Here is an 84,298-nt window from a genome sequence, read left to right as displayed (position 1 = left end):
GGCGTGCGGCATCTTTGCACCATAGCAATACTTCTATTGTGTTACCAGTGGATGGATCGTATGGTGTGAGCATGACGACGCGCATCTCCCACTGGATCGACGGCCGGCCCACCGAGGGCACCTCCGGACGCACCTCACCGGTCTACAACCCGGCGACGGGTGCGGTCACCGGCGAGGTCGACCTCGCCTCGGTCGAGGAGCTCGACGCGGCGGTCGCCAGTGCCGCCGCAGCGGCCAAGGAGTGGCGCCACGCCTCCTTGTCACACCGCAGCGCCGTCCTGTTCGCGTTCCGCGAGCTGCTGCACGCGCGCACCCCGGAGCTCGCCGCGATCATCACCTCGGAGCACGGCAAGGTGCTGTCCGACGCTGCCGGCGAGATCGCCCGAGGGCTGGAGAACGTCGAGTTCGCCACCGGTGTCCCGAACCTGCTCAAGGGTGGCTTCACCGAGCAGGCCGCCACCGGGGTCGACGTCTACAACATCCGCCAGCCGCTCGGGGTCGTCGCCGGCGTCACGCCGTTCAACTTCCCCGCGATGGTGCCGCTGTGGATGTGCGCCAACGCGATCGCCTGCGGCAACGCGTTCATCCTCAAGCCCTCCGAGAAGGACCCGTCGGCCGCGCTCTTCCTCGCCCAGCTGTGGAAGGAGGCCGGCCTGCCCGACGGCCTCTTCACGGTCCTGCACGGTGACAAGGTCGCCGTCGACGCGATCCTCGACCACCCGGGCATCGCGGCGGTGAGCTTCGTGGGCTCGACGCCGATCGCCAGGTACATCTACGAGCGCGGCACGGCCAACGGCAAGCGCGTCCAGGCCCTCGGCGGCGCCAAGAACCACGCCCTCGTCCTGCCCGACGCGGACGTCGACATGGCCGCTGACTCGGTGGTGTCCGCGGCCTACGGCTCCGCGGGCGAGCGCTGCATGGCGCTCTCCGTCGCCGTCGCGGTCGGCGACGTGGCCCAGCCGCTCGTGGATGCGATCGCGGCCCGCCTGCCCAAGCTCACCGTCGGCAACGGCACCGACCCCGACACCGACATGGGTCCGCTCATCACCGCCGAGCACCGCGACAAGGTCTCCGGGTACGTCGGGGCCGGCCAGGAGGCCGGGGCCACGGTCGTCGTCGACGGCCGCGAGGGCGACCTGCCGACCGACGGGTTCTTCCTCGGCACCACGCTGCTCGACCACGTCACCCCGGAGATGACCGTCTACACCGACGAGATCTTCGGACCGGTGCTGTCGGTCGTCCGCGTGGACACCTACGAGGAGGGCCTGGAGCTCATCAACTCCAACCAGTACGCCAACGGCACCGCGATCTTCACGCGGGACGGTGGCGCGGCCCGCCGGTTCCAGTTCGACGTCGAGGTCGGCATGGTCGGGATCAACGTCCCGATCCCTGTCCCGGTTGCCTACTACTCCTTCGGCGGTTGGAAGGACTCCCTCTTCGGCGACACCCACATGTACGGTCCCGAGGGCATCAACTTCTACACCCGCGGCAAGGTCGTGACGCAGCGCTGGCCCGACCCGGCCACGTCGAGCGTCGACCTCGGCTTCCCGCGCACCCGCTGATCCCCCGAGCCTGCCGAGAGGTCCCCATGACCGACACCACCGTCCAGCAGGGCGTGCTCGACGCCGTCACCGGAGCGACCGAGGAGCAGGTCCGCCGCGACGACCGGGGCCACGTGTTCCACTCGTGGTCCGCCCAGGGGCTCATCGACCCCCTGCCGATCGCGTCGGCCCTCGGCTCGTACTTCACCGACTACAGCGGCAAGCGGTACCTCGACTTCTCGAGCCAGCTGGTCAACGTGAACATCGGGTACCAGCACCCCAAGCTCGTGGCCGCGATCCAGGAGCAGGCCGGTCGCCTCACGACGATCAGCCCGGCGTTCGCCAACGACGCCCGCTCCGAGGCGGCGCGCCTCATCACCGAGCTCGCCCCGGGGGACCTCAACCGCGTCTTCTTCACCAACGGTGGGGCCGAGGCGAACGAGAACGCCCTGCGCATGGCGCGCCTGCACACCGGCCGCCACAAGGTCCTCGCTGCCTACCGCAGCTACCACGGCGCGACCGCGGGCTCCATCGCCCTGACCGGGGACCCGCGCCGATGGGCCTCCGAGCCCGGTATGCCGGGCGTCGTGCGGTACTGGGGTCCCTACCTCTACCGCTCGGCGTTCCACGCGACCACCGAGCAGGAGGAGAGCGAGCGCGCGCTGCAGCACCTGCGCGACCTGCTCATGGTGGAGGGGGCCCACACCGTCGCCGCGATCATCCTCGAGTCGGTCGTCGGCACCAACGGCATCCTCGTCCCGCCACCGGGCTACCTCCAGGGCGTGCGCGACCTGTGCGACGAGTTCGGCATCGTCATGATCGCGGACGAGGTGATGTCCGGGTTCGCCCGCTGTGGCGAGTGGTTCGCCGTGGACCACTGGGGCGTGGCCCCCGACCTGATCACCTTCGCCAAGGGCGTCAACAGCGGGTACGTCCCGCTCGGCGGCGTCATCATCTCCGAGCGCGTCGCGCAGTCCTTCGACAGCAAGCCGTTCCCCGGTGGCCTCACCTACTCCGGCCACCCGCTCGCCTGCGCCTCGGCCGTCGCCTCCATCAACATCTTCAAGGAGGAGGGGATCGTCGAGCACGCCCGGGCCCTGGGTGAGGACGTCATCGGCCCCGGCCTTCGGGCGCTCGCCGAGCGCCACCCCAGCATCGGAGAGGTCCGTGGCCTCGGGACGTTCTGGGCGCTGGAGCTCGTCCGTGACCGCGAGACCCGCGAACCCCTGGTGCCGTTCAACGCCGGCGGCGCCGACGCCAAGGCGATGAACGAGTTCGCCGCAGCCTGCAAGGCGCGTGGCCTGTGGCCCTTCACCCACTTCAACCGCACCCACGTCGTGCCCCCGTGCACGACGACCGCTGACGAGGTGCGCGAAGGGCTGGCCATCCTCGACGAGGCGCTCGAGGTCGCCGACCAGTACTCCACCGGCAGCTGACGGTCATGCCACCCTCCCCGCAGGCAGCGGGGTCGACGGGGACGACGCGCGGCCCGGCCGCGACCCTTGCCGATGCCGCCCTCGCCGACGCCGCACCGTCGGTCTTCTGGCTGGACCGGCCCGACCGCCCGGCACCCCGGCCCCGCCTCGAGGCACCCACCAGTGCCGACCTCGTCGTGGTCGGTGGTGGGTACACCGGTCTGTGGACCGCGCTGCTGGCCAAGGAGGCCGACCCTGGTCGGGACGTCGTCGTCGTCGAGGCCGGCCGCATCGGCTGGGCGGCCTCGGGACGCAACGGCGGGTTCTGCTCGGCCAGCCTGACCCACGGCGAGGCGAACGGCCGCGAGCGCTGGCCGGCGGAGTACGAGCAGCTGCACCGGCTCGGCCTCGCGAACCTCGATGCGATCCAGGACACCGTGCAGCGACACGGCATCGAGTGCGACTTCCAGCGCACCGGCGAGCTCACCGTCGCCACCGCGCCGCACCAGGTGCAGTGGCTGAAGGAGGACCTCGGCGGCGGCACGTTCCTCGACCGCGACGCGATGCGCGCCGAGCTGGACTCCCCGACCTACCTCGCCGGGGTCCACACCCCCGACGAGACCGCGATGGTTGACCCGGCCCGCCTGGCCTGGGGCCTGGCAGCCGCGGCGGAGTCGCTCGGCGTGCGGATCGTGGAGCGCACCAAGGCGACCGGCCTGGACCGCGACGGCGCCGGTATGCGGCTCACCACCGACCGTGGGCACGACCTGCGGGCCGCCCGGGTCGCCCTGGGCACCAACGCCTTTCCCTCACTGCTGCGGCGGACCCGACTCCACACGGTTCCCGTCTACGACTACGTCCTCATGACCGAGCCGCTGAGCGCCGAGCAGCTCGAGTCGATCGGCTGGGGCAGCCGCGCCGGGGTCGGTGACATGGCCAACCAGTTCCACTACTACCGGCTCACCGACGACAACCGCATCCTGTGGGGCGGGTACGACGCGATCTACCACCTCGGCCGTCGGGTGCGCCCGACCAAGGACCAGCGGCCGGAGACGTTCCACCGGCTGGCGACCCACTTCTTCGAGACGTTCCCCCAGCTCGCGGGGCTGCGGTTCAGCCACCGCTGGGGCGGGGCCATCGACACGTGCACCCGTTTCTGCGCGTTCTACGGCTCGGCCCACGACGGCCGCGTCGCCTACGCCCTGGGCTACACGGGACTCGGGGTCGGGGCGTCCCGGTTCGGTGCAGCCGTCACCCTCGACCTGCTCGACGGTGCCGACACCGAACGCACCAGCCTGCAGATGGTGCGGGAGAAGCCGTTGCCGTTCCCGCCCGAGCCGTTCGCGTACGCGGGGATCCAGCTGACCCGGTGGGCGCTGGCACGTGCCGACGAGAACGACGGCCGGCGCAACGCCTGGCTGCGCACGCTCGACCGCCTCGGCCTCGGCTTCGACTCCTAGAGGCGGGACAGGGCCCGGTCGACGAGGAGCGGCACCGAGGCACCGACCCGGTCGTAGCCCTCGCCCATCGACTTCCCCGCGAGGTAGCGCGCGTGGACGCCCTCGAGGATCACGGCCAGTCGGAAGTCCGTGAACGCGCGGTAGTAGTCCAGGCCGGACACGTCACGCCCGGTCACGGCGGCATACCGCTGCGCGATGTCGTCCGTCGTCGGGAAGCCCTCGTGCGCGGTGAGGCCGGCGGCGACGGGCACGGCGCTGCCGTCCTCGCCGGGGCCGGAGTAGTAGGTCAGCCACGTGGCGAGATCGGCGAGCGGGTCGCCGAGGGTGCTGAGCTCCCAGTCGACGACGGCGGCCACGGTGGGGCGGCCGTCCTGCTGGGTGACGAGGGTGTTGTCGAGGCGGTAGTCGCCGTGGACCAAGGTCACCTCACCACCCTCGGGGCGCCGGGTGTCGAGCTGCCGGACCAGCTCGTCCATGGCGGGGAGGTCCCGGGTACGGCTCGCGTCCCACTGACCGCTCCAGCGACGGACCTGGCGCTCGAGGTACCCGTCGGGCTTGCCGAAGTCACGCAGGCCGGTCTCGTCGAGGTCGACCGCGTGGATGGCGGCGAGCACGTCGACGAGGGAGTCGGAGAGCTGGTCGCGCTGGGTGACGGTGAGCTCCGCGGTCTGGGCGGGCTCGCGGTAGACCGTGCCCTCGACGAGGGCCATGACGTAGAAGGGCGCGCCGACGACCTCGGCGTCGGACGTGGCGGCGAGCACCTCGGGCACCGGGACGCCCGTCCGCCACAGGGCCGAGAGGACCCGGGCCTCGCGCCCCATGTCGTGCGCGCTGGGGAGCAGCTTGCCCAGCGGCGGTCGGCGCACGATGACGCTGGCCGTGGGGCTGGTCACGCGGTAGGTGATGTTCGACAGCCCGCCCGAGATCACCGCGGGGGTCCAGTCGGGGCCGAGCTGCGGCACGGCGTCGGCCGCCCAGGCCGTGAACGAGGCCCGCGGGAGCCCGGGGACGTCCTCCGGTCCGCTCGGGCCGGCCGGTGCGGACCGCGGTGCGCCGTCCTGCGGGCTCACGCGCGGACCTCGCCACCGGGGGTGTCGCGGGCCGACAGCCGTGAGGTGGCCCGTCGCGCGGCGCGCTTGGCGATCGACATCTTGTGGACCTCGGTGGCGCCGTCGTAGATGCGGAACGACCTGATGTCACGGTAGATCCGGCCCAGCACCAGCTCCTCGGAGGTGCCCATGCCGCCGGCGAGCTGCACCGAGCGGTCGACGACGCGGCAGGCCGCCTCGCTGGCGAACACCTTGGTGCGCGAGGACTGCTCGCTGCTGCGTTGTCCCTCGGCGATCGCCCACGAGGCGTGCCAGATCATCGAACGAGCCGCGTCGAGGTCGATCTCGTTCTCGGCGATGAGGGCCTGGGCCATGCCCAGGTCCGACAGCGGGGTGCCGAACAGCTCGCGGCCGACCGCCCGCTCGACGGCGATGTCGTGGGCACGCCGGGCGGCACCGAGCCAGCGCATGCAGTGCGTGAGGCGGGCGGGGGCGAGGCGTACCTGGGCGCTCTGGAACCCCTTGCCGACCTCGCCGAGGACGTGGTCGTCCGGGACGAAGCAGTCGCGCAGGGCCACCCGGCAGTGACCACCGACCCCGGTGGCGTCGATGGTGTTGAGGTGCTCACCCACGACGAAACCCGGGTTGTCCGCGTCGACGAGGAACATCGTCGCACCCTCCGGGGCGTCGTCACCCTCGTTCAGGGCCATGACGATCGAGAAGGCCGCGCCGTCGGCGCCGGTGATGAGCCACTTGTCGCCGTTGACCAGCCAGCCACCGTCGGTGCGGCGGGCGCGGGTCCTCAGGGCTGACGGGTCGGACCCGGCGCCGGGCGGGGGCTCGGTCATCGAGAAGCAGGACCGCACCGCGCCGGCGACGAGCGGCTCGAGGTACTTCTCCTTCTGCAGCGCCGACCCCGTCATGTGCAGGAGGTGGATGTTGCCCTCGTCGGGGGCGGCGCAGTTGAGCGCGAGGGGCCCGAGCAGTGAGTAGCCGGCCTCCTCGAGCAGGACCGCGGACTCGTCGAACCGGAACCCGCCACCACCGAACTCCTTCGGCGCCTGGGGTGCGAAGACCCCGGCGGCCCGCGCCCTCGCCTGCAGCTCGAGTCGCAGCGCGTCGGTCATCCCCTCGGCGAACACCGTCTGCTCGAGCGGGATCACCTCGCTGGCGACGAACTCCTCGACCCGACGGCGTTGCTGCTCGACGGCTGGGCTCATGCTGAAGTCAAAGGCCACTCCTCGACACTACCCAGCGCGCTCGCCCCCGGCCCCCGGACGGGTCGTCCAGGTGACCCGGACGGCCGGAGCCCCGGCCAGGCGAGGGCCCGACCGTGGCGGTGCGAGGATGACGCGGTGACCACTGCGGACCCCCAGCCGTTCGACCTTCCCCGCACGCCGCCGCTCGTCCTGCGCGGCCGGACGTTCGACGCGTCCACCCCGGCCGTGATGGGCATCATCAACCGCACCCGCGACTCCTTCTTCGCCGGCAACCGGCACGCCGACCTCGACTCCGCGAAGCGCGCCCTCGAGAACGCCGTGGACGCGGGCGCCGACATCGTCGACGTCGGGGGCGTCCGCGCGGGTCAGGAGGGGGAGGTGGTCTCGGCCGCGGAGGAGATCGACCGCGTCGGCCCGTTCCTCGAGCACGCACGTGCGACCTACCCCGACCTCGTCCTCAGCCTCGACACCTGGCGCAGCGAGGTCGCCCGTGAGGCGGGCCGCCACGGTCTCGACCTGGTCAACGACACCTGGGCCGGCCACGACCCCGAGCTGGTCCGCGTGGCGTCGGAGATCGGTGCGGGAGTGGTGTGCTCGCACACCGGGGGCCTGCCCCCGCGCACCGACCCGGTGCAGGTGACCTACGGCCCGGACGAGCTCGACGTCGTCCGCGACGTCCTCCACACCCTGGGCGCCGGCGCCCGCACCGCGGTGGAGGCGGGCATCCCGACCGAGCGCGTCCTCGTCGACCCGACGCTCGACTTCGGCAAGACGACGGCCCACTCGCTGGTGGTCCTGCGGCACACCGCGGACCTGGCCGGGTTGGGCTTCCCCATCCTGCAGGCGCTGTCCCGCAAGGACTTCGTGGGCGAGTCGCTCGGGCTCGAGGTCGACGACCGGCTCGAGGGGACGCTCGCGGCCACGGCGGTCGCAGCCTGGCTGGGGGCCACGGTGTTCCGCGCGCACGACGTCCGGGCGACCCGCCGGGTCGTGGACATGGTCGCGACCATCCGCGGCGACCGGCCGCCGGTGCGCGCCGTGCGCGGCGTCTGAGGCCGGCGGGGAGCACTCCGGGAGCCTCTCCGACTGGTGAGAAATTGACTGTGGTTGGTCTCCACGATCTGCATCGTGCGTGCTAGCGTCTGTCGCGGTTGCATCAAGCAGTTCCTCGCAAAGGTCGACGAAGTGCCCGCCCTAGCACCATCAGAGCGGGCTTTTCTCATCTGAGGCGGGCATGTCTCGTCGGTGGGGTTGTGTACGGCAGCCTGGTGTTTCGCAAAGTGCGTGGCACCAATGGCTACGAAGGAAAGAGTTACCCCATGGCACAGGGAACCGTTAAGTGGTTCAACGCTGAGAAGGGCTTCGGCTTCATCGCCCAGGACGGCGGCGGCCCGGACGTGTTCGTCCACTACTCGGCGATCGACTCCTCGGGCTACCGCTCGCTGGACGAGGCGCAGCGCGTGGAGTTCGAGGTCACCCAGGGACCCAAGGGTCCCCAGGCTGACGCCGTTCGCCCGATCTGATCCGAGGACTGCTCAACCACAGTCTTCAGCGAGGCCCCCACCGGATCCCGGTGGGGGCCTCGTTCTGTCGCAACGGCGCTCGTCGCGGCGGGGCTACTTGGCCAGCGCGGTGAGGAAGTCCTCGATGACGGGCGCCGCCACCGTGCCGCCGCTCTTGCCCTTCTCGACCAGCGCCGCGAACGCGATCCCGTCCTGGTACCCGACGAACCACGCGTGCGTCTCCGGGGGGTTCTTCGACCCGAACTCGGCCGTGCCCGACTTCCCCCGCACGGCCCCGCCGGGGGCGTCGCGCAGCACCGTGCCGGTCCCGTCCGTGACGACCTGTCGCATGAGCTGGCGCAGCTGGCCGACGGCGTCGGCATCGAGCGGTTTGGCGGTGCGGTCGGCCCCCGACGCGGCCGGCTCGGTCACGAGCGCCGGCGGTATGGCGCTGCCTCGCGCCACGGAGGCGACCATCGTCGCGAGGGCGAGCGGGGAGGTGAGGTTGCGTCCCTGCCCGATCATGGCCGAGGCCTTGTCGGTCTTGCCGTTGTTGGTGGGGATGCTCGCGTCGAAGGCGTTCCCGACCCCCAGCGCCTTGGCCCAGCCGGTGAGCCCGAGGGCATCGGCAGCCTTGGCCAGGTCCCCGTCGCCGAGGTCGGTCGACAGCTTGACGAACGCCGTGTTGCACGAGTGCGCGAAGTCGCTCGCGAAGTCCGGCGTGCCCAGCTCCTCGCCCTCGTAGTTCTTGTAGGAGCGGCCGTCCACGGCGAACGTCTTCGGGCAGTCGACCGACGTCGTCGGGGTCACCTTGCCACCGGTGAGGAGGGCGTAGGTGCTGGCGATCTTGAACGCCGAACCCGGCGGGTACTGCCCGGTCAGGGCCCGGTCGAAGCCGAGCGCGGGCGAGTTGGCCGAGGCGAGCACATCACCGGTCTTCACGTCGACCGCCACCAGCGCCGAGGGGACGTCCCCGGTTCCGGCGACCGCGGACTCGGCCGCGGTCTGCACGTCGGGCGAGAGCGTGGTCTTCACGTCGGTGCCGTCGACCGCCGCCTTGCTGAACAGCGGGGTGTCCGGGTTGGCGCTCGACGTGACCTCGACACCGGGTGTCCCCCCGAGCTGGGTGTCGTAGCGCCCCTGCAGACCGCTCAGCCCGGCGTAGTCGCCTGCGACGTAACGCCCTTCGCTCTTGGCGACGAGCTCGGCGCTCACCGCACCATACGAACCAAGCAGGGGCTGTCCGAACGTCCGGGTCCGGGCCAGCGGCTGCTCGCGGGCCGGGTAGATGACGCCCTTGAGGCCGTCGAGGGCGGCCTTGCGGTCCTGGAAGTCGGACTCCCGGTAGGTGATCACGGCGATGGGCGCCTTGTTCCCGGCCTTGGTCGCCGCCTCGAGCTTGGCGACGAGCGACCCGGCCGGTTCGTCCACCACCTTCTCCAGATCGCGGACCGTCGCGGCCGTCGCGCGGGCCGGGTCGATCTGGACCGGGTAGACCTTGCCGATCGGCATGAGCGGTTGGCCGTCGCGGTCGAGCAGGTCGCCGCGCTTGGCCCACGTGCGGGTGGCGCTGAGCTTGTCGGTCGCCTTGATCGCGGGATGCCACAGCGAACCGTTGGGGGGCGGCACGACGGCCCACTTCTCGCCGTCGCGGCGCACGGTGACGGGCACGTCATACGCCCAGGGGACGTCGCCGCCGAGGGTCCAGGCGACCTTGAGGGTCGAGGTCGCGCGGTCGCCGTCACGGGTCACCGGGCCGGGGGTGACGCTGACCGGGCCCTTGCCGAGACCCGCGGTGGTGGCGGTGAACCCGTCCTGCACCGCCTGCACCTGCACCCCCGCGAAGGTGACCCCGGCCTGCGTGAACGACCGCTGCGACCAGCCCTTCGCGAAGGTGGCCACCGCGGCCTTCGACTCGTCGTCGGCCTTCTGCTCGGCCGCCGTGTGGCGCCACCACAACCCACCGCCGACCAGGGCCGCCACCACGGCCGCCGCGGTCAGGGCCCCCACCAGTGCTCGCTTGTTCATGGCCCCATCCAACCCCACGAGGCTGAGAGCTTCCGTCCCATATGTCCGTGCCCGACGCGTCTTCCACGGTGGGGGCAACCGAAGGGGCGGCTGGGGCGTCACTGAAGTAGACGCATACCCATCGGTCTGCTCAGGTTCCGCCTTTACACTCGGCGGGACGATGCGTCGCCCCGCCACAGCACGGCGGTGCAGTCGAACCAGAGAGGTCCACGTGAGCGAGCCCACCAACGGCTCTGCGCAGGGCGGCACGCCCAGCCAGGATGCAAGTGCCCCGGGGGGCGGCACGCAGGACGACAGCCCGGTCGGCGACCGTTCGCGTCGGCACCAGGGCAAGACGCACCGGCACCCGTGGCTGCGCCGCTCCCTGTTCGGTGTCGCGGCGCTGCTCGTCGTCGTCCTCGTCCTCGGCATCGCCGCCTACGTGAAGCTCAACGGCAACATCAGCCGGGTCGACATCACCAACGCGCTGGGCGACCGCCCCCAGCCGGCGGCGACCACGGACGCCGTCACCAACCTGCCGCCGGTCAACATCATGGTCATGGGTTCGGACAGCCGGGAGGGCACGAACCTGGGGAAGGGGCAGACGGAGTACGGCATGACCGGCGCCCGGTCGGACACGAACCTCGTCGTCCACCTGGCCGCCGACCGCAAGTCCGCGATCGTGGTGTCGATCCCGCGTGACTCGATGACGATGGCGCCGCGGGACTGCCAGAACAAGAAGGACACCGTCGAGAACGGCGTCATGCGCCAGTGGAACCAGAACTTCACCCTCGGCGGGCCGGCGTGCACGATCCGCACGTTCGAGGGCCTCACCGGCATCTTCATCGACCACTTCGTCGTCATCGACTTCCGGGGGTTCCAGAAGATGGTCGACGCCCTCGGTGGCGTCACGGTCTGCACCCCCGTCGCGATCAACGACAAGGACAGCCACCTCGTCCTTCCTGCGGGCAAGAGCAAGGTCAACGGCAAGCAGGCCCTGGGGTACGTCCGCGTCCGCAAGACCGTCGGCGACGGCTCCGACCTCGGCCGGATCGACCGCCAGCAGGCGTTCCTGTCCTCGGTCGTGCAAGAGGCCACGAAGTCCTCCCTGCTGCTGCGTCCCGACAGGCTGTTCCGCTTCCTCGACGCCGCGACCGGGGCGATGACGACCGACACCAAGCTCGACATCGGCGAGATGAAGGACATCGCGCAGAGCGTGCAGGCCATGGGCACCGACCAGATCCGGTTCGTCAAGCTGCCGACGACGGTCTACCAGCCCGACCCCAACCGCGTTCAGTGGCTCCCGTCGGCCGAGTCCATCTGGAAGTCGATCCGCGAGGACAAGGCCCTGCCGGGCACGAAGGTCCCGTCCAGCCCGACGTCGACGTCATCGCCGACGACCACCGCGGCGGCGCTGACCGTGGCCCCCGGAGACATCTCCGTGCGCGTCACCAACGACTCGGGCGTCGCCGGCCTCGCCAAGCAGGCGGCTGCTGACCTGTCCATCCAGGGCTTCAAGGTCCAGACCTACCTGACCGGCACCGGTGACAAGACGTCCGGCGTGCTGGTCCGCTACGGCCCCGGTAAGAAGGCGGCGGCGCTCACCGTCGCCGCAGTCTTCCCCGGCGCCAAGGTCAAGTCCGACCCCACCCTCGGAGCGACCCTCGAGGTCAGCATGGGACTGGACTCCCCGGACGCCGTCGAGATCCCCAACCGCGAGGGGACCGAGCCGCTGCCGAAGCCCTCGGTGACCGCCAAGAGCAACCCGACCGACACCCAGACCATCGCCGCCCGCACGGCGAACCAGGACATCTGCAGCTGACCTCCGGGGCGGCCGGGCCGCTCGATCCTCGACGTGCTCGGGGGGTCGCTTTGCTCCTGCGCGCGGCGTCCGGATACCCTGTGCGGGCTCGGTCGACCTGTCGTCCGGGCGTGGAGACGTCGCCTAGTCCGGTCTATGGCGCCGCACTGCTAATGCGGTTTGGGTTTATCGCCCATCGAGGGTTCAAATCCCTCCGTCTCCGCAGAACGCACGAAGGACCCGACACGCTTTTGGTCGGGTCCTTCTTGCGTTCTCTGGACTGCACCCGGGATTTGGGAGGAGCGAGGAACGAGCGACGGTTCCCTCCGTCTCCGCAGAACGAAAGGGCCCCCTCGCGCTGAGCGCGAGGGGGCCCTTCGGCGTCGTGGCTCAGGCGACCCGGCTCGTGACCTCGGGTGAGAGGTGGGAGGGTGCCGCTTCGGTATGGGGCACAGGGGCGCTGGGCCGACCCTCGCCGAGCGTCGTGGGGGTCCGGAACATCCAGGACCGCATCGCGACGAACCGCACCGCCGTCGAGGCGGCCGTGGCCAGGGCGACCACCGCGGTCTGCACGGTCGTCGCAGGCGAGGCCACGGCGAGGTGCAGCAGCGCGAGCGCCGCGGCCGTCATCAGCCAGGTGATCCCGAAGATGACCAGCCCCTGCACCTGGTGCCGGGCGGCCCCGCGACCACCCTGGATGCCGAACGTCCAGCGCCGGTTGAGGGCGGTGTTGGCCACCGTGGCGATGAGGAGGGCGACCAGGTTGGCGACCTGCGCCGACTCGACGCCTGCACTCAGCGCCGCGAACAGCCCCAGGTGGATGACCGTGCTGACGACCCCGACCGCGGCGAAACGCTGGAGCTGTTGCCAGGTGCTCCCGCCGGGTGTTCCCCGGCCGAGCCGGGCCGCGATGTCCCCGACCGGCAGGGCGCCCGAGGCCAGCGACCGCCGGACCCGGAGCACGCCGCGCAGGTCGTCCAGGGCCGTGCCCACGACGTCGACCCGCGAGTCGGGGTCGTCGAACCAGTCGACCGGCACCTCGTGGATCCGCAGGCCGCTGCGCTGTGCCAGGACGAGCAGCTCGGTGTCGAAGAACCAGGTGGTGTCCTCGACCAGGGGCAGCAGCTCGGCCGCGACGTCGGCGCGGATCGCCTTGAACCCGCACTGCGCGTCGGTGAACCGCGCCCCCAGCGCTCCGCGCAGGATGAGGTTGTACCCGCGGGAGATCACCTCCCGCTTGGCACCCCGGACGACGCGTGCGCCGCGGGCCAGGCGGGACCCGATCGCGAGGTCGGAGTGACCCGACATGAGCGGGGCGACCAGCGGCCACAGGGCGTCGAGGTCGGTGGAGAGGTCGACGTCCATGTAGGCGAGGATCGGCGCGTCCGAGGCGAGCCAGACGGCCTTGAGGGCCCGCCCCCGACCCTTCTCCGCGAGCCGCGCCACGGCCACACCGGGCAGCTCGGCCGCCAGCCCCGACGCGACCAGGGCGGTCGCGTCGGTGCTGGCGTTGTCCGCCACGGTGATCCGGAAGGGGTACGGGAACGTGTGCACCAGGTGCTGGTGCAGGCGCCGGACGCAGGCCCCCACCGTGTGCTGCTCGTTGTGCACCGGGATGACGACGTCGAGCACGGGCGCCGGGGTGGTGGAGTCGCTCATCGTCGTTCCTCTCACGTGGTCTGGGTGGTGGTACCGGTGGCCGTCGTCGCGGACAGCGGCTGGGTCAGGTCGTAGAACGTCGAGCTGCCGATGGTCACGGAGGTGAAGTTCGCTGCGACCCAGGTCGAGATCTCCGACGCGTTCCCGGAGCCACCCATGGCACCACCTCGACCCCCACCCTGTCCGCCGCTTGCGGCGAAGTAGTGGATGTCACCGGCTGCGACGTAGGCCTGGAACTGAGCCAGCGTAGGCGACGGGTCACTGCCGTTGAAGCCGCCGATGGCCATGACCGGGAGGCCGGTGCCGAGCTGGAGCCCGGCCGCGTTCTGCGAGCCGATCGCCGCCGCGACCCAGCGGTAGGAGCTGGCGTTTGCGCTCAGGGCCGAGACGACCTCGGTCGTGGGCGTGCTGGCGTCGAGGAGGCCGCCCACCCCACCCTGGGGTGCGCCGGTGGTCCCGGTACCCGTGCCGGGCGTGGTGCCCAGGCCACCCTGGGTGGTGCCGGCGCCTCCGTTCGCGGCTGCCCCGGTCCCGCCCTGGGTCATCCCCGGAGGCGTGCCGCCCCCGCCCGGGCCACCACCCGGCACACCCCCACCGAAGCCTCCGCGGCCGGTGGACGGGCCGGCGGTGACGATGGAACCGGTGTGGCCGGTGCCCACCGTCTGGATGCTGTATGCCGCGGGGCCGGCGAGGGCTGCCACGAGGGCACCCGCGATGACCACGGGGACGAACCGGCGCTGCAGCTGGGTGACCACGAGCAGGAGCAGGGCGCTCGCGAGGCCGAGGACGAGGACGGTGATGCGCAGCCAGTTCTGCCAGTCCGTGCGCGTCAGGAGGACGAAGGACCAGGCTGCTGCGGCGGCGGTCGCGGCGGCGAGGGTGATCGAGCCGATCGGTCGGGCCCGGTGCTCCCAGGCCTCCCCGGCACCCATGCCGACGACGGCGGCGATGGCCGGCGCGAGGGCGACGGTGTAGTACTCGTGGAAGATGCCGGCCATCAGCGAGAACGTGAGCATCGTGGCCAGGAGCCACCCGCCCCAGACGACGTAGGCCGCGCGGCGCGAGTCGGTGCGCGGGGCCCGGCCGCGCAGGAACAGGCCGACGGCGAGCAGGATGAAGGCCGACGGGATGAGCCAGGAGATCTGGCCGCCGATGCTCGAGCTGAACATGCGGGCCAGGCCCGGCGTGCCCCAGCCGTTGCCACCGCCGACGGAACCGGTCTCGTCGCCGCTGATCCGACCGAGGCCGTTGTAGCCGAACGTGACCGACAGGAACGAGTTGTCTTGGCTGCCACCGATGTACGGGCGCATGCTCGCCGGGACCAGCTCGACGATCGTGACCCACCAGCCGGCCGACAGGACCATCGCGGCCGTGCCGAGCAGGGCGCCGACGATGCGGCGACGGAGCGTGGTGTTGGCGAAGAGCAGGTAGGCGAGGCCGAAGGCGGGGACCACGAGGAGCACCTGCAGGGCCTTGGTGAGGAACCCGAGCCCGATGAGCACCCCGACGATCGCGAACCACTTGGGGGAGCCCTTGTCGATGGACTTGAGGGTCGCCCAGGCGCCCAGCGCCATGAGCAGCACGAGGAGGGCGTCCGGGTTGTTGAACCGGAACATCAGCACGGCCACCGGCGTCAGGGCCATGACGAGCCCGCCGATGAGGCCGGCAGCGGCGCCGAAGTGACGGCGGACGGTGGCGTAGACGACGCCGACGGTGCCCACGCCCATGAGGACCTCGGGCATGAGGATGGCGAACGAGTTGAGGCCGAAGACGCGGACCGACAGCGCCATGATCCACAGCGATGCCGGGGGCTTGTCGACGGTGATCGAGTTGCCGGCGTCGGAGGAGCCGTAGAAGAAGGCCTCCCAGCTCTTGCTGCCAGCCTGGACGGCGGCGGAGTAGAACGAGTTCGCGTAGCCGTTGGCGGTGAGGTCGTAGAAGTAGAAGAGGGCGGTCGCGAACAGCAGACCCAGCAGCGCCGGGCGGGCCCAGGACGGGTCCCCCTCGTTCCCGCGCCACAGGCGCTGGATCCGGCTGGGTGCGGTCGGGCCCGCCTGACGGGCGGTCGCGCGGGGGAGGGCGGTGTCGCCGTCGGCCGCGCTGCGGTGGAGGGTCATGGTGTCCATGGCTCCAACAGTCGGGCCGGTCGCTGTGCGGCTGCTGTGCCACCCCTGAGGCTGCGTGATGAGGTGTCGCCCGGCCAGCGGCAGCACGGCGAAGGGTGGGAACCTGCCGCTTCCGGTCGTCCGGAGGCGGCAAGTTCCCACCCTTGGGTGGTGGAGGAGCCCGTATGGCGCCCGCTCGCCCGCGGGGGCCGCGTCAGTGGGCGGGGAGCAGGACCGTGAACGTCGTGTCGCCGGGGGCGCTGGCGAGCTCGACGCGTCCGCCGTGGGACTTGGCGACCGCGTCCACGATGGACAGGCCCAGGCCGGTGGAGCCGGCGGCCCGGTTGCGCGAGTCGTCACCACGCGTGAACCGCTGGAACACGTTGCGCTGCAAGGGCTCCGGGACCCCAGGACCGTCGTCGGCCACGCTCACGCGGATCCACTCGCCCTCGGGGCGGACGGAGGTGACGACCTTGGTGCCCTCGGGGGTGTGGGTGCGCGCATTGGCGAGGAGGTTGGCCACGACCTGGTGCAGCCGGGCCTGGTCGCCGGAGACCTCCACGGGTTCGTCGGGCAGGTCCAGCTCCCAGCGGTGGTCGGGAGCAGCGGCGTGGGCGTCGCTGACGGCGTCCATCGCCAGCAGCGACAGGTCGACCGGTTCGCGCTCGAGCGGGCGGCCGGCGTCCAGCCGGGCCAGCAGGAGCAGGTCCTCGACCAGGCCCTGCATGCGCAGCGCCTCGGACTCGACGCGCGACAGCGCGTGGGTGACCGACGCGGGCACCGGCTCGTGCTCGCGTCGGGACAGCTCGGCATACCCCCGGATGGAAGCGAGCGGCGTCCGCAGCTCGTGCGAGGCGTCGGCGACGAACTGACGCACCCGCTGCTCGCTCTCGTGCCGGGACTGGAGGGCGCCCTCGACGTTGTCGAGCATGCTGTTGAGCGCGAGGCCGACCTGGCCCACCTCGGTGCGCGGGTCCGTGTCCGCGGCGGGTACCCGCTCGGCCAGGGCCACGTCACCGGAGTCGAGCTTGAGGCGGGAAACCTGGGTGGCCGTGTGGGCGACCCGCTGGAGCGGGGCGAGGTTGCGACGCACCAGCCAGAGGCCACCGGCCCCCACGACGATGAAGCCGACCGCGGTCCCGCCGATGATGAGCGTGACCACCGTGTTGATGGTCTCGGTCACGCCGGCCATGGGCAGGCCGCTGACGGCCGTGGCGCCACCCGGTGTGCGGATCGAGACGACGCGGTAGTCGCCGAGGCCGACGATGTCGACCGTCTTGGGTGTGCTGCCGATGCTCGCGTCCTGCAGCTGGGTGATCTGGGCGCTCGTGAGCTGGCCGTAGGAGCCGGCCTCGGCGACCCGGTTCACGGTGGCCACGCCGTCGAGGAGGGTGAGGCTGAGGAACGCACCGCCGCCGCCGGGGGGACCGCCACCGCCGGGGCCGCGGTTGTCGTGGTCGCCGTCGGGTCGGCCGCCGTCACGCATGACGTTGGCGATCACGTCGCTGTCGAGCTGACCCTGCAGGTAGTTGTGCAGCAGGAACACGGTCAGCGACGAGGTCGCCAGGGTGACGGCGAGGAACAGCCCGACGACCGTGGCGACGAGCTTGGTGCTGAGCGACCACACGGCCGGTGGGAACCGGGTGCGGGCCGCGCCGACGGCGGCTGCGGGGCTCATGACGCGGGCTTGAGGACGTACCCGACGCCGCGCATGGTGTGGATCATGGGCTCGCGACCGGCGTCGATCTTCTTGCGCAGGTAGGAGATGTAGAGCTCGACGACGTTGGCCTGGCCGCCGAAGTCGTAGTTCCACACGCGGTCGAGGATCTGGGCCTTGGACAGGACGCGCTTGGGGTTGCGCATGAGGTAGCGCAGCAGCTCGAACTCGGTGGCGGTCAGCGCGACCTGCTCGCCCCCGCGGGTCACCTCGTGGCTGTCCTCGTCCATGGTGAGGTCGCCGACGACGATCACCGAGGACGACTCGTCGGTCACGACGGCGGTGCGGCGCATGAGCGCGCGCAACCTGGCGACGACCTCCTCGAGGCTGAACGGCTTGGTGACGTAGTCGTCGCCGCCGGCCGTCAGACCGGCCACGCGGTCCTCGACGGCGTCCTTCGCGGTGAGGAACAGCACGGGCACGTTGGGGGAGTCCGAGCGCATCCGCCGCAGCACCTCGAGCCCGTCGAAGTCGGGCAGCATCATGTCGAGCGCCACCGCGTCGGGCTGGAACTCGCGGGCGGCGCGGACCGCGTTCGCGCCGTTCGAAGCGGTCCGCACCTCCCAGCCCTCGTACCGGAGGGCCATCGACAGCAGCTCGGTGAGGTTGCTCTCGTCGTCCACGACGAGCACCCGCACGGGGGAGCCGTCGACGCGCTGGAGCTTGGCGGAGGTGGACTGCTGCGTGTTCATGGTCCTAGACAACACCCGGATGCTGGGCACGGGCCACGCACAGACTGTGCGAATCCTGTGAAGCCTCTGTGCCGGTCCTCGCTGCGACCGTGGTGGGCGCGCGCTCGCAGGAGATGCCGGGGATACTGCAGCGGGTGGCGACCAGAGGGGACGACATCCGGGCGCACCCCGAGCGTTACCGGGTGGGGCGCGGCGAGCAGGGGGTCCTGACCGTGCAGCCGTACAAGGACGAGCTGCTGCCGTTGTGGCGGTTCCGCACGCCGGACGTCGCGACGCAGAGTGCTGCCGCCCTGAGGTCGGCCTTCGACGCCTACCTCGGTTCCGGTGACCTCGTGGGTGCCGACATGGCTCGCAAGTTCCTGCAGATGGGGTTCACCCGGGCGCGCCGGTACGCCAACCACCCCGGCGGCCGCAAGTACGACGGACCGGTCCCCGCAGACCGGCGCGGCCAGAGCGGGGCCCACGGCCGGGCCGAGCTGCCCCGCGGTCCGCAGGACCCGGTCAAGGCCGAGTCGGCCCGCATCTTCAAGCAGGCCTGGGACGAGGTCGAGCAGGTGCAGGAGTACACGTCGTGGCGAGCGGCCCACAAGGCGCAGCACGGCTAGGAGCGGATGCTCAGTCGCCCGACACGCCTCCCACAGCCTGCCCACAGGCCGGACGCCGACTCTCGGTGGGACCAAGCCACCACCACCTCGCCGGAGGCGTCCGATGACGAACCCCACGATCCCCACCGACATCCACGACCCGGGCGCCGACACGGCACCGGTCGAGTGGGCCACCACCCGGACGATGCCGTATGCAGCGCCGCCGGCCGACGCTGCCGCTGCTCCCACCGCTGCGTCGACCGAGGCGTCCTCGGCCGTCGCTCCCACTCAGTCCGCGCCGGTGGCGATGGCCCCGAGCACCGCGCCCGCCCTCAACCCGCCGGTGTGGTCCGGCCGCAAGACCGCGATCGCCGCGGCTCTCGCCATCGGCATCTCGGCGATGGGCGCGGCCGGTGCCGCAGCGGCCCTGCCGGTCGGCTCGACCCAGGGCGGTTCGGGACAGTTCCAGCCCGGCGGGTTCGGCGGCCGCGGACCGGGTGGTCCGGGTGGCCCCGGCGGCTTCGGACCCCAGGGCACGCAGCAGGGCACCCAACAGGGAACGCAGCAGGGAACCACCCAGAACCCGAACGGCACCGGGCAGCAGTTCCCCGGGGGGACGACCCAGCAGGACCCCAGCCAGCTCGGCCAGCTCGGCCAGCTCGGCCAGCCCGGTGTCCCCGGTCAGGGTTCGGTCCCGGGTCAGGGTGTGGCCCCGGCCGACCCGAGCGCGAGGACGACATGAGCCCCGTGGCGGCGACCCGGTCGGTCCTGGGGTCGATCGCCTCGCACGCGCACGCGCCATACCCGGCTCGCCGGAGGCCACGCCGTCCGGCTGCGTTGCAGCGCAAGGACTTCGGGGCGCTGCCGATCTGCGGTTCGGTCCGTCCGCTCGCGTCCCAGCGCGAGCAGGCGGCGCTGCGCGCGGAGCGGCCCTAGGTCCTACTGCTCGGGGCGGATCTCGCCCGAGCCACGGACGACCAGCTCGGGCGTGAGCACCACGTGCTGGGGGGCCGAGGTGTCGCCGTCGATCCGGGCGAAGAGCCGCTTGGCGACCTCGAACCCGATCATGGCGACATTCTGCTTCACCACGGTGAGGGGTGGGTCGACGATGTCGGCGAGGGGGAAGTCGTCGAACCCGACCAGGGCGACCTGTCCGGCGACGCCGCGGTGGTGCAGTGCGCGAATCGCGCCGATGGCCAACGAGTTCCGCGCTGCGAAGACTGCGGTCGGGGGGTTGGCCGAGTCGAGAAGGAGAGTCAGCGCCGCGATGGCGTCGTCAGGCGAGCGCAGGGACGTCGCCTCGACGGCCGGGTCGGACTCGACGCCGGCGTCACGGAGGGCGGCGAGGAACCCCTCGTGCCGGGTCCGGGCGGTCTGGATCGTGGGGAGGTCGCCGAGGAAGGCGATCCGCCGATGGCCATGTGCGAGTAGGTGATCCACGGCCATCCGTGAACCGCCCGCGTTGTCCACCGTGACCGAGTCCGTGTCGACCCCGTTGGGTCGGCGGTCGACGAAGACGATCGGCAGGCCGCTGCGCAGGTCGTCGGCGAGGTAGTCGTGGCGCTCGGTGGCGGGCATGAGCAGCAGTCCGTCGACGCGCCGGCGGACGAGCCCCTCGACGAGGGAGCGTTCGCGTGCCGGTTCCTCGTCGAGGCTGGAGGCGACGATCGCGACGTCGCGGTCGCGGGCGGCGTCCTCGAGGCTGCGCAGCAGGCTGGCTGAGAACGAGTTGCTGACGTCCTGGAGGAGGGCTCCGACCATGGCGCTCCGACCGTGGCCGCGGCGCAGGTTGCTCGCCGCGAGGTTGTGTCGATAGCCGAGCTGGGTCACGGCGCGCTCGACCCGGGCCGTGACGTCGGGGGACACCCCTGGTTCGCGGTTCACCACGCGTGACACGGTCTTCAGGCTGACCCCGGCGAGGGCGGCAACCTCGCGCATGGTGGCCCTCGGCCGCCGGGGGTCGTCCTTTGACAACGATGTCACGATCACGGGGCTAGTTGTACATTACCCGTTGACAAACGCACAACCGGGGGCTAGAAATTCTCCTGACAACGTTGTCACGCGGCGATGGAGCCGCCTGAGAAGGGGAGCACCCTGATGCCTCGTATCACCCTGCAGAACCCGTCCCTGCGCCGCAGCCTCGCGGTGACCGTCGCCGTCTCCGCCGCCTTTGGCCTCACGGCCTGCAACCGGGCCAGCTCGAGCGACGCCGGTGGAAGTGGTGGGGGCAACGCCACCGTCGGCGTCACGCTCATCACCAAGGACTCGACCAACCCGTTCTTCGTCGCCATGCAGAAGGGCGCCAAGGCCGACGCGGGCAAGAACAACGTCAAGCTCACCGTCGCCTCCGGCAAGCAGGAGGGTGACGACCAGGGCCAGATCACGGCCATCGAGGACGCGATCGCCCGCGGCGACAAGGGCATCCTCATCACCCCGATGAGCGACGGGGTCAACTCGGCCATCAAGAAGGCGCGCGACGCCAAGCTCTTCGTGATCGCCCTCGACACCCCGCCCGACCCGGCCGACACGGTCGACATCACCTTCGCGACCAACAACCGCAACGCCGGCAAGCTCGACGGCCAGTGGGCCGCCAGCCAGCTCGACGGCAAGCCGGCCGTGATCGCGCTGCTCGACCTGTTCAGCGACAAGATCGTCTCGGTCGACTACAACCGCGACCAGGGCTTCCTCGAGGGCATGGGCATCGACGTCGCCGACGGCAAGAAGAACGGCGACGAGGCCAAGACCGGCAAGTACACCGGTGGCAAGGGCGGCGACTACACGATCGTCTGCAACGAGGCCGGTCAGGGCGCCGAGGACGGCGGCCGCACCGCGATGGAGAAGTGCCTCGCGAAGAACCCGAACATCAACCTCGTCTACACGATCAACGAGCCGACGGCCGTCGGTGCCAACGCTGCCCTCAAGGCCGCGAACAAGACGGCCCTCATCGTCTCGGTCGACGGTGGCTGCGCCGGCGTCGGCAGCGTCAAGAGCGGCGTCATCGGTGCGACGGCCCAGCAGTACCCGCTGAAGATGGCCACGCTCGGCATGGAGGCCATCGCCAAGATCGCCCGTGGCGGCGAGAAGCCCAAGGTCACCGACGGACTCGACTTCTTCGACACCGGTGTCGCGCTGGTCACGGACAAGCCTGCTGACGGCGTCCAGAGCATCACGTCCGACGAGGGTTCCAAGATCTGCTGGGGCAACTGACCATGAGCACCCAGGTCACCTCTGCTGCCGCCGAGTTCGCTCGGCGGCAGCAGTCCCCCCTCCAGCGCGTGCAGCACCAGCTGCACGGCAGGCCGTGGCTGAGTCCGCTCTTCCTGCTGTTCGTGGCGTTCGTGGCCTTCTTCATCGGGTCCCCGACCTTCCTGACGGCCAGCTCGATGGGCATCCTGCTCCAGCAGACCGCCGTCGTCGCCGCACTAGCGGTGGGTCAGACGATCGTCATCCTGACCGCGGGCATCGACCTGTCGGTCGGCGCGGTCATGGTCCTGTCGATGATGGTGATGGCGACCCTGGCCAAGGACGACGGCATGCCGGGCATCCTCGCCCTGGCCATCGGTGTCCTGCTCGCCACGGCTGCGGGGGCCCTCAACGGATTCCTCGTGACGCGGATCAACCTGCCGCCGTTCATCGTCACCCTGGGCACGCTGAGCATCTTCACGGCGATCGCCCTGCTCTACTCCGGTGGTGAGAGCATCCAGGCCGACCACCTGCCCGGACTGCTCAACTTCCTCGGTGACGGCTTCGGCATCGGACAGTTCCGGCTGACGTGGGGCATCGTCCTGGTGATCCTCATCTACGCCGTGATGGGCTTCGTCCTGTCCCAGACCGCCTGGGGTCGCTACGTCTACGCCGTGGGTGACGACCCCGAGTCGGCTCGCCTCTCCGGTGTGCCGAGCAAGCGGATCCTGCTGGCCGTCTACACCGTGGCCGGCCTGATCTACGGCCTCGCGGCGTGGATCCTCATCGGCCGTTCCGGTGCGGCGACCCCCAACGCGTTCCCGGACGCCAACCTGGCCAGCATCACGGCTGTCGTCATCGGCGGCACGAGCCTCTTCGGGGGCCGGGGTCGCCTGGTGGGCACGCTCATCGGTGCGCTCATCGTGCAGACGCTCCAGTTCGGTCTCTCCCAGATGGGCGTCGACCAGCAGTGGCGCGTCCTCGCGACCGGCATCCTCGTCATCGTCGCGGTCGCCGTCGACCAGTGGATCAGGAAGGTCAAGTCATGACGACTACATCCCTCGAGGTCGCCCACGGAGGTGTCCCGGCAGGCAAGGAGGAGATCTACGCCAAGCAGCCGGTGCTCTCGGCCCGCAAGCTGGTCATAACCTTCGGCCGCGTCGTCGGGCTCGACGGGGTCGACCTGGACCTCTACCCCGGTGAGGTGCTCGCGGTCATCGGCGACAACGGTGCCGGCAAGTCGACCCTGATCAAGTGCCTCACCGGCGCGTACGTCGCGGACTCGGGTGACATCACCCTCAACGGCCAGCCGGTGCACTTCAAGAAGCCGCAGGACGCCCGCGAGGCAGGCATCGAGACGGTCTACCAGCAGCTGGCCGTCATCCCGGCCCTCGACATCGCGAGCAACCTCTACCTCGCCCGTGAGGAGCGTCGCAAGGGTCCGCTCGGCTCGGTGCTGCGCATGCTCGACAAGAAGGGCATGGAGCGCCGCGCCGGCCAGTCGGTGCAGGACCTCGGGATCCAGACGATCCAGAACATGAGCCAGGCGGTCGAGACCCTCTCGGGTGGACAGCGCCAGGCCGTGGCGGTCGCCCGTGCGGCGGCGTTCGGGAGCAAGGTCGTCGTCCTCGACGAGCCGACCGCAGCCCTGGGCGTCAAGGAGTCGGGCATGGTCCTCGACATGGTCAAGCAGCTGCGTGACAAGGGCCTGTCGGTCATCCTCATCAGCCACAACATGCCGCACGTGTGGGAGGTCGCCGACCGCATCCACATCCAGCGGCTCGGTGGCCGGGCCGGCGTCGTCACGCCGCAGACCCACGACATGGGTGAGGGTGTGGCGATCATGACCGGCGCCAAGCGGCTCGAGGGTCCGTCGTGACCGGCGCCGTGGTGGTCGGCTACATCCCGAGCCCGGAGGGGATCGCTGCCTTCGAGCGCGCCAAGGACGAGGCCGTCCTGCACGGGTCTCGCCTCGTGGTGGTCAACACCGGGCAGAACGGTGACTTCGCGACGCCGAGCTTCGCGACGCCCCAGGACATCGACGCCATCAGGTCGGAGCTGGAGCAGACCGGGCTCGACCACGAGGTGATCCAGGCGACCGGTGGGCTGGCTGCGGCGGAGGAGATCCTCCGTGTGGCCGAGGCCGAGGAGGCCAGCCTCATCGTCATCGGCATGCGACAGCGGTCGCCCGTGGGCAAGCTCTTCCTCGGGAGCACGTCCCAGCAGGTCCTGCTCGACGCCCCGTGCGCCGTGCTGGCGGTCAAGGCCCGCAAGGCGCAGTGACCGAGGGGGTCGGCGCCCCGCTCCCGGTGCCGACCCTCCACATCCGCGGACAGCGGTGCGGTGCGGCCCTCGCGGCCACTGCGCACCGCTGTCTCGCGTTCAGCCCCGCGCGGAGCCGAGGCCGAGGACGACGGCCAGTCCCAGCGCGCTGCGCGGGTCGTATGCCGTGCGCCAGAGCCCGCCGTGCACGGCGCCGTCCGCCTCGGCGAGCCACGGGGCGCGGGTGTCCGGGCCGTCCGCCGTGTCGGCGGTCTGCAGGTCGTGGACGAGCAGGGCCGCCATGAGGGTGTTGCTCGTGGCCGGTTCGAAGACCTCGATGCCGAACCGGTGGGCGCCGGCGTAGGCCGAGGCCAGGGCGCGGTTCTTGACGACCGAGCGGGTCCGCGTCGGCGGCGCGACGTTGAGCGAGACCGTCACGCCGTCCCGCGCCGCGACGGTGGCTCGCCACCGCTGCAGCCGCTTGGCGAGGGCGTAGTTCGGACCCTGCTGGGCCACCAGGCTGTCGTTGAGGCCCGGGTCGGAACCGGGGGCGTAGTTGCGCTGGAGCAGGCGTCCCCCGCTCACGGTCCGCAGGGCCGGGCGGAGCACTCGGGTCACCGCGGACGGCGATCGGTACGCCCGGGTCGAGAACTCCACCGCGTCACGCGGCACGGCGAACACGTCGGTCGGGGTCGCCAGGAAGGCCAGGGCGACGTCCGACCGGCGGCGCAGCAGCTCGACGCTCAGGGCGTCGACGGCCGAGGACACGCGCACGTTGGTGGCGCCGTCGGCATACACGTAGTTGCCCAGCACGAGCGGGCCCTCGAGCGCGGTGAGCCAGTCGGCGACCGCGGGGAGTCCGTGGACGAGGTCCGCCCCGGCTCCGGAGGCGAGGTCGGCCGTCTCCGGTGCCACGCCGGGCGACGACCCGCCGGCGACGGGCAGGTGCAGCGTGCCGGCCGAACCCGCGGCGACGTCGACGACCCGCTTCCAGATGTCGGGGCGGGGGAGGTCGACCCCGACCACCTCGGCGCCCCAGGACAGCAGGGCGCGCAGCGGACCCATCTCGGCACCGGCGCCGAGCACCACGACCTTCCGCCCGGACAGGTCGAGCCACTCGGGGTGCTCCAGCACCTCGCGGACCTTGTCCGCGGCGGAGGGTTCCAGCGACCCGGCCGCGACCCACCGGTCGAGCTGGCGCCGCAGGCCGTCACCGGCGAGGCGCTCGCCGTGCATCGGCAGCGTGAGCGAGGTGGCGCGCTCGCCGGACCCGCGGACGGTGGCGGTCTCCAGCGGGACCCCGGACCCGGTGGCGGCAGAGAAGGCCTCGCCCAGCGGCACCTCGCCCCGGGCCGTCGCGCAGCGCATCCGGGAGTGCAGCGAGGCGAGCCCGGACCGCGCGACGTCGACTGCCGCCTCGCCGTCCCGCAGCAGCCCGGCCTCGACCATCCGGCGGAAGTGGACCAGGTAGCCCTGGCGCCAGTTCGTCTCGCGCTCGGCTGCGTGTGCCCCCACAGGGTCGACCTCACGCAGGGCGTCGGCCACGACTGCCCGCCCCAGCGCGGACGTGGACCGCTTGCCGTCGACCTCGGGGAAGACCACTCCGGTGTGCGCCATGCGGGCGAGTATGCCGTGCTTCCCCCACAACCGACTTCGGGTGCCCGGACGGTCGGAGTTCCGACCGTCCGGGCACCCGAAGCGGAAGAGCGCGGGGCGAGGACGCCCTCAGGTCACTCCACGCCGAGGCGCGCCTTGAGGCCGTCGAGCTCCACCTGCAGCTGGGTCGGGAGGTTCTCGCCGAACTTGGCGAACCACTCCTCGATCTGCGGGATCTCGGCCTTCCACTCGTCGGCGTCGACCGCGAGCGCCTGCTCGAGCTCGGCGTCGCTCATGTCGAGCCCCGTGGTGTCGAGCGACTCCGGCGTCGGCACGTGGCCGATCGGGGTCTCGACGGCCGCGGCCTTGCCCTCGATGCGCTCGATGGCCCACTTGAGGACGCGGCTGTTCTCGCCGAACCCGGGCCACAGGAAGTCACCGTCGTCGCCGCGACGGAACCAGTTGACGTAGAAGATCTTCGGCAGCTTGGTCGAGTCGGCGTCCTTGCCGAGGTTGACCCAGTGCTGGAAGTAGTCGCCGGCGTTGTAGCCGATGAAGGGCAGCATCGCCATCGGGTCGCGGCGGACGACGCCCACCGCGCCGGTGGCGGCGGCAGTGGTCTCGGAGGAGAGCGTCGCCCCCATGAAGGTGCCGTGGATCCAGTCGCGGGCCTCGGTGACCAGCGGGACGGTGGTCTTGCGGCGGCCACCGAAGAAGATCGCCGAGATCGGGACACCCTTGGGGTCGTAGTACTCCTTGGCGAGGATGTCGCACTGCTCGATCGGGGTGCAGTAGCGGCTGTTCGCGTGGCTCGAGAGCTCCTCGGAGTCGGGCGTCCAGTCCTCGCCCTTCCAGCTGGTGGCGTGGTCGGGGGTGTTCTCCAGGCCCTCCCACCAGATGTCGCCGTCGTCCTTGAGCGCGACGTTGGTGAAGACCGAGTTGCCCTTGTTGATGGTCTTCATCGCGTTCGGGTTGGTGTGCTCGTTGGTGCCCGGGGCGACGCCGAAGAACCCGAACTCGGGGTTCACGGCATACAGCCGGCCGTCCTCACCGAAGCGCATCCAGGCGATGTCGTCGCCCAGGGTCTCGACCTTCCAGCCGGGGATGGTCGGCGCGAGCATCGCGAGGTTGGTCTTCCCGCAGGCGCTCGGGAAGGCGGCGGCGATGTAGTAGACCTGCTGCTCCGGCGAGATGAGCTTGAGGATGAGCATGTGCTCGGCGAGCCAGCCCTCGTCGCGGGCCATGACCGACGCGATGCGCAGCGAGTAGCACTTCTTGCCGAGCAGGGCGTTGCCGCCGTAGCCGGAGCCGTAGCTCCAGATCATCCGCTCCTCGGGGAACTGCACGATGTACTTCTCGGGGTTGCAGGGCCACTTGACGTCCTGCTGGCCCGGCTCGAGCGGGGCGCCGACCGAGTGCAGGGCCGGGACGTACTTGGCCGCGTCACCGAGCTCCTCGATGCGACGGAGCACGTTGACGCCGCAGCGGGCCATGACGCGCATCGAGGCGACGACGTACTCGGAGTCGGTGAGCTCGACACCGAACATCGGGTTCTCGGAGTTGAGGTGTCCCATGACGAACGGGATGACGTACATCGTGCGGCCCTTCATGCAGCCGGCGTAGAGCCCGCGCATGAGGTCCTTCATCTCGTTCGGGTCCATCCAGTTGTTGGTGGGCCCGGCGTCCTTCTCGTCGACGGAGCAGATGTAGGTGCGGTCCTCGACCCGGGCGACGTCGGTCGGGTCGGAGGCGGCGTAGAAGCTGTTGGGCTTGAGCTCGTCGTTGAGCCGGACGAAGGTCCCGGCGGCCACGAGCTTGTCGGTGAGGCGGGTCCACTCGGCGTCGGAGCCGGTGACCCACTCGATGTGGTCGGGGGTGGTCAGTGCGGCCACCTCGTCGACCCAGGCCTGGAGGCCTGCGTGCGTGGTGCCCCCCGCCCGCTGGTCGGTGTGCTGCGTCGCCTCGGTCGTCATCGTGATCGGCCGTCCCTTTCGCCCGGGCGCGAGCGCCCCCGGGATCACCGCGGTTGAATGCGTCCACGTCGACCGGAGTCCACATGGTGAACGCTTCTGATCTGGCCAAGGTAGCCCCGCCGTCACGGTGCCAGGTACCACCGGCGCAGGAGATCGCTCGTGAAAAGCCTCACAACCGGCGGGTAGCCCTGACCTGCATGTTTGCTTCTTGCAAGGCTTGCAAGATCCTTCTGGAATCGGTGGCATTTCTTGCCCGGCGGCCGCCTCGGTGTCCCTGCGGGTGGACCGCTGCGCCGGGCCTCGGGGCGCATCGGACGGGTCGTCAGTGGGTTCCCCAGCCGGTGACGAGCGGGGTATGGCGCGCCCCGCCGGGCCTCGCGCGCCGGTCGTCGGCTGGGGTGTCGGCGCCGGCCCGGCCCACCGATTTCGTGTGCGAGGGGGTCAGCCGGTAGTCTTTCCCGTCGTTGCCTCGGGCGATCCCTGAGGCGACATTCGCGCCCGTAGCTCAACGGATAGAGCATCTGACTACGGATCAGAAGGTTAGGGGTTCGAATCCCTTCGGGCGCACTCTGTGTTGAGACAGAACGACGAAACCCCGGTCCTGTTGGGCCGGGGTTTCGTGTGTCCGGGGGCGGTCGTCAGCCGTGCGCGAGGAGCTCCAAGCCGATGACGGCCAGACCGAGCGCGAACTCGGCTCCCAGCGCGATCAGCCGCTTCCACCAGGCCATCGGCACCCGGCGCACCGCGAGGTAGCCGATGACGACGAGGGACGCCACCAGGGCGATCGTGGATGCGCGCAGCGCCGCCTCGAGCCGCCAGCGTCCGAGCGCGGCCAGGCCGAGGAACACCATCGGCAGCACCACCACGCTGAATGCTCCGAAGCTGACGGCGGCCATGTGTGCCAGCTCGGCCCGCGTCGGGAACGCGGCGTGCACGGCCAGGTGGGACACGAGGTCGGCCACGAACACCGCGAGCAGGGTCCCGACGACCGTGATGGCCAGGGTCGCGGCAGCCTCGCCGACGCGCAGCCCCTCGGAATGACCCCGCAGCGCGAGCAGGACGGCCAGTCCCGTGAACGTGACGTAGACCCGCTCCTTGAGCGCATCGACGCGTTGCTCGGCGGTGGCGGGCGTCCTCGGGTCGTCCATGCCGTCAGGGTATGGCGCGGCCCACGCCAGGAGGAGCCCCTCGAGCATGCGGTGCCAACAGCTCCGCGCGCCCGCTGCGCCGATGGCTCGAGCGACCCGGACGAGGGTGCGGGTGGTGCCCCGTCACCGCCCGCACCCTGACGTCACCCATGCCTGCGGAACAGGGCGGCGTGGAGGAAGTCCTGGGTGAAGACGGGGGCGCCCACCTCGTCGGCGGTCGGCTGGCGCCCGGCAGCGACGAGGTCGAGGTCCTCGAACACGTCGACCAGCTCGTCGAGGTCGTAGCCCACACCGCCCTCGAGGGCGCCCTGTCGCAGGAGCATCGCGTCGTCCGCGGTCGTCCCCATCCGCCCGGCGGCGAACGTGACGATGCCGAACACCCCGTGCGGAGCGAGGGTCGCGTGCAGCGCAGCGCGGTAGGAGATCCGCCGGTGCGGGGCGAGGTGGTGGAAGCACCCGGAGTCGTAGACGAGGTCGAAGGGAGCGCCCGGCACCTCCTCCCGGATGAAGTCCCGGAGCAGGTAGGTGGGGTCCGGACTGCGACGCGCGGCCTCGGCGATGGCCGGCGCGGCGACGTCGATGCCGGTCACCGAGAACCCCTGGCGCGCAAGCCAGGCGGAGTTGCGGCCGAGTCCGCAGCCGACGTCGAGCGCGGTTGGTGGGCGGCCCGGGGCGGCCGACGGCGGCAACAGGTGGGCTGCCTGCCAGGCCACGAGGTTGGCGTCCGGCAGGTCCGTGCCCAGGAGGTGGCCCGGCTGCTGCAGGAGGCGTCCCCAGAACTCGGAGGCGCCGGCGCTGGTCCGGTCGGCGTCCGCGCCATACAGGCCGTCGAGCAGCTCCATGAGCTGCTCCGTGGTGCTCACGCGTCCGGGTGGCGGCAGGGGCGCGGAGGTCATGCGGCCCCTGGTCGGTCGGCGAGGTGGGCCCGCAGGGCGACGTAGACCTTGCGGACGCCGATCGCGCGCTGGAGGTCGTCCTCGATGCGGGTGAAGAACTCGCGACGGTAGTTCTCGTCGATGACGGCCTGGACGGTGAAGTACAGGCCGGAGAAGCCGGACAGGAACACCGCCACCGAGAACAGCTCGTCGCTGATCAGGTGGAACGGGCCGGTGAAGTGCGGCGGCGCGCCGACCCAGGTCTGGATCACGCTGGGACGGATGGCGATCGAGCCGAACACCACGAAGAACGCGAACACGATGAGCACCAGCGACAGCATCTGGATCGCCTGGGCGACGAACAGCATGAGCATGAGGTTGCGGCGCTGCAGCGGCGGGAGCCGGATACCGGCGACCTCGGTCGCGAGGTGGGGCTCGGCGAGGATCTCCCGGGCGGCCGAGGCGACCGGTGTGCCCCTGCACGTGTCGGCGAGGCGCTCGCCGTCGACCTCGACCCCGACGCGCTCGATCTCGCTGGCGAACGACGGCGCGAGGAAGGCCACGGCGAGGAGGGCGAAGATCCCGACGCTGGCCCACAGCAGCGGACGCGGCAGGGCCGAGGACACCTGCCAGACCTCGGTGTTGATGAACAGGAAGGTGATGAACAGCAGCAGGAACGGCAGCGCCCGCGTGGCGAGCGGCCCGATCAGCGACCGGTTCTCCCAGGCGTGTGCGAGCGCCCAGCGCCCGATCCGCCCGACGCGGAAGACCCGCACCCCGCGGCCGAGCACGCCGACGACCAGCACCGAGACGGCGGCGGTGGCGACGTCGCCGGCCGACCAGCCGACGGCGGCCGTCACGACGGCAGCGAGGGCTGCGGGGACGGCCACGACCAGCGCCCAGAACCCCACCGCCCGCGGACGCAGCGCCCGCTGGATGGCCTCGTGGCCGGACTCGACGAAGTACGGCAGGCCGTGCTCGTCGAACCAGCGCTCGCACTTGGCGACGTCGTTGGTGGTCAGCACGGACCCAACCCTGTCAGGTCGGCGTCAGAGCCGGGGGTCGCCGGGCGTGACGTCGTCGACGGCGATGTCCACCGACGCCGTGCGCTGCTCGAACGCCGGTGGTCCGAGGACCTCCTCGAGGGCTGCCAGCACGGCACGGCGGGCCTCGTCGGCGGCCTGGCGCAGGTCGGTGCCGTAGGCGGCGACGAGGGAGACGGTGGCGCCGGTGCACTCGTGGCCGTCGAGCAGCAGGGAGATCCGGCTGGGGGCGCACGACTCGACCGAGTCCAGGGCGCGGCGCAGGGTCGAGATGACGACCTGGTCGCTGATCGAGAGCCGGTCGGCACCGTCCGGCACGGGGAAGGTCGCGTCCACGGGCCAGGACCGGCGGGTCGCGGCACGCACGGCTGCCAGCACCCGCTGGCTGGCCTGGTCCCATCCGGGGTCGTGCGCCTCGCGCAGCGCACGGATGGACCGGTCGAGCATCGCGGAACCTGGGGAGAGGTCTTCGGGCTCGGGCGTCATCTCCTCCACCTTGCCATCCTCTCGCTCAGGTTGCGACGGGCTCGGAACAGGTGACCGCGCACGGCGTCGGGGGTCATCCCCTGGGCTGCGGCGACCTCGGCCTGGCTCATCCCCTCGATCTCGACGAGGATCCAGCACGCGCGTTGACGATAGGGCAGCTCGCGCAGCGCGCGGTCGAGTGCGTCGACGAGCTCCTGGTGGGTCGCCTCGGCGAACGGGTCGCCACCCCCGGTCGGGATGGCGTCCATCAGCGCGTCGTCGATGGGGACGGCGCGGGCCCGGCGGTTCCGGTCGGCGACCTTGTGGGCGACGATCGAGAACAGCCAGGTCTTGAGCGAGGAGCGGGCGTCGAAACGGTCCAGCGCCTTCCAGGCGGCGACGAACGCCTCCTGCACGACGTCCTGGGCGTCGCCCGGGTCGCCCGTGGTGCGGGCGGCATACCGGTAGAGCGAGGGTCCGTAGCGGTGGACGATCACCTCGAACGACTCACGGTCGCCGAGGGCGGCGGCGCGGGCGAGAGCGGCATCGCCGGTGCGGTCCGAGGGCGCAGCCACGGCCTGCCCCCTGTCTCCCACGTCGACGATCCTCACACGGCTCACCGCACTCGGCATCGTGGGCGCGGGCGGCCCCGGTCCGGGCCACGCCCACCCCTGAGCAGCCGGCCGGGAGCTGTGAGGCAGGTCACAGGGGAGGAGGCGTGCGGTTTGCGGCCCTCGCCGCGACTACACCTACGACAGACACGAACGACCGAAAGGAACGTCCCATGGCAGACAGCCAGACCGCCCAGACCTCCTCCGCTGTGACCAAGCCCACGGAGTCCGCCCTCACCACCTCCCAGGGCAAGACGGTCATCGCCGATGTCGTCGTCTCGAAGATCGCCGGCATTGCGACCCGTGAGGTCGCCGGTGTCCACGACCTCGGCGGCGGCGCGGCCCGCGCGGTCGGTGCCCTCCGTGAGCGCATCCCCGGCAGCCGCACCAACCAGTCGCAGGGTGTCGGGGTCGAGGTCGGCGAGAAGCAGGCCGCGATCGACATCGACCTCGTCGCGCAGTACGGCGTCGGCATCGCCGACCTCGCCGGCGCGATCCGCCGCAACGTCATCGCCGCCGTGGAGCGCATGACCGGGCTCGAGGTGACCGAGGTCAACATCACCGTCCACGACGTCTACCTCGAGGACGACGCGACGTCCGCGGACGAGGCCGACTCCTCGCCGCGCGTGCAGTGACCGGCGTCGAGGGCGGTCAGCCCGACGAGCGCGACCCGATCGACGACATCGCCGCCGCGGTGCTCGCCGTCCCGGGGGTCAGCGACCTGCACGCCGGCATGTTCGGCGAGGTCGCGACCTACCTCCCCGGTCGCCGCGTCTCCGGCATCCGCCTCCAGCCCGACCTCACCGAGGTGCACCTGACCATCGCGTTCGGCTCACCGGTGCGGGAGACCGCTGACGCGGTCCGCCGCGCCGTGGCCGAGCAGGTCGGTACCCCGGTGCACGTCACGGTCGAGGACGTCGTCCCCTGATGACCCCCGACCGACCCGGGACCGGGGACCGCGAGCAGTGGCGGGCAGCGCGACGACGCGCCGCCCGGCTGCACCACCCGGACCTGGGCGGCAGCACCGAGGCGTTCGTTGATGCGCTGAGTGCTGTCGACGAGGCGTTCGGCCTGCTGCAGGGGGAGACCGGCCGCCTCGGCACCCCGGTGGGCGCGGTGCAGGTGCGCCGCACCCGCCGGGGTCGTCTCGAGCTCTGGCGGCGCCGGGGGCGCCGTCACCTCCTGCTCCGACGGCGCCGCAGCCACCGCCGGGTCCGCTGAACCCGACCGCCCCTCCACCGGGCACGACCGCCCACCCCCACCCACCCCGTATGCCGTGTCGGCCCCGCCGACGCACCACCACCTAGGAGTGCACCATGACCACCTCCACCGTCGGCCTCCTCGCCGGCCTGCTGCTCGGCATCGCCGCTGCCGCGGGCGGCTTCACCGGCTTCCTCATCGCCCTGGTCCTCGGGATCGTCGGGTACCTCCTGGGCGGCCAGCGTGACGGCGAGCTCGACCTCAGCGGCCTGTTCCGCGGTCGCGGCCGTGGCTGACCCGAGCACCGCTGCGGTTCGCGAGAGGACGCCGGACACCTCCGTGGCAGCGGTGGACGACCCTGCGACGCGCGGCGCGCTGGTCCTGCGCGATGCCGTGGTCCAGCACGTCTGCGAGCGTGCGGCGCTCGGCGTACCGGGCGTCCTGCGCCACTCCAGCGGTCTCGACGTCGTGACGCACCGCGACTACCCACGGGTCGACGCGGACCGCGCCGGTGACCGGGTACGCGCCAGCCTCGAGCTGGCGGTGACCTGGCCGACACCGTTGGCGGCCACCGCCGACGCGGTGCGCGAGGCGGTCGGTTCCGCCCTCGTGGACCTGCTCGGCCTGACCGTCGACGCGGTCGACGTGACCATCAGCCAGATCCTCCCCGCCTCGGCGGGGAGACCTCCGAGGAGGGTCGAATGAGCAGTCCGATCAGTCAGGGCTGGACCAGCGCCGAGTCCTCGGCGACCACCGGGCCACAGCAGGTGGAGCCGCGCGCACCGCTGCAACCTGCAGGCGCGCCTCCAGCGGCTGGCATCGCCGTGCTCCTCGCCGTGCTGCTGCTCGCGCTCGCCGCGGTGCTGGGCCGCGACACGCTCGTCATCGCCGGGGCCGTCACCGGTCGCCCCTGGACCACGGCGGCGCTCGGTGCCGTCGACGGGTTGCAGCCGCAGGCGTGGATGGTCCCGGTCGGGGTCGTCGTCGCGCTGGTCGGACTGTGGCTGGTCGTCGCGGCCCTGAGGCCGAGGCCGAGGCGCGACGTCGAGCTCGGCACCAGCGGGGCCATCTGGGTCGACCGGTCGGACACGGCCCGCCTCGCGCAGACGGCCGCGCTGACCGCCGACGGCGTCCTCGACGCCCGGGCCTCCACCAGCCGCAGAGGCGTGCGGGTCCGCGTGACCACGACGGCACAGGACACGTCCCCGGTCGTCGCCGACGTCCGCTCGCAGGTCGAGCGTGCCCTCTCCGAGCTCTCACCGACTCCGTCCCTGTCCATCAAGACGTCGACCACCGGAGGTGCCTCATGACCCGCCTCGCCGCCGCGGTCGACCGCGTCGTGGTCCTGGTCGTCGGGCTCGTGCTCGTGGTGGTCGGCGTCGCGGGCATCGCGTGGCAGCTCGACCTCGTCGCCCAGCTGCCCACGAAGCTCGATGCCGCGTGGGCGACCGATCTCCCGGAGCAGGGGTGGTGGCCCTGGGCGCTCGGCGCGGCGGCAGTGCTGCTGGCCCTGGTCGCCCTGCGCTGGATCGGTGCCCACGCCCCGTCGCGCAAGCTCGCCACGCACCCCCTCGCCGGGTCCGGTCCCGAGGGACGGCTGCGCATCGACCTCGATGCGCTCGCGTCCGCCACGGCGGACCGGCTCGCCGAGGCTCCCTCGGTCCGCTCCGCCAAGGGCGCCGCCCTGGGCGGCAGGGCGTCGGGCGCCGTCGAGGTGACGGCCACCGTCGACTCCCGTGCCGACCTCGGGCACGTCCGCACGGCCATCGCCGAGGTCGGGGCCGAGCTGGCCCGAGCCACCGACGGGACCGTCCCGGCCCGCTACCGCGTCAGGGTCGCCCGACCGGAACGGACCGCACGCCGACTCCGTTGACGCGGACCAGGCAACCCGCACCACCCAGACTCCTGACCCGAATCCCGCGGCCAGGACCAACGAAGAGAGAGGGACCCCTCATGGGAATCGCAGACAAGGCCAAGAACGCCGCCCAGGACCTCACCGGCAAGGCCAAGGAGGCCATCGGCGACGCCACCAACAACGAGCGCCTCGAGGCCGAGGGCCAGGCCGACCAGGCCGAGGCCAAGGTCAAGAAGACCGGCGAGGACGTCAAGGACGTCTTCAAGGGCTGACTGCTCGATCAACGGCCTGCCGACGTCACGGACGGCGGCAGGCCGTTGTCATGCCACCTGTCATGCCACGACTGTCATGCCACCTGTCATGCAACGAACTGTCATGCCACCCACGTACCTCGAAAGGACCTCCATGAGCCGCCCCAAGCGCAACCTGTTCACCGTCCTCGGCTGGATCGTCTGGAAGCTGCTCGCCGTCGTCGGCCTGCCGCTGGCCAGGAAGAAGATCCGCGAGCGCCGGTCCGCACCCCGGCACTGAGCCGGGTGAGGCGAGTCAGCTGATGCAGAACTCGTTGCCCTCGGGGTCGTGCAGCGTCACCGCGAAGTAGTCGGCACCCTCGGGGGCGTTGACGCGGGCGATGCTCGCCCCGAGGGCGACCAGCCGCTCGACCTCCGCCTCGAGGCTCGCGCGCCGCTCGGCATACGGCATCGCGTCGCGACCCGGCGTGTGACGCACGTCGATGTGGAGCCGGTTCTTCACGGTCTTGCCCTCGGGCACCTCCTGGAACCAGATGCGCGGGAGGACGCCCTCGGGATCGAGGATCGCGCCGCTGCCGTTCTCGGCGCCGACGAGGTCCTCCTGCGGGATCCCCGCCGCGAGCCAGTACTCCAACCAGCTCGACCACCCCTGTGGTGCGGGCTCGGGCACGTAACCCAGTGCGGCGCACCAGAACTCGACCACTCGCCCGGTGTCCGCACAGTCCACCGTCAGCTGCCACGTCTTCGTCATGGTCCGAGTGTGTCAGCGAGGGGTGTCAGCGACGGCTGCCAGCGGTCGCCGAGGTGAACCGTTCCCCCCACCGCGCGAGGAGCTCGTGCACCTCCGGGGAGGCCTCCTCGATCGTGAACGGTGCCTCGAGCACCCCGAGACCGAACGCCGCCCACCTCGCCTGCCGCCCGTCCATCTCGACCCGGCAGGAGTGTGCGTCCACGGCGGTCACCGTGGCCCATCGGGAGATCTGCTCCTCGACGGCCCCCTTCGGCGCGTGGACCAGGACGCGGAGCGAGTTGCCGATCTCGTTGCGGGACAGCCCCTTCCGCACGTATGCCGCCGCGTCACCACCGGGGACCTCACGGGCGCGGAACCGGGCGCGGGTCCCGGATGGTTCGCTGAGGCGGTCGAGCCGGAACGACCGCCAGTCCTGCCGGTCGAGGTCGTAGGCCAGCAGGTACCACCGCCGACCCACCGTGACGAGGCGGTGCGGTTCGACGTGCCGCCGGACGGGTTCGCCCGCACCCACGCCACCACGCGCCTGGTAGGTGAACCGGACCCGCTCGGCGTCGCGGGTGGCCTGCGCCACCGTCGCGAGCACGTCGGCGTGGACGGTCGGAGCCTCGGCGAAGGGCGAGTCGTCGGTGACGGCCCGCAACGCCTCGGCGCGGCGACGCAGCTTCGGCGGCAGCACCTGGACGACCTTCGACAGGGCGCTGACGGAGGCCTCGGCCAGCGGGCCGGCGGTGAGCTGCGCGGCCCCGTTGAGGGCCACGACCATGGCGATGGCCTCGTCCTCCTCGACGGTGAGCGGCGGCATCGTCGCCCCGGCGCCGAGCTGGTACCCACCCTCGATGCCGCGGACGGAGTCGACGGGATACCCCAGCTCGCGGAGTCGTTCGACGTCGCGGCGCAGCGTGCGCTCGGAGACCTCGAGCCGGCCGGCGAGGTCCGGTCCGGCCCAGAAGCGGTGCGTCTGCAGCAGCGACAGCAGTCGCAGGGTGCGGGAGCTGGTGTTGGCCATGGATCCAGCATGGCCCACAAAGCGGTCAGGAAGTGGCCGGAAGTCTCCCTAGCGTGGTGGTCGAAGACCTCGACCACGACCGTCAAGGAGACGACCATGACCGCGACAGCCACCACCCGGCCGGAGCCCACCGAGCTCGACCCGCCGGCCCTCGAGGGCGTCATCGCCCGCAGCGCGCTTCCCGTGGGCCGGGCCCGCACCATCGCCCTGCTCAGCCTGTTCCTGGCCTCGACGATGGAGCTGCTCGACAACACCATCGTCAACGTCGCCCTCCCGACGATCGAGAGCGGGCTGGGGGCCACTGCCTCCCAGCTCCAGTGGATGGTCGCGGCCTACCCGCTCGCGTTCGCGGTGGGCCTGATCACCGGGAGCAGGCTCGGGGACCTCCTCGGGCGCAAGCGGATGTTCGTCGCGGGCCTGGTGGGGTTCACCGTGCTCTCCGCGGCGTGCGGGCTGGCCCCGACGCCGGAGGCACTCGTCGTGTTCCGGGCGCTGCAGGGCCTCGCCTCCGCGGCGATGATCCCGCAGGTGCTCTCGAGCATCCAGGTGATGTACGCCCCGCACGAGCGCGCGAAGGCCATGGGCCTGTTCACCGGCCTCGCCGGCACCGCGGCCGTCGCCGGACCGGTCGTGGGGGCGCTCCTGACGGAGGCGGACATCCTGGGCATCGGGTGGCGCTCGATCTTCCTCGTCAACGTCCCCGTCGGGGTGTTCGCCGTCGTCGCCGCCCTGCGCTGGGTGCCGGAGTCGGTGGCGGTCACCCGTCCCCGACTCGATGCCCGCGGCGTCGCCCTGCTCGCCGGGTCGCTGCTCGCCGTCCTCTACCCGCTCACCATGGGACGCGAGCTGGGTTGGCCCGCCTGGGTGTATGCCGTGATGGCGGTCGGCGTCGTGGGGCTCGTCGCCTTCGTGTCCGTCCAGCGCCGGTCCGAGTCCAGCGGTCGTGAGCCGCTCGTGGCGCTCAGCCTGTACCGGGGTCGCGCGTTCGCCGCCGGTTCGGGTGTCTACACCTTCATGTTCGCCGCGATGGGGGCCCTGTTCATCGCCCAGACGATCTACTTCCAGGCCGGCCTGGGGTGGTCGGTGCTCAAGGCTGGTCTCGCCGGGCTCCCGTTCGCCCTGACGACCACGGTCACCGCAGGACTCGGTGTTGCCGTCCTCGGACCACGCATCGGGCGCAGGGTGCTCATGCTCGGTGGCGCCACCTGGGCCGTCGGCGCGCTGGTCATGGCAGCCACGGTGCACGGTGCCGACGCGTCGACGTTGACCTGGGCGTTCCTGCCGGGGTTGATGGTGTCGGGAGCAGGGTTCGGCCTGATGGTCGCGCCGGTGGGCGCCTTCACACTGGCCGACGTCCCGGTCGAGCACGCGGGTTCGGCGTCGGGGCTGTTCAGCACCACCGGCCAGCTCGCGAACGCCGCGGGGGTGGCCGTGATCGGCACGGTGTTCTTCTCGGTCGTCGACGCAGGGTCCTCACGGGTCCCGTCGGAGCTGTTCGGCCCGGCGTTCCAGGTGGCCCTGTGCATCGTCGCGGGCCTGATGGTGCTCGCCGGGCTGGCGGCCCGCGCCTTCCCGGCCACCGCCGGGCTCGCGACCGCCCCGGAGCCGACCGACGACGACCACCACCAGCAGGGCTGAGGCGGACGGCTCGGCCGGGTCAGAGCTGCGTGCCGAGGACCCAGCCGAGCCAGACTGCCGCGAGGCCGAGTCCCAGCGACAGGGTGAGGTTCGCGGCGAACGGTCGCCACTCGCGTCGCTCGAGGAGCACCCAGGTCTCGAAGGCCAGCGTCGAGAACGTCGTCAGGGCGCCGCAGAACCCGATGCCCACCAACGGCATCACCCAGGAGGGTGCCGTGGCCCACCCGGCGACCAGGCCCAGGACCAGGGAACCAGCGACGTTGACGACCAGCGTCCCGAGGATGGTGCCGGCGTCGGAGCGGGCGCGGGCCCAACGGTCGACCAGGAAGCGCAGCGGTGCCCCGACGACCGCCCCCGCCGCCACCAGCAGGGCACCGGCGACGCCCGTCACCGGAGGTCACCGAGGACGCGCTGCCCCACCCCCAGCCCGAGGCCGACGGCCACCAGGCCGAGGAGGAACGACGCGAGGACGTAGGCCAGGGCGAGGCCGGGGCGCCCGGCACCTCCCATCGCGTGCACGTCGAGCGCGAAGGAGGAGAACGTGGTCCAGCCCCCGAGGACCCCCACGCCGAGGAAGGGCCGCAGGGCCGGGTGCGGGTCGGTCATCGACAGCACCCACGCGACCAGCAGGCCCATCGCGAACGAGCCGGTGACGTTGACGAGGAACGTCGCCCACGGGAAGTCGCCGGTGACGTGCGGCAGGGCCAGCCCGGCGGCATACCGGCCGAGCGAACCCAGCGCCCCACCCGCGGCGACGACGGCGAGCAGCGTCGGCGTCGGTGCGGTGCGGGCCGGGTTCACGCCGCACAGTCTGGCAAAGCGTGGCTAGGGTGGTGCACGTGACTGAGGGGAACAGCGCACAGGACCGTCGCAGCTCTCGCGACCTCGAGACCTCGCTGAGGCAGATCGACGAGGACATCGCGGGCGCCCACGACCGGGCGGCCAAGGCCGACGCGTGGGTGCACGAGGTCGAACGCATCACCGGGACCGGCACCGCCGAGCGCGGCGGAGTGAGGGTCGAGGTGGACCTGCAGGGCATGGTCACCGGCCTGTCGGTCACCGACGCCGTGGCCGCCCGCGGCGGACAGACGGTGGCGTATGCCGTGCTGTCGGCCACCGCGCAGGCCCAGGACGAGGTGCGTCGCAAGGCGGCCGAGAGCAGTGCTGCCACATGGGGCGCCGACTCCGCAGCCACCCGGCACTTCGCCGAGGAGGTCGCGGCCGACAACGTCACCGCACACCCGGACGCACCCCCGGCAGGTCCCCGCGACACCCGAGGGGGCACCTGGTGAGCACCGGACCCGAGATCTCGCGCTGGGTTCCCGGCGACCCGCCCCCCACCCCGATGCAGCTCGACGCCCTGGCCGCGCGGACCCGCACGGCGCTCGCCTGGCGCGAGTCGTTGACCGCTCTCTCGGGCGAGGGCGAGCACGAGGGCGTGGCTGCCGTGGTTGCCTCCAGCGGTGCGCTGACGGACCTCAAGGTCCCGGACCGCTCGGCCAGGGACGGTGGCGAGGAGGTCTCCCGTCGCGTGCTGGAGGCGATCGGCGCGGCGCAGCGAGACCTCGCCGAGCAGATCCGGGCCTCGGCTCGCGAGGCCTTCGGTGAGGACTCCGACGACGCCGCCACCGTGTCGGCCTCGCTGGAGACGCGGTTCCCCGGCACGGCGAGGGTGCTGCCCCCGGACGAGGGCACGCACGTCACCTGGGGCCGCTGACCGGCCTCAGGACCACCCGCCGGCGACCAGCAGGACCGCCTGCTGCAGGCCGCGCAGGACACCCAGCGTCAGGGCCACGGCGACGAACGCCCAGGCGGCCCAGCGCCACGCCAGGTCGCTGGGCTCGCGTCGCTCTGGGGCACGGAAGACCGACCACCAGCGGTTCTCGGCGAGCGGGCCGTAGCGGCCGTCCTCACGCGGGGTGAACGGCGCCCACCAGTCACCGAGCCGTCGGGCGCGCACCGCCTCCTTGGCGACGCGCACCGGGAAGAGCCAGAACAGCCACGCCAGGACGGCGACGAGCAGGACCGCCACGACGAGCAGGAAGAGCCGGGCGAGCCAGACGAAGAGCGTGACACCCGAGTCGTCGGTGGCGAAGGGGGCCAAAGCGGTCATGTCGCTCACCCTAGCCATGACGGGCCCGGGGAGCGCTCCCCATGGCGAACCGGGCGGGAGACGCCCTAGCATCGTGCCGTCCACAGGGGGAATCAGGTCAAAGGGGGCGCTTGTCCATGCGTATCGATCTCGAGGCCGACGGCGTCCGCGCCCACGCCTCATCCGTGGAGTCCTTGCGCTCCCGCACCAGCCAGGCGAGCTCGGCGGTCTCGACCACGATGTCGGCCGAGGCGTTCGGCCTGATGAACGTCGCGCTGGCGGGGATCGCCGCCGTCGTCGCCACAGCCGGGCGGATGGCCATCGAGGGCCTGGCGTCCGACCTCGGCGAGACCGGCACCAACCTGCGCCAGCTCGCCACCAACGCCGAGACGACCGACGGCAACGTCGACGCCCGCATGCGGGGCTACCGGTGAGCGGCCTCGTCGCCACTCCCGGCGAACGGTCCTGGCACTCCGGCGCGGGGCTGCTCGACTCGGGCATGACCCTGTGCGAGTCGATCAACGGCGACTCGTGGGTGGACCAGGCCCTGTCGGCCGGCGCCGTCGGCGTCGACATCTACGCCACCGTCTCCGACCCGCTCGGCAGCCTGTTCGCTGCCGGCATCGGATGGGTCATCGACCACCTGAACCCCATCAAGGACTGGTTCGACGAGCTGACGGGCAACCCCGAGGAGGTCGCCGCCTTCTCCGAGACCTGGAGCAACGTCCGCAACGAGCTCGACCGCATCAAGGCCGACTACGCCCGGCATGCCGAGGCCCAGATGGGGCACATGCAGGGCGAGGCCCTGGAGTCCTACCGCAAGCACGTCAAGGACATGACCGACAAGTACGGCCTGGTGAGCAACGGGGCGCACGCCATCTCGTACGGGTTCGTCGGCGCGGCCGGCCTCGTCCAGCTGGTCCACGGGCTGGTGCGTGACGCCCTCGCCCAGATCGTCGGGGCGCTGTGCAGCTACGTCGCCGAGCTCGTCATCACCCTCGGTGCGGCCACCCCGCTCGTCATCCACCAGGCGACCAGCCGCGTCTCCGCCCTCGTCGCGGAGATCGGGCCCAAGCTCAAGGGCCTGAAGAGCTCGGTCCACTCGCTCGACGAGCTGACCAGCGGACTCAAGGACATCCTCAACGACATCCCGCGCTTCCTCGGCGACCGCTACTCCGTGCCGAACCACCCCGAGCTCAAGTGGGGCGACATCCCCTCACGGAACCTCAAGTGGGCCGAGCGGATCAAGGCGATGCCCGGCGGTGAGGGCCTGACGCTGGGTGAGCGGATTCGGCTCATCAACATGCAGGACGAGTACAAGCACCTGCTCGGCACCGGTCAGGACGCCTGGGAGGGCCTGGTCAAGGAGGCGCTGGCGTCCTCGGCGCCGAACAACGTCAACGACGCGATCCGCAGGATCCGGGAGCTCGCCGGCAACCTCTGAGACCCCTCAGGCGCGCCGGGTCTCGAGGAACTCCGCGATCCGGCCGATCGCCTCGGTGAGCACCTCCACGTCGGGGAGGGTGACGAGGCGGAAGTGGTCCGGCTCGAACCAGTTGAAGCCGGTGCCGTGGGTGACGAGGATCTTCTTCTCCCGCAGCAGCTCGATGACGAACTGCTGGTCGTCCTCGATGGCGTAGACCTCGGGGTCGAGCCGGGGGAAGCAGTAGAGGGCGCCGTGCGGCTCGACGCAGGAGACGCCGGGGATCTCGTTGAGCAGGCGCCAGGCCGTCTTGCTCTGCTCGTAGAACCGGCCGCCGGGGTGGATGTACTCCTCGATCGACTGGTAGCCGCCCAGGGCGGTCTGGATCGCGTGCTGGCCGGGGACGTTGGCGCACATGCGCATGTTGGCCAGCAGGGTCAGGCCCTCGAGGAAGTCGGCGGCCATCGCCTTCGGCCCGGAGACCATGACCCAGCCGGCGCGGAAGCCGCACACCCGGTAGGCCTTGGACAGCCCGCTGAAGGTGAGGCAGAGGACGTCGTCGCCGGCATGTGTCGCGGTGTGGTGGTGCACCGGCTGGTGGTTGGCGTCGGCGAACAGGATCTTCTCGTAGATCTCGTCGGACAGCAGGACGAGGTCGTGGCGGCGGGCGATGTCGACCAGCCCGCGCACGACGTCCTCGCCGTAGACGGCGCCGGTCGGGTTGTTCGGGTTGATGACGACCAGGGCGTGGGTGTTCGGCGTGATCTTCGACTCGATGTCCTCGAGGTCGGGGTTCCAGCCGTTCGACTCGTCGCAGCGGTAGTGGACGGGTGTCCCGCCGGCCAGCGTGACCGCGCCGGTCCACAGGGGGTAGTCGGGCGCGGGGACGAGGATCTCGTTGCCGTCGTCGACGAACGCGGTGAGCACCATGGAGATCAGCTCGGACACGCCGTTGCCGATGAAGACGTCGTCGACGTGCGTGTCGGTGAGGCCGCGTGACTGGTAGTAGTGCGCCACCGCCGTCCGGGCCGAGTAGATGCCGCGGGAGTCGCTGTAGCCCTGGGAGTTCGGCAGGTGGTGGACCATGTCCTGCAGCACGGCCTCCGGCGCCTCGAACCCGAACGGAGCCGGGTTGCCGATGTTCAGCTTGAGGATCTTGTGCCCCTCGGCCTCGAGGCGCTGGGCCTCGACGAGGATCGGCCCGCGGACGTCGTAGCGGACCTGGTGGAGCTTGCGGGACTGGGTGATTCGGCGCACGCGACCAGTCTTCCAGTTCCCACCACGCGGCGTGCGAGGATCATCGCTCGTGAGCAACGACGAGTTCGGCAGGCGCAAGGGCTGGGTGCCGTTGGCCCTCGGCGCCCTGGGCGTGGTCTTCGGCGACATCGGCACCAGCCCTCTCTACGCGGTGCAGACCGTGTTCTCGATCGACCACAACGCCGTGGAGACCACCCCAGGCGACGTCTAGGGGTGATCTCCCTCGTCTTCTGGTCGATCACGCTCGTCGTCAGCGTCAAGTACGTCGTGTTCATCCTGCGCGCCGACAACGACGGCGAGGGCGGCGTCATGGCGCTCGCCGCCCTGGCCCGTCAGTCGGTGCGGCCCGGGGGACGCAGGTTCGGCCTGGTCATGGTGCTCGGCGTGCTCGGCGCGTCCCTCTTCTACGGCGACAGCGTCATCACCCCGGCCATCTCGGTGATGTCGGCGATCGAGGGCCTCGCGGTGCCGGCTCCCGGCCTCGGCCACCTCGTGGTCCCGCTGGGCGCGGTCATCATCACCGGGCTGTTCGTGGTCCAGCGGTTCGGGACCCAGCTCGTCGGACGGTTCTTCGGGCCCGTGATGGTGCTCTGGTTCGCCGTCCTCGGGGTGCTCGGCATCGGTCAGGTGGCGCGTGACCCTGCGATCCTGCGCGGCCTGTCGCCCTCCTACGCCCTGCTCTTCGTGGTGGACCGGCCGTTCGTCGCCTTCGTGGCGATGGGTGCGGTCGTGCTCTCCATCACCGGTGCCGAGGCCCTGTATGCCGACATGGGTCACTTCGGCCGCTCACCGATCCGCCGGGCGTGGTTCTTCGTCGTCTTCCCCTGCCTCACCCTCAACTACCTCGGCCAGGGAGCCCTCCTGCTCGAGGAGCCGACGTCGGCACGCAGTCCGTTCTTCCTCATGGCCCCGGACTGGGCGCAGATCCCGCTCGTGGTCCTGGCCACGCTGGCGACCGTGATCGCCTCGCAGGCCGTCATCTCCGGTGCGTACTCGGTGTCCCGCCAGGCCGAACGCCTCGGCTTCCTCCCGCGCCTGACGGTCCGTCACACCTCGAAGGTCGAGCGGGGCCAGATCTACGTCCCGGCAGTGAACTGGACCCTCTTCGTCGGCGTCCTCATCCTGCTCGTGACCTTCCAGTCCTCGGCGAGGCTCGCCACGGCATACGGGCTGGCGGTGACCGGGACGTTCCTCATCACGACGACCCTCTTCCTGCTCCTCGCCGAGTCGGCGTGGGGCTGGAGCCGCGGCCGGCTGCTCCTGCTGGGCATCCCCCTGGCGGTGCTCGAGCTGACCTACTTCGCCGCCAACCTCACCAAGGTCGTCCACGGCGGCTGGTTGCCGATCCTCGTCGCCGTGGTCGTCGCGACGGTCATGCTCACCTGGCAGCGCGGGCGCACGCTCGTCACCCAGCGCAGGGTGGAGATGGAGGGGCCGTTGGCGCCCTTCGTGGAGTGGCTGGGCACGGACCCGGTGACCCAGGTGCCCGGCAGCGCGGTCTTCCTGCACGTCGACAAGGACACGACCCCGCTCGCCCTGCGGGAGAACGCGACGGTGAACCACGTGCTGCACGAGCACGTCCTCATCCTGACCACCCGCTCGGCCAACGTCCCGGTCGTCGCCGAGGCCGACCGGTTCGAGGTCGACCCGCTCGGCGACCCGTACGACGCCATCGACCACCTCACGGTGAGCTTCGGCTTCCAGGAGGACCAGGACGTGCCGCAGGCCATGGCCCGCGCCCGGGACCTGGGCCTGATCGACATCGACCCCGCCGAGGCCTACTACTTCCTGTCCCGGATCAGCATCCAGCGCGGCCAGGGCCGTGAGATGCGGACCTGGCGCAAGCGGCTGTTCGTCGGCCTCGCGCACAACGCGGCGTCCCCGACCGAGTACTTCCACCTCCCCGAGGACCGCACCGTGGCGATGGGCGCTGCCGTCGTCCTCTGAGGGCCCTACCCGGCCAGGACCTCGACGGTGGTCACGACCGAGGTGACCCCGGGCGCGCGCGGCGTGGACGAGAAGCCGAACCGGCAGGGCGGGTCGACCGGGGCCAGCTCGCCCAGGTCGGTGCCGCGCCACAACCCGGTCAGCGAGGTGACGCGGTGCAGGTCGAGCGCGCCGTACCACTCACGTCGTCCGGACCGTGCCTGTCCGCGGGTGCTCACGCCGCGCAGGAGGGTGCGGGCCACGGGGTCGGCGGCAGTGGCGAAGGCGGTGCTCGAGGCCACGGGCGTCGGTAGGGCGCGCAGCGCCCACCCGAGGGGCGCGCGCCTCCCGACGGTGAAGGAGAGCCGCAGCTCGCCGGCCGTCACCGCCCAGCCCTCGCCCATGCCTCCCGCAACGGGGGAGACGTCGACCCCGGTGACCACCACCTCGTCGAACACGTAGGTGTCGGACACGAACTCCGCGACGGCGGTGTCCGGGGCGAGGAGCACGCGGTGGCCGTCCGGCTGCTCGAGCATGACGTCCGCGAACGCCCCCATCGGGGACCGGTCCCAGCGGCCCACGACGACCCGGACCCCGGAGGTGCTGCCCACCCCCGCGATCCGACCGTGGAACCGCTGACGTCCGTGCACGGACCCACCCTGACACGGGCTCGAGGCCCCTGCGCCGCGGCTACGGCCCGGAAGGGCTCCCCGCGGGAGGCTCTCACCCCTAGGCTTCGGCCATGTCACCCCGGACCCCCCTCGGCGAGCTCGAGGTCGAGCTCACGAGGCTGCTGCGCCGGGCCCGCAGCTCCCAGCAGCGGACCGCCTCCCAGGTCCACCCGGACCTGGACGCCTCCGGGTATGCCGTGCTCGTCACCGTCCGCGACCTGGCCGAGGCCGGCGGGGGCGCGCGGGGCGGCGACATCTCCGACGTCCTCGGGCTGCACAAGTCGACGATGAGCCGCAACCTCGCGGTGCTCGAGGAGCTCGGCCTGATCGAGCGCATCCCGGACCCGCTGGACGCCCGGGCCCGTCAGGTCCGCCTCACGGCGGAGGGCTCGCGGGCCCTCGAGGAGTCGTTCGAGGGGCGCAGGGAACGGCTGCGCCAGCAGCTCACCACCTGGGAGACGCAGGACATCGCCGAGCTCGCGCGCCTCCTGCGCCTGCTCAACGACACCGCCGTCTGAGCCGGCCACCTGTCCCGGCTGCCTTCGGCCGGCCACCCGTCCCCGCCGTCCCCGCAGCACGGGCGGCTTCGGCGCGCCCTCCCGGCGAGGACCTCATCGGAATCAAGTTGCATAGCGCAACCATGTAGATATACAGTTGTGTTCTGCAACCAAAGGAGTTGTCGTGGCCTCCACCCTCGCGCCCAAGCCTGTCGGGACATCCGGGCCCGACCACCCCGATGAGGTCATCGCCGCCCTCGCCAGCCTGATCCGCGCCAGCCGCGCCGTCGCCCGCCAGCGACACGACCAGCTCGGCGCGTCGGGCACACCGTTGGCCGTCCTCAAGGCCCTCGCTCACGCCGAGGACGAGCAGGCCCGCCCCGGCGACCTCGCGGTCGCCGCCGGTGTCGCCCCCTCGGTCGTCAGCCGCGTGCTGCCCAGGCTCGAGGAGGACGGGCTCGTCACGCGACGTCGCGACGAGGCCGACGCCCGCTCGTGCCACATCATCCTCACCCCCGAGGGCCGCGAGCAGCTGGCCGCGATCCAGCGGGAGTATGCCGAGCTCCTCGGTGGCGCCCTGGTCGACGTCCCCCCGGAGGAGGTCCGCCGGATGCCGCAGACCCTCGGCCACCTCGAGCGGGCGCTCCTGCGCGCCGCCGACCAAGGCGGGCCGCGCCATACCGGGCTCGCTCCCAGCCTGCGGCCCACGCACGCCACCACTCCCCTCCAGCCCACCCCCGAGAACCGCCAGGAAAGCCACTGATGTCAGCAACCACCGTCTCCGCACCGCCCGCGCCCGCCGCGACCGTGCACCCCGCCGCCGACGAGATGAGCCACAAGCAGATCCTCGAGGCGATGACCGGCCTCCTCGCCGGTCTGTTCACCGCGCTGCTCAGCAGCACCATCGTCTCCACGGCCCTCCCGACGATCATCGGTGACCTCAACGGCACCCAGCACCAGTACACGTGGGTCATCACCGCCTCGCTGCTCGCGACGACGGTGAGCACCCCCATCTGGGGCAAGTTCTCCGACCTGTTCAGCAAGAAGCTGCTGGTCCAGCTGTCCCTCGTCATCTTCGTCATCGGCTCGATCGGGGCCGGCCTGTCGCAGAGCGTCGGGTTCCTCATCGCCTGCCGCGTCGTGCAGGGCCTCGGCATGGGAGGGCTCACCGCCCTGACCCAGTCGATCATGGGCGCGATCATCGCCCCGCGACAGCGCGGTCGGTACTCCGGCTACATGGGCGCCGTCATGGCCGTCTCCACCGTCAGCGGCCCGCTGCTCGGCGGTGTCATCGTCGACAGCTCGCTCGGCTGGCGCTGGACGTTCTTCGTCTGCATCCCGCTCGCCGTCATCGCCCTGTTCATCCTCCAGGCGACGCTGCACGTGCCCACCATCAAGCGGAACCCGAAGATCGACTACCTCGGAGCGGTCCTCATCGCCATCACCGCGTCGCTGCCGCTGCTGTGGATCACCTTCGCGGGCAACGACTTCCCGTGGTGGTCGCTCCAGACCGCGTACTTCCTCGTCGGCACCGCCGTCGCCCTTGCGCTCACCCTCGTGGTGGAGAGCCGGGCCAAGGAGCCGATGGTCCCGCTCAAGGTCCTCAAGAACCGCACCGCGGGGCTCGTCGTCCTGGCCAGCGCTGCCGTGGGCATCGCGATGTTCGGTGGCACGACCTTCCTCACGCAGTACTTCCAGATCTCGCGCGGCTACACCCCGACCAAGGCCGGCCTGCTCACCATCCCGCTGATGGCGGCGCTGCTCGTGTCCTCGACGGGCGCCGGACAGATCATCAGCCGGACGGGTCGCTGGAAGAAGTTCATCGTCGGCGGCTCGTTCTTCCTCGTGGCCGGCCTCGCCTGGCTCGGGACGATCGACCACCTCACCCCGATGTGGCACATCGGCCTGGCGATGGCCCTCATGGGCTTCGGGCTCGGCGCCATGATGCAGAACCTCGTCCTGGCCGTCCAGAACACCGTCGACGTCCGCGACGTCGGTGCCGCCTCCGCCACGATCGCCTTCTTCCGCACCCTCGGTGGCGCGGTCGGCGTCTCGGCCCTCGGCGCGGTGCTGGCCACGCAGGTGACCGGCGACATCCGCGACGGGCTCGCCAAGCTCGGTCCCCAGGCCGCCGCGGCCGGCGGCTCCAGCAGCGGGACCCTGAACCTCAAGGAGATGCCCGCGCCCGTCGCCCAGATCGTCCGTGCGGCGTACGGCGACGCGACCGGTCACATCTTCCTCATCGCCGCCGTGGTCTCGGTCGTGGCCCTGGTCGCGGTGCTGTTCATCAAGGAGGTGCCGCTGCGCACCACCGTGTCCATGGGTGACGAGGCGGCTGTCGCTGCCACGACCGGTACCGGGGCCCCGGCCCTCACCGAGGCGCTCGAGGCCGACACCGAGACCGACGCCGATGCCCTCGTCGACACCGACGCGGACACCGAGGCGGGCCGCGTGGTCGACGCCGAGTCGGACCGTGGGGACGTGGCCGACCGCGGGGTCGAGGCGGACCGCGGGGTCGAGGGGGCCCCGCGGTCGGGGACGACGCGGGTCGACCGGCACGGTGACCCCGTCTCGGCCGACCGCCGCACCGAAGTCCGGGCCGAGCGTGCGCTCGCCTCCGAGCTGCCGTCCGACTCGCACGAGCTCACCGCGCTTGCGGCGCTCGACGTCCTCACCAGCGCCCAGGACGAGGTCCGCGGCCGGGTCGACGCCGGTGACGAGGCCATCACCGCCGCCCGTGACCTGCTCCTCGGTCTCGGCCGGGACGTGGACGCGGCCCTGGGCCAGTTCCACACCGGGCTGGAGTCCGTGATCCGGCAGCTCGAGGCCCCGGCAGCCGGACGCCACTCGCAGCAGCGGGCCGCGGACGTCCTGCACGACCTGGAGTTCACCCTCCTGCGCAGCACGCAGGCGGCCGCCGACCGGGTCGTCGCAGCGGCGCACGCCGAGGCCGAGGCCATCGTCGCCCGGGCACGGCTCGAGGCGGAGCGCACCAGCGAGCTCGCGAACGGTCTCGCGGCGCGCGCCGACCGCTCCTAGCCGGCGGCGCCGCCCCAGCTCGGCGGCTCGGTGAGCACGAACTGTCGGTATCCCGCCCGGATGCCGACAGTTCGCGCTCACTCAGGTGGCCCCCGCGTGACGAGACCCACTCGTCCCGCGGGTTCCTTCGCTACCAGCGGGTAACTAGTCTTCGGGCCATGACGAAGGTGTTGAGCGGGACCACGATCATCATGTCCGGCGGCAGTCGGGGCATCGGCCTCGCGATCGCGATCCGGGCCGCCCAGGCGGGCGCCAACATCGCCATCATCGCCAAGACCGACCAGCCCGACCCGCGCCTCGCGGGCACGATCCACACCGCCGCCGCCGCGATCGAGAAGGCGGGTGGGCAGGCGCTGCCGATCGTGGGCGACATCCGCGACGACGAGACCATCGCTGCCGCGGTCGAGAAGACCGCGGCACAGTTCGGCGGGATCGACGTGGTCGTCAACAACGCCAGCGTCCTCAACCTCAGCCCGACCGCCGACCTCGACCCCAAGCGGTACGACCTCATGCAGGACGTCAACGTGCGCGGGACGTTCATGCTGACCAAGGCGGCGATCCCGCACCTGCTCGCCTCGCCCGACCCCAAGGTGCTGACCCTCAGCCCGCCCATCAACCTCGAGCCGCGCTGGCTCGCCGGTCACCCCGGGTACACGATGGCGAAGTACGGGATGACGCTGGCAGCACTGGGGTTCGCCCACGAGCTCGGCCGCAAGGGTGTCTCGTCGACCTGCCTGTGGCCGGCGACGCTGGTCGCCACCGACGCGATCGGCAACCTGCCCGGCGGGGACCAGATGGTCAAGATGGCCCGCCGTCCCGAGATCGTGGCCGACGCGGCCTACGAGATCCTTCGCACCCCCGGCCAGGGACTCAACGGCCAGACGATCATCGACGAGGACCTGTTGCGCTCGCGCGGCGTGGCCGACTTCGCGCCCTACTCGATGACGGGCAAGGACGAGGGGCTCGCGCCCGACCTCTTCATCGGCTAGGTCGCCCCGGGTCCGTCGGCAGCCGGTCCGTCGGTCCGTCGGTCCGTCGGTCCGTCGGTCCGGTCTCGCCCACTCCCTCTGCTCGGCGTCTCAGAGCTCGGTGAGGCGGCCGTCCTCGACGTGCCAGCGGCGGGTGGCGTTCACGTCGGCGAGCATCCGCCGGTCGTGGGTCACGAGCAGCACGGTGCCGCCGAAGGAGTCCAGGGCCTGCTCGAGCTGCTCGATCGCGGGCAGGTCGAGGTGGTTGGTCGGCTCGTCGAGGACGAGCAGGTTGACCTCGCGGGCCTGGAGCAGGGCGAGAGCCGCGCGGGTGCGTTCGCCCGGTGACAACGACTCCGCCGCGCGGTGCACGTGCTCCGCTCCGAGGCCGAACTTCGCGAGGAGCGTGCGGACCTCTGCATCCGGCCAGTCCGCCAGCGCCTCGCCGAAGGCACGGGCCAGGGTCTGCGGTCCGTGGAAGAGCGCCCGCGCCTGGTCCACCTCGCCGAGCCGCACCGAGGAACCGAGCCCGGCCGAGCCCTCGTCGACGGCGATGGTGCCGAGCAGCACGCCGAGGAGGGTGGTCTTGCCCGAACCGTTGGCGCCCGTGATGACGACCCGGTCGGCCCAGTCGACCTGGACGTCGACCGGCCCGAGGGTGAAGGCGCCGCGGCGCACCACGGCCCGCGAGGCGCTGGCGACGACCGACCCCGACCGCGGCGCCGCGGCGATGGTCATCCGCAGCTCCCACTCCTTGCGGGGCTCCTCGACGACCTCGAGCCGCTCGAGCATCCGGTCGGTCTGCTTCGCCTTGGCCGCCTGCTTCTCGGCGGAGTCCACCTTGAACGCCGTGACGAACTTGTCGTTGTCCGCCTTCTTGCGCCGGGCGTTCTTGACGCCGACGGTGGCCCAGTCGCGCTGCATCCGAGCCCGCTGCTCCAGCCCGCTGCGGGTGTCGGCGTACTCCTCGTAGGCCTCGCGTGCGTGCCGCCGGGCCACCTCGCGCTCGGCGAGGTAGCTGTCGTACCCGCCCTCGTACACCGCGACCTGCTGCTGGGCCAGGTCGAGCTCGACGACCCGGGTCACGGTGCGGGCGAGGAACTCCCGGTCGTGGCTGATGATGACGGCGGGGCTGCGCAGGCCGCTGACGAACTGTTCGAGCCGCTCCAGCCCGTCGAGGTCGAGGTCGTTCGTGGGTTCGTCGAGCAGCAGCACGTCGTAGCGCGACAGCAGCAGGGCGGCGAGGCCCGCGCGGGCCGCCTGGCCGCCGGAGAGCGCGGTCATCGCAGTGGTGAGGTCGACACCCAGCCCGAGGGAGGCAGCGGTGACGGCACTGCGTTCGTCGAGGTCGGCGCCGCCGAGGGCGAGCCACGACTCGAGCGCGGCGGAGTAGCGGTCGTCGGCGCCCGGCGCCGCATCGGCGAGGGCCTCGGCCGCGGCGTTCATCGCGGCCTCGGCGGCCGCCACCCCGGTGCGGCGTCCGATGAACCCCGCGACGGTCTCCCCGTCCCGCCGCTCGGGCTCCTGGGGCAGGTGGCCGACGCTGGCGCCGGCAGGCGTCAGGGTGACCGTGCCGTCCTCGGGTTCGGCCTCGCCCGCGAGCAGGCGCAGGAGGGTCGACTTGCCGGCCCCGTTCGCACCGACGAGCCCGACGACGTCGCCGGGGCCGATGACGAGGTCGAGGTCGGAGAAGAGGGCGCGGGCGCCGTGTCCGGCGGCGAGGCCAGAGGCCTTGAGAGTGGTGCTCATGTCGCCCGCGACGCTACCCGCTCGTGACCGCTCGTCGACACCGGGTTTCCGCCGGACGACAGACCGTCCCTCGGGCTTGTGATCGGGACCGGGAGGGGATGGGATGGCAACCATGACATCGCTGTCGCACGCCGTGGGAGAGACCGAACCGCCGCTCCTCGAGCAGACCATCCCCGACAACCTCGACGCGACCGTCGCGCGCTTCGGGGAGCGGGAGGCCCTCGTCGACGTGGCGCAGGGGATCCGGTGGACGTATGCCGAGTTCGGCGCCGCGGTGGAGCGCCTCGCCCGCGCGCTGCTGGCCGTCGGGGTCGCCAAGGGCGACCGGGTGGGGATCTGGGCGCCGAACTGTGCACAGTGGACGGTCGTGCAGTACGCCACCGCCAAGATCGGTTCGATCCTGGTCAACATCAACCCGAGCTACCGCACCCACGAGCTCGAGTTCGTCCTCAAGCAGGCCGGGATCTCCCACCTGTTCCTCGCGCAGTCGTTCCGGTCCAGCGACTACGTGGCGATGTTCGACGAGGTGCGCGACAGCTGCACCGACGTGGTCGGGTCGTACGTCCTCGGGGGCGACAGCTGGGACGCCCTGCTGTCCCGGGCCGACGAGGTCACCCCCGAGGCGGTGGCCGAGGTCCAGTCGGGGCTCGACCGCCACGACCCGATCAACATCCAGTACACGTCGGGCACGACCGGGTTCCCCAAGGGGGCGACCCTGTCCCACCGCAACATCCTCAACAACGGCTACTTCGTCGGCGAGCTGTGCCGCTACACGGAGGCCGACCGTGTCTGCATCCCCGTGCCCTTCTACCACTGCTTCGGGATGGTGATGGGCAACCTCGCGTGCACCACGCACGGCGCCGCGATGGTCATCCCCGCACCGGGTTTCGACCCTGCCGCGACGCTGCGGGCGACGGCCGACGAGAAGTGCACCTCCCTGTACGGCGTGCCCACGATGTTCATCGCGGAGTGGTCGCTGCCCGACCTCGCGTCATACGACCTGTCTTCGGTGCGCACGGGGATCATGGCCGGATCTCCCTGTCCTGCAACGATGATGACCAAGCTCATCGAGTCGGGGATCACCGAGGTGACCATCGCCTACGGCATGACCGAGACGTCGCCGGTGTCGACGCAGAACCGCACCGACGACACCTTCGAGCAGAAGGTGGGCACCGTCGGCCGGGTCGGTCCGCACCTGGAGATCAAGGTCGTCGACCCGGTGACGGGGGAGACGCTGCCCCGTGGCGAGGCGGGCGAGTTCTGCACCAAGGGCTACTCGGTGATGCTCGGCTACTGGGAGCAGCAGGACAAGACCGACGAGGTGCTCGTCGACGGGTGGATGCACACCGGCGACATCGCGGTCATGGACGAGACCGGCTACGTCCAGATCACCGGGCGCATCAAGGACATGGTGATCCGCGGTGGCGAGAACATCTACCCGCGCGAGATCGAGGAGTTCCTCTACACGCACCCCGACATCCTCGACGCCCAGGTCATCGGGGTCCCGGACGAGAAGTACGGCGAGGAGCTCTGCGCCTGGATCCGGATGAAGGACGGGGCGACGCCGCTGGATGCCGCAGCGGTTCGGGAGTTCTCGACCGGCAAGCTCGCGCACTACAAGATCCCGCGCTACGTCACCGTCGTCGACGAGTTCCCGATGACCGTGACGGGGAAGGTGCGCAAGGTCGAGATGCGCGAGAAGTCCGTGGCCGACCTCGGCCTCGGCACCTGACGCCCTTCACCCACGCCACTGCCCCCACCTCTGCGCCGGTTCGAGGTGCACGCGCCGGGGATCCCGGGGCGTGCACCTCGACTCGTATGGAGCGGGGTGGGTCAGCGGTCAGCGGGGTGGCTGGGCCACCAGAACCGCTCGCCCAGCAGGCTGACCACGGCCGGCACGAGGACCGACCGCACGAGCAGCGTGTCGAGCAGCACGCCGAACCCGACGATGACGCCGATCTGGGCCAGCTGCACCAGGGGCAGGACCCCGAGGACGGCGAACACCGCCGCCAGCAGGATGCCCGCGCTGGTGATGACGCCGCCGGTGACGGCGAGGGCACTGACGATCGCCTCGCGGGCGTGCGCGCCCCCGGCAGCCTCCTCCCGGGCCCGGGTGGTGAGGAAGATGTTGTAGTCGACGCCGAGGGCCACGAGGAACAGGAACGCGAGCAGCGGCGTGCTGACGTCCAACGGCGGGTAGTCCAGCAGGTGCTGGAACGCGAACCAGCTCGCCCCCATGCTCGCGACGTAGGTGGCGACGACGGTGGTGACCAGGACGACGGCGGCCACGACCGAGCGCAGCAGGAGCAGCAGCACCAGCACGACGATCCCGAGGATCAGGGGGAAGAGCACCAGGCGGTCGCGTTCGGTCGTCGTGCGGGCGTCGAGGGCCTCGGCGTCCGAACCGCCGACGAGGGCGTTCGCGCCCGGGACGTCGTGCACGGCGGTACGCAGGGCCCGCACCTGGTCGAAGGCCTGGGTGGTGCCCGGCGCCGCCGCGAGGACGGCACTGAGCTCGACGAGGTCACCTCCGCCCCCGGCCTTGCGGACCTCCTGGACGCCCTCGACGCCCTGGGCGGCGGTGGTGACGGCCTCGGCGGCCGAGGCCTTGGCGATGATGGTCGCCGGCTCGCTCGTCCCGGCCGGGAACGCTGCCGCGAGCTGCTCCTGCCCGACGACCGCCTCGGGCTTCTCGAGGAACTGCTCGTTGGGGGACTGGCCGACCGACAGGCCGAGCCCGCCGAGCGCTAGGGTCACCAGCACCGCGACGGCGGCGAGGCCGACCACCACGGGCCGCCCGGTGACCACGTCGCCGACCCGGCGCCACACCCCGGCGTGACTGGGATCGGACGTGCCCACGCGCGGGACGAACGGCCAGAACAGGCGCCGACCGAACAGCACCATGGCGGCGGGGAGGACGAGCAGGGCGTAGGCGAGGGCGATCGCGATGCCCATCGCGCCGGCATACCCGAGGGACTGGGCGAACGGGTCGTCGGCGAAGCCGAGGCTGAGCAGGGCGAGGACCACCGTGCCGCCGCTGGCGAGGATCGCGGGAGCAGCGGACCCGAGGGCGTCGCGCATCGCCTCGTGCCGGTCCTCGGTGCGACGCAGCTCCTCCCGGTAGCGGGCGATGATGAGCAGGGCGTAGTTGGTGCCGGCGCCGAAGACGAGCACCGAGGTGATGCCGGTGACGGCTCCGTCGGCGCTGACCTCGGTGAACCGGGACAGCGCGGCCAGGGCCTTGCTGGCGACCTGGTCGCCGGTGCCGACGACGGTCAGCGGGACGAGCCACAGCCACGGGCTGCGGTAGGTGATGAGCAGCAGGATCGCCACGACCCCGGCGGTGGCTCCGAGCAGCTTGATGTCGGCACCGTCGAAGACCGCGCCGATGTCCGCCCCGAACGCGGGTCCTCCCGTGACGGTCGCGGTCAGCCCCTGCGGCAGGCCGTCGCGGACGGCAGCCCGCAGGGCGGTGACCGCCTCGGAGTTCGCCCCGTCGGGCAGGTCGGCCTTGAGGGGGACGATGACCAGCGCGGTGCTCTTGTCCTGCGAGACCTGGGGTGGGATCGCCGTGGTCGGGGCCCCGCCCGCGGCGGCGGCACTGGGGGCCCACTGCTTCACGGCGGCGATGCCCCGGTCACGGGAGGCCTCGACCGCCTGGGTGTCGACCGCGCCCGAGGCGGCCCGGTAGACGACGATGGCGGGAGTCACCCCGCTCGAGGGGAGCTTCTCGCGCAGGGCGGTGACCTGCGCGGCCTCGGCGCTGGCGGGCAGCGAGGCCGCGGTGGTCGAGACTGCCTTCGGCTCGCCGGCGAACGCGAACGCCGCGGCCGACACCAGCACGGCCACCACGACGACGAGCCACTTGACCCGTGGCCCGACCAACCTGCCGAGGGCGCGACCCGCCCCCGAGAACCCATGTCCGCCGGCCACGTCATTCCTCCATCACGTTCAGTGCGCTTCTACCAAGAAATAGTTCTACGATGGAAACAGTAGCGTGCGGCAGAATGACGCGCGAACCGAGGACGGCACGCCCTGCCGATCCCGTGCCGATCACCTGAGAGGAGGGCCGATGACGCACCCCACCCCCGAGGGCGCGCCCGCGACCGCCGGCCCGTCCTCCGCCCGGATCGGCGACCCGGGGCGACCCGTCGCGCCGCGTCCCGCCGGACCCGCCCTCGCGCTGGAGATCATCGATGCCCTGCGTGCGTTCTCCACCGAGATGGACCGCTACATCGACACCCGAGGCGGAGCCGTCGGCCTGCACCGCACCGACCTCAACGCGCTGGCCCACGTGCTCGATGCGCGCCGCACGGGCGGCGATCTCTCGCCCGGTGAGCTCGCCCACCGGCTGTCGCTCAGCCCGCCCGCGACCTCCGCGCTGCTGCGCCGCCTCGAGTCGGTCGGCCACGTGCGTCGGACCCACAGTGAGGTCGACCGGCGGCGGGTGGCGGTGGAGATGACCGACGAGGCGATGGGCGTCGCGGCGGCCATCTTCGGCCCGATCGCCACGACCATGCGCGAGACGATCGCCTCCTACTCCCTGGCCGAGCGGGAGACGGTGCTGCGGTTCCTCACGGATGCCGTCGACGCCGCCGAGCGAGCCACGAACGCCGGGGACGACGAAGAGTCCGGGAATGGCTTGACGACGCCGGTCGTTGACCACGATAGTTGAATATTGAACGATCCGAGGAGAGTCCCATGCCAGCTGTCACCGTCGCCGACCTGACCGTCCTGCCCCGCGTCCCCGCGGTGGCGCCGGCTGCCGTCCAGCGCCCGGTCCGCGCCATCTCCGACGCCCCCTCCGGCACGGAGGGCGAGGGCTTCCCGGTGAAGCGCGCCTTCGCGGGCGTCGACCTGCGTGACCTCGACCCGTTCATCCACATGGACGAGATGGGCGCCGTCGAGTACGCCCCCGGCGAGCCCAAGGGCACGTCGTGGCACCCCCACCGCGGCTTCGAGACCGTCACCTACATCATGGACGGGATCTTCGACCACCAGGACTCGTTCGGTGGCGGCGGGACGATCACCAACGGTGACACCCAGTGGATGACCGCGGGCTCGGGCATCCTGCACATCGAGGCGCCGCCGGAGCAGCTCGTCGTCAGTGGCGGGCTGTTCCACGGCTTCCAGCTCTGGGTCAACCTCCCCAAGGTCGACAAGCTCAAGGCCCCGCACTACCAGGACCTGCGCTCCTCCGAGGTCGGTCTGCTCACCTCCGCCGACGGCGGCAGCCTGCTGCGCGTCATCGCCGGTGAGGTCGGCGGCGTCACCGGACCGGGCTCGACGCACACCCCGATGGCGATGGTCCACGCGACGGTGGCCCCGGGTGGGGAGCTCGTCCTGCCGTGGCCCAAGGACTTCAACGCCCTCGTGTACGTCATGAGCGGCGACGGGTTCGTCGGCCCGGACCAGACGCCCATCGGCCCCGGCCAGCTGGCGGTGCTCGGCAAGGGCGACGCGCTGCGCGTCTCCTCGGCCCGCACCCAGCAGGAGCGGTATGCCGCGGGCCTGGACCTGCTCGTCCTCGGCGGCCGGCCGATCCGTGAGCCCGTCGCCTGGGCCGGACCGTTCGTGATGAACAACCGCGCCGAGCTCGTCCAGGCGTTCGAGGACTACCAGGCCGGCCGCCTCGGCCAGCCGGTCCCGCACGGCGACGTGTCGGGCAACGCCTGACGCACGCGCCATACCCGTCCCGCCCCGAGGTCCTCGAGGGATCCGTCGCGCTCCGGTGCGTCGGGTCCCTCGAGGGCCCGGGGCCGAGTGGCGAGAGCTCGGAGAGTTACGATACGATACGTAGCGTAACCACGAAGGAGGTGAGTTCCTTGACCACCAACACCACCCGCGTCCACGGCGCCCACCGCGCCGAGCGCAGCCCGCGTGAGCGTGTCTCCCACGACCGCCGCCGGCACCCCAGCACCTACCCGAACGACTACCTGCACAGCGACCGCCCCTACGAGGAGTCGCAGCGCGACATCGGTGGCGGCCTGTTCCTCGGCGCCATCACCCTCATCGCCCTGATGGCCCTCATCGTGACCGGCCTGCTCTTCTGAGCCGGTCGGTCCCCGGCTCCTGCGCGCCCGTCGTCCACGCTGTGGACGGCGGGCGCGACCGTGCTCACAGCTTCACCCCACGGCTGCGGGTTTCCCTCTAGGTTGGCGACCACGCGAGCCCAATGACGGGAGCAGCAGTGCTGATCGGTGTGCCAGCAGAGTCCAAGCCGGGGGAGACCCGGGTCGCCGCGACGCCCAAGACCGTGGGGCAGCTCCTCGGCCTCGGTTACGACGTCGTCATCGAGCGCGGCGCGGGGTCCCTCGCGTCCTTCTCCGACGAGGCGTATGCCGCGGCCGGCGCCACCGTCGTGGACGGCGCGCAGGCCTGGGCGAGCGACCTCGTCCTCAAGGTGAACGCGCCGAACGACGCCGAGATCGCGCTCCTTCGCCCGGGCTCGTTCCTCGCCTCGCTCGTCTCGCCGGCGCTCAACCCCTCGCTCGTCTCCAGCCTCACGGCGGCCGGGGTGACCGCGCTCGCCATGGACGCCGTGCCCCGCATCTCCCGCGCCCAGTCCCTCGACGTGCTCTCCTCGATGGCGAACATCGGCGGCTACCGCGCGGTGATCGAGGCGGCGCACGAGTTCGGCAGCCTGTTCACCGGCCAGGTCACCGCGGCAGGCAAGGTCCCGCCCGCCAAGGTCCTGGTCGTCGGTGCCGGCGTCGCCGGGCTCGCCGCGATCGGCACGGCCAGCAGCCTCGGCGCGATCGTCCGCGCGTTCGACGCCCGGGCCGAGGTGGGGGAGCAGGTCGAGTCGATGGGCGCGCAGTTCCTGCGCATCGACGTCGAGGACGAGGGGCCGTCGGCCACCGGATACGCCAAGGAGATGGGCGAGGACTTCAACGCCAAGGCCGCCGCGCTGTACGCCGAGCAGGCCAAGGACGTCGACATCGTCATCACCACCGCCCTGATCCCCGGCCGCCCCGCTCCGCGGCTGCTCACCGAGGAGATGGTCGCCTCGATGAAGCCCGGCTCGGTCGTGGTCGACATGGCAGCGGCCAGTGGTGGCAACGTCGCCGGCTCGGTCGCCGACCAGCTCGTCACCACGGCCAACGGTGTGCGCATCATCGGCTACACCGACCTGCCCGGTCGGTTGCCGACGCAGGCCAGCCAGCTCTTCGGCACCAACCTCGTCAACCTGCTCAAGCTGCTCACCCCGGGCAAGGACGGCCGGGTCGTCCTCGACCTCGAGGACGTCGTGCAGCGGGGGATGACGGTCTGCCGCGACGGCCAGACCCTGTGGCCCCCACCGCCGGTCCAGGTGAGTGCGGCGCCGCCCGCGGCCGCTGCCGCCCCGGTGGCGCCCAAGCCAGAGCCGAAGCCGCGTGACCCCCGCCGCAAGTACGTGCTCATGGCCCTGGCCGCTGTGCTGTTCGCTCTCGTCGCAGGTGGCTCGCCGTCGGACTTCCTCGGCCACTTCACGGTCTTCGCGCTCGCGGTCATCGTCGGGTTCTACGTGATCTCCAACGTCGCGCACGCCCTGCACACCCCGCTCATGGCCGAGACCAACGCGATCAGCGGCATCATCCTCGTCGGCGGCCTGCTCCAGGTCGACAGCGACGACGCGGTCGTCAAGGTGCTGGCGCTGCTGGCCATCACGGTCGCCAGCATCAACATCTTCGGCGGGTTCGCGGTCACCGGTCGCATGCTCCAGATGTTCCGGAAGGACTGAGGCCACGATGACCCTCAACCTCGTCCAGGCGGCCTACATCGTCGCTGCGGTCCTGTTCGTCCTCTCCCTCGCGGGCCTGTCGAAGCACGAGTCCGCCAAGGAGGGCAACGCCTTCGGCGTGACCGGTATGGCGCTGGCCCTCGCCGCCACCGTGTGGGGGGTGCTCGACCGCTCGGCGCACCCGCTGACGACCTTCCTGCTCATCGCCGTCGCGATGGCGGTCGGTGGAGCCATCGGCCTGTGGCGGGCCCGGGTCGTCGAGATGACTCAGATGCCCGAGCTCGTGGCGATGCTGCACTCGTTCGTCGGTCTGGCGGCGGTACTCGTCGGCATCAACTCGTTCCTCACCGAGGGCGACGGCGCCGACGCGGTGCACAGCGTCGAGGTGTTCCTCGGGGTGTTCATCGGCGCCGTGACGTTCACGGGGTCCATCGTCGCGTTCCTGAAGCTCAGCGCGCGGATCAAGTCCTCGCCGCTGATGCTGCCCGCCCGCCACTGGCTCAACCTCGCCGCGCTGGTCGTCTCCGCCGGCCTGCTGGTGTGGTTCGTGCAGTCGCACTCGATCATCCCGCTGCTGGTCATGACCGTCATCGCGCTGGCGTTCGGCTGGCACCTCGTGGCATCGATCGGTGGCGGCGACATGCCGGTCGTCGTCTCGATGCTCAACAGCTACTCGGGCTGGGCAGCCGCGGCCGCCGGGTTCATGCTCGGCAGCGACCTGCTCATCGTCACCGGCGCGCTCGTCGGCTCCTCCGGCGCGATCCTGTCCTACATCATGTGCACGGCCATGAACCGCTCGTTCTTCTCGGTCATCGCCGGTGGCTTCGGCCAGGAGGTGTCGGTCGGCGACGACAAGGACTACGGCGAGCACCGCGAGACCATCGCGGCGGATGTCGCCGAGCTGCTGCGTGACGCCTCGACCGTCGTCATCACCCCGGGCTACGGCATGGCGGTCGCCCAGGCGCAGTACCCCGTCGCCGAGCTCACCTCGCAGCTGCGCAAGAAGGGCGTCAACGTCCGCTTCGGCATCCACCCGGTCGCCGGACGGCTGCCCGGGCACATGAACGTGCTGCTCGCCGAGGCGAAGGTCCCCTACGACATCGTCCTGGAGATGGACGAGATCAACGGCGACCTCTCCGACACCGACGTCGTGCTCGTCATCGGCGCCAACGACACCGTCAACCCGTCGGCCGCCGAGGACCCCGGCAGCCCCATCGCCGGGATGCCGGTCCTTGAGGTGTGGAAGGCGCGCAACGTCGTCGTGTTCAAGCGCTCCATGGCGACCGGCTACGCCGGAGTGCAGAACCCGTTGTTCTTCAAGGAGAACAGCCAGATGCTCTTCGGCGACGCCAAGGAACGCGTCGAGGACATCATCAAGGCCCTCTAGGACGCCCCCACTGGGGGGTGGCCCGGGTCGGCGACGACGTCGAGCTCGTTGCCCTCGGGGTCGGCCATCGTCTGCCACCAGATGCCGAGGTCCTCGAGGAGGCCGGTGACCGGCTCGCCCAGGCGCCGTCCGCCGAGCGCCTCGAGCCTGGCCACCAGGGCCGGGACGCCGAGATCCAGCGGCGGGTGCACGTCGAGGTGCATGCGGTTCTTGCCCACCCTGGGTTCGGCCACCTGCTGGAGCAGGAACGTCGGGGAGCCGGGCTCGTCACCGGCCGCCAGCACCTCGAACCCGGGCACCGAGGCGACGTGGGTGTAGCCGAGCGCAGCGGACCAGAACGGCACCAGCGCGGGTGCGTCCGTGCAGTCGAGCACGACGGCGAGCCTCATGTGGCGAGTATGACGTCGCGGACCCACGCAGGGCACCCGGCCGGGGACGCAGAAGGGGTGTGCCGCGTGGTGACCACACGGCACACCCCCGATCCGGGTGCGGGCGACGCTAGGTGCGGGCCGGCTCCTCCTCCTGCGCGCCGCGGCGGGCGAGGCGGCTGTTGCGGATGCCGTAGGTGAAGTAGATGACGAACCCGATCGCCATCCAGATGAGGAACCTCAGCCACGTCTCCACCGACAGGTTGACCATGAGGTAGATGCTGATCAGGGCGGCCACCACCGGCAGCACCGGCGAGAACGGCACCGTGAACGCGCGCTTGAGGTCGGGGCGACGGTTGCGCAGGACCGGCACCGCGAGGGACACGAGGGCGAAGGCCGACAACGTGCCGATGTTGACCATCTCCTCGAGCTTGCCGATCGGTGTCAGCGAGGCGATCAGCGCGACGAGCGTGCCGATGATCAGGGTGAGCCGCACGGGCGTGCCGGTCCTGGGGTTGGTGCGGCCGAGCCCCTTCGGCAGCAGCCAGTCGCGGGACATCGCGAACGTGACGCGGGTGGCGCCGATGATCAGCGTCATGACCACGGTCATCAGGCCGGCGACGGCGCCGGCGGCGATCATCGTGGCGTAGCCGGGTTTTCCGACGGACTCGAAGGCCGAGGCCAGGGCGGCCTTCGGGTCGATCTTGTCGTACTTGACCATGCCGGTGATGACCAGCGTCGTGGCGACGTAGAGGATCGTGCAGATGACCAGCGAGGCGATGATGCCGATCGGCAGGTCGCGCTGCGGGTTCTTGGCCTCCTCGGCGGTGGTGGCGACGACGTCGAAGCCGATGTAGGCGAAGAACACGATCGAGGCACCCGACACGATGCCGAGGATGCCGAACGTGGTCGGCTGCAGCCCGAACAGCACCTGGATCAGGGGAGCGGCCAGACCTTCGGTGGCCTTGCCCGGCGTGGCCGGCGGGATGAACGGCGTGTAGTTCGACGTCTTGATGAACCCGATCCCGGCGACGATGACGAACAGCACGATGAACAGCTTCACGCCGACGAGGACGAGGTTGACCCGCAGCGACTCCTTGATGCCGATGGCGATCAGGGCGGTCAGCGCGACGATGAGCAGGAACGCGGGGAGGTCGAAGTGCGACCCCGGCGCCACCGATGCAGGGACGGTGAAGCCGATCTTCTCGAGGAAGAGCGTGGCGTACTGCGACCAGCCCTGGGCGACCACGCTGGCGCCGAGCATCAGCTCCAGCAGCAGGTCCCAGCCGATGATCCAGGCGACCAGCTCGCCGAGCGAGGCGTACGAGAACGTGTAGGCCGACCCCGACACGGGGACGGTCGAGGCGAACTCGGCGTAGCAGAGCGCGGCGAGGCCGCAGCAGATCGCGGCGAGCACGAACGACAGGGCGATGGACGGCCCGGCGTACTGCGCGGCGGCCCTGCCGGTGAGCGTGAAGATGCCGGCGCCGATGATGACGCCGATGCCGAAGACGGTGAGGTCGAGGGCGGTCAGCTTCTTCTTGAGCTGGAACTCGGGATCGTCTGTCTCCTTGATCGACTGCTCGATCGACTTGGTCCTCATCACGGACATGCGGGTCACCTTCCGGCCGACTGCACGGCCGCCGCAGCGGCCCGGACGACAGATCACGCTAGCGCTGGGTGCGCAATGACGCCCACCCGTGCCGAAACGGGTCAGTTCGGACAGCCCCCGCGCGGGTCAGTCGTCGTCGAGCCAGGGGTCGCGCCGTGGGGCCTTCGGCGGGTAGATCGGGATGGGCCCGGTGTCGGCGCTACGGTCGCGCTCACGCAGGTCCGGACTGCGGTACAGCGAGTCGGGGCGTCCTGTCCCGCGACTCGGATCGTCCCACCCCGCATAGGGATCCGGCACCGGAGCCGCCGGGGCCACGCCGTTCTCCCAGCGCATGTCGATGACCTGGCTGTCGTGGTCGGTGACGCCGAAGATCTCGGCGCAGATCGCGCGGTAGTGGTGGTCGGGCTGGGGCACCCAGTTGACCTCGCGCAGGGCCTGGTCCTGGCCGGCCGACTCCATGACGAAACGGCCGTAGCCGAGGATGCGGCCGGGGATCGAGCGCTCGTACGACATGTCGGTGACCTTGGCGAGCGGCATCATCGAGACCTTGCGGGTGATGAACCCGTAGAACAGCAGCAGTCGCTTGTCCGTGGCCACGAACCAGTCGTGCCGCCACTCGGCGACGAGGTAGGCCATCCGCAGGACGAGGGCGAACCACCCCCACCACAGGATCGTGCTGATGACCGCGATGGAGGGGTCGATCTTGATGTCGGCCCAGAGGGCCACCACGAGGCCGGCCGCAGCGCTGCCGACGGGTTCGGCCACCTTGCCCCAGTGCTGGTGGACCGCGGTGACGAGCCGCTCACCGTCCAGCAGGTACCGGTCGAGCTCGGCGTGGCGGCGCTCGCGGGCGGCCATGGGGCGGGCTACCGCCGACCGAGCAGGGCGTCGAAGAAGTTGCCGATGTTGCGGACGCCGTCAGCCAGGATCGACCACGAGGTCTTGACGATCTGCGCGGCCTGGTCCGGCGAGGTGATGATCGCGTAGATGGCAAACGCGACGAGGACCCACAACAGGATCTTCTTCACGCGGTTCATCGTCGTCTCCTTGGGCTGGGGGGTGGGGCGGGCCCGACCGGGGCACACCTCAGCGACCATCGTGTCCGATCACCCTGTCGGAGCGGAACAGGCGCGCCGGGGGGCGACGGATCCGCCGGAGGCGCGGGGCGTCAGACGACGCCGTAGAGCCGGTCGCCCGCGTCGCCGAGCCCGGGGACGATGTACCCCTTGTCGTTGAGCCGCTCGTCGAGCGCGCCGGTGACGAGGTTGATCGGGATGTCGAGGTCGGCGAGGGCCTCCTCGACGGCCTTGATGCCTTCGGGGGCGGCGAGGAGCGTGACCGCCGTGATGTCGTCGGCGCCGCGGTCGGCGAGGTAGCGGATGGCGTCGGCCAGCGTGCCGCCGGTCGCGAGCATCGGGTCGACGACGTAGCACTGGCGTCCGCGAAGGTCGTCCGGGAGGCGGTTCGCGTAGGTGATCGCCTCGAGCGTCTCCTCGTTGCGCTGCATGCCCAGGAAGCCCACCTCCGCGCTCGGGAGGAGGCGGACCATCCCCTCGAGCATGCCCAGCCCGGCACGCAGGATCGGCACGATGAGGGGCTTGGGGTTGGACAGCTTGATGCCGGTCGTCGGTGCGACGGGCGTCTCGATGTCGAAGGGCTCCACGCGGACGTCGCGGGTCGCCTCGTAGGCCAGCAGCGTCACCAGCTCCTCGGTCAGCCGCCGGAACGTGGGGCTGTCCGTGCGCTTGTCGCGCAGGTAGGTCAGCTTGTGGGTGATGAGCGGGTGATCGGCAACGTGGACGCGCATAGGCGAAACTTAGCGCGTGACCTCCACCCGCGGACCAGCCGCCGACCCGCGGTATGCCGCATGGATGGACCGGGCGCTCGAGCTCGCCGCCGAGGCGGCGGGCGACGGGGACGTCCCCGTCGGAGCGGTGGTCGTCTCGGCGGACGGGGAGGTCGTCGGCGTCGGTCGGAACCTGCGCGAGGTCGAGCAGGACCCCACGGCTCACGCCGAGGTCGTCGCGCTGCGCGACGCCGCCCGACGACTCGGGTCCTGGCGCCTCGACGGCTGCACCCTCGTCGTCACCCTCGAGCCGTGCCCGATGTGTGCGGGAGCCCTCGTGCTGGCGCGGATCACGCGCCTGGTGCTGGGCGCCTGGGACCCCAAGCTCGGCGCAACGGGCTCGGTCTGGGACCTCGTCCGGGACCGACGTGCCACCCACCGCGTGGAGGTCGTCAGCGGGGTCCGGGAATCAGAGTGCTCTCAGGTCCTGTTGGCATTCTTCGAGGGACACCGACGCCAACCGGCGCACGACCGCCACCTCGGCGGCGACCAACCAGTGCAGGGAGCAGGATCATGAGCGGGTTGGTCAACAGCTTGGTGAACACGGTGCTCGGAGCGCCGCCGTGGCTGGTCTACCTGCTCGTCGCCGTCGTGGTGTTCGCCGAGGACGCGCTCTTCGTCGGGTTCGTGCTCCCGGGCGAGACGCTGGCCATCATCGGAGGGGTCACGGCCAGCCTCGGCCACACCTCGTTGTGGGTGGTGTTGACGATCGTGGTCGTGGCCGCGATCGTCGGCGACTCCGTCGGGTACGAGATCGGCAAGCTGTTCGGGCCCAAGGTGATGGGGTCGAAGATCTTCGACCGCCGACGCGCCAAGCTCGAGAAGGCGCAGGAGTTCCTCCAGCGTCGGGGTGGCTCGGCCGTCTTCCTCGGTCGGTGGACGGCGTTCTTCCGGGCCGTCATGCCGGCGCTGGCCGGTCTCAGCGGCATGAAGTACCGCGTGTTCCTGCCGTGGAACGCCGTCGGCGGGATCGCCTGGGGCGCGACCGCGGTCACCGCGGGCTACCTCGCCGGCGAGTCGTACCACAAGGTGGAGGCCTGGCTGGGCAAGGGCGCTGCGATCATCGTGGGCGTGATCGTGCTCGTGGCGGTCGTCGTCTGGGCGGTTCGCCGGCACCGTTCCGAGGGCCGGCCCGAGGCTGCCTGATCGTTCACCCGCTGGCCACCCCAGCGGGGGGCCGGTGTTCACCCGGCTCGGCAAGAACTCTCCTGTCCCCTCTGACAGGAGCTCGTCCATGCCCTCGACCGCCCGCCGCCCCCTCCTCGGGGTCGCCGTCCTGACCCTCCTTGCCGCCGGCATCGCCGGTGCCGCACCCGCCCTCGCGCACGACGCTGGTCCCGGCGGCGGCGGCGGCCACGGCCGCGACAAGCCCGGCCACGAGACCTTCGCCGTCATCGGCGACGTGCCCTACGGCGCCGACCAGGTGGCCCGGTTCCCCGCGTGGATCGACCAGATCAACGCCGACCCGCAGGTCGGGCTCGTCTTCCACGTCGGCGACATCAAGAACGGGTCCACCCGGTGCGACGACGCCTACTACCGGATGATCCGCACCCAGTTCGACCGCTTCACCGACCCGCTGGTCTACACGCCGGGCGACAACGAGTGGACGGACTGCCACCGCGCCAACAACGGTGCCTACAACCCGCTCGAGCGGCTGGCCTTCGACCGGTCGGTCTTCTTCGACCGCCCCGGGACCACGCTGGGAGCCCCGGCGCGGGTCTCGGTGCCGAACGCGGCATACCCGGAGAACGTCGCGCTGCGCCGCGCCGGGGTCTCGTTCGCGACGCTCCACGTCGTGGGCAGCAACAACGACCTCCAGCCCTGGACCGGGATCGGCCAGACCGTGGCGACACCGGAGCAGGTGGCCGAGCAGGAAGCCCGCATGAAGGCGTCGATCGCGTCGCTGCGCCGGACCTTCGCCGACGCGTCGAAGCGGCACGACCGCGCGGTCATGGTCCTGCAGCAGGCCGACATGTTCGACCCGACGTACACGCCCACGCCCAGCGACATCTCGGCGTTCCGGCCGCTCGTCCAGGCGCTCGCCGAGGAGACCAACCGGTTCCGCGGCGACGTCTACCTCGTCAACGGCGACTCCCACACCTACAACTCCGACCGCCCGCTCGCGCCGGGCTCGGTGTGGTTGGAGCGGTATGGCGTCGAACGCCCGGCCGCGGGGCTGGAGCGGATCACCGTCGACGGCTCGGACAACAACAAGGACTGGCTCAAGGTCACCGTCAACCGTCCCGGCGCCGCGCAGACCCTCAGCTGGACCCGCGTCCCCTACGCCGGCTGAGGCTTCCTCCGGTCGCCCGGACCCGTCGGTTCAGGGCGATTTCGCCGGGCGTCACCTGCTCTAGTAACCTGCTCCGCGGTGGCGTGTCCGAGCGGCCTAAGGAGCACGCCTCGAAAGCGTGTGTGGGTGAAAGCCCACCGTGGGTTCAAATCCCACCGCCACCGCCAGAAGACGAAGGACCCGACACGCTTTCCGTCGGGTCCTTCGTCTTGTGTTGGACGCTGCGGGATTTGGGAGGAGCGAGGCACGAGCGACGGCTCCCACCGCCACCGCCCCGCGACGAACAGCCCCGCCCGCCAGGAGCACCACCCCCGCCCGCCGCCTTCGTGGGGGTCATCGCCGGGACTACGTCACTGATCGCCGATCGTGATCAGTGACGTAGACGCCAGCGCACCCCCAGAGGTCCAGCCCCGCCGCACGCCGGCTGCTCCCCGGGGCGTACACGGCGCTGCTCCCGGTGCAGGACGCCACGAGCCGATCGGCGCTCCTACTGTGGGGTGCATGCACGAGCGTGAGGACCGGGCCGTTCGTCGGCCCGGCCCGTGGACGGGAGCTCCACCACGCCCGCTGCGAATGCTGGGTCTGGTGCTCCTCGCGCTCGTCCAGGTCGGCGGCACGCTGGGTGCGGCCCACAACCAGCCGGCGCGGCGACCCGTCGACGCCCTCGCGGTGGGCCTGCTCGTGCTGGGTCCGGCCGCTGTGTGGTTCGGCCGCCGGGCGCCGCGACTGGTGTGCGCGGCGGTGGTGGCGACCACGGGGCTGTTCCTGTTGGCCGGCTACCCGTACGGACCCGTGTACGCGAGCCTCGCGCTCGCGCTGGTGTTCGCGGTCGCACGTGGGCACCGCGTGACGGCCTGGTCCGGAGCCGGGGCGCTGGTGCTGGCGGACGCCGTCGGCCGGATCCGGCTCGACCGCGACCACTGGTCGTGGGGGACGCAGCTCGGGGTCGTCGGCTGGGTCCTCGTCATCCTGGCGGTGGCCGAGGTGGTCCGGGTGCGGGCCGAACGGGCTGCCTCGTTCCGGGCCGCGGTGCAGGAGCGACGCCGGCGCCAGGCCGGCGAGGAACGACTGCGCATCGCCCAGGAGCTGCACGACGTCGTGGCCCACCACATGTCCCTCATCAACGTGCAGGCCAGTGTCGCGCTCCACCTCGCCGACCGCAGGCCCGAGAACGTCGAGCCGGCCCTGCTGGCCATCAAGGACGCCAGCAAGGAGGCCCTGGCCGAGCTGCGGTCCCTCATCGACGTCCTCCGCGACGACGGCCCGGCACCCCTGGCTCCCGCGCCCACGCTCGCAGCGCTCGACGACATCGTCGAACGCAGCGCTCACGCCGGCCTTGTCGTGTCGAAATCCGTTGAGGGACAAGCCCGTGCCCTGCCCGCGGCGGTGGAGCTGGCGGCATACCGCATCGTCCAGGAGGCGATCACGAACGTGGTCCGGCACGCCGGTGCACACCACGCCGCGGTGACCCTCGGCTACGGTGCCGAGGTGCTCACGGTCCGCATCGACGACGACGGTGACGGTGGTCGTCGCCACGCCGACCTCGTGCCGGGCAACGGCCTGCGGGGCATGCACGAACGGGCGGCCGCCCTCGGCGGCACGTTCTCGGTGGCGGCGTCGCCGCTGGGCGGGCTGCGGCTCGAGGCCGGCCTCCCCGTCGGGGGTGGCGGGTGATCCGGGTGGTGCTGGCCGACGACCAGGCCCTGTTGCGCGCCGGCCTGCGGGCCCTGCTCGACGCCGAGGACGACCTCGAGGTCGTGGGCGAGGCCGCCGACGGCGCCGAGGCAGTCGCGCTGGTCCGGTCGACCGGCCCCGACGTCGTGCTCATGGACATCCGCATGCCCGGCACCGACGGCCTCGCGGCCACCAGGCAGATCGTCGACGACCCCACCCTGTCGGGCACCCGGGTCGTGATCCTCACGACGTTCGACCTCGACGAGTACGTCTTCGAAGCCGTGCGGATCGGTGCGAGCGGGTTCCTCGTCAAGGACACCGAGCCGGCCGAGCTCCTGCGCGGGGTGAGGGCCGTCGCGGCCGGTGACGCCCTCCTCAGCCCGGGGGTGACCCGACGGCTGATCGGCGAGTTCGCCACGCGCAGCCGGGGGACGGCCGCTCCCGCCGCCGACCGCCTGGCCGCCCTCACCGACCGCGAGCGTGAGGTGGTCGCCCTCGTCGGGGAAGGGCTGAGCAACGACGAGATCGCCACGCGGCTGTTCCTGAGCCCGGCGACCGCCAAGACCCACGTCAGTCGCGCCATGGTCAAGCTCCACGTCCGCGACCGCGCCCAGCTCGTGGTGCTGGCGTACGAGAGCGGCCTGGTCCGACCGGGTTGGTCGCAGGAGTGACGGTGGCGAAGGCCCTCCAGGGCAACAGTTCTCGTCGGGAGAGGGGTTTCGGGTGACTGATGTGATCATCTGTGGAGGCGGGCCGACCGGCATGGTGCTGGCGGCCGAGCTGCGGCTCCACGACGTCGACGTGGTGGTGCTGGAGAAGGAGGCGGAGCCCAGTCCCCTGGTCCGGTCCCTGGGGCTGCAGCCGCGCAGCATCGAGATCCTGGACCAGCGCGGCCTGCTCGACCGGTTCCTCGAGGTGGGGACGAAGTACCCCGAGGGCGCGCGGCGGTTCCCCGGGGCCGACACGCCATCGCCCGTTCCCCTCGACAGCGCCCACGCCTACGTCCTGGGCATCCCGCAGCCGGTGACCGACCGCCTCTTCGCCGAGCGGGCGGTCGAGCTCGGGGCCGACGTCCGCCGCGGCCACGAGGTGACGGGAGTCGAGCAGGACGAGGAAGGGGTGCGGGTCGAGCTCGCCGACAGTACCGGCCTCCGTTCGCGTTGGCTGGTCGGGTGCGACGGTGGGCGCAGCCTCGTGCGTAGGCTGCTCGGCATCGGGTTCCCCGGTGAGGCCGCGAGGACCGAGTGGCTCCTCGCCGAGCTGGAGGTGACGACACCGCCCGAGGAGCTGGCCGCGATCGTCGCCGAGGTCCGCCGGACCCATCGGGGGTTCGGGATCGGGCCGGCCGGTGGCGGCCTGTTCCGAGGCGTCGTCCCCGCCGCTACCGTGGCCGAGGACCGCACCACGCCGCCCACCCTGGCGGAGTTCCGGACGCAGCTGCTGGCCTACGCGGGCACCGACTTCGGGGTCCACTCGCCCCGGTGGATGTCCCGCTTCACGGACGCGACCCGCCTCGCCGACCGCTTCCGCTCGAGCCGGGTCCTGCTCGCCGGGGACGCCGCGCACGTCCACCCGCCACTGGGGGGACAGGGTCTCAACCTCGGGGTCCAGGACGCCTTCAACCTCGGCTGGAAGCTCGCTGCAGACGTGCGGGGCTGGGCGCCCCCGGGGCTGCTGGACACCTACGAGTCCGAGCGACGTCCGGCGGCCGCCGACGTCCTCACCACCACGCGCGCCCTGTCGGAGCTCATCTCGCCCGAACCCGGCCCGCAGGCGGTGCGCGCCCTGCTGAACCAGCTGATGGACTTCGAGGACGTGGGACGGTTCCTGCTCGAGAAGGTCTCGGGGACCGGCGTCAGGTACGACCTCGGCGACGGGCCCGACCTCGTCGGGAGGCGGCTGCGGGACGTCGCGCTCTCCGATGGCCGCCTCTACGCGCGGCTGCACCGGGGCAGGGGACTCCTGCTCGACCAGGAGGGACGGCTCGAGGCCGACGGGTGGGCCGACCGGGTCGACCACGTCGTCGACACCAGTGCCGAGCTGGACGTGCGCGGCGTGCTGCTGCGTCCCGACGGCCACGTCGCGTGGGTCGGCGACGACCAGCAGGAGCTGCACCGGCGACTGCGGGCCTGGTTCGGTCCTGCGACGCCGCCGGACTGACGCCCGGGGACCGACGCCCGGGGGGCCGATGCCCTGGGACTGGCGCCCACGGCATACCTCCCGGGGCGCAGCCGAGGTGTCGACCTCGGGAGGATTCGCGGGCCCGCCCACCGGCGAAGGATCGAGTCGTCAGCCCGACCCGACCCAAGGAGCCCGTCATGCACTCCCTCCTCGCCCCAGCGACCACCGCGATCGCGGCCCACGACCACTGGAACGGCCCCGGTCCGTGGTGGCCGATCTTCCCGATCCTGTGGCTGCTGTTCGTCATCGCCGTCTTCACGACCTTCGGCTTCTTCGGCCGACGCAGGTTCGGCCGCATGCACGCCCTGGCCGGCCAGCGCGCAGGTGAGTCCCGGCTCGCCGAGCGCTACGCCGCCGGCGAGATCGACGAGCAGGAGTACGAGCGCCGGCTCGCCACCCTCAAGCGGCTCGGTGCCTCCTGACCGACCCCCGCGGGCGCCGTCTCAGGAAGCGGTGGTCTGGAGGTACTGCTCGACCTGCTCGGCCGACAGCACGTGCTGGATCACCATGGTGGCCGCGCCGATCACACCGGCGTGGTCACCGGTGCGGGCGGCCACGATCTGGAGGTTGCCGGTGGCCAGCGGCAACGAGCGGCCGTAGACCACCTCCCGGACCCCGGCGAGGAGGCTCTCGGCCGACTGGGCGAGGATCCCGCCGACGACGATGACCGACGGGTTGAGCATGCTGACGCAGGTCGCCAGCACCTCGCCGATCTCGCGTCCTGCCTGGCGGATCGCGGCAGCAGCGGCCATGTCGCCGCCCTTCACCAGGGCGATGAGGCCGCGGCTGTCCGTGGCCTCGATCCCTTGTGCGCGCAGGGCTTTTACGATCGCCGGGCCAGTTCACCAACAATGACCGGGACGTGCGGCGGTTCGCGATCCGCAAGGTCGCCGACAACATCGACCTCGCGGTCGAGCTGGGTGCGCAGACCTTCGTGGCGTGGGGCGGTCGCGAGGGCGCCGAGTCAGGGGCCGCCAAGGACGTGCGCGCCGCGCTGGACCGCTTCAAGGAGGCCTTCGACGTTCCGCGCCGACCCCGAGGTGCAGGCGGCCCTGAAGGCAGCCCGGGTGGACGAGCTGTCCACCCCCACCCTCGCCGCGGGGGAACGCGTCGCGTCCCTGCGGGACGACAGCTTCGACCCCGAGGAGGCAGGGCGCAGGGGCATGGCGTTCGAGCACCTCGACCAGCTGGCCCTGGAGCACCTCTACGGCGTGCGCTGAGGTCGGTATCCGCCTGCTCGTCCCAGCGCGCGGGGGGCGAGCAGGGGAGGGGGAGCGCGGACACTACGTCACTGATCACGATCTGTGAGCAGTGACGTAGTGTCCGGCGAGCCCGGTGCCCTACTGGCCCCGAGCCCCCAAGAGGCCGGGCGAGCGGGGAGGTATGGCGCGGTGGCGAGCAGGCGGCACACCCGTCCGTCGTTGTGTCCGGCCACGACCGGCCGACGACCAGCTGGCTGGCAGCGCGCCAGGTGACGTGCTCAGCCGGCGCATGCGCAGGTCGAGCTGATCGTCGGCTGGTAGGTGCCGCGGGCAGGGAGGTTGCGCGCGGGGGCGAGCAGGCGGCACACCTGTCAGTGGTGGTGGCCGGTGCAAGCGGAGCGCCGACGTATGGCGCGCCCGCGCCATACGCGGGTGGTGCGCCGGGGTCAGGCGGTCAGGCCGTCGGGCGGTCCGTGCCGTCAGGCTCGTCGGGCTCGAGAGCCGCCGCCTCCGCGGCCGGCGCGGACTGCCCACGGATCGCGGCCGCGAGGTCGGCAGCGGCTGACGGCGACGCGGACGCGGCCTCGAGGTTGGCCTTCTGCACCTCGAGGTAGACCTCCTGGCGGTGCACCTGGACGTGCGACGGGGCGTCGATGCCGATGCGGACCTTGTCGCCGCTGACCTCGAGCACCGTGATGACGATGTCGTGACCGATGCGGAAGCTTTCCTGCGGGCGGCGACTGAGCACGAGCACGTCCCGGCTCCTTCCTCGGCCTTCTCAGGCCATGGTCGACGGCTGTGTGCGGCGGGTCAGTGACCCGCGGCGGCCGCCACGAGAGGAGCCCGCAGCGGGAAGTCCTGCCCGCTGAGGACGACCTGCTCGGCCGCGCCGGTGCGTGTGTTGACCACGACCGGAGCGAACAGGTTGCCGTACGCCGCACTGATGTCAGAGCCCACAGTAACGATCACGAGGACCAGGGCATCATCTGCATCGCTGAGGTCCAACCGCTGGGCGGTCACGTCGTCCAGGACCGGGTGGTAGTCCGGGAAGAAGAAGCCGGCCACGGCCGCCACGAACGTCGGACCCGCTCCGTCGACCGGCGCGAGCTCGAAGACCCCGCCGTCGCCACCGATGACGCTGTAGGACTCGGTGTCCGGGAACCCGACCAGGCCCTCGTGGAGCCGGATGGTGGCGAGCTCCGTGGCGTGGGGGCGGGGTGCGGTGGTCATCGTGGTCATCATGCCCTCAGGAGCTCTGGTCGAACAGGCGGCGGGTGGGGTCGTGCTCGGGGGTGCCCGCCGCGCTGTACGTCGACGAGGTGTGCGGTCCGGAGAACTGGGCGAGGACGTCCTCGACGGCCCGGGCGCCGTTGGCGAGCAGGTCGCGGTTGGCCAGCGCAGCCTGGGTGAGGTCGCTGGTGGCCTCGAGCAGGGCGTGGCGGTGCTCGGCGATCACGTGGTCCCAGGGGGCCGGCGCTGCTGCGGCGATCTCTCCCAAGGAGGCGTCGTCCGAGAGCATGAGGGCCTGGGCGGCGGGCGCGGTCTCGATGGCGCGCATGAGCTCGGCGGTGCGGATCTGCTGGAGCAGCTGGTCCACCTCACGGGTGGAGCGGGCGATCCAAGTGGCCCGGCCGGTCTCGACGAGGGCACGCTGCACCTCGACGCGGTAGGCGAGCAGCTCGAGGAGGTCCCGGACCCGCCACAGGGACTCCGAGAGCTCGGCGCAGGCCATCGCGGCCTTGTCGTTGTCGACCTTCATCACGGCCTCCCCATCGGCCGGGTCGACGTCGATGTGAGTGTTTCGTCGAACTTTCGGTCCTGCGGACGCTCGCGCCGGAGGCCCGCGAAGGTGTCGGGACGCTCCTCGACATGGTCGGTATTCCGCCACACGGAACTTCTTGACCAACGGCATACCTTCCGCGTCGTCCCTTCGGCTGACCTTGCTCAGCCGAAGAGGCTGTGGGCCCCACTGGTGTCTGGGAGCACTCGTTTCGCACCACCATCCTCTACAACGTGACTGTTACTGGATGTCGAGAGCGGGGTTCGGCGAGCGTTGACGCCGAGAGGCTGTGCCGAGAGCACCTGGCCGTCGTTCACTACGAGGTGCGTTCGTTGAGCGTGCGACTGCCGTCGCACGTCACGCTCGACGACCTCACGTCCGCCGGCATGGCAGCCCTTGCTGCTGCGGCGCAGTCCTTCGACCCCGAGCGCGGGGTGCCGTTCGGCCGGTACGCAGCCCGCCGCATCAAGGGCGCCCTCCTGGACGAGCTCCGCTCGCTCGACTGGGCGTCCCGCAGCCTGCGCGCCAAGGCCCGTGAGCGGGAGGCCGCCCGCGACGCCCTCTCCAGCTCCCTGCGCCGCGAGCCCGACGACCGCGAGCTGGCCACCCACATGGGGGTCAGCGTCGACGAGGTCCGCGAGCTCGGCCGTGACCTGCACCAGTCCGTGGTCCTGCGCCTCGACGCCCTCGTCGACGCCGGAGCCGACTCGATGCTCCCGCGCCACAGCCAGACACCCGAGGCCGTCGTCGTCGAGCGTGAGCGCGAGAGCTACCTCGACGCCGCCGTCGAGTCCCTCCCCGAGCGCCTGCGCGTCGTCATCCGCGCCACGTTCTTCGAGGACCGTCCGCTCAAGGAGGTCGCCGACGAGCTCGGGGTGACCGAGTCGCGGATCTCGCAGATCCGGACCGAGGCGCTCAAGATGCTCAAGGACGGCATGAACGCCCACCTCGACCCCGACCAGCTCCCGGCGATGGACGAGGGCCTCGTGGCTCGCCGTCGCGCCGCGTACTACGCCGAGATCGCGGGCCGGGCCAGCCACCGCCAGCGCCAGACCATGCAGGCGGCCGCCCACCAGGGTGGACGCCAGGGTGGACGCCTCGGAGCAGTGGACCGGTTCGCCGCCGGTCAGTAACCCCCACAGGACCTGCCGGGAAAACTTCTCGGCAATTTCCTCAAGTGCGTCAGTCGCCGGCCGATGAGGCTGGTGTCGGTCCACTGAGGAAGCGACAAACGGGCTCGTCACGGATGACGGCCCGCGACCCCATTCAAGGAAGAGGAAACCATCATGGGTCTTCAGATCAACACCAACGTTTCGGCGATGAACGCGTACCGGAACCTCAGCTCCACCCAGAACGCGATGTCCACCAGCCTCGAGCGCCTGTCCTCGGGCCTGCGCATCAACAAGGCCGCGGACGACGCTGCCGGCCTGGCGATCAGCGAGAAGCTGCGCGCCCAGACCAACGGCCTCAACCAGGCCACCGCGAACGCCCAGGACGGCATCAGCCTCATCCAGACCGCTGAAGGTGCCCTCAACGAGACGCACTCCATCCTGCAGCGCATGCGTCAGCTCGCTGTCCAGAGTGCCAACGACACGAACAGCACCGAGGACCGCGCGGCCATCCAGAAGGAGGTCACCCAGCTCACCGGTGAGCTCGACCGCATCTCCGGGTCGACCCAGTTCAACGGCAAGAACCTGCTGGACGGCACCTTCAACGGCAAGTTCCAGGTCGGCGCCAACTCGGGCCAGAACCTGACCGTGTCGATCACCAAGACGGACACCACCACCCTCGGCCTCGGCAACACCACCAAGGCCTCGTCCGCCACGGGCGCCGTCGGCACCCTGACCAGCGGCACCCCGGTGCAGGGCTCGTTCACGGTCGACACCGGCAAGGTCAAGGACTCCGCCGGCACGGTCATCGGTGCCTACGACGACACGACCAAGGCAGTCACGTTCAACGCGGACAACGGCGGCGCCGTGGTCACGTTCGACAAGACGGTCCTCTCCGGTGGCACCTCGGGCTCGTTCTCCATCAGCAAGGGTGTCGACGTGTCGACGCAGTCGGGTGCCGACTCGGCCCTGTCCGCGATCGACAGCGCCCTGGGCCTCGTGTCCGGCCAGCGTGCCGACCTCGGTGCCGTGCAGAACCGCTTGCAGCACACGATCAACAGCCTCAGCGTCGCCGCCGAGAACGCGTCCGCCGCCGAGTCCCGCATCCGCGACACCGACATGGCCAAGGAGATGACGTCCTTCACCCGGTCGCAGATCCTGCAGCAGGCCGGCGTCTCGATGCTCGCCCAGGCGAACTCCGCTCCGCAGTCGGTCCTCAAGCTGCTCGGCTGAGTCCGTGACGTGGCCCGGGACCGGGGGAGACCTCGGTTCCGGGCCCGCACAGCATCCCTGGCGATAGGAAGGAGGCGACACCGTGGCCTCGATCGACGGACTCGTCTCCGGACTGAACACCACCCAGATCATCAGCCAGCTGATGAGCGTGGAGCGCGCCTCGGGCAGCTACCTGACCAAGGGCAAGACCGAGAGCCAGACCATGGCGACGGTCCTCCAGGCGCTCAACGCCACCCTCACCGGCCTGCAGACCGCAGCCAAGGCGATGATCCCCGACTCCATCACCAAGGCGTCGGCCTGGACCCTGGCCACCGCGGCCTCCTCGTCCCCTGCCCTGGCCACCGCGGCGGTCGGGCCGAACGCCCAGACCGGGACCGCCACCTTCACGGTCCGCAGCGTCGCCACCGCCGGTGCCTCGATCTCCTCGGGTTCGGTCGGTTCGCTGTCCAGCGCCGTGACCAACGGCCCGGTGCTGCTCGGCAAGGGCACCGCGGCGCTCGGTATGGCGTCGATCGCCTCCGGGGCGCAGCTCGCCAAGGGCGCTCACACCCTGGCCGTCACCCAGTCCTCCGCCGGCGCCGCCCTCACGGGCTCGGCGCTCGCGGACACCGTCACGATCGACGCCGGGTCCAGCACCCTCTCGGTCGAGGTGGACGGAACCCCCACGTCCATCACCCTGGCGCAGGGCACCTACACGCGTGACCAGCTCGCGGCCGAGATCGGCCGTGCCTCTGGCGGGACCCTGACCGCCAGTGCTGGCCCCGACGGTGCCCTGCGCCTGGCCACCGGGCACGAGGGTTCAGCCGCCTCCCTGCGGCTCGCCTCGGCCAACGCGGCCCTCGGCCTCGCCGACACGAGCACTGTGGCGACGGGCACCGACGCCATCGTCTCCCTCGACGGGGTGGCGACCACGGTCGCCAGCCTCACCCGTGGCAGCCAGGTCACCCTGGGCGGCGCGAACGGCGACAGCATGGTCTTCACCCTCTCGGGTGGGCTCCGTGCCGGCACCGCCAGCGCCACCGTCGTGGAGGTCGGCAACGGGGCGTCCCTCACCCAGGTGGTCTCCTCGATCAACGGCGCCGGCGCCGGCGTCCGCGCCACTGCCGTCCAGGTCTCCGCCAACGCCTACCGGCTGCAGCTGACCTCGCTCACGACGGGTTCCAGCTCCGACGTCTCGCTGGGGGAGGGAGCCTTCCCCCAGGGGCTCTCCGGCCTCGGCGGCTCGGTGGAGCTGACGGCCGGCTCCGACACCCTGCTGCGCGTGGGTACCGGTCCGGGCGCGTTCGACGTGACCTCGTCGACCACGACGGTGTCGGGCCTGTTGCCCGGCGTGACGATCACGGCGGCGAAGGCCGACCCCACCACGTCGGTGACGCTCACGGTGACCTCGGACACCGCGGGCATCGCCAACAAGATGGACGCGCTGGTCTCCGCGGCCAACTCCGCCCTGGGGTACATCGCCGACAAGTCGTCCTACGACGCGGACACCAAGACCGGCGGCCCCCTCCTCGGTAGCTCGCTCGTGCGGGACCTGGCGCAGCGGATCGCGAACTCCGCGATCGGCACGTCCTCGGACCTGCCGTCCATGGCGGGCGTCGAGGTGGGGCGCGACGGCAAGATCGCCTTCGACAAGGACGCCTTCCTCGCGGCATACACCAAGGACCCCGCCGCGGTGGAGAAGACGATGACCGCCCTGGCCACCCGGCTGTCCGACACGGCCAAGGCCGCGGCGGACCCGATCAGCGGGTACGTCACCGGCCAGATCAACCTCGAGCAGGACAAGGTCAAGGACTACACGGACCAGATCGCCAGCTTCGAGAGCCGCATGACCCTGCGGCAGCAGACGTTGCAGCGCCAGTACGCCGCGCTCGAGACCATGCTCGGCAGCCTCAAGGCGCAGAGCGAGTGGCTCACCGGGCAGCTGGCATCGCTGCCCACCCCGAACAGTGGAAAGAACTAGGAGCCCTACCGTGACCACCTCCGCGATGCTGCGGCGCCGCTACCACGGCGACGCAGTCACCACCGCCTCTCCGAACCGCCTCGTCGTCATGCTCTACGACCGGCTGCTCAAGGACCTCAACACCGCCTTCACGGGCGTCGCCGCCGGCGACATCGAGGTGGCCCACCGGAACCTGCTGCACGCGCAGGACATCGTCGCCGAGCTGTCCGGCTCCCTCGACCTGGACCTGTGGCCCGAGGGCACGCAGCTCAAGGCGCTCTACGACTACCTGACCGACCGGCTGGTGCGTGCCAACGTCACCAAGGACGCGACCTTCGTCACCGAGTGCCTCGAGGTCGTCGAGCCGCTGCGCGACGCGTTCGCCGAGGCCGCGCTCGCCCCGGACCCGGCATGAGCGCCGACTCCTGGGCCGTGCGCTGGGTCGTCGCCCTGGCCCAGCTCGAGGCTGCGGTGGACGAGGGCGAGCGCCTCGTGGAGGAAGGCCGCCTCGAGGAGTTCCGGGCCCTCCCGGTGCCCGTCGTGGCCGCCGGCCTGCCCGCCGAGCTCGTCGACCGTGCCCGCACCCTGCAGGACCGCATGTCCGCCCTGACCGACCGGGTCGTGGACGCGATGGCCGCCACCCGTCGTGAGCTGGAGCTCGCGGCCACCGAGCGGGCCGACCGCCCCGAGCGGGCCGACCGTCCGGTCCGGCGCCAGTGGCAGCCGGCCTACGTGGACGCGAGGGCCTGATGTCCGGCTTCAGCAGTCTCGGCATCGGCGCCCGGGCGCTCCAAGCGGCCCAGCGCGGCCTCGAGGTCTCCGGCCAGAACATCAGCAACGTCAACACGGCCGGCTACTCCCGCCAGCGACTGGACCAGGTCGCGGCGGGAGGTTCGCCCGTTCCCGCGATGTACTCGCGCTCCACCGCCTTCGGCGACGGCGTGATGGTCCGGGGCACGGAGCGCATCCGTGACGAGTTCCTCGAGGCCCGGGCGCAGCAGGTGCGCGGCAGTGCGTCGTCGCTCACCTCCAGCGCGGCGACCCTGAAGTCCGTCGAGGGGATCTTCGGCGAGCCGAGCGACACCGGCCTGCAGGCCCAGATGGCCAGCTTCTGGAGCTCGTGGCACGACCTGGCCAACGACCCGACGAGCACGGCCCCGCGCACCCAGGTGCTCGAGGAGGCCAAGCAGCTCGCGGCGACCCTCGGGCGCACCAGCCAGCAGCTGGGCCAGCAGTGGTCCGGCACGCGCGAGGCCCTGACCGTCACCATCTCCGAGGTCAACCGCACGGCGAGCGACATGGCCCGCCTCAACGACGCCATCCGCAGCGCGAAGGTGTCCGGCGCCTCCACGAGCGAGCTCTCCGACCAGCGCGACCAGCTCGTCCTCCAGCTGGGGGAGAGCATCGGCGCGGTCGGCCGGCTCAACGACGACGGCACCGTCAGCGTGACCGTGGGAGGGAGCCAGCTCGTCAGCGGCTCACGCGCGACCGAGCTGCGGGTCGACGGTCCCACCCTGCCGGGCCAGTCCGGTCAGGTCCAGGTCTCGTGGGCCGCCAGCGGCACACCGGCGACGGTCACCGGCGGCGACGTCCAGGCCCTGACGACGGCGCTCACCACGACCATCCCCGGCTACGTCTCGGCGCTCGACTCGATCGCCGCCAAGCTGGCGACCACCGTCAACGCCCAGCAGGCGGCGGGGTACGACCGCAACGGGGCCCCCGGGGCGCCGATCTTCAGTGGCACCACCGCGGCGACGATCACCGTCTCCATGACGGCGACCAACGGCATCGCGGCCTCGAAGGCGGCCCCACCGGCCTACGACGGCGACAACGCGTCCGCCATGGCCGGCCACCTCAACGACCCCACCGGTCCGGATGCCACCTACCGCGGCCTCATCGTCGAGCTCGGCGTGCAGTCGGCGAGCGCGTCCCGGCAGGCCGACGTCCAGGGCGTCATGCTGCGCCAGGTCGACGCGGCGCGCCTGGGCGTCTCCAGCGTCAGCCTCGACGAGGAGATGACCAACCTCATGTCGTACCAGCACGCCTACGAGGCGGCCGCCCGCTTCGTCAGCGTGATCGACCAGGCCATGGATTCCCTCATGAACATGGCTCGCTGACCGATAGGTCTATTGACAGCACGGCCCACCCGACCACCCACCCGACCACGAGCCACGAGAGCACCGGAGACCCGACATGACCCGCGTCACGCCTGCCACCTTGAACAGTGGCGTGATGGCCGGGCTGCAGAGCAGCCTGAGCCGGTTGCAGCAAACCCAGGAGCAGCTCTCCTCGGGTCGTCGGCTGAGCCGCCCGTCGGACTCGCCGGTCGACACCGTGGCGGCCATGCAGCTGCGGGCGGAGCGCAAGCAGTCCGACCAGCTGGCCCGCAACATCGACGACGGCATGGCCTGGCTCAACACCTCCGACCAGGCGCTCAGCCAGACCAACACGGTCCTCACCCGGATCCGCTCGCTCGTGCTCGCGGGCAGCAACAGCACGAACGGCCCCGACGAGAGGCGCGCCATGGCAACAGAGGTCGACCAGCTGCGGGAGGCCGTCCTCGGGATGGCCAACACGCAGTACCTCGGGCGTCCCGTCTTCGCCGGCACCCAGGACACCGCCACCGCCTTCGACCCCGCGACCGGGGCCTACTCGGGCAACACCGCCACGGTGAAGCGCACCGTGTCCCCCGACTCCGGGTCGGGCACCCTGGCCGTCAGCGTCACCGGCGACCAGGCCTTCACGACCTTGCTCCACGACCCCTCGGCGGCCGGTGGCTCCGGTGTCCTCGAGCGCATCAGCAACGCCCTGCGCAGCGGCGACCCCACCGCGATGGACGCCGCGCTCGACGACCTCGACACCGCCTCGGAGGCGCTGCGCTCGACGCAGACCACCGTGGGTGCCCGGACCAACCGCCTGCTCACCGTCCAGGCCAACGGCGAGGTCCGCTCCGATGCGGTCGCCGCGAAGCTCGCCAGCGTCGAGGGCATCGACCTGGCCAAGACGATCACCGACCTCACCCTCCAGCAGACCGCCTACCAGGCGGCCCTCGGTGCGGCGGCCAAGGTCGTGCAGCCCTCCCTGATGGACTTCCTGCGCTGACCCGTATGGTGCCCGCGCGCCCCTGACCGGGCCCGGCGCCATACCGCTGCGGCCGGGTGCCGGCCGGTGCGTTCGCCGGCCCGCTGGACGCGGACCTGCCGAGGACGCACTAGCGGGAACGCCGCGGCATTGCGGCTGTTTGCCCCCTTCTCCTCCGGCCGTCGTGCCCGAGATGGGCCGAACGGTTGATCTTCGTCCCTGACGGCGTTTCGCGCTCAGGTCGACGGGGGCGGTGCCGATGTGGGGACTGGCCATGGATGGCCATCGCCGCCAAGGACGTGTGGCAACACCACGACGTGTCCTTGTCACGCGCCCCCACGCGCGGCGAACGCCCTCCAGGAGAGCCATGATCGACCCGATTGGCGACACCACGATGCGCGCCCTCGGGCAGGCGCTGAACGGCCTGTCCCTGCGTCAGCGCACCATCGCCGACAACATCGCGAACGTCGACACCCCCCGCTTCCTGGCCGGCAAGGTCGACTTCGAGAGCAGCCTGATCTCCGCGCTCAGCAACGGCTCCGACCCCGCATCTGCCGCTCCGACCTCGGCGCGTTCGCTCGAGCCCACCCGTGAGAACGGCAACAACGTCAACCTCGACGAGGAGACCCTCGCCGGTGCCGAGACCGGGCTGACCTACCAGCTGGGCGTCCAGGCCATGACCGACCACTTCCAGCGCATGCGCATCGCGATGGGGAGCGCCTGATGGGCCTGTTCGGTGCGATGAACATCGCCGGGTCCGGCCTCGTCCTGCACCGCAAGTGGATGGACGCGGTGTCGGACAACATCGCCAACATCAACACCGTCCGCCCGACCAGCGGCAACGCCTTCCAGGCGCGCTACGTCGTGGCCCAGGCCGACGGGTACGGCAAGCCCGAGGGCGTCCAGGTCGCCGGTGTCGAGTTCGGCAGCGCGGAGGGCCGCATGGTCTACCAGCCCGGCCACCCGCTCGCCGACGCCGACGGCTACGTCAAGCTCCCCGACATCGACATGTCCGACCAGATGACCCAGCTGATCATGGCCCAGCGCGGCTACCAGGCGAACCTCGCCGTGGTCGAGCGTGCGCAGGCCGCCTACCAGCAGGCCATCGGGCTGGGCCGCTGACCATGGTCATCCCTCCCATCTCCTCGATCGGCGCCCTGCCGCCGGTCACCGCCACCGCTCCCACCGCGGCGGCGAACCCGGCCGGCTTCAGCAACGCCCTCGAACAGGGCCTCGAGAAGCTCCAGTCCCTGCACCAGACGAGCGACAAGATGGCCGTCCAGGCGGTCACCGGTCAGCTCCAGGACGTGCACCAGTACACGATCGCCGCCAATGAGGCCGCCGTCGCCACCCAGCTGACCGTCGCCGTGCGCAACAAGGCCGTCGAGGCGTTCACCGAGATCATGAGGATGCCGATGTGAACGGCTTCGACCCGAAGGCCCTCCTGGGCCGCTTCAACAGGTTGTTCGGCGGCTTCACGCCGGGGCAGCGCGTCGTCACGGCCGTGGCGGCGCTCGCCGTCGTCGTCGGTGGCGTCATGTTCGTCTCGTGGGTGTCCAAGCCCAGCTACGCACCGGTGTTCACCGGCCTCAGCTCGGCCGACGCCGCCGCGATCACCGCCAAGCTCACGGACTCGGGCGAGCCGTACCAGCTCGCCGACGGCGGCCAGACCGTCATGGTCCCGCAGGCCGACGTCTACCAGACCCGCATCACCCTGTCGGGCGAGGGGCTGCCGGCCGGCGACTCGAACTCGCAGGGCTACTCGCTGCTGGACAAGCAGAGCATGACGAGCAGCGACTTCCAGCAGAAGGTCACCTACCAGCGCGCCCTCGAGGGCGAGCTCTCCAAGACCATCGAGTCGATCGAGGGCGTGCAGGCCGCGGTCGTGCACCTCGCCGTCCCGCAGGACGACGTGTTCACCACCGACGCCGCCAAGCCCACCGGTTCGGTGCTGGTCAAGACCGCGCCCGGCACCAACCTCTCGTCGACGATGGTCGACTCGATCGTCCACCTGGTCGCAGGATCCGTGGCCAAGCTCGACCCCGCCCAGGTGACCGTCGCCGACGCCAGCGGCAAGGTGCTCAACGCCGCCGGTGAGAACGGTGGCGGGTCGGCCGGCGCCGACGCCCGCCAGTCCCAGCAAATCGCCGTGTCCGACGCCACCGCCGCCGCGGTGCAGTCGATGCTCGACAAGGTCGTCGGCCCCGGCAAGGCCGTCGTCCGGGTCGACGCCCAGCTCAACTTCGACCAGCAGACGATCGACCGCCAGGAGTACGTCCCGACCAAGCCGAACACCACGCTCACGCAGACCAAGAGCAAGGAGACCTACAACGGCGCCGGTGGCGCCCCGGTCGGTGGGGTCCTCGGCCCCGACAACGTCGGCACCGGGACCACGGGCTCCGGCAAGAACAACTACGTCAAGGAGGACTCGACCCAGACGAACGCGGTCGGCACCCTCAAGGAGCAGACGACCACGGCGCCCGGCAAGATCCAGCGGCTGAGCGTCGCGGTCCTGCTCGACGCCAAGTCGGCGGGCTCGGTCGACCAGACGCAGCTGAGCTCGCTGGTCTCGGCCGCGGCCGGCCTCGACCCCAAGCGTGGCGACGTCGTCCAGGTCAGCCAGATGGCCTTCGACACCA

Annotated in this window: 91 protein-coding genes, 3 tRNA genes and 1 pseudogene (1 of these 95 only partly in view); 62 read left to right on the top strand and 33 right to left on the bottom strand. The window is 71.4% G+C overall.

Annotated elements, in window-relative coordinates; genetic code table 11:
* Window positions 1-71: 71 nt before the first annotated feature.
* Genes ASD62_RS10535 through ASD62_RS10525 form a run of 3 tightly spaced genes read left to right on the top strand, consistent with a single transcriptional unit; the run spans window position 72 to window position 4,416 of the window.
* Window positions 72-1,562 (top strand): CoA-acylating methylmalonate-semialdehyde dehydrogenase, encoded by a 1,491-nt coding sequence (locus tag ASD62_RS10535; protein WP_056915921.1) that lies wholly within the window; start codon window positions 72-74, stop codon window positions 1,560-1,562.
* Window positions 1,563-1,588: 26 nt separating this feature from the next.
* Window positions 1,589-2,977 carry an aspartate aminotransferase family protein gene (locus ASD62_RS10530; protein ID WP_082580709.1) on the top strand — a complete coding sequence of 463 codons (1,389 nt, stop codon included), beginning with the start codon at window positions 1,589-1,591 and terminating at the stop codon, window positions 2,975-2,977.
* Between the two features lie 5 nt (window positions 2,978-2,982).
* Window positions 2,983-4,416, top strand: a complete 1,434-nt coding sequence (locus tag ASD62_RS10525; RefSeq protein WP_082580707.1) for an FAD-binding oxidoreductase — start codon at window positions 2,983-2,985, stop codon at window positions 4,414-4,416.
* On the opposite strand, the gene ASD62_RS10520 is transcribed toward ASD62_RS10525, so the two are convergent.
* Both ASD62_RS10520 and ASD62_RS10515 read right to left on the bottom strand, forming a co-directional pair.
* The gene (locus ASD62_RS10520) at window positions 4,413-5,486 is read right to left on the bottom strand and encodes a phosphotransferase family protein (RefSeq protein WP_056915920.1); all 1,074 of its coding nucleotides are present in this window, start codon (window positions 5,484-5,486) and stop codon (window positions 4,413-4,415) included. The genes ASD62_RS10525 and ASD62_RS10520 overlap by 4 nt on opposite strands.
* Window positions 5,483-6,685: an acyl-CoA dehydrogenase family protein gene (locus tag ASD62_RS10515; RefSeq protein WP_200956874.1), complete on the bottom strand. Its 1,203-nt coding sequence runs from the start codon at window positions 6,683-6,685 to the stop codon at window positions 5,483-5,485. Before ASD62_RS10515 ends, ASD62_RS10520 begins: the two co-directional genes overlap by 4 nt.
* 135 nt (window positions 6,686-6,820) lie before the next feature.
* On the opposite strand from ASD62_RS10515, the gene folP reads away from it, so the two are divergent.
* Both folP and ASD62_RS10505 read left to right on the top strand, forming a co-directional pair.
* The gene (folP, locus tag ASD62_RS10510; RefSeq protein WP_056915918.1) at window positions 6,821-7,738 is read left to right on the top strand and encodes a dihydropteroate synthase; all 918 of its coding nucleotides are present in this window, start codon (window positions 6,821-6,823) and stop codon (window positions 7,736-7,738) included.
* A gap of 266 nt (window positions 7,739-8,004) precedes the next feature.
* A complete protein-coding gene (locus ASD62_RS10505) occupies window positions 8,005-8,208 on the top strand; it encodes a cold-shock protein (RefSeq protein WP_056915917.1) in 204 nt (67 codons plus the stop codon).
* 93 nt (window positions 8,209-8,301) lie between these two features.
* Here ASD62_RS10505 and ASD62_RS10500 read toward each other — a convergent pair whose 3' ends face one another.
* Entirely contained in the window at window positions 8,302-10,215 is a 1,914-nt protein-coding gene (locus ASD62_RS10500; protein ID WP_056915916.1) for a penicillin-binding transpeptidase domain-containing protein, read from the bottom strand.
* A gap of 211 nt (window positions 10,216-10,426) precedes the next feature.
* On the opposite strand from ASD62_RS10500, the gene ASD62_RS10495 reads away from it, so the two are divergent.
* Both ASD62_RS10495 and ASD62_RS10490 read left to right on the top strand, forming a co-directional pair.
* The gene (locus tag ASD62_RS10495) at window positions 10,427-12,016 is read left to right on the top strand and encodes an LCP family protein (RefSeq protein ID WP_056915915.1); all 1,590 of its coding nucleotides are present in this window, start codon (window positions 10,427-10,429) and stop codon (window positions 12,014-12,016) included.
* 112 nt (window positions 12,017-12,128) lie between these two features.
* A tRNA-Ser gene (locus ASD62_RS10490) sits at window positions 12,129-12,218 on the top strand.
* Window positions 12,219-12,385: 167 nt separating this feature from the next.
* Here the strand turns inward: ASD62_RS10490 and ASD62_RS10485 are convergent.
* The 4 genes from ASD62_RS10485 to ASD62_RS10470 form a co-directional block, all read right to left on the bottom strand.
* Window positions 12,386-13,654 (bottom strand): bifunctional glycosyltransferase family 2/GtrA family protein, encoded by a 1,269-nt coding sequence (locus tag ASD62_RS10485; RefSeq protein ID WP_082580703.1) that lies wholly within the window; start codon window positions 13,652-13,654, stop codon window positions 12,386-12,388.
* A gap of 11 nt (window positions 13,655-13,665) precedes the next feature.
* Complete coding sequence (locus ASD62_RS10480) at window positions 13,666-15,780, bottom strand: glycosyltransferase family 39 protein (RefSeq protein ID WP_056915914.1); 2,115 nt, start codon at window positions 15,778-15,780, stop codon at window positions 13,666-13,668.
* A gap of 193 nt (window positions 15,781-15,973) precedes the next feature.
* Window positions 15,974-17,437 carry a HAMP domain-containing sensor histidine kinase gene (locus ASD62_RS10475; protein WP_056915913.1) on the bottom strand — a complete coding sequence of 488 codons (1,464 nt, stop codon included), beginning with the start codon at window positions 17,435-17,437 and terminating at the stop codon, window positions 15,974-15,976.
* Complete coding sequence (locus ASD62_RS10470) at window positions 17,434-18,168, bottom strand: response regulator transcription factor (RefSeq protein WP_056915912.1); 735 nt, start codon at window positions 18,166-18,168, stop codon at window positions 17,434-17,436. The genes ASD62_RS10475 and ASD62_RS10470 overlap by 4 nt, the downstream gene beginning before the upstream one ends.
* Before the next feature lie 134 nt (window positions 18,169-18,302).
* Here ASD62_RS10470 and ASD62_RS10465 point away from each other — a divergent pair, with 134 nt between their 5' ends.
* The 3 genes from ASD62_RS10465 to ASD62_RS10455 all read left to right on the top strand — a co-directional run bounded on the left by ASD62_RS10465 (window position 18,303) and on the right by ASD62_RS10455 (window position 19,688).
* The gene (locus tag ASD62_RS10465; protein ID WP_235530679.1) at window positions 18,303-18,773 is read left to right on the top strand and encodes a DUF4385 domain-containing protein; all 471 of its coding nucleotides are present in this window, start codon (window positions 18,303-18,305) and stop codon (window positions 18,771-18,773) included.
* A gap of 103 nt (window positions 18,774-18,876) precedes the next feature.
* The gene (locus tag ASD62_RS10460) at window positions 18,877-19,494 is read left to right on the top strand and encodes a hypothetical protein (protein ID WP_056915911.1); all 618 of its coding nucleotides are present in this window, start codon (window positions 18,877-18,879) and stop codon (window positions 19,492-19,494) included.
* Complete coding sequence (locus ASD62_RS10455; protein ID WP_056915910.1) at window positions 19,491-19,688, top strand: hypothetical protein; 198 nt, start codon at window positions 19,491-19,493, stop codon at window positions 19,686-19,688. Before ASD62_RS10460 ends, ASD62_RS10455 begins: the two co-directional genes overlap by 4 nt.
* Window positions 19,689-19,691: 3 nt before the next feature.
* Here ASD62_RS10455 and ASD62_RS10450 read toward each other — a convergent pair whose 3' ends face one another.
* Window positions 19,692-20,735 carry a LacI family DNA-binding transcriptional regulator gene (locus ASD62_RS10450; RefSeq protein ID WP_235529304.1) on the bottom strand — a complete coding sequence of 348 codons (1,044 nt, stop codon included), beginning with the start codon at window positions 20,733-20,735 and terminating at the stop codon, window positions 19,692-19,694.
* A 114-nt stretch (window positions 20,736-20,849) separates the two neighbouring features.
* Between ASD62_RS10450 and ASD62_RS10445 the strand changes: the two genes are divergently transcribed.
* From ASD62_RS10445 to ASD62_RS10430, 4 genes are read left to right on the top strand one after another with little or no spacing between them, the layout of a single operon-like run.
* Window positions 20,850-21,959, top strand: a complete 1,110-nt coding sequence (locus ASD62_RS10445) for a substrate-binding domain-containing protein (protein ID WP_056917310.1) — start codon at window positions 20,850-20,852, stop codon at window positions 21,957-21,959.
* Between the two features lie 2 nt (window positions 21,960-21,961).
* Window positions 21,962-22,984, top strand: coding sequence for an ABC transporter permease (locus tag ASD62_RS10440; protein ID WP_056915908.1), 1,023 nt, complete (start codon window positions 21,962-21,964; stop codon window positions 22,982-22,984).
* Window positions 22,981-23,814, top strand: a complete 834-nt coding sequence (locus ASD62_RS10435; protein WP_056915907.1) for an ATP-binding cassette domain-containing protein — start codon at window positions 22,981-22,983, stop codon at window positions 23,812-23,814. Before ASD62_RS10440 ends, ASD62_RS10435 begins: the two co-directional genes overlap by 4 nt.
* Window positions 23,811-24,218 carry a universal stress protein gene (locus tag ASD62_RS10430; RefSeq protein ID WP_056915906.1) on the top strand — a complete coding sequence of 136 codons (408 nt, stop codon included), beginning with the start codon at window positions 23,811-23,813 and terminating at the stop codon, window positions 24,216-24,218. Before ASD62_RS10435 ends, ASD62_RS10430 begins: the two co-directional genes overlap by 4 nt.
* A gap of 99 nt (window positions 24,219-24,317) precedes the next feature.
* On the opposite strand, the gene ASD62_RS10425 is transcribed toward ASD62_RS10430, so the two are convergent.
* Both ASD62_RS10425 and ASD62_RS10420 read right to left on the bottom strand, forming a co-directional pair.
* Window positions 24,318-25,814, bottom strand: coding sequence for a hypothetical protein (locus tag ASD62_RS10425; protein ID WP_056915905.1), 1,497 nt, complete (start codon window positions 25,812-25,814; stop codon window positions 24,318-24,320).
* Window positions 25,815-25,927: 113 nt separating this feature from the next.
* A complete protein-coding gene (locus ASD62_RS10420) occupies window positions 25,928-27,766 on the bottom strand; it encodes a phosphoenolpyruvate carboxykinase (GTP) (RefSeq protein WP_056915904.1) in 1,839 nt (612 codons plus the stop codon).
* A 494-nt stretch (window positions 27,767-28,260) separates the two neighbouring features.
* Here ASD62_RS10420 and ASD62_RS10415 point away from each other — a divergent pair.
* A tRNA-Arg gene (locus tag ASD62_RS10415) sits at window positions 28,261-28,333 on the top strand.
* A gap of 71 nt (window positions 28,334-28,404) precedes the next feature.
* Here the strand turns inward: ASD62_RS10415 and ASD62_RS10410 are convergent.
* The 5 genes from ASD62_RS10410 to ASD62_RS10390 all read right to left on the bottom strand — a co-directional run bounded on the left by ASD62_RS10410 (window position 28,405) and on the right by ASD62_RS10390 (window position 31,893).
* Window positions 28,405-28,914, bottom strand: coding sequence for a hypothetical protein (locus ASD62_RS10410; RefSeq protein WP_056917309.1), 510 nt, complete (start codon window positions 28,912-28,914; stop codon window positions 28,405-28,407).
* 143 nt (window positions 28,915-29,057) lie between these two features.
* Window positions 29,058-29,810 (bottom strand): class I SAM-dependent methyltransferase, encoded by a 753-nt coding sequence (locus ASD62_RS10405; RefSeq protein WP_056915903.1) that lies wholly within the window; start codon window positions 29,808-29,810, stop codon window positions 29,058-29,060.
* On the bottom strand, window positions 29,807-30,814 hold the full coding sequence (locus ASD62_RS10400) for a hypothetical protein (RefSeq protein WP_056915902.1): 1,008 nt from the start codon (window positions 30,812-30,814) through the stop codon (window positions 29,807-29,809). The genes ASD62_RS10405 and ASD62_RS10400 overlap by 4 nt, the downstream gene beginning before the upstream one ends.
* A gap of 24 nt (window positions 30,815-30,838) precedes the next feature.
* Window positions 30,839-31,327, bottom strand: coding sequence for a hypothetical protein (locus ASD62_RS10395; RefSeq protein WP_056915901.1), 489 nt, complete (start codon window positions 31,325-31,327; stop codon window positions 30,839-30,841).
* Window positions 31,315-31,893: an RNA polymerase sigma factor gene (locus ASD62_RS10390; protein WP_235530678.1), complete on the bottom strand. Its 579-nt coding sequence runs from the start codon at window positions 31,891-31,893 to the stop codon at window positions 31,315-31,317. Before ASD62_RS10390 ends, ASD62_RS10395 begins: the two co-directional genes overlap by 13 nt.
* 188 nt (window positions 31,894-32,081) lie before the next feature.
* Here ASD62_RS10390 and ASD62_RS10385 point away from each other — a divergent pair, with 188 nt between their 5' ends.
* The 9 genes from ASD62_RS10385 (at window position 32,082) to ASD62_RS20920 (ending at window position 35,494) form a co-directional block, all read left to right on the top strand.
* Window positions 32,082-32,543, top strand: coding sequence for an Asp23/Gls24 family envelope stress response protein (locus ASD62_RS10385; RefSeq protein ID WP_056915900.1), 462 nt, complete (start codon window positions 32,082-32,084; stop codon window positions 32,541-32,543).
* Window positions 32,540-32,836: an Asp23/Gls24 family envelope stress response protein gene (locus ASD62_RS10380; protein WP_056915899.1), complete on the top strand. Its 297-nt coding sequence runs from the start codon at window positions 32,540-32,542 to the stop codon at window positions 32,834-32,836. The genes ASD62_RS10385 and ASD62_RS10380 overlap by 4 nt, the downstream gene beginning before the upstream one ends.
* Window positions 32,836-33,129, top strand: a complete 294-nt coding sequence (locus ASD62_RS10375) for a hypothetical protein (RefSeq protein WP_056915898.1) — start codon at window positions 32,836-32,838, stop codon at window positions 33,127-33,129. Before ASD62_RS10380 ends, ASD62_RS10375 begins: the two co-directional genes overlap by 1 nt.
* A gap of 95 nt (window positions 33,130-33,224) precedes the next feature.
* Entirely contained in the window at window positions 33,225-33,404 is a 180-nt protein-coding gene (locus ASD62_RS10370) for a hypothetical protein (RefSeq protein ID WP_056915897.1), read from the top strand.
* Window positions 33,397-33,813 carry an Asp23/Gls24 family envelope stress response protein gene (locus ASD62_RS10365; RefSeq protein ID WP_162246873.1) on the top strand — a complete coding sequence of 139 codons (417 nt, stop codon included), beginning with the start codon at window positions 33,397-33,399 and terminating at the stop codon, window positions 33,811-33,813. Before ASD62_RS10370 ends, ASD62_RS10365 begins: the two co-directional genes overlap by 8 nt.
* Entirely contained in the window at window positions 33,810-34,418 is a 609-nt protein-coding gene (locus ASD62_RS10360) for a DUF6286 domain-containing protein (RefSeq protein WP_056915895.1), read from the top strand. The genes ASD62_RS10365 and ASD62_RS10360 overlap by 4 nt, the downstream gene beginning before the upstream one ends.
* The gene (locus tag ASD62_RS10355; RefSeq protein WP_056915894.1) at window positions 34,415-34,981 is read left to right on the top strand and encodes a hypothetical protein; all 567 of its coding nucleotides are present in this window, start codon (window positions 34,415-34,417) and stop codon (window positions 34,979-34,981) included. Before ASD62_RS10360 ends, ASD62_RS10355 begins: the two co-directional genes overlap by 4 nt.
* A gap of 80 nt (window positions 34,982-35,061) precedes the next feature.
* A complete protein-coding gene (locus ASD62_RS19770) occupies window positions 35,062-35,235 on the top strand; it encodes a CsbD family protein (RefSeq protein WP_082553430.1) in 174 nt (57 codons plus the stop codon).
* Window positions 35,236-35,368: 133 nt separating this feature from the next.
* Complete coding sequence (locus ASD62_RS20920; protein WP_255353309.1) at window positions 35,369-35,494, top strand: hypothetical protein; 126 nt, start codon at window positions 35,369-35,371, stop codon at window positions 35,492-35,494.
* 15 nt (window positions 35,495-35,509) lie between these two features.
* Here ASD62_RS20920 and ASD62_RS10350 read toward each other — a convergent pair whose 3' ends face one another.
* Window positions 35,510-35,965 (bottom strand): VOC family protein, encoded by a 456-nt coding sequence (locus tag ASD62_RS10350; RefSeq protein WP_056915893.1) that lies wholly within the window; start codon window positions 35,963-35,965, stop codon window positions 35,510-35,512.
* A gap of 25 nt (window positions 35,966-35,990) precedes the next feature.
* Window positions 35,991-36,971: a YafY family protein gene (locus ASD62_RS10345; RefSeq protein ID WP_056915892.1), complete on the bottom strand. Its 981-nt coding sequence runs from the start codon at window positions 36,969-36,971 to the stop codon at window positions 35,991-35,993.
* A 96-nt stretch (window positions 36,972-37,067) separates the two neighbouring features.
* On the opposite strand from ASD62_RS10345, the gene ASD62_RS10340 reads away from it, so the two are divergent.
* Window positions 37,068-38,609 carry an MFS transporter gene (locus ASD62_RS10340; RefSeq protein WP_082580990.1) on the top strand — a complete coding sequence of 514 codons (1,542 nt, stop codon included), beginning with the start codon at window positions 37,068-37,070 and terminating at the stop codon, window positions 38,607-38,609.
* 19 nt (window positions 38,610-38,628) lie between these two features.
* On the opposite strand, the gene ASD62_RS10335 is transcribed toward ASD62_RS10340, so the two are convergent.
* Both ASD62_RS10335 and crcB read right to left on the bottom strand, forming a co-directional pair.
* Window positions 38,629-39,000: a CrcB family protein gene (locus tag ASD62_RS10335; RefSeq protein ID WP_056915891.1), complete on the bottom strand. Its 372-nt coding sequence runs from the start codon at window positions 38,998-39,000 to the stop codon at window positions 38,629-38,631.
* Window positions 38,997-39,410 (bottom strand): fluoride efflux transporter CrcB, encoded by a 414-nt coding sequence (crcB, locus tag ASD62_RS10330; protein WP_162246874.1) that lies wholly within the window; start codon window positions 39,408-39,410, stop codon window positions 38,997-38,999. The genes ASD62_RS10335 and crcB overlap by 4 nt, the downstream gene beginning before the upstream one ends.
* 38 nt (window positions 39,411-39,448) lie before the next feature.
* On the opposite strand from crcB, the gene ASD62_RS10325 reads away from it, so the two are divergent.
* Both ASD62_RS10325 and ASD62_RS10320 read left to right on the top strand, forming a co-directional pair.
* A complete protein-coding gene (locus ASD62_RS10325; protein WP_056920220.1) occupies window positions 39,449-39,901 on the top strand; it encodes a YbaB/EbfC family nucleoid-associated protein in 453 nt (150 codons plus the stop codon).
* Window positions 39,898-40,326, top strand: coding sequence for a hypothetical protein (locus ASD62_RS10320; protein ID WP_056915888.1), 429 nt, complete (start codon window positions 39,898-39,900; stop codon window positions 40,324-40,326). The genes ASD62_RS10325 and ASD62_RS10320 overlap by 4 nt, the downstream gene beginning before the upstream one ends.
* 6 nt (window positions 40,327-40,332) lie before the next feature.
* Here ASD62_RS10320 and ASD62_RS10315 read toward each other — a convergent pair whose 3' ends face one another.
* Window positions 40,333-40,722: a hypothetical protein gene (locus ASD62_RS10315; RefSeq protein ID WP_056915887.1), complete on the bottom strand. Its 390-nt coding sequence runs from the start codon at window positions 40,720-40,722 to the stop codon at window positions 40,333-40,335.
* A gap of 116 nt (window positions 40,723-40,838) precedes the next feature.
* On the opposite strand from ASD62_RS10315, the gene ASD62_RS10310 reads away from it, so the two are divergent.
* Both ASD62_RS10310 and ASD62_RS10305 read left to right on the top strand, forming a co-directional pair.
* Window positions 40,839-41,135 carry a hypothetical protein gene (locus ASD62_RS10310; protein WP_056915886.1) on the top strand — a complete coding sequence of 99 codons (297 nt, stop codon included), beginning with the start codon at window positions 40,839-40,841 and terminating at the stop codon, window positions 41,133-41,135.
* A complete protein-coding gene (locus ASD62_RS10305) occupies window positions 41,132-42,145 on the top strand; it encodes a hypothetical protein (protein ID WP_056915885.1) in 1,014 nt (337 codons plus the stop codon). The genes ASD62_RS10310 and ASD62_RS10305 overlap by 4 nt, the downstream gene beginning before the upstream one ends.
* 6 nt (window positions 42,146-42,151) lie before the next feature.
* Here the strand turns inward: ASD62_RS10305 and ASD62_RS10300 are convergent, their stop codons facing one another.
* Complete coding sequence (locus ASD62_RS10300; RefSeq protein WP_056915884.1) at window positions 42,152-43,381, bottom strand: pyridoxal phosphate-dependent aminotransferase; 1,230 nt, start codon at window positions 43,379-43,381, stop codon at window positions 42,152-42,154.
* A gap of 49 nt (window positions 43,382-43,430) precedes the next feature.
* Here ASD62_RS10300 and ASD62_RS20915 point away from each other — a divergent pair, with 49 nt between their 5' ends.
* Together ASD62_RS20915 and ASD62_RS10295 are read left to right on the top strand one after the other, a co-directional pair.
* Window positions 43,431-43,592: a KUP/HAK/KT family potassium transporter gene (locus ASD62_RS20915; protein WP_255354141.1), complete on the top strand. Its 162-nt coding sequence runs from the start codon at window positions 43,431-43,433 to the stop codon at window positions 43,590-43,592.
* 2 nt (window positions 43,593-43,594) lie between these two features.
* On the top strand, window positions 43,595-45,328 hold the full coding sequence (locus ASD62_RS10295) for a potassium transporter Kup (protein ID WP_255354140.1): 1,734 nt from the start codon (window positions 43,595-43,597) through the stop codon (window positions 45,326-45,328).
* 5 nt (window positions 45,329-45,333) lie between these two features.
* On the opposite strand, the gene ASD62_RS10290 is transcribed toward ASD62_RS10295, so the two are convergent.
* Complete coding sequence (locus ASD62_RS10290; protein WP_056915883.1) at window positions 45,334-45,957, bottom strand: hypothetical protein; 624 nt, start codon at window positions 45,955-45,957, stop codon at window positions 45,334-45,336.
* A 92-nt stretch (window positions 45,958-46,049) separates the two neighbouring features.
* Here ASD62_RS10290 and ASD62_RS10285 point away from each other — a divergent pair, with 92 nt between their 5' ends.
* The 4 genes from ASD62_RS10285 (at window position 46,050) to ASD62_RS10270 (ending at window position 50,503) form a co-directional block, all read left to right on the top strand.
* Entirely contained in the window at window positions 46,050-46,496 is a 447-nt protein-coding gene (locus ASD62_RS10285) for a MarR family winged helix-turn-helix transcriptional regulator (RefSeq protein ID WP_056915882.1), read from the top strand.
* A 163-nt stretch (window positions 46,497-46,659) separates the two neighbouring features.
* Window positions 46,660-47,238, top strand: coding sequence for a MarR family winged helix-turn-helix transcriptional regulator (locus tag ASD62_RS10280; RefSeq protein WP_056915881.1), 579 nt, complete (start codon window positions 46,660-46,662; stop codon window positions 47,236-47,238).
* The gene (locus ASD62_RS10275; RefSeq protein WP_235530677.1) at window positions 47,238-49,514 is read left to right on the top strand and encodes an MDR family MFS transporter; all 2,277 of its coding nucleotides are present in this window, start codon (window positions 47,238-47,240) and stop codon (window positions 49,512-49,514) included. The genes ASD62_RS10280 and ASD62_RS10275 overlap by 1 nt, the downstream gene beginning before the upstream one ends.
* Window positions 49,515-49,672: 158 nt before the next feature.
* On the top strand, window positions 49,673-50,503 hold the full coding sequence (locus ASD62_RS10270; RefSeq protein WP_056915880.1) for an NAD(P)-dependent oxidoreductase: 831 nt from the start codon (window positions 49,673-49,675) through the stop codon (window positions 50,501-50,503).
* A gap of 90 nt (window positions 50,504-50,593) precedes the next feature.
* Here the strand turns inward: ASD62_RS10270 and ASD62_RS10265 are convergent, their stop codons facing one another.
* Window positions 50,594-52,231, bottom strand: coding sequence for an ABC-F family ATP-binding cassette domain-containing protein (locus ASD62_RS10265; protein ID WP_056915879.1), 1,638 nt, complete (start codon window positions 52,229-52,231; stop codon window positions 50,594-50,596).
* Between the two features lie 103 nt (window positions 52,232-52,334).
* Between ASD62_RS10265 and ASD62_RS10260 the strand changes: the two genes are divergently transcribed.
* Window positions 52,335-53,963, top strand: a complete 1,629-nt coding sequence (locus ASD62_RS10260) for an AMP-binding protein (protein WP_056915878.1) — start codon at window positions 52,335-52,337, stop codon at window positions 53,961-53,963.
* Between the two features lie 101 nt (window positions 53,964-54,064).
* Here ASD62_RS10260 and ASD62_RS10255 read toward each other — a convergent pair whose 3' ends face one another.
* Window positions 54,065-56,164, bottom strand: a complete 2,100-nt coding sequence (locus ASD62_RS10255; protein WP_200956873.1) for an MMPL family transporter — start codon at window positions 56,162-56,164, stop codon at window positions 54,065-54,067.
* 139 nt (window positions 56,165-56,303) lie between these two features.
* Between ASD62_RS10255 and ASD62_RS10250 the strand changes: the two genes are divergently transcribed.
* The 5 genes from ASD62_RS10250 to pntB all read left to right on the top strand — a co-directional run bounded on the left by ASD62_RS10250 (window position 56,304) and on the right by pntB (window position 61,341).
* Window positions 56,304-56,906 carry a MarR family winged helix-turn-helix transcriptional regulator gene (locus ASD62_RS10250; protein ID WP_056915877.1) on the top strand — a complete coding sequence of 201 codons (603 nt, stop codon included), beginning with the start codon at window positions 56,304-56,306 and terminating at the stop codon, window positions 56,904-56,906.
* A gap of 26 nt (window positions 56,907-56,932) precedes the next feature.
* Window positions 56,933-57,907: a pirin family protein gene (locus ASD62_RS10245; RefSeq protein WP_056915876.1), complete on the top strand. Its 975-nt coding sequence runs from the start codon at window positions 56,933-56,935 to the stop codon at window positions 57,905-57,907.
* 149 nt (window positions 57,908-58,056) lie between these two features.
* Window positions 58,057-58,284: a hypothetical protein gene (locus ASD62_RS10240; RefSeq protein ID WP_056915875.1), complete on the top strand. Its 228-nt coding sequence runs from the start codon at window positions 58,057-58,059 to the stop codon at window positions 58,282-58,284.
* Window positions 58,285-58,406: 122 nt separating this feature from the next.
* Complete coding sequence (locus ASD62_RS10235; RefSeq protein WP_164488418.1) at window positions 58,407-59,954, top strand: Re/Si-specific NAD(P)(+) transhydrogenase subunit alpha; 1,548 nt, start codon at window positions 58,407-58,409, stop codon at window positions 59,952-59,954.
* A 7-nt stretch (window positions 59,955-59,961) separates the two neighbouring features.
* Window positions 59,962-61,341 (top strand): Re/Si-specific NAD(P)(+) transhydrogenase subunit beta, encoded by a 1,380-nt coding sequence (gene pntB, locus ASD62_RS10230; RefSeq protein WP_056915873.1) that lies wholly within the window; start codon window positions 59,962-59,964, stop codon window positions 61,339-61,341.
* On the opposite strand, the gene ASD62_RS10225 is transcribed toward pntB, so the two are convergent.
* The 5 genes from ASD62_RS10225 to upp all read right to left on the bottom strand — a co-directional run bounded on the left by ASD62_RS10225 (window position 61,338) and on the right by upp (window position 65,128).
* On the bottom strand, window positions 61,338-61,730 hold the full coding sequence (locus tag ASD62_RS10225; protein WP_056915872.1) for a VOC family protein: 393 nt from the start codon (window positions 61,728-61,730) through the stop codon (window positions 61,338-61,340). The genes pntB and ASD62_RS10225 overlap by 4 nt on opposite strands.
* A 109-nt stretch (window positions 61,731-61,839) precedes the next feature.
* Window positions 61,840-63,321: an amino acid permease gene (locus tag ASD62_RS10220; protein ID WP_056915871.1), complete on the bottom strand. Its 1,482-nt coding sequence runs from the start codon at window positions 63,319-63,321 to the stop codon at window positions 61,840-61,842.
* Between the two features lie 126 nt (window positions 63,322-63,447).
* Window positions 63,448-64,179, bottom strand: a complete 732-nt coding sequence (locus ASD62_RS10215) for a PH domain-containing protein (protein ID WP_056915870.1) — start codon at window positions 64,177-64,179, stop codon at window positions 63,448-63,450.
* An 8-nt stretch (window positions 64,180-64,187) separates the two neighbouring features.
* On the bottom strand, window positions 64,188-64,358 hold the full coding sequence (locus tag ASD62_RS20385; protein WP_164488417.1) for a hypothetical protein: 171 nt from the start codon (window positions 64,356-64,358) through the stop codon (window positions 64,188-64,190).
* Between the two features lie 131 nt (window positions 64,359-64,489).
* A complete protein-coding gene (gene upp, locus ASD62_RS10210; protein WP_056915869.1) occupies window positions 64,490-65,128 on the bottom strand; it encodes a uracil phosphoribosyltransferase in 639 nt (212 codons plus the stop codon).
* A gap of 64 nt (window positions 65,129-65,192) precedes the next feature.
* On the opposite strand from upp, the gene ASD62_RS10205 reads away from it, so the two are divergent.
* From ASD62_RS10205 to ASD62_RS10170, 8 genes are all read left to right on the top strand, one after another.
* Window positions 65,193-65,684 carry a nucleoside deaminase gene (locus tag ASD62_RS10205; protein WP_056917305.1) on the top strand — a complete coding sequence of 164 codons (492 nt, stop codon included), beginning with the start codon at window positions 65,193-65,195 and terminating at the stop codon, window positions 65,682-65,684.
* Entirely contained in the window at window positions 65,681-66,313 is a 633-nt protein-coding gene (locus ASD62_RS10200; RefSeq protein ID WP_056915868.1) for a DedA family protein, read from the top strand. Before ASD62_RS10205 ends, ASD62_RS10200 begins: the two co-directional genes overlap by 4 nt.
* A gap of 88 nt (window positions 66,314-66,401) precedes the next feature.
* The gene (locus tag ASD62_RS10195) at window positions 66,402-67,460 is read left to right on the top strand and encodes a metallophosphoesterase (RefSeq protein ID WP_056915867.1); all 1,059 of its coding nucleotides are present in this window, start codon (window positions 66,402-66,404) and stop codon (window positions 67,458-67,460) included.
* A 77-nt stretch (window positions 67,461-67,537) separates the two neighbouring features.
* Window positions 67,538-67,627, top strand: a tRNA-Ser gene (locus ASD62_RS10190).
* Between the two features lie 418 nt (window positions 67,628-68,045).
* Window positions 68,046-69,134, top strand: a complete 1,089-nt coding sequence (locus ASD62_RS10185) for a sensor histidine kinase (RefSeq protein ID WP_157581429.1) — start codon at window positions 68,046-68,048, stop codon at window positions 69,132-69,134.
* Complete coding sequence (locus ASD62_RS10180) at window positions 69,131-69,805, top strand: response regulator transcription factor (RefSeq protein WP_056915865.1); 675 nt, start codon at window positions 69,131-69,133, stop codon at window positions 69,803-69,805. The genes ASD62_RS10185 and ASD62_RS10180 overlap by 4 nt, the downstream gene beginning before the upstream one ends.
* A gap of 52 nt (window positions 69,806-69,857) precedes the next feature.
* Window positions 69,858-71,294, top strand: a complete 1,437-nt coding sequence (gene rox, locus ASD62_RS10175; RefSeq protein WP_056915864.1) for a rifampin monooxygenase — start codon at window positions 69,858-69,860, stop codon at window positions 71,292-71,294.
* 158 nt (window positions 71,295-71,452) lie between these two features.
* A complete protein-coding gene (locus tag ASD62_RS10170; protein WP_056915863.1) occupies window positions 71,453-71,737 on the top strand; it encodes an SHOCT domain-containing protein in 285 nt (94 codons plus the stop codon).
* A gap of 21 nt (window positions 71,738-71,758) precedes the next feature.
* Here ASD62_RS10170 and ASD62_RS10165 read toward each other — a convergent pair whose 3' ends face one another.
* Window positions 71,759-72,118 carry an ROK family protein gene (locus ASD62_RS10165; protein WP_235530772.1) on the bottom strand — a complete coding sequence of 120 codons (360 nt, stop codon included), beginning with the start codon at window positions 72,116-72,118 and terminating at the stop codon, window positions 71,759-71,761.
* A gap of 32 nt (window positions 72,119-72,150) precedes the next feature.
* On the opposite strand from ASD62_RS10165, the pseudogene ASD62_RS20700 reads away from it, so the two are divergent.
* Window positions 72,151-72,336: pseudogene (locus ASD62_RS20700) on the top strand (xylose isomerase); the annotation flags it as partial.
* A gap of 46 nt (window positions 72,337-72,382) precedes the next feature.
* Complete coding sequence (locus tag ASD62_RS20695) at window positions 72,383-72,535, top strand: hypothetical protein (RefSeq protein ID WP_235529341.1); 153 nt, start codon at window positions 72,383-72,385, stop codon at window positions 72,533-72,535.
* A 436-nt stretch (window positions 72,536-72,971) separates the two neighbouring features.
* Here the strand turns inward: ASD62_RS20695 and csrA are convergent, their stop codons facing one another.
* The 3 genes from csrA to flgN are packed head-to-tail and all read right to left on the bottom strand — an operon-like array spanning window position 72,972 to window position 74,276.
* On the bottom strand, window positions 72,972-73,271 hold the full coding sequence (gene csrA / locus ASD62_RS20910) for a carbon storage regulator CsrA (RefSeq protein ID WP_082580694.1): 300 nt from the start codon (window positions 73,269-73,271) through the stop codon (window positions 72,972-72,974).
* Window positions 73,272-73,327: 56 nt separating this feature from the next.
* Complete coding sequence (fliW, locus tag ASD62_RS10150) at window positions 73,328-73,747, bottom strand: flagellar assembly protein FliW (protein ID WP_162254761.1); 420 nt, start codon at window positions 73,745-73,747, stop codon at window positions 73,328-73,330.
* Window positions 73,748-73,763: 16 nt separating this feature from the next.
* A complete protein-coding gene (gene flgN, locus ASD62_RS10145) occupies window positions 73,764-74,276 on the bottom strand; it encodes a flagellar export chaperone FlgN (protein WP_056915859.1) in 513 nt (170 codons plus the stop codon).
* A 200-nt stretch (window positions 74,277-74,476) separates the two neighbouring features.
* Between flgN and ASD62_RS10140 the strand changes: the two genes are divergently transcribed.
* The 11 genes from ASD62_RS10140 to fliF form a co-directional block, all read left to right on the top strand.
* Window positions 74,477-75,430: a sigma-70 family RNA polymerase sigma factor gene (locus ASD62_RS10140; protein ID WP_369818792.1), complete on the top strand. Its 954-nt coding sequence runs from the start codon at window positions 74,477-74,479 to the stop codon at window positions 75,428-75,430.
* Between the two features lie 153 nt (window positions 75,431-75,583).
* Entirely contained in the window at window positions 75,584-76,639 is a 1,056-nt protein-coding gene (locus ASD62_RS10135; RefSeq protein ID WP_056915858.1) for a flagellin, read from the top strand.
* Between the two features lie 82 nt (window positions 76,640-76,721).
* Window positions 76,722-78,599 (top strand): flagellar filament capping protein FliD, encoded by a 1,878-nt coding sequence (fliD, locus tag ASD62_RS10130; RefSeq protein WP_056915857.1) that lies wholly within the window; start codon window positions 76,722-76,724, stop codon window positions 78,597-78,599.
* A gap of 10 nt (window positions 78,600-78,609) precedes the next feature.
* Window positions 78,610-78,993 carry a flagellar export chaperone FliS gene (gene fliS, locus ASD62_RS10125; protein WP_200956872.1) on the top strand — a complete coding sequence of 128 codons (384 nt, stop codon included), beginning with the start codon at window positions 78,610-78,612 and terminating at the stop codon, window positions 78,991-78,993.
* Complete coding sequence (locus tag ASD62_RS10120) at window positions 78,990-79,328, top strand: hypothetical protein (RefSeq protein WP_056915856.1); 339 nt, start codon at window positions 78,990-78,992, stop codon at window positions 79,326-79,328. The genes fliS and ASD62_RS10120 overlap by 4 nt, the downstream gene beginning before the upstream one ends.
* Window positions 79,328-80,695: a flagellar hook-associated protein FlgK gene (gene flgK / locus ASD62_RS10115; protein ID WP_056915855.1), complete on the top strand. Its 1,368-nt coding sequence runs from the start codon at window positions 79,328-79,330 to the stop codon at window positions 80,693-80,695. The genes ASD62_RS10120 and flgK overlap by 1 nt, the downstream gene beginning before the upstream one ends.
* Window positions 80,696-80,771: 76 nt before the next feature.
* Window positions 80,772-81,680: a flagellar hook-associated protein FlgL gene (gene flgL / locus ASD62_RS10110; RefSeq protein WP_056915854.1), complete on the top strand. Its 909-nt coding sequence runs from the start codon at window positions 80,772-80,774 to the stop codon at window positions 81,678-81,680.
* Window positions 81,681-82,026: 346 nt separating this feature from the next.
* On the top strand, window positions 82,027-82,383 hold the full coding sequence (locus ASD62_RS10105; RefSeq protein ID WP_056915853.1) for a flagellar basal body protein: 357 nt from the start codon (window positions 82,027-82,029) through the stop codon (window positions 82,381-82,383).
* Window positions 82,383-82,781 carry a flagellar basal body rod protein FlgC gene (gene flgC / locus ASD62_RS10100; RefSeq protein WP_056915852.1) on the top strand — a complete coding sequence of 133 codons (399 nt, stop codon included), beginning with the start codon at window positions 82,383-82,385 and terminating at the stop codon, window positions 82,779-82,781. Before ASD62_RS10105 ends, flgC begins: the two co-directional genes overlap by 1 nt.
* Before the next feature lie 2 nt (window positions 82,782-82,783).
* Complete coding sequence (gene fliE, locus ASD62_RS10095; protein ID WP_056915851.1) at window positions 82,784-83,080, top strand: flagellar hook-basal body complex protein FliE; 297 nt, start codon at window positions 82,784-82,786, stop codon at window positions 83,078-83,080.
* Window positions 83,077-84,298 carry the 5' portion of a flagellar basal-body MS-ring/collar protein FliF gene (gene fliF / locus ASD62_RS10090; protein WP_056915850.1) on the top strand. 371 nt of this gene lie beyond the right edge of the window, so 1,222 of the gene's 1,593 nt are visible here — the first part of the coding sequence; it begins with the start codon at window positions 83,077-83,079; its stop codon lies off the right edge, out of view. The genes fliE and fliF overlap by 4 nt, the downstream gene beginning before the upstream one ends.

The sequence above is a fragment of the Phycicoccus sp. Root563 genome (genome assembly GCF_001427915.1).
Classification (GTDB): domain Bacteria; phylum Actinomycetota; class Actinomycetes; order Actinomycetales; family Dermatophilaceae; genus Pedococcus.
The sequence above is the reverse complement of the archived record's forward strand: the minus strand, read 5'-3'. Positions and strand labels throughout refer to the sequence as shown.

Coding starts and splice junctions, on each gene's coding strand:
- ASD62_RS10535 (WP_056915921.1), top strand. CDS start 72: ATGACGACGCGCATCTCCCACTGGATCGACGGCCGGCCCACCGAGGGC.
- ASD62_RS10530 (WP_082580709.1), top strand. CDS start 1,589: ATGACCGACACCACCGTCCAGCAGGGCGTGCTCGACGCCGTCACCGGA.
- ASD62_RS10525 (WP_082580707.1), top strand. CDS start 2,983: ATGCCACCCTCCCCGCAGGCAGCGGGGTCGACGGGGACGACGCGCGGC.
- ASD62_RS10515 (WP_200956874.1), bottom strand. CDS start 6,685: ATGAGCCCAGCCGTCGAGCAGCAACGCCGTCGGGTCGAGGAGTTCGTC.
- ASD62_RS10505 (WP_056915917.1), top strand. CDS start 8,005: ATGGCACAGGGAACCGTTAAGTGGTTCAACGCTGAGAAGGGCTTCGGC.
- ASD62_RS10500 (WP_056915916.1), bottom strand. CDS start 10,215: ATGAACAAGCGAGCACTGGTGGGGGCCCTGACCGCGGCGGCCGTGGTG.
- ASD62_RS10485 (WP_082580703.1), bottom strand. CDS start 13,654: ATGAGCGACTCCACCACCCCGGCGCCCGTGCTCGACGTCGTCATCCCG.
- ASD62_RS10480 (WP_056915914.1), bottom strand. CDS start 15,780: ATGGACACCATGACCCTCCACCGCAGCGCGGCCGACGGCGACACCGCC.
- ASD62_RS10475 (WP_056915913.1), bottom strand. CDS start 17,437: ATGAGCCCCGCAGCCGCCGTCGGCGCGGCCCGCACCCGGTTCCCACCG.
- ASD62_RS10470 (WP_056915912.1), bottom strand. CDS start 18,168: ATGAACACGCAGCAGTCCACCTCCGCCAAGCTCCAGCGCGTCGACGGC.
- ASD62_RS10460 (WP_056915911.1), top strand. CDS start 18,877: ATGACGAACCCCACGATCCCCACCGACATCCACGACCCGGGCGCCGAC.
- ASD62_RS10455 (WP_056915910.1), top strand. CDS start 19,491: ATGAGCCCCGTGGCGGCGACCCGGTCGGTCCTGGGGTCGATCGCCTCG.
- ASD62_RS10445 (WP_056917310.1), top strand. CDS start 20,850: ATGCCTCGTATCACCCTGCAGAACCCGTCCCTGCGCCGCAGCCTCGCG.
- ASD62_RS10440 (WP_056915908.1), top strand. CDS start 21,962: ATGAGCACCCAGGTCACCTCTGCTGCCGCCGAGTTCGCTCGGCGGCAG.
- ASD62_RS10435 (WP_056915907.1), top strand. CDS start 22,981: ATGACGACTACATCCCTCGAGGTCGCCCACGGAGGTGTCCCGGCAGGC.
- ASD62_RS10425 (WP_056915905.1), bottom strand. CDS start 25,814: ATGGCGCACACCGGAGTGGTCTTCCCCGAGGTCGACGGCAAGCGGTCC.
- ASD62_RS10420 (WP_056915904.1), bottom strand. CDS start 27,766: ATGACGACCGAGGCGACGCAGCACACCGACCAGCGGGCGGGGGGCACC.
- ASD62_RS10410 (WP_056917309.1), bottom strand. CDS start 28,914: ATGGACGACCCGAGGACGCCCGCCACCGCCGAGCAACGCGTCGATGCG.
- ASD62_RS10405 (WP_056915903.1), bottom strand. CDS start 29,810: ATGACCTCCGCGCCCCTGCCGCCACCCGGACGCGTGAGCACCACGGAG.
- ASD62_RS10385 (WP_056915900.1), top strand. CDS start 32,082: ATGGCAGACAGCCAGACCGCCCAGACCTCCTCCGCTGTGACCAAGCCC.
- ASD62_RS10375 (WP_056915898.1), top strand. CDS start 32,836: ATGACCCCCGACCGACCCGGGACCGGGGACCGCGAGCAGTGGCGGGCA.
- ASD62_RS10370 (WP_056915897.1), top strand. CDS start 33,225: ATGACCACCTCCACCGTCGGCCTCCTCGCCGGCCTGCTGCTCGGCATC.
- ASD62_RS10360 (WP_056915895.1), top strand. CDS start 33,810: ATGAGCAGTCCGATCAGTCAGGGCTGGACCAGCGCCGAGTCCTCGGCG.
- ASD62_RS10355 (WP_056915894.1), top strand. CDS start 34,415: ATGACCCGCCTCGCCGCCGCGGTCGACCGCGTCGTGGTCCTGGTCGTC.
- ASD62_RS19770 (WP_082553430.1), top strand. CDS start 35,062: ATGGGAATCGCAGACAAGGCCAAGAACGCCGCCCAGGACCTCACCGGC.
- ASD62_RS20920 (WP_255353309.1), top strand. CDS start 35,369: ATGAGCCGCCCCAAGCGCAACCTGTTCACCGTCCTCGGCTGGATCGTC.
- ASD62_RS10350 (WP_056915893.1), bottom strand. CDS start 35,965: ATGACGAAGACGTGGCAGCTGACGGTGGACTGTGCGGACACCGGGCGA.
- ASD62_RS10345 (WP_056915892.1), bottom strand. CDS start 36,971: ATGGCCAACACCAGCTCCCGCACCCTGCGACTGCTGTCGCTGCTGCAG.
- ASD62_RS10340 (WP_082580990.1), top strand. CDS start 37,068: ATGACCGCGACAGCCACCACCCGGCCGGAGCCCACCGAGCTCGACCCG.
- ASD62_RS10315 (WP_056915887.1), bottom strand. CDS start 40,722: ATGACCGCTTTGGCCCCCTTCGCCACCGACGACTCGGGTGTCACGCTC.
- ASD62_RS10310 (WP_056915886.1), top strand. CDS start 40,839: ATGCGTATCGATCTCGAGGCCGACGGCGTCCGCGCCCACGCCTCATCC.
- ASD62_RS10285 (WP_056915882.1), top strand. CDS start 46,050: ATGTCACCCCGGACCCCCCTCGGCGAGCTCGAGGTCGAGCTCACGAGG.
- ASD62_RS10275 (WP_235530677.1), top strand. CDS start 47,238: ATGTCAGCAACCACCGTCTCCGCACCGCCCGCGCCCGCCGCGACCGTG.
- ASD62_RS10270 (WP_056915880.1), top strand. CDS start 49,673: ATGACGAAGGTGTTGAGCGGGACCACGATCATCATGTCCGGCGGCAGT.
- ASD62_RS10265 (WP_056915879.1), bottom strand. CDS start 52,231: ATGAGCACCACTCTCAAGGCCTCTGGCCTCGCCGCCGGACACGGCGCC.
- ASD62_RS10260 (WP_056915878.1), top strand. CDS start 52,335: ATGGCAACCATGACATCGCTGTCGCACGCCGTGGGAGAGACCGAACCG.
- ASD62_RS10250 (WP_056915877.1), top strand. CDS start 56,304: ATGACGCACCCCACCCCCGAGGGCGCGCCCGCGACCGCCGGCCCGTCC.
- ASD62_RS10245 (WP_056915876.1), top strand. CDS start 56,933: ATGCCAGCTGTCACCGTCGCCGACCTGACCGTCCTGCCCCGCGTCCCC.
- ASD62_RS10235 (WP_164488418.1), top strand. CDS start 58,407: ATGACGGGAGCAGCAGTGCTGATCGGTGTGCCAGCAGAGTCCAAGCCG.
- pntB (WP_056915873.1), top strand. CDS start 59,962: ATGACCCTCAACCTCGTCCAGGCGGCCTACATCGTCGCTGCGGTCCTG.
- ASD62_RS10225 (WP_056915872.1), bottom strand. CDS start 61,730: ATGAGGCTCGCCGTCGTGCTCGACTGCACGGACGCACCCGCGCTGGTG.
- ASD62_RS10220 (WP_056915871.1), bottom strand. CDS start 63,321: ATGTCCGTGATGAGGACCAAGTCGATCGAGCAGTCGATCAAGGAGACA.
- ASD62_RS10215 (WP_056915870.1), bottom strand. CDS start 64,179: ATGGCCGCCCGCGAGCGCCGCCACGCCGAGCTCGACCGGTACCTGCTG.
- ASD62_RS20385 (WP_164488417.1), bottom strand. CDS start 64,358: ATGAACCGCGTGAAGAAGATCCTGTTGTGGGTCCTCGTCGCGTTTGCC.
- upp (WP_056915869.1), bottom strand. CDS start 65,128: ATGCGCGTCCACGTTGCCGATCACCCGCTCATCACCCACAAGCTGACC.
- ASD62_RS10205 (WP_056917305.1), top strand. CDS start 65,193: ATGGACCGGGCGCTCGAGCTCGCCGCCGAGGCGGCGGGCGACGGGGAC.
- ASD62_RS10200 (WP_056915868.1), top strand. CDS start 65,681: ATGAGCGGGTTGGTCAACAGCTTGGTGAACACGGTGCTCGGAGCGCCG.
- ASD62_RS10195 (WP_056915867.1), top strand. CDS start 66,402: ATGCCCTCGACCGCCCGCCGCCCCCTCCTCGGGGTCGCCGTCCTGACC.
- ASD62_RS10170 (WP_056915863.1), top strand. CDS start 71,453: ATGCACTCCCTCCTCGCCCCAGCGACCACCGCGATCGCGGCCCACGAC.
- fliW (WP_162254761.1), bottom strand. CDS start 73,747: ATGACCACCGCACCCCGCCCCCACGCCACGGAGCTCGCCACCATCCGG.
- flgN (WP_056915859.1), bottom strand. CDS start 74,276: ATGAAGGTCGACAACGACAAGGCCGCGATGGCCTGCGCCGAGCTCTCG.
- ASD62_RS10135 (WP_056915858.1), top strand. CDS start 75,584: ATGGGTCTTCAGATCAACACCAACGTTTCGGCGATGAACGCGTACCGG.
- ASD62_RS10120 (WP_056915856.1), top strand. CDS start 78,990: ATGAGCGCCGACTCCTGGGCCGTGCGCTGGGTCGTCGCCCTGGCCCAG.
- flgK (WP_056915855.1), top strand. CDS start 79,328: ATGTCCGGCTTCAGCAGTCTCGGCATCGGCGCCCGGGCGCTCCAAGCG.
- flgL (WP_056915854.1), top strand. CDS start 80,772: ATGACCCGCGTCACGCCTGCCACCTTGAACAGTGGCGTGATGGCCGGG.
- ASD62_RS10105 (WP_056915853.1), top strand. CDS start 82,027: ATGATCGACCCGATTGGCGACACCACGATGCGCGCCCTCGGGCAGGCG.
- flgC (WP_056915852.1), top strand. CDS start 82,383: ATGGGCCTGTTCGGTGCGATGAACATCGCCGGGTCCGGCCTCGTCCTG.
- fliE (WP_056915851.1), top strand. CDS start 82,784: ATGGTCATCCCTCCCATCTCCTCGATCGGCGCCCTGCCGCCGGTCACC.